Annotated in this window: 98 protein-coding genes, 1 pseudogene and 1 riboswitch (1 of these 100 running past the window's edge); of the genes and pseudogenes, 31 read left to right on the top strand and 68 right to left on the bottom strand. The window is 72.0% G+C overall.

What is annotated here, in order from left to right; all coding sequences use genetic code 11:
- Positions 1–92: 92 nt before the first annotated feature.
- The 6 genes from egtD to AB0B94_RS12330 all read right to left on the bottom strand — a co-directional run bounded on the left by egtD (position 93) and on the right by AB0B94_RS12330 (position 6,121).
- The gene (egtD, locus tag AB0B94_RS12355; RefSeq protein ID WP_357273751.1) at positions 93–1,058 is read right to left on the bottom strand and encodes an L-histidine N(alpha)-methyltransferase; all 966 of its coding nucleotides are present in this window, start codon (positions 1,056–1,058) and stop codon (positions 93–95) included.
- Positions 1,059–1,079: 21 nt separating this feature from the next.
- On the bottom strand, positions 1,080–1,856 hold the full coding sequence (egtC, locus tag AB0B94_RS12350) for an ergothioneine biosynthesis protein EgtC (RefSeq protein WP_357273745.1): 777 nt from the start codon (positions 1,854–1,856) through the stop codon (positions 1,080–1,082).
- Positions 1,857–1,899: 43 nt separating this feature from the next.
- The gene (egtB, locus tag AB0B94_RS12345; protein WP_357273737.1) at positions 1,900–3,240 is read right to left on the bottom strand and encodes an ergothioneine biosynthesis protein EgtB; all 1,341 of its coding nucleotides are present in this window, start codon (positions 3,238–3,240) and stop codon (positions 1,900–1,902) included.
- 17 nt (positions 3,241–3,257) lie between these two features.
- Positions 3,258–4,493, bottom strand: coding sequence for an ergothioneine biosynthesis glutamate--cysteine ligase EgtA (egtA, locus tag AB0B94_RS12340; RefSeq protein ID WP_357273730.1), 1,236 nt, complete (start codon positions 4,491–4,493; stop codon positions 3,258–3,260).
- 157 nt (positions 4,494–4,650) lie between these two features.
- A complete protein-coding gene (locus AB0B94_RS12335) occupies positions 4,651–5,469 on the bottom strand; it encodes a hypothetical protein (RefSeq protein WP_357273725.1) in 819 nt (272 codons plus the stop codon).
- Between the two features lie 16 nt (positions 5,470–5,485).
- Positions 5,486–6,121 carry an RNA polymerase sigma factor gene (locus AB0B94_RS12330; RefSeq protein ID WP_357273721.1) on the bottom strand — a complete coding sequence of 212 codons (636 nt, stop codon included), beginning with the start codon at positions 6,119–6,121 and terminating at the stop codon, positions 5,486–5,488.
- Positions 6,122–6,660: 539 nt separating this feature from the next.
- Between AB0B94_RS12330 and AB0B94_RS12325 the strand changes: the two genes are divergently transcribed.
- Together AB0B94_RS12325 and AB0B94_RS12320 are read left to right on the top strand one after the other, a co-directional pair.
- Positions 6,661–8,025: a protein kinase gene (locus tag AB0B94_RS12325; protein ID WP_357273714.1), complete on the top strand. Its 1,365-nt coding sequence runs from the start codon at positions 6,661–6,663 to the stop codon at positions 8,023–8,025.
- A gap of 125 nt (positions 8,026–8,150) precedes the next feature.
- Positions 8,151–9,413, top strand: coding sequence for a nucleotide sugar dehydrogenase (locus AB0B94_RS12320; protein WP_357273704.1), 1,263 nt, complete (start codon positions 8,151–8,153; stop codon positions 9,411–9,413).
- Positions 9,414–9,523: 110 nt separating this feature from the next.
- On the opposite strand, the gene AB0B94_RS12315 is transcribed toward AB0B94_RS12320, so the two are convergent.
- From AB0B94_RS12315 to AB0B94_RS12300, 4 genes are all read right to left on the bottom strand, one after another.
- Positions 9,524–11,998 (bottom strand): ABC transporter permease, encoded by a 2,475-nt coding sequence (locus AB0B94_RS12315; protein ID WP_357273692.1) that lies wholly within the window; start codon positions 11,996–11,998, stop codon positions 9,524–9,526.
- A 147-nt stretch (positions 11,999–12,145) separates the two neighbouring features.
- Positions 12,146–12,811, bottom strand: coding sequence for a response regulator transcription factor (locus AB0B94_RS12310; RefSeq protein WP_238672027.1), 666 nt, complete (start codon positions 12,809–12,811; stop codon positions 12,146–12,148).
- Complete coding sequence (locus AB0B94_RS12305; protein WP_357273673.1) at positions 12,808–14,028, bottom strand: histidine kinase; 1,221 nt, start codon at positions 14,026–14,028, stop codon at positions 12,808–12,810. The genes AB0B94_RS12310 and AB0B94_RS12305 overlap by 4 nt, the downstream gene beginning before the upstream one ends.
- A gap of 47 nt (positions 14,029–14,075) precedes the next feature.
- Positions 14,076–14,783 (bottom strand): DUF305 domain-containing protein, encoded by a 708-nt coding sequence (locus AB0B94_RS12300; RefSeq protein ID WP_357273663.1) that lies wholly within the window; start codon positions 14,781–14,783, stop codon positions 14,076–14,078.
- A gap of 138 nt (positions 14,784–14,921) precedes the next feature.
- On the opposite strand from AB0B94_RS12300, the gene AB0B94_RS12295 reads away from it, so the two are divergent.
- Both AB0B94_RS12295 and AB0B94_RS12290 read left to right on the top strand, forming a co-directional pair.
- Positions 14,922–16,367 (top strand): hypothetical protein, encoded by a 1,446-nt coding sequence (locus AB0B94_RS12295; protein WP_357273651.1) that lies wholly within the window; start codon positions 14,922–14,924, stop codon positions 16,365–16,367.
- Positions 16,368–16,523: 156 nt separating this feature from the next.
- On the top strand, positions 16,524–17,735 hold the full coding sequence (locus AB0B94_RS12290) for an SLC13 family permease (RefSeq protein ID WP_357273642.1): 1,212 nt from the start codon (positions 16,524–16,526) through the stop codon (positions 17,733–17,735).
- A 52-nt stretch (positions 17,736–17,787) separates the two neighbouring features.
- Here AB0B94_RS12290 and AB0B94_RS12285 read toward each other — a convergent pair whose 3' ends face one another.
- The 8 genes from AB0B94_RS12285 to AB0B94_RS12250 form a co-directional block, all read right to left on the bottom strand.
- On the bottom strand, positions 17,788–19,377 hold the full coding sequence (locus AB0B94_RS12285) for an asparagine synthase-related protein (RefSeq protein ID WP_357273629.1): 1,590 nt from the start codon (positions 19,375–19,377) through the stop codon (positions 17,788–17,790).
- 4 nt (positions 19,378–19,381) lie between these two features.
- A complete protein-coding gene (locus AB0B94_RS12280; RefSeq protein WP_357273620.1) occupies positions 19,382–20,344 on the bottom strand; it encodes a DUF5715 family protein in 963 nt (320 codons plus the stop codon).
- A 510-nt stretch (positions 20,345–20,854) separates the two neighbouring features.
- Complete coding sequence (locus AB0B94_RS12275; RefSeq protein ID WP_357273610.1) at positions 20,855–21,652, bottom strand: isocitrate lyase/phosphoenolpyruvate mutase family protein; 798 nt, start codon at positions 21,650–21,652, stop codon at positions 20,855–20,857.
- Complete coding sequence (locus AB0B94_RS12270; protein WP_357273601.1) at positions 21,649–22,596, bottom strand: cytochrome P450; 948 nt, start codon at positions 22,594–22,596, stop codon at positions 21,649–21,651. Before AB0B94_RS12270 ends, AB0B94_RS12275 begins: the two co-directional genes overlap by 4 nt.
- A gap of 159 nt (positions 22,597–22,755) precedes the next feature.
- Positions 22,756–23,499, bottom strand: coding sequence for a winged helix-turn-helix domain-containing protein (locus tag AB0B94_RS12265; protein WP_357273586.1), 744 nt, complete (start codon positions 23,497–23,499; stop codon positions 22,756–22,758).
- An 85-nt stretch (positions 23,500–23,584) separates the two neighbouring features.
- The gene (locus tag AB0B94_RS12260; RefSeq protein WP_357273577.1) at positions 23,585–25,885 is read right to left on the bottom strand and encodes a hypothetical protein; all 2,301 of its coding nucleotides are present in this window, start codon (positions 25,883–25,885) and stop codon (positions 23,585–23,587) included.
- Positions 25,886–26,060: 175 nt separating this feature from the next.
- The gene (locus tag AB0B94_RS12255) at positions 26,061–26,516 is read right to left on the bottom strand and encodes a hypothetical protein (RefSeq protein WP_357273569.1); all 456 of its coding nucleotides are present in this window, start codon (positions 26,514–26,516) and stop codon (positions 26,061–26,063) included.
- The gene (locus tag AB0B94_RS12250) at positions 26,513–36,385 is read right to left on the bottom strand and encodes a LamG-like jellyroll fold domain-containing protein (protein WP_357273565.1); all 9,873 of its coding nucleotides are present in this window, start codon (positions 36,383–36,385) and stop codon (positions 26,513–26,515) included. Before AB0B94_RS12250 ends, AB0B94_RS12255 begins: the two co-directional genes overlap by 4 nt.
- Before the next feature lie 677 nt (positions 36,386–37,062).
- On the opposite strand from AB0B94_RS12250, the gene AB0B94_RS12245 reads away from it, so the two are divergent.
- Positions 37,063–39,093, top strand: a complete 2,031-nt coding sequence (locus tag AB0B94_RS12245) for a tachylectin-related carbohydrate-binding protein (RefSeq protein WP_357273556.1) — start codon at positions 37,063–37,065, stop codon at positions 39,091–39,093.
- A 130-nt stretch (positions 39,094–39,223) separates the two neighbouring features.
- Here AB0B94_RS12245 and AB0B94_RS12240 read toward each other — a convergent pair whose 3' ends face one another.
- From AB0B94_RS12240 to AB0B94_RS12230, 3 genes are read right to left on the bottom strand one after another with little or no spacing between them, the layout of a single operon-like run.
- Positions 39,224–39,742, bottom strand: coding sequence for a 2'-5' RNA ligase family protein (locus tag AB0B94_RS12240; protein WP_357273545.1), 519 nt, complete (start codon positions 39,740–39,742; stop codon positions 39,224–39,226).
- Positions 39,743–39,790: 48 nt separating this feature from the next.
- The gene (locus tag AB0B94_RS12235) at positions 39,791–40,396 is read right to left on the bottom strand and encodes a response regulator transcription factor (protein ID WP_112673405.1); all 606 of its coding nucleotides are present in this window, start codon (positions 40,394–40,396) and stop codon (positions 39,791–39,793) included.
- Positions 40,393–41,547, bottom strand: a complete 1,155-nt coding sequence (locus AB0B94_RS12230; protein ID WP_357273528.1) for a histidine kinase — start codon at positions 41,545–41,547, stop codon at positions 40,393–40,395. The genes AB0B94_RS12235 and AB0B94_RS12230 overlap by 4 nt, the downstream gene beginning before the upstream one ends.
- Positions 41,548–41,678: 131 nt before the next feature.
- On the opposite strand from AB0B94_RS12230, the gene AB0B94_RS12225 reads away from it, so the two are divergent.
- Both AB0B94_RS12225 and AB0B94_RS12220 read left to right on the top strand, forming a co-directional pair.
- On the top strand, positions 41,679–42,608 hold the full coding sequence (locus AB0B94_RS12225) for a hypothetical protein (RefSeq protein ID WP_357273523.1): 930 nt from the start codon (positions 41,679–41,681) through the stop codon (positions 42,606–42,608).
- Positions 42,609–42,713: 105 nt separating this feature from the next.
- Positions 42,714–44,447, top strand: a complete 1,734-nt coding sequence (locus AB0B94_RS12220) for a DEAD/DEAH box helicase (RefSeq protein WP_357273516.1) — start codon at positions 42,714–42,716, stop codon at positions 44,445–44,447.
- Positions 44,448–44,541: 94 nt separating this feature from the next.
- Here the strand turns inward: AB0B94_RS12220 and AB0B94_RS12215 are convergent, their stop codons facing one another.
- From AB0B94_RS12215 to AB0B94_RS12195, 5 genes are all read right to left on the bottom strand, one after another.
- On the bottom strand, positions 44,542–45,741 hold the full coding sequence (locus tag AB0B94_RS12215; RefSeq protein WP_357273510.1) for a right-handed parallel beta-helix repeat-containing protein: 1,200 nt from the start codon (positions 45,739–45,741) through the stop codon (positions 44,542–44,544).
- An 88-nt stretch (positions 45,742–45,829) separates the two neighbouring features.
- A complete protein-coding gene (locus AB0B94_RS12210) occupies positions 45,830–46,234 on the bottom strand; it encodes a DoxX family protein (RefSeq protein WP_357273506.1) in 405 nt (134 codons plus the stop codon).
- 131 nt (positions 46,235–46,365) lie between these two features.
- Positions 46,366–48,696 carry an endopeptidase La gene (gene lon, locus AB0B94_RS12205; protein ID WP_357273498.1) on the bottom strand — a complete coding sequence of 777 codons (2,331 nt, stop codon included), beginning with the start codon at positions 48,694–48,696 and terminating at the stop codon, positions 46,366–46,368.
- A 141-nt stretch (positions 48,697–48,837) separates the two neighbouring features.
- Positions 48,838–49,707, bottom strand: coding sequence for a manganese catalase family protein (locus AB0B94_RS12200; RefSeq protein WP_357273487.1), 870 nt, complete (start codon positions 49,705–49,707; stop codon positions 48,838–48,840).
- A gap of 83 nt (positions 49,708–49,790) precedes the next feature.
- Positions 49,791–50,522, bottom strand: coding sequence for a HAMP domain-containing sensor histidine kinase (locus AB0B94_RS12195; protein ID WP_357273479.1), 732 nt, complete (start codon positions 50,520–50,522; stop codon positions 49,791–49,793).
- 98 nt (positions 50,523–50,620) lie between these two features.
- Between AB0B94_RS12195 and AB0B94_RS12190 the strand changes: the two genes are divergently transcribed.
- Both AB0B94_RS12190 and AB0B94_RS12185 read left to right on the top strand, forming a co-directional pair.
- A complete protein-coding gene (locus AB0B94_RS12190) occupies positions 50,621–51,229 on the top strand; it encodes a response regulator transcription factor (RefSeq protein WP_357273468.1) in 609 nt (202 codons plus the stop codon).
- A gap of 144 nt (positions 51,230–51,373) precedes the next feature.
- A complete protein-coding gene (locus AB0B94_RS12185; RefSeq protein WP_238672224.1) occupies positions 51,374–51,721 on the top strand; it encodes an Lsr2 family protein in 348 nt (115 codons plus the stop codon).
- Positions 51,722–51,847: 126 nt separating this feature from the next.
- Here AB0B94_RS12185 and AB0B94_RS12180 read toward each other — a convergent pair whose 3' ends face one another.
- The gene (locus AB0B94_RS12180) at positions 51,848–53,107 is read right to left on the bottom strand and encodes a hypothetical protein (RefSeq protein ID WP_357273445.1); all 1,260 of its coding nucleotides are present in this window, start codon (positions 53,105–53,107) and stop codon (positions 51,848–51,850) included.
- Between the two features lie 295 nt (positions 53,108–53,402).
- A complete protein-coding gene (locus AB0B94_RS12175; protein ID WP_357273436.1) occupies positions 53,403–54,278 on the bottom strand; it encodes a hypothetical protein in 876 nt (291 codons plus the stop codon).
- A gap of 164 nt (positions 54,279–54,442) precedes the next feature.
- On the opposite strand from AB0B94_RS12175, the gene AB0B94_RS12170 reads away from it, so the two are divergent.
- From AB0B94_RS12170 to AB0B94_RS12150, 5 genes and pseudogenes are all read left to right on the top strand, one after another.
- The gene (locus AB0B94_RS12170; RefSeq protein WP_146754562.1) at positions 54,443–54,634 is read left to right on the top strand and encodes a hypothetical protein; all 192 of its coding nucleotides are present in this window, start codon (positions 54,443–54,445) and stop codon (positions 54,632–54,634) included.
- Positions 54,631–55,011 carry an Asp23/Gls24 family envelope stress response protein gene (locus tag AB0B94_RS12165; protein WP_357273427.1) on the top strand — a complete coding sequence of 127 codons (381 nt, stop codon included), beginning with the start codon at positions 54,631–54,633 and terminating at the stop codon, positions 55,009–55,011. The genes AB0B94_RS12170 and AB0B94_RS12165 overlap by 4 nt, the downstream gene beginning before the upstream one ends.
- 1 nt (position 55,012) lies before the next feature.
- Positions 55,013–55,534 (top strand): DUF6286 domain-containing protein, encoded by a 522-nt coding sequence (locus AB0B94_RS12160; RefSeq protein ID WP_357273412.1) that lies wholly within the window; start codon positions 55,013–55,015, stop codon positions 55,532–55,534.
- Positions 55,531–56,091, top strand: coding sequence for a hypothetical protein (locus AB0B94_RS12155; RefSeq protein WP_357273405.1), 561 nt, complete (start codon positions 55,531–55,533; stop codon positions 56,089–56,091). The genes AB0B94_RS12160 and AB0B94_RS12155 overlap by 4 nt, the downstream gene beginning before the upstream one ends.
- A 167-nt stretch (positions 56,092–56,258) precedes the next feature.
- Positions 56,259–56,537, top strand: a pseudogene (locus AB0B94_RS12150) (helical backbone metal receptor); the annotation flags it as partial.
- Positions 56,538–56,577: 40 nt separating this feature from the next.
- Here AB0B94_RS12150 and AB0B94_RS12145 read toward each other — a convergent pair.
- Both AB0B94_RS12145 and AB0B94_RS12140 read right to left on the bottom strand, forming a co-directional pair.
- Positions 56,578–57,501: a TerC/Alx family metal homeostasis membrane protein gene (locus AB0B94_RS12145; protein WP_357273930.1), complete on the bottom strand. Its 924-nt coding sequence runs from the start codon at positions 57,499–57,501 to the stop codon at positions 56,578–56,580.
- Between the two features lie 204 nt (positions 57,502–57,705).
- A complete protein-coding gene (locus AB0B94_RS12140; RefSeq protein WP_357273398.1) occupies positions 57,706–57,861 on the bottom strand; it encodes a hypothetical protein in 156 nt (51 codons plus the stop codon).
- Between the two features lie 280 nt (positions 57,862–58,141).
- Between AB0B94_RS12140 and AB0B94_RS12135 the strand changes: the two genes are divergently transcribed.
- Both AB0B94_RS12135 and AB0B94_RS12130 read left to right on the top strand, forming a co-directional pair.
- Positions 58,142–58,699 carry a hypothetical protein gene (locus AB0B94_RS12135; RefSeq protein WP_357273390.1) on the top strand — a complete coding sequence of 186 codons (558 nt, stop codon included), beginning with the start codon at positions 58,142–58,144 and terminating at the stop codon, positions 58,697–58,699.
- A gap of 209 nt (positions 58,700–58,908) precedes the next feature.
- On the top strand, positions 58,909–59,301 hold the full coding sequence (locus AB0B94_RS12130) for an FKBP-type peptidyl-prolyl cis-trans isomerase (protein WP_357273380.1): 393 nt from the start codon (positions 58,909–58,911) through the stop codon (positions 59,299–59,301).
- A gap of 78 nt (positions 59,302–59,379) precedes the next feature.
- Here AB0B94_RS12130 and AB0B94_RS12125 read toward each other — a convergent pair whose 3' ends face one another.
- Positions 59,380–59,766: an STAS domain-containing protein gene (locus tag AB0B94_RS12125; protein ID WP_357273371.1), complete on the bottom strand. Its 387-nt coding sequence runs from the start codon at positions 59,764–59,766 to the stop codon at positions 59,380–59,382.
- A gap of 182 nt (positions 59,767–59,948) precedes the next feature.
- Here AB0B94_RS12125 and AB0B94_RS12120 point away from each other — a divergent pair, with 182 nt between their 5' ends.
- Entirely contained in the window at positions 59,949–60,965 is a 1,017-nt protein-coding gene (locus AB0B94_RS12120) for an SMP-30/gluconolactonase/LRE family protein (protein WP_357273360.1), read from the top strand.
- Positions 60,966–61,029: 64 nt separating this feature from the next.
- On the opposite strand, the gene AB0B94_RS12115 is transcribed toward AB0B94_RS12120, so the two are convergent.
- Positions 61,030–62,298, bottom strand: a complete 1,269-nt coding sequence (locus AB0B94_RS12115; RefSeq protein WP_357273353.1) for an Ig-like domain-containing protein — start codon at positions 62,296–62,298, stop codon at positions 61,030–61,032.
- Between the two features lie 705 nt (positions 62,299–63,003).
- On the opposite strand from AB0B94_RS12115, the gene AB0B94_RS12110 reads away from it, so the two are divergent.
- Positions 63,004–63,960: a sugar phosphate isomerase/epimerase gene (locus AB0B94_RS12110; protein ID WP_357273345.1), complete on the top strand. Its 957-nt coding sequence runs from the start codon at positions 63,004–63,006 to the stop codon at positions 63,958–63,960.
- A 23-nt stretch (positions 63,961–63,983) separates the two neighbouring features.
- Positions 63,984–66,083: a PQQ-dependent sugar dehydrogenase gene (locus AB0B94_RS12105; RefSeq protein WP_357273336.1), complete on the top strand. Its 2,100-nt coding sequence runs from the start codon at positions 63,984–63,986 to the stop codon at positions 66,081–66,083.
- Between the two features lie 118 nt (positions 66,084–66,201).
- Here AB0B94_RS12105 and AB0B94_RS12100 read toward each other — a convergent pair whose 3' ends face one another.
- The 4 genes from AB0B94_RS12100 to pdhA form a co-directional block, all read right to left on the bottom strand.
- Positions 66,202–67,881, bottom strand: a complete 1,680-nt coding sequence (locus AB0B94_RS12100) for a right-handed parallel beta-helix repeat-containing protein (RefSeq protein WP_357273915.1) — start codon at positions 67,879–67,881, stop codon at positions 66,202–66,204.
- Positions 67,882–68,068: 187 nt separating this feature from the next.
- Positions 68,069–69,451, bottom strand: coding sequence for a dihydrolipoamide acetyltransferase family protein (locus AB0B94_RS12095; protein WP_357273910.1), 1,383 nt, complete (start codon positions 69,449–69,451; stop codon positions 68,069–68,071).
- A complete protein-coding gene (locus AB0B94_RS12090) occupies positions 69,436–70,440 on the bottom strand; it encodes an alpha-ketoacid dehydrogenase subunit beta (RefSeq protein ID WP_181539337.1) in 1,005 nt (334 codons plus the stop codon). Before AB0B94_RS12090 ends, AB0B94_RS12095 begins: the two co-directional genes overlap by 16 nt.
- The gene (pdhA, locus tag AB0B94_RS12085; RefSeq protein WP_357273901.1) at positions 70,437–71,636 is read right to left on the bottom strand and encodes a pyruvate dehydrogenase (acetyl-transferring) E1 component subunit alpha; all 1,200 of its coding nucleotides are present in this window, start codon (positions 71,634–71,636) and stop codon (positions 70,437–70,439) included. The genes AB0B94_RS12090 and pdhA overlap by 4 nt, the downstream gene beginning before the upstream one ends.
- Positions 71,637–71,708: 72 nt before the next feature.
- Here pdhA and AB0B94_RS12080 point away from each other — a divergent pair, with 72 nt between their 5' ends.
- On the top strand, positions 71,709–72,215 hold the full coding sequence (locus tag AB0B94_RS12080; RefSeq protein WP_124854498.1) for an Lrp/AsnC family transcriptional regulator: 507 nt from the start codon (positions 71,709–71,711) through the stop codon (positions 72,213–72,215).
- 9 nt (positions 72,216–72,224) lie between these two features.
- Here the strand turns inward: AB0B94_RS12080 and AB0B94_RS12075 are convergent, their stop codons facing one another.
- Positions 72,225–73,196, bottom strand: a complete 972-nt coding sequence (locus tag AB0B94_RS12075; RefSeq protein WP_357273320.1) for a DNA primase small subunit domain-containing protein — start codon at positions 73,194–73,196, stop codon at positions 72,225–72,227.
- A gap of 106 nt (positions 73,197–73,302) precedes the next feature.
- Complete coding sequence (locus AB0B94_RS12070; protein WP_238672239.1) at positions 73,303–73,629, bottom strand: hypothetical protein; 327 nt, start codon at positions 73,627–73,629, stop codon at positions 73,303–73,305.
- 154 nt (positions 73,630–73,783) lie between these two features.
- Between AB0B94_RS12070 and AB0B94_RS12065 the strand changes: the two genes are divergently transcribed.
- From AB0B94_RS12065 to AB0B94_RS12055, 3 genes are all read left to right on the top strand, one after another.
- A complete protein-coding gene (locus AB0B94_RS12065) occupies positions 73,784–74,515 on the top strand; it encodes a histidine phosphatase family protein (RefSeq protein WP_357273305.1) in 732 nt (243 codons plus the stop codon).
- On the top strand, positions 74,499–75,368 hold the full coding sequence (locus AB0B94_RS12060) for an NAD(P)H-hydrate dehydratase (protein ID WP_357273294.1): 870 nt from the start codon (positions 74,499–74,501) through the stop codon (positions 75,366–75,368). Before AB0B94_RS12065 ends, AB0B94_RS12060 begins: the two co-directional genes overlap by 17 nt.
- A gap of 78 nt (positions 75,369–75,446) precedes the next feature.
- The gene (locus tag AB0B94_RS12055; protein WP_357273283.1) at positions 75,447–75,947 is read left to right on the top strand and encodes a hemerythrin domain-containing protein; all 501 of its coding nucleotides are present in this window, start codon (positions 75,447–75,449) and stop codon (positions 75,945–75,947) included.
- 232 nt (positions 75,948–76,179) lie between these two features.
- Here the strand turns inward: AB0B94_RS12055 and AB0B94_RS12050 are convergent, their stop codons facing one another.
- On the bottom strand, positions 76,180–76,986 hold the full coding sequence (locus AB0B94_RS12050) for an SDR family NAD(P)-dependent oxidoreductase (RefSeq protein WP_357273274.1): 807 nt from the start codon (positions 76,984–76,986) through the stop codon (positions 76,180–76,182).
- 150 nt (positions 76,987–77,136) lie between these two features.
- A riboswitch (ZMP/ZTP riboswitch) is annotated at positions 77,137–77,226 on the top strand.
- Between the two features lie 19 nt (positions 77,227–77,245).
- On the opposite strand from AB0B94_RS12050, the gene AB0B94_RS12045 reads away from it, so the two are divergent.
- Complete coding sequence (locus tag AB0B94_RS12045) at positions 77,246–78,682, top strand: glycine hydroxymethyltransferase (RefSeq protein WP_357273264.1); 1,437 nt, start codon at positions 77,246–77,248, stop codon at positions 78,680–78,682.
- 102 nt (positions 78,683–78,784) lie between these two features.
- Here the strand turns inward: AB0B94_RS12045 and AB0B94_RS12040 are convergent, their stop codons facing one another.
- From AB0B94_RS12040 to AB0B94_RS12015, 6 genes are all read right to left on the bottom strand, one after another.
- Complete coding sequence (locus AB0B94_RS12040) at positions 78,785–79,045, bottom strand: hypothetical protein (RefSeq protein WP_210819448.1); 261 nt, start codon at positions 79,043–79,045, stop codon at positions 78,785–78,787.
- Between the two features lie 67 nt (positions 79,046–79,112).
- Positions 79,113–80,438 carry a PLP-dependent aminotransferase family protein gene (locus AB0B94_RS12035; RefSeq protein ID WP_357273258.1) on the bottom strand — a complete coding sequence of 442 codons (1,326 nt, stop codon included), beginning with the start codon at positions 80,436–80,438 and terminating at the stop codon, positions 79,113–79,115.
- Between the two features lie 3 nt (positions 80,439–80,441).
- On the bottom strand, positions 80,442–81,545 hold the full coding sequence (locus AB0B94_RS12030) for an alpha-hydroxy acid oxidase (protein ID WP_357273246.1): 1,104 nt from the start codon (positions 81,543–81,545) through the stop codon (positions 80,442–80,444).
- Complete coding sequence (locus AB0B94_RS12025) at positions 81,538–82,527, bottom strand: alpha/beta hydrolase (RefSeq protein WP_357273234.1); 990 nt, start codon at positions 82,525–82,527, stop codon at positions 81,538–81,540. The genes AB0B94_RS12030 and AB0B94_RS12025 overlap by 8 nt, the downstream gene beginning before the upstream one ends.
- A gap of 7 nt (positions 82,528–82,534) precedes the next feature.
- Positions 82,535–83,746, bottom strand: coding sequence for a cytochrome P450 (locus AB0B94_RS12020; protein WP_357273221.1), 1,212 nt, complete (start codon positions 83,744–83,746; stop codon positions 82,535–82,537).
- Positions 83,747–83,812: 66 nt separating this feature from the next.
- A complete protein-coding gene (locus AB0B94_RS12015) occupies positions 83,813–85,090 on the bottom strand; it encodes an SGNH/GDSL hydrolase family protein (RefSeq protein ID WP_357273893.1) in 1,278 nt (425 codons plus the stop codon).
- A gap of 313 nt (positions 85,091–85,403) precedes the next feature.
- On the opposite strand from AB0B94_RS12015, the gene AB0B94_RS12010 reads away from it, so the two are divergent.
- From AB0B94_RS12010 to AB0B94_RS12000, 3 genes are all read left to right on the top strand, one after another.
- Positions 85,404–86,963, top strand: coding sequence for an AMP-binding protein (locus AB0B94_RS12010; protein ID WP_357273214.1), 1,560 nt, complete (start codon positions 85,404–85,406; stop codon positions 86,961–86,963).
- The gene (locus tag AB0B94_RS12005; protein ID WP_357273200.1) at positions 86,960–88,183 is read left to right on the top strand and encodes an MFS transporter; all 1,224 of its coding nucleotides are present in this window, start codon (positions 86,960–86,962) and stop codon (positions 88,181–88,183) included. Before AB0B94_RS12010 ends, AB0B94_RS12005 begins: the two co-directional genes overlap by 4 nt.
- A 77-nt stretch (positions 88,184–88,260) precedes the next feature.
- Positions 88,261–89,154: an aminoglycoside phosphotransferase family protein gene (locus AB0B94_RS12000; protein WP_357273186.1), complete on the top strand. Its 894-nt coding sequence runs from the start codon at positions 88,261–88,263 to the stop codon at positions 89,152–89,154.
- Between the two features lie 22 nt (positions 89,155–89,176).
- Here AB0B94_RS12000 and AB0B94_RS11995 read toward each other — a convergent pair whose 3' ends face one another.
- On the bottom strand, positions 89,177–89,752 hold the full coding sequence (locus tag AB0B94_RS11995; protein ID WP_357273171.1) for a hypothetical protein: 576 nt from the start codon (positions 89,750–89,752) through the stop codon (positions 89,177–89,179).
- A gap of 221 nt (positions 89,753–89,973) precedes the next feature.
- Here AB0B94_RS11995 and AB0B94_RS11990 point away from each other — a divergent pair, with 221 nt between their 5' ends.
- Positions 89,974–90,912: an exo-alpha-sialidase gene (locus tag AB0B94_RS11990; protein WP_357273163.1), complete on the top strand. Its 939-nt coding sequence runs from the start codon at positions 89,974–89,976 to the stop codon at positions 90,910–90,912.
- A gap of 39 nt (positions 90,913–90,951) precedes the next feature.
- Positions 90,952–91,644, top strand: coding sequence for an SGNH/GDSL hydrolase family protein (locus AB0B94_RS11985; protein ID WP_357273155.1), 693 nt, complete (start codon positions 90,952–90,954; stop codon positions 91,642–91,644).
- 79 nt (positions 91,645–91,723) lie between these two features.
- On the opposite strand, the gene AB0B94_RS11980 is transcribed toward AB0B94_RS11985, so the two are convergent.
- The 12 genes from AB0B94_RS11980 to AB0B94_RS11925 all read right to left on the bottom strand — a co-directional run bounded on the left by AB0B94_RS11980 (position 91,724) and on the right by AB0B94_RS11925 (position 102,937).
- Positions 91,724–93,082, bottom strand: a complete 1,359-nt coding sequence (locus AB0B94_RS11980; protein WP_357273139.1) for a hypothetical protein — start codon at positions 93,080–93,082, stop codon at positions 91,724–91,726.
- Positions 93,079–94,047 carry a transketolase C-terminal domain-containing protein gene (locus AB0B94_RS11975; RefSeq protein WP_357273129.1) on the bottom strand — a complete coding sequence of 323 codons (969 nt, stop codon included), beginning with the start codon at positions 94,045–94,047 and terminating at the stop codon, positions 93,079–93,081. Before AB0B94_RS11975 ends, AB0B94_RS11980 begins: the two co-directional genes overlap by 4 nt.
- 1 nt (position 94,048) lies before the next feature.
- Complete coding sequence (locus AB0B94_RS11970; RefSeq protein WP_357273117.1) at positions 94,049–95,020, bottom strand: thiamine pyrophosphate-dependent dehydrogenase E1 component subunit alpha; 972 nt, start codon at positions 95,018–95,020, stop codon at positions 94,049–94,051.
- A complete protein-coding gene (locus AB0B94_RS11965; RefSeq protein WP_357273110.1) occupies positions 95,017–95,808 on the bottom strand; it encodes a DUF3050 domain-containing protein in 792 nt (263 codons plus the stop codon). Before AB0B94_RS11965 ends, AB0B94_RS11970 begins: the two co-directional genes overlap by 4 nt.
- Before the next feature lies 1 nt (position 95,809).
- A complete protein-coding gene (locus tag AB0B94_RS11960; RefSeq protein WP_357273101.1) occupies positions 95,810–96,721 on the bottom strand; it encodes a phytanoyl-CoA dioxygenase family protein in 912 nt (303 codons plus the stop codon).
- Positions 96,718–97,809 (bottom strand): 4-hydroxyphenylpyruvate dioxygenase, encoded by a 1,092-nt coding sequence (gene hppD, locus AB0B94_RS11955; RefSeq protein WP_357273090.1) that lies wholly within the window; start codon positions 97,807–97,809, stop codon positions 96,718–96,720. The genes AB0B94_RS11960 and hppD overlap by 4 nt, the downstream gene beginning before the upstream one ends.
- Positions 97,810–97,882: 73 nt before the next feature.
- Entirely contained in the window at positions 97,883–99,121 is a 1,239-nt protein-coding gene (locus tag AB0B94_RS11950) for a beta-ketoacyl-[acyl-carrier-protein] synthase family protein (RefSeq protein WP_357273077.1), read from the bottom strand.
- Positions 99,118–100,734 (bottom strand): class I adenylate-forming enzyme family protein, encoded by a 1,617-nt coding sequence (locus AB0B94_RS11945; protein ID WP_357273065.1) that lies wholly within the window; start codon positions 100,732–100,734, stop codon positions 99,118–99,120. Before AB0B94_RS11945 ends, AB0B94_RS11950 begins: the two co-directional genes overlap by 4 nt.
- On the bottom strand, positions 100,731–101,168 hold the full coding sequence (locus tag AB0B94_RS11940) for a beta-ketoacyl synthase chain length factor (RefSeq protein WP_357273056.1): 438 nt from the start codon (positions 101,166–101,168) through the stop codon (positions 100,731–100,733). Before AB0B94_RS11940 ends, AB0B94_RS11945 begins: the two co-directional genes overlap by 4 nt.
- Before the next feature lie 161 nt (positions 101,169–101,329).
- Positions 101,330–102,433: a beta-ketoacyl synthase N-terminal-like domain-containing protein gene (locus tag AB0B94_RS11935; RefSeq protein WP_357273047.1), complete on the bottom strand. Its 1,104-nt coding sequence runs from the start codon at positions 102,431–102,433 to the stop codon at positions 101,330–101,332.
- Positions 102,426–102,671, bottom strand: coding sequence for an acyl carrier protein (locus tag AB0B94_RS11930; RefSeq protein ID WP_357273035.1), 246 nt, complete (start codon positions 102,669–102,671; stop codon positions 102,426–102,428). The genes AB0B94_RS11935 and AB0B94_RS11930 overlap by 8 nt, the downstream gene beginning before the upstream one ends.
- Positions 102,671–102,937 carry an acyl carrier protein gene (locus AB0B94_RS11925; RefSeq protein ID WP_238672266.1) on the bottom strand — a complete coding sequence of 89 codons (267 nt, stop codon included), beginning with the start codon at positions 102,935–102,937 and terminating at the stop codon, positions 102,671–102,673. The genes AB0B94_RS11930 and AB0B94_RS11925 overlap by 1 nt, the downstream gene beginning before the upstream one ends.
- 15 nt (positions 102,938–102,952) lie before the next feature.
- On the opposite strand from AB0B94_RS11925, the gene AB0B94_RS11920 reads away from it, so the two are divergent.
- Positions 102,953–103,627, top strand: a complete 675-nt coding sequence (locus AB0B94_RS11920) for a 4'-phosphopantetheinyl transferase superfamily protein (RefSeq protein WP_357273022.1) — start codon at positions 102,953–102,955, stop codon at positions 103,625–103,627.
- Here AB0B94_RS11920 and AB0B94_RS11915 read toward each other — a convergent pair.
- Positions 103,555–104,940 (bottom strand): class I adenylate-forming enzyme family protein, encoded by a 1,386-nt coding sequence (locus AB0B94_RS11915; RefSeq protein WP_357273009.1) that lies wholly within the window; start codon positions 104,938–104,940, stop codon positions 103,555–103,557. The two genes, AB0B94_RS11920 and AB0B94_RS11915, sit on opposite strands and share 73 nt — an antisense overlap.
- Before the next feature lie 361 nt (positions 104,941–105,301).
- Between AB0B94_RS11915 and AB0B94_RS11910 the strand changes: the two genes are divergently transcribed.
- Positions 105,302–106,372, top strand: a complete 1,071-nt coding sequence (locus tag AB0B94_RS11910) for a serine hydrolase domain-containing protein (RefSeq protein WP_357273002.1) — start codon at positions 105,302–105,304, stop codon at positions 106,370–106,372.
- 61 nt (positions 106,373–106,433) lie between these two features.
- On the opposite strand, the gene AB0B94_RS11905 is transcribed toward AB0B94_RS11910, so the two are convergent.
- The 9 genes from AB0B94_RS11905 to AB0B94_RS11865 form a co-directional block, all read right to left on the bottom strand.
- Complete coding sequence (locus AB0B94_RS11905) at positions 106,434–107,261, bottom strand: M55 family metallopeptidase (RefSeq protein ID WP_357272989.1); 828 nt, start codon at positions 107,259–107,261, stop codon at positions 106,434–106,436.
- A 217-nt stretch (positions 107,262–107,478) separates the two neighbouring features.
- Complete coding sequence (locus AB0B94_RS11900) at positions 107,479–107,796, bottom strand: antibiotic biosynthesis monooxygenase family protein (RefSeq protein WP_238672270.1); 318 nt, start codon at positions 107,794–107,796, stop codon at positions 107,479–107,481.
- Positions 107,793–109,058 carry a beta-ketoacyl synthase N-terminal-like domain-containing protein gene (locus AB0B94_RS11895; RefSeq protein WP_357273889.1) on the bottom strand — a complete coding sequence of 422 codons (1,266 nt, stop codon included), beginning with the start codon at positions 109,056–109,058 and terminating at the stop codon, positions 107,793–107,795. The genes AB0B94_RS11900 and AB0B94_RS11895 overlap by 4 nt, the downstream gene beginning before the upstream one ends.
- A 5-nt stretch (positions 109,059–109,063) precedes the next feature.
- On the bottom strand, positions 109,064–110,338 hold the full coding sequence (locus AB0B94_RS11890; protein WP_357272977.1) for a beta-ketoacyl-[acyl-carrier-protein] synthase family protein: 1,275 nt from the start codon (positions 110,336–110,338) through the stop codon (positions 109,064–109,066).
- Between the two features lie 55 nt (positions 110,339–110,393).
- The gene (locus AB0B94_RS11885; protein WP_357272961.1) at positions 110,394–110,801 is read right to left on the bottom strand and encodes a cupin domain-containing protein; all 408 of its coding nucleotides are present in this window, start codon (positions 110,799–110,801) and stop codon (positions 110,394–110,396) included.
- Complete coding sequence (locus AB0B94_RS11880) at positions 110,794–111,549, bottom strand: SRPBCC family protein (RefSeq protein WP_238672274.1); 756 nt, start codon at positions 111,547–111,549, stop codon at positions 110,794–110,796. The genes AB0B94_RS11885 and AB0B94_RS11880 overlap by 8 nt, the downstream gene beginning before the upstream one ends.
- Positions 111,546–112,976: an acetyl-CoA carboxylase biotin carboxylase subunit gene (locus tag AB0B94_RS11875; RefSeq protein WP_357272947.1), complete on the bottom strand. Its 1,431-nt coding sequence runs from the start codon at positions 112,974–112,976 to the stop codon at positions 111,546–111,548. The genes AB0B94_RS11880 and AB0B94_RS11875 overlap by 4 nt, the downstream gene beginning before the upstream one ends.
- Before the next feature lie 19 nt (positions 112,977–112,995).
- The gene (locus AB0B94_RS11870) at positions 112,996–113,526 is read right to left on the bottom strand and encodes a biotin/lipoyl-containing protein (RefSeq protein ID WP_357272939.1); all 531 of its coding nucleotides are present in this window, start codon (positions 113,524–113,526) and stop codon (positions 112,996–112,998) included.
- Positions 113,523–115,032, bottom strand: the 3' portion of a protein-coding gene (locus AB0B94_RS11865) for an acetyl-CoA carboxylase carboxyltransferase subunit alpha (RefSeq protein ID WP_357272930.1). 239 nt of this gene lie beyond the right edge of the window; the window shows 1,510 of its 1,749 coding nt (coding positions 240–1,749); the start codon falls outside the window, past its right edge; it ends in the stop codon at positions 113,523–113,525. Before AB0B94_RS11865 ends, AB0B94_RS11870 begins: the two co-directional genes overlap by 4 nt.

The raw sequence follows: 115,032 nt of genomic DNA, 5'->3' as shown, positions 1-115,032 counted from the left end.
CAGTATGTCGACCACGACATTGGGGGCTACTCCCCTTCGCGTGATCAGCCTATCGGATCACCGCCCGGCCCGGCCGAGGCGGGTGAACAGGCTCACCGCGCCCGCGCCAGCGTGACGCCGAAGAGCGCGTCCGGGTCGGTCCAGAACTCCGTCGTGGCGAAGCCGGCAGTGGCCAGCTCCGTGGCGATCCCCTCCCGGTGGAACTTCGCCGAGACCTCGGTACGCAGCTCCTCCCCCGCCGCGAAATCGACAGTCAGCCCCAGCACCCGCACCCTCATCGGCCGGGTCGCCCGCAACCGCATCTCGATCCACTCGTGGTCGGGATCCCAGACGGCGACGTGCTCGAACGCGGCCGGGTCGAAATCGGCGCCCAACTCCCGATTGATCACGTGCAGCACGTTGCGGTTGAACTCGGCGGTGACCCCGGCGGCGTCGTCGTAGGCCGGCACGATCACCGACGGGTCCTTCACCAGGTCCGTGCCGAGCAACAACCAGTCGCCGACCTCCAACGCGGCGCGCATCGCCGTCAGGAACTCGGCCCGCTCGGCGGGCAACAGGTTGCCGATGGTGCCACCGAGGAACACCACCAACCGCCGACCGCCGGTGGGCAGCCGGTCCAGTTGCCTGGTGAAGTCCCCGACGATGCCCCGCACCCGCAGGCCGGGGTAGTCGGCCGCGATCTGGGCGGTGGACCCGCGCAGCGCACTGACCGACACGTCGAGGGGGACGAACGTGCCCAACCCACCTCGGCGGGTGAAGGCGTCCAGCAGCAGCCGGGTCTTCTCCGACGAGCCGGAGCCCAACTCGATGAGCGTCTTGGCCCCGGTCAGCGCCGCGATGTCGGGAGCGTGCGCGGCCAGCACGGCCCGCTCGGCCCGGGTCGGGTAGTACTCGGGCAGTCGGGTGATCTCCTCGAAGAGTTCGCTGCCCCGGGCGTCGTAGAACCACTTCGGCGGCAGCCACTTGCGGCCGGCGCTCAGCCCGGCCCGGACGTCGTCGCGCAGGCCACGCTCCAGGTCACCCTCTTCGAGGTAGATCTCCAGAGGTTCCGCGGTCATCGATTCGCTCCTCTCGTTCGCTCAACCGTTGCGCGCCTGCCCGGCGCGGCTCACCGGGGTCGGCAGTGGACGTACCCGCACCTCACCCGCGGTGGCGACGACGAGGTGTCCCTCCGGCACCGACCGCCACCCGGGATCGTCGTCGTGTGGTTCGGAGGCGAGCAGCACCGAACCCGGCGTCTCGCGGACCGACAACGCGTGCCCCGCCACGCTCGCCACCACCCGGTGCCCGTCGGTGAGCAGCAGGTTGAGCCGCGACCCGGGGGCTGCGGCGGCGACATCGGTCACCGTCCGCCCGACCGCCTCGACCGGGTCGGCACCAGCACGCAACCGATGCCGCACCAGCGCCCAGAGCAGCGCCGAGTCGGTGGAGGCGTCCAGAGTGAGCAGGTCACGCACCGGCAGACCGGCGGCGAGCGGCACCACGGCGTCCGGCCAGCCGCGGACCACACCGTTGTGGCTGAACAGCCACCGCCCCTCGGCGAAGGGCGCCGCCGCGTTGTCGAGCACCGCCATCCCGACCGTGGCCGAGCGCACCGCCGCCACCACCGCCGCGCTGCTGGTCACCGCCGCCAGTTGGGCGATGGTCGGATCGCTCCAGATGGGCTGCGCCCGCCGGTACCGCACCGGCGCACCCTCACCCGGGTACCAGCCGACACCGAACCCGTCAGCGTTGATCGTGCCCCCACCGCGCATGTCGCGAGGCGCCCAGGACTGCCGCACCAGCGAGTGCGGAGGGTCGAACAACAGCTCGGCCAGGGTGACCGGCGGCCCCAGGTAGGCCAGGTGGCGACACATCAGCGCCCCCGGCCCGCCGCCGGACCGCCGGTCGTGCGGCGACTCACCGGTACGACTCGTCCGGTCGCGCGTCCCGGGCGCAGCGGAAACCGCTGAAGATCTGACGGCGGATCGGATAGTCCCAGTTACGGAAGGTGCCCCGGCAGGCGGAGCGGTCGGTGCCGAACGAGCCACCGCGCAGCACCCGGTAGTCGCCGCCGAAGAAGACCTCCGAGTATTCGCGATAGGGGAACGCGGCGAACCCCGGATGCCCGTCGAACGCGGTCGAGGTCCACTCCCAGACGTCGCCGATGAGCTGGTGCACACCCAACGGCGACGTGCCGGCCGGGTACGCGCCCACCGGCGCCGGCCGCAGATGGCGCTGGTCGAGGTTGGCGTGCGCCTCGGTCGGGTCGTCGTCCCCCCAGGGGTAACGACGCGACCGCCCGGTCGCCGGATCCCACCGGGCCGCCTTCTCCCACTCCGCCTCGGTCGGCAGCCGCTTGCCGGCCCACGCCGCGTACGCCTGCGCCTCGTACCAGCACACATGCACCACCGGCTCGTCGGCGCGCACCCGCGCCCACTGACCGAAGCGCCGATACGACCAGTCGTCGCCGTCGGAACGCCAGTGCATCGGGGCGCTCAGCTGCTCCCGAACCCGATGCTCCCAGCCGGCCGCGCTCCACCAGCGCTGCTCGGTGTAGCCGCCGTCGGCGATGAAGGCCGCGTACTGGCCGTTGGTCACCGGGGCGGCGTCAATGACGTACGCCTGAAGGTCGACCCGGTGCGCCGGACGTTCGTTGTCCAACGCCCACGGATCGGTGTCGGTGCCCATGGTGAACTCGCCGGCCGGCACCAGCACCTCCGCGCCGACCCGTACCGACGGCTCGGGCGGCGCCGGGGCGTGCAGCACCGCCGGCCCCGAGCGCAGCTGGTGGGTGGCGAGCATGGTCTCGTCGTGCTGCTGCTCGTGCTGCACGATCATGCCGAAGGCGAACCCGTCGGCGACCAGCGGCCGCTCGGTGAAGGTCACCGCGTCGAGCAGGTCGTGCACCTTGTCCCGAACGGTGGCCAGGTAGGCGCGCGCCTCCGCGGGCGGCAACAGGGGCAGGGCAGGGCGGTCCCGGCGTGGCTGCTTGAACGCGTCGTACAACTCGTCGATGTCACACCGGACCGGCTCCCGGCCCCCGACGTCCCGGACCAACCAGAGCTCCTCCTGGTTACCGACATGGGCGAGGTCCCAGACCAACGGCGACATCAGCGGTGAGTGCTGGCGGGTCAGATCGGCGTCGTCGACCACCTCGGTCAGCAACGCGCTGCGGGCGCGGGCCCGCGCCAACTCCACAGCGATGTGGTCGCGCAACCGCGCGCCGTCGACCCGCCCCGCCGTCGAGGCTCGCGACACCGGTTCACTCCTCGCGCTCACTGGTCTCTCCTCTCTGCGGCGGCCCGCCGCTGGCGTACCCCTCGCCGGATCTCGTCGTGGGTGCTGGCCGGCAGCTCCAGTCGGGGCATGGTGCTCACTGCCAGGTCGAGCAGGGCCGCCGCGGCGGCGGCCAGCGCCGGATCGGCCAGGCCGTGCCGGGCGGCGGCCGACCAGCGGTGCGCCACCGGCGCGGCGATCGTGTACGCCTCGCGCACGGTGCCCGGGTCAGCGAACAAGGCGGTCACCACCGCCAGTGGCAGCCGCCAGCCGCGATCGGGTTGGGCGTCCAGGTAGCGCAGCTCCAGGTAGCCGCGCGGCCGCACTGGCGGAAAGAGGGTGCTGACGTGGTAGTCGAGGTCATCGGCGGTGGGCGGTTGGGGCAGCGCGCCGTCGAGCCAGTCGGCGAAGGTCACCCCGGGCGGCGCGGCCCAGTCGGCGCTGTGCCGGCGCAGACAGAGCAGCGGCGCGGCGAGCACGTAGCTGATCCAGGCGTCGGTCGGATCGTCCGCTGCCCGGGAGGGCGACCAGACCGGGCGGGTCCGAGTCGGGTCGATGGCCAGCCAGGCGGCCATCCGGGCGGAGGCCCAACCGGTGCGCCGCCCGGCGTGTCGAGTGGCGGAGGCGAACGCCGCGAGCAGTGGGGGCCCGACCGCGTGGGCCGCGGCCCAGCGGTCAGCGACCTGGTCCGGCTCGCCGGCGTCGAGGCAGATCTGCAGGCCGGCGGTGCTGTACATCATCGTGCGACCGGCCGGGCCGTGGCGGTCGAAAGCTCCGCGCATCGCGCGGTAGCGGGGAGTTTCCACCACCGGGCGGGGCCGTCGGTGGGGGTCGATGCCGCTGCTGCCGAGGATCAGCCCGGCGGCGGCCAGCAGGTCGGTGACCTGGGCGATGTCGGCCTCGGTGGCGCGGATCAACGTGGCGACCGAGGGGCGGGGCGGGGTGGAGATCTCCAACTGGCCACCGGGCTCCAGGGTGACCGTGCCGCCGTGTCGCAACGGCTCGGCTGGGCTGGTGGCATCCAGCGTGGTGGGGCTGTGCCGCCCCAGCGCCGCCCGCAGCCTCGTCGCGTCGACGGGGCGGGCAGGATCGGCGGCGTCGTGCACGGTCCATTCCAGTTCGACGCCGGTGTGGGTGGGTGGGCCGGTCTTGAAACAGATCCGGGCGAGGTGTCGGACGGCGGCTGCGGACTCGCGCAGGATGGCGCTGCGGTCCAGGTCGGATGACGTCACCAAGGGTCGGGCCCCCTTTCCGGTGTGCCGGGTCCGGCACACCGTGCCACCGTAAACCCACCCACCGACACCGTCGGGGCGTGCACGGTGCCACCAACCTCTGTCTAACAGACGAATTTCCGAAGGAGGGCGGAACCAAACCGCTCCCACCGCCGGCCGGTCAGCCGCCGGTGGGGTGGCCCGGCCGCGGCGGTGACGGCGGGGCCTGCCCCGAAGGGGACAGCTTGCCCTTCGCCGGCGCGGAGGGCGTGACCTTCGCCGGTTCGGACGGCTTCGTCTCGGGTACCAGCCGCTGGCAGTACGACTCGACCTTGGCGGGTCCGCCGGCGGCGGTCACCAGTTCCTGGAAGGCCGCCGAGCGCAGCGCCTTCTCCCGCTGCTCGGGCTTCTTCGCCCGCCACGCGCGACACAGTCCGTGCACCTGACCGACAGGGGTGGGACCGGTCGACGGTGTGGCGGTGACGGACGGCGGCGGGCCCGGCGGCGCGATGTCAGGGCCCACCGACCGACCGGGCTCGGTCGACCGCGATGCGCCCTGGTGCGGCGAGGGTGACGGGCGCGACGGTGCCGGTGCGACCGGGTCCGGCGCGCGGTCCCGGGTGACCGCGGCGAAGGCGGCCCCAGCGGTGGCGGTAGCTGCCACCGCGCCGATCCAGGCCACCGCGCCGGTGGTCATCCGGCGACGGCGTGGCCGCTGCGGCACGGCCGGCGCCGGGTTGGTTCGGGCGGCCCGGAACGCGGCCACCGCGGCGTCCTCGCCGGCCAACTCGCCCGGGCGGACGGGGCCGGCCGCCGCGGCGAGCAACGCGGCCACCGGCTCGACCGGGGGCGCGTGCGCGGCGCTCACCTCAGGCGAGTTCGTGTCCGCCGCCGTGGGCGGGGCGCAGGGGCCCTGATCCAGCGGGGCGTCCAGCCAGGCAGGGGCCGAGTCGAGCAGTCGCTCGGTGTCGGCGTGGTCGGCCCGCCGGAACGGGTTCATCGGGAGTCCCCTCACGTCAGCCGTCCGCCGGTTCGACGTGCGATGTCCGCAGGGCCTGGCCACTCCCCGCACGCGGCGGTGGCACCCCCTCGACCCCGACCGAGGACCCGGCGGCCGGGCTCTGCCGCTCGAGCAGGACCGCGAGCCGGCGTAGGCCACGGTGGGCGGCGGTCCGCACGGCGCCGGCCCGGCGGCCCAGCACCCGGCCGGCGGATCCCGCGTCCAGCCCGATCACAGCCCGCAGCAGAACCGCTTCGGCCTCCCGGGGCGGGAGGGTGGCGATCAGTGCGAGGGCGGTCTCGGTACCGATCGTCTCGCTGGCTCGCTCGGCGGTGTCCGCGTCGCTGGCGAGCTCGACGAGCGCCTGCACCGGGACCGGGAGCGAGGGGCGACGGCGCATCCGGCGCAGGTGGTCCATCGCGCGGTTGCGGGCGATGGTGACCGCCCAGGCCCGGAACTCGCCCCCGGTGAAGCCGGGCAGGTCACGGGAGATCTGGAGCCAGGTCTCGGAGGCGACGTCCTCGGCGTCGGCCCCGACGAGAGCGGTCAGGTACCGCAGCAGCCCGGGCTGGAGGCTGCGGTAGAGAAAGCGGAACGCCTCCTCGTCCCCGGCCTGCGCGGCGGTCACCACCTCCGACAGGTCGGCGGTCATGCGCGGCCCACGCATCGTTCGGGGCGGGTCGGCCCGACCAACCGGGTTGGCGCACGCCACGCGGCACGAGTCGTCCGCCCGATCAGCACCAGCACCGCACCGCCCTCCACCGCTTCAGATCGTGCCCGCGACCACGATTGTCGGGGCGGCGTGTCCGGGGCCAACGCCCGGGGTGCTCGATCGACACGCTGCGCGCCGAGGTAGCTGGGAGGGCCCGAGCCGGGCTAACGCTAAGAGGGGGCTCACGACGCGACAAGTCGGCGTCGTGTCACGGAAGAGTGACAATTATCAACCCGGCCCGACGGCGCGTCGTCGTAACGGCCGACACGCAACAGACGCCAACCACGCCTGTGCGGGGTTTCTTGCCACCATCGACGGCCCGAGCGACGGAAATAGTCGCGTTTTGTGACACCATCCATCCGCAGCGTCACAGACGGCGAGCGTCCACACAGGTCAGGCCGGATCAGCCGGTCTGAACCGACCGCCCGGCGGCCCTGCCACGGCGCGCCGCCCCGCGCCACTCTAGGTACGGTAATGCGGTGTTGTCATCGGAGGTCGTGCTCAGCGGTCGCTACCGCTTGGACGAACGTGTCGCCACGGGCGGCATGGGCGACGTTTGGCGTGCCTCCGACCTGATCCTCGGCCGGCAGGTCGCCGTCAAGGTTCTCCTGCCGGCGCTGGTCTCCGATCCCGATTTCATCGCCCGGTTCCGCGCCGAGGCCCGGATCATGGCGGCGCTGCGGCACCCCGGCATCGTGCAGGTCTTCGACTGCGGTGCGGACGATCTCCCCGACGGCGGGCGGGCGGACTACCTCGTCATGGAGTTCGTCGCCGGCGAGCCGTTGTCGAAGCGGATCGAGGCGGCCGGTCGGCTCGACGTGGCCGAGACGATGTCGATCGTGGCCCAGGCGGCCGCGGCGCTCAACGCGGCGCATCGCGGCGGCATCGTGCACCGCGACGTCAAGCCCAGCAACCTGCTGGTGCAGGAGGACGGCACCGTCGTCCTGGTGGACTTCGGTGTGGCCCGCTCCACCGACATCACCAGCATCACCAGCACCAACGCGGTGCCGGGCACCGCTCTCTACATGGCTCCCGAGCAGGCCGCCGGTCGTCCGGTCAGCGGTGCCACCGACATCTACGCCCTGGGCGCTGTCACCTACTGCTGCCTGACCGGCAGTCCGCCGTTCACCGGTGACAATCCGCTCCAGGTCGCCGTGCGGCACCTGGACGACGAGCCGCCGGAGCTGCCGCACGTCATTCCGGAGGCGGTCCGCGCCCTGGTGTCGCGGGCCCTGGCCAAGGATCCGCTGGAGCGGTTCACCAGCGGAGCGGCGATGGCCGAGGCCGCTCGGACGGCGGTCACCGGCGGCGAGCCGCCGACGGCGATGGCCGGCCCGGTCGCGCTGCGCGACGCTGGGCCGGGCACCCGCACTGACGTGCCGGCCGGCGCGGCGGTGGCGGACCGACGCCAGCGACGGCGGGGGCCGCTCGTCGGCGCGGCCACGGCCATGCTGGTCGCGCTGGTCGGCCTCGGCGCGGCGCTGGCCGCGACGCGTAACGGCGGCGAGGACCCGGCTGTCAATCTGCCGGCCACCTCGCCGACGGTGGCGCCGAGCGGTCCCGTCGACCTGCCCGCGGCCAACGAGCAGATCACCAGTGTCGAGCCGGGCCGGCCGGACCGGCCGCACGTCCCCGGCAACTCCCCGTCGGCCTCAGTCTCCGCCACGCCGAGCCTGCAGCCGAGCCAGACCGCCAACTCGCCGACCCCGACGGTGGACGTCACCACGGCGCCGCCCACCAGCGCGGCGCCGACGACGGGCGCGCCGCCGACGACCAGCGCGCCTCCTGAGCCACCTGCCACCTCCAGCCCGCCGCTCGACCCGGAGGTGCCGGCGGACGGGTGAGTCGAGCGCTGTCGCCATCCCCCGCCAGTCCCACAAGCACCGATATCCCCAAAACGGACTTACGACGCCGAAGACGCCTCTAGGCTCCCAGCAGGCTATTTACACCATCTGCTGCGGGAGCCTGGGTGAGCGCTGAAAAGCTGGTTGTGATCGGTCAGGGGTACGTCGGACTGCCGCTGGCCATGCGGGCGGTCGAGGCGGGGCTCGACGTGGTCGGTCTCGACGTCGACGCCGACCGGGTGAAGCGGCTCGCCTCCGGCGAGTCGTTCATCGAGGACATTCCGGCCGATCGGCTGGGCCGCGCGTTGGGCAGCGGCCGCTACCACCCCAGCACGGAGTACACCGACGCTGACGGGTTCGACATCTGCGTCATCACGGTGCCGACTCCGCTGCGTGACGGGACCCCGGACCTGAGCTTCGTCGAGCAGGCCGGCATCGGTATCGGCCCCTACGTAAGCCCGGGCTGCACGGTGATCCTGGAATCGACCACCTACCCGGGCACCACAGAGGAGCTGCTGCGCCCTCTGCTGGAGTCGGCCAGCGGTCTGACCAGCCCCGGTGACTTCCACCTCGGCTACAGCCCGGAGCGGATCGACCCGGGCAACCCGACCTGGCGCCTGGAGAACACCCCGAAGGTGGTCTCCGGTGTGGACCCGGCGGCGCTGGCCCGGGTGGACGGGTTCTACCAGCGCCTCGTGGAACGCACCGTACCGGTGGACTCCACCCGCGTCGCCGAGTTGACCAAGCTGATCGAGAACACCTTCCGCCAGGTCAACATCGCGCTGATCAACGAGCTGACGATGCTCTCGCACCACCTCGACATCGACGTCTGGCAGGCGATCGACGCCGCCTCGACCAAGCCGTTCGGCTTCATGCCGTTCCGGCCCGGCCCCGGCGTCGGCGGGCACTGCCTGCCGATCGACCCGTGCTACCTGTCCTGGCAGGTCAAGCGCCGCCTGGGTCGGCAGTTCCGGTTCATCGAGCTGGCCAACGACGTCAACCACGAGATGCCCGAACATGTCGCACAGCGGATCATGGGAGGGCTGAACCGGGACGGCCGGGCCGTCAGCGGCGCCCGACTGCTGCTGCTCGGTCTGGCGTACAAGAAGAACACCGGCGACATGCGCGACTCCCCCGCCGTGGACGTGGCCCGTCGGTTGCAGGCCCTCGGCGCCGAGGTGCACGCCGTCGAGCCGTACGCCGAGGCGCACCAGATCCCCGCCGGGATCACAGTGGTCGGGCTCAGCGAGCGTGAGGTACGCGCGGCCGACGCGGTGGTGGTGGTCACCGACCATGACACCTTCGACTACGACCTCGTGGTCAGGCACGCCCGCTACGTCTTCGACACCCGCAACCGGTGCGTCGGCCCGATGGTCGAGCGCCTGTAGACCCGGCACCGCTGGCCGGTCCCGCCGCCGGGGAAGATGGCGGGACCGGCCGGCGGATGTCCGTCCGGTCGCCGGGTCGCGGACCCCGGACGGTCCGTACCGCTAGCGGCTCACTGGTCGGCGAGCGCCTCGACGACCGGGCGGGACAGCGCCCGGCGGGCCGGCAGCACCGAGGCGAGCAGGGCGGCGAGCACCGCGACACCGAGGATCAGCCCGAGCTGGCCGAGCGGCAGCACCACGTGGAAGTCGCCGCCGAGGCGGTCCAGCAGGGCCATCGTGGACGCGCTGACTCCGGTGCCGAGTCCGACTCCGAGCACCGCGCCGACCAGCGCCATCAGTACCGCCTCGACGGCCAGCACCGCGCGCATCCGCCCTCGGGTCAGCCCGACCGCCCGCAGCACGGCGTTCTCCCTGGTCCGTTCGACCACCGACAGGCTCAGGGTGTTCGCCACGCCGACCAGGGCGATCACGACGGCCAGACCGAGCAGCGCGGTGACGAAGGCGAGCAGCATGTCGACAGTGCCGGTGAGCATCTTCTTGTAGGCGCCCTGGTCCATCAGGTTCGCCGTCGGGTAGCGGCCCAGCACCGCGGTGATCGCGTCGCGGGCCCGCTCGGGGCTCACCCCGACGGCGGGGTCGATCTCGGCCAGGTAGCCGCGCTGGGCGGGGAAGAGCGCCGCGAAGTCCTGGTCGGACAGGTCGATGACGTGACCGGCGGGCACCTCGCCGCCGGGGGTGTCGTCGGTGACCACGGCGACCACCCGGAACGCCTTCCCTCTGACGGTCACCGGGGAGCCGACCTGCCAGCCGCGGGCCCGCGCCAACTCGCGGTGCACCAGCACCTGCCCCGGCCCGACCCGCTCGGCGTCGCCGGCCAGCACCCCGCTCAGTGTCCGGCCGATCAGCGCCGGGTGGGCCGCGCGGATCTCGACGTCGTCGACGACGGTGCTGCGCTGCTCGTGCACCACACCCAGTTCGGGACGGGAGGCGAGCTCACCGACGAGCGCGGCCGGCAGGTCCTGACCGATTCCGCTGACCACGAAGTCCGTCCCGATCTGGGCGTCAACGCTGCTTTCGATGCCGTCCTTGGTGCTGCGTGCGCCGACCATGAACGCCGAGACCAGTCCGATACCGATCACCAGCGCTGTGGCTGTCGCGGCGACCCGCCGCGGATTGCGCACCGTGTTGTTGACCGCCAGTTCACCGATGGTGCCGAGCACGCGACGTACCGGCCAGCCGAACACCCGGGCCAGCGCGGGGACGAGCACCGGCCCGAACAGCACGATCCCGAAGAAGGTGAGCACCCCACCGACCGCCACCAGGAGCAGTTGACCGGCGCTGGCAGCGCCGACCAGCGCTGCCACACCGAGGGCGAGGACCACCGCGCCGATGCTCAGCCGAACCCGACCAGCACCCCGGCTGGGTTGCACCGCGGCATCGGTGAGCGCGGCCACCGGGGCGATCCGCGTCCCCCGCCAGGCCGGCAACAGGGCGGCGCAGACGGTGAGCCCGGTGCCCAGCAGCAGGCCGGTGAGCACTGTCGAACCGGTCACCGTCAGCCCACCGGTGACCGCCACGTCCAGTTGGGAGAGCAACAGCCGCAACCCGGCGGCGAGGGCCACCCCGAGCAGCACGCCGAGCGCGGAGGCGACCAGGCCCAGCACCGCCGACTCCAGCACCGTGGACCGGAAGACCTGTCCCCGGGTGGCGCCGATCAGGCGCAGCAGCGCGGTCCGTCGGGTGCGCTGGGCCAGCACGATCGCGAAGGTGTTGGCGATCACGAAGCCGGCCACCACGATCGCGACCCCCACAAAGATCAACAGCAGCATGCGGAACTGGTCCACGTTGCGCACCGCGTCCTGCACCGCCTCGTCGAGGATCTGCTGGCGGCTCTTCACAGTGGCTTCGGCGCCGGACACGGCGCGTACCTTCTCGGTCAGTGCCGTGACGTCGGCGCCCGGTCGGGCCGCCACCATGATCCGGCCGTAGCCCCGCTCGCCGGTGAGGGCCAAGGCGTCCGACCCGACCAGGCCGACGAACGGGCCGCCGACGTCGCGGGAGGTGCCGGCCACGTCGACGGTGCCCACCACTGTGTACGGGCGGGCCGCCCCGCCGGTGGCGCCGATCCGGACCGACGCACCGAGCCCGAAGCCCTGCTCGGTCGCCGTCGGCGCGTCGAGCACCACCTCCCCCGCCCGGTCGGGCAACCGGCCGGTCACCACGTCGTACGAGCGCAGCGCGTCCTCGGTGGGGATGGCGACGAGCATGGTGAAGCCGAGCACCGGCCGACCGTCGGCTCCGACGATCCCGGCGGTGTTGGTCAACTCACCGGCGGCGGCGGCCACCCCGTCGACCGCTCGCACCCGGTCGACCAGCGCCGGGGGCAACACCTCGCGGCCGGCCGAGTAGACACCCAGGTCGGTGTGGCGGTCGAAGGTGCCGGCCCGCTCGTACGCCCCGGTCCGCATCCCGTCGACGAAGATCATCGTGCCGGCGACGAACGCGACACCGAGCACGACGGCGAGCGCCGAGAGCAGCATGCGCAGCGCCTCGGCACGCAGCGAACGCAGGGTCAGGCGGATCATGCGGGGCTCCCGGTGCAGGTGGCGGATCGGACCCCTCCGACGCTATGGCCGGCACCGGTCTGTCGATCTCCCCCTGCGCGCTCGACCTGCGTGCGCCCCGGGTCGCGGTGCGCCAGCCGGCCGCTACGACCCAGGTCGTACGCCGTGTCATCCGCCGGGCGTGACCAGCCCGCTCTCGTACGCCAGGACCACCGCCTGGACCCGGTCGCGCAGCTGGAGTTTCGCCAGGATCCGCCCGACGTGGGTCTTCACCGTCGCCTCGGCCACGTGCACCCGGGCGGCGATCTCCGCGTTCGACAACCCCTGGGCGACCAGCAGCAGCACCTCCCGTTCCCGTTCGGTGAGCTGCGCGAGTCGAGGGTCGGCGCTCGGGGCGGCGCCGAGCTGCCCGGCGAACCGGTCCAGCAGACGCCGGGTGATCGACGGAGCCACCACCGAGTCGCCCTGGGCCACCACCCGGATCGCGGCCAGCAGCTCTTCCGGCGGGACGTTCTTGAGCAGGAAGCCACTCGCGCCGGCCTGCAACGCCGCGAACGCGTCCGCCTCGGTGTCGAAGGTGGTCAGCACCAGCACCCGAGGGCCACCCGATGGCCGCTCGGCGCAGAGTCGACGGGTCGCCTCCACCCCGTCCATGGTGGGCATCCGGATGTCCATCACGACCACGTCGGCCTCGGTGCGGGCGAGCACCCGCAGGGCGTCCGCGCCGTCGATCGCCTCCCCGACGACCTCCAGGTCGGGCTGGGATTCCAGCACCATCCGGAACCCGGCGCGGACCAGCGCCTGGTCGTCCACGATCACTACCCGGACCGTCATGCCGCGATCACCTCCGTTGCCGGCTCCGACGGTAGCGGCAGCCGAACCTCGACCTGCCAGCCCCCGGTCAGCCGGGGACCGGCGGTGAGGCTGCCGTCGTACACTGTCACCCGCTCCCGCATGCCGAGCAGGCCGTGACCGCCGGACGGCGCCGGGCTGACCAGCGGACGGCCGCGACCGTCGTCGACCACCCGGACCACGACGGCCTCGGCGGTGTACGACAGGACGACCTCGACGCCGGCGCCGACCCCGGCGTGCTTGAGCGCGTTGGTCAACGCCTCCTGCACCACCCGGTAGACGGTCAGCTCCAGGCCCGGCGGCAGGGCCGGTGGCGCACCGGTGACGGTGCTGCGGACGTGCAGGCCGGCGTCGTCGAACCGGGCCAGCAGGTCGGGCAGTTCGGCCAGCGCGAGGCGTCGGTGCTCGGGGTCGGCCGCCACCGCCAGCCCGTCGGCCCCGTCCGCGCCGGCCGGGCCGGCGTCGCGCAGTACGCCGACCAGCCGGCGCATCTCTTCGAGGGCCTGACGGCCGGTGTCCGCGACCACCTTCACGGCGGTGCGCGCCTGGGCGGGGTCGCGGTCGAGCATGAACCGGGCCCCGTCCGCCTGGACGATCATCACGGCCATGCTGTGGGCGACCACGTCGTGCAGCTCACGGGCGATCCGGGTGCGCTCCTCGGCGACCGCCGCCCGGGACTCCGCCTCCCGCTCGCGTTCCAGTGTGGTGGCCCGCTCCTCGAGGCTGAGCACGTAGAGCCGGCGGGTCCGCACGTTCAGCGCGGCCAGCCACACCGCCCCGGTGACCAGCGCATACCACAGCGCGGTCGCCCACCACTGGACGACGTTGGGCGTCTGCGCGGCGGCCAGCAGCACGCCGACGGCCGCGACCGCGCCGGCCAGGACGCCGTCGCGCAGCCGCCGGCCGTACTTCACCACGCTGTAGAGCGCGATCAGGACGGCCACGTCGTAGATGAGCGGACCCCAGCGGGCGATCACCTGGATCAGGGCGAGCACCGCGACCACCACCGTCACCGCGCTCGGGTGGGTGCGGCGGAACAGCAACGCCACAGCCATCCCCAGGCCGACCGCCGTGGCCGCCCAACCGCCCGGCTGGTTCACCACCGCTGCCACTGAGACGAGGACCACCAGGGCGGCGACGGCCACGTCGAAGGCGACGCCGCGCAGCGGGCGACCGAACACTGTGCGTCTCACGGTCACCCAGCGTACGTGCCGGGACGCTCGGGCCTCGCGCCCCGCGCCCGGGCTCAGCCGCCGAGGACCTCGCGCATGCGGTCGATCTCGACGGTCTGCTCGGTGGCGACGGAGTTGGCGAACTCGTTGAGCGTCAGGTCGGAGCCGACGGTGAGCAGGTTGGTGGCCATCTCGATGGCGCCCTGGTGGTGCTCGGTCATCATCCGGACGAAGAGCCTGTCGAAGTCGGTGCCACGGGCCGCGGCGAGCTGCCGCATCGCCTCTGGCGACTGCATGCCGCGCATGGTGCCGTGGTCGTGCCCCTGCACCTCGGCCGGGAGGCCACGGGTCTGCAGCCAGCCGCGCATCATGCCCATCTCCGGCCCCTGGCTGGCTCGGATGCGTTCGGCGATGGCCCGGATGTCGGGGTCGGCGGCCCGTTCGGGGGCGAGCTCCGCCATCGCCAGGGCCTGTGCGTGGTGCGGAATCATCATCCGCACGAACCAGACGTCCAGCGAGTTGTGCGGGGCGGGGCCGGCGTCGCGGACCTCGTGCGCCGGGCGGGTGGCCGCGGTCTCGCCCGGCCGGCCGGGCGCGATGACTGTCAGGTCGGTGGGGACGGGGCTGACCGTCGGCGACGCGGCGGAGGTGGCGGGCGCGGAGACCGGCTGCGGTGCGCTCGTACCGGTGTCGCCGTCGAGGCGGATCACCATGAACACCACAAGCGGCAACACGAGAGCCAGTGTGACGCCCGCCAGGATGCGTGCGCGCCGGTTGGTCATGGGCCACTCCCTGCAGTCGAGGTCACCGCGATGCTATCCATTGAAGAACCCGCTTTCATGTGATCCAGCTCACATCGACGTTCTTCGTCGGACTGTAACGTGTCAACCATCGTCTCCCCCTTGCGAAGGGCCCCGCCGATGATCAGATTCCACAAGCCACGGTTACGACAACTGCGTGTCGTGGCACTCGCCACGACCGGCCTCCTCGTCGCCAGCGCCCTCGTCGCCCCGGCGAGCAACGCCCAGTCGGTGCCGCAGGCGGCCCCGGCCCCCGCGCTCACCAACACGATCCCCGGCGTCGACGAGATCGTGAGCAGTCCCAACCTGCGCCAGATCGCCAACCTGCCCAAGGTCGCCCCGCTGGACTCCACAAACAGCGACATCGCCTTCCAGGGCAAGTACGCGTTCGCCGGCAACTACAACGGCTTCGTCATCTACGACATCTCGCGGCCCAGCGCTCCGAAGGTCAAGGCCCGGGTGCTCTGCCCGGGGTCGCAGAACGACATCTCCGTCCACGGCGACCTGCTCTTCCTCTCCACCGACTCGTCACGCAGCGACGACTCCTGCAACAGCACCACGCAGGGAGCGGACGTGAAGGGCTCGTGGGAGGGCATCAAGGTCTTCGACATCAAGGACAAGGCCAACCCGCGCTACATCAAGTCCGTCGAGACGGCCTGCGGCTCGCACACCCACACCCTGGTGCCGGGCAAGGACCGCAAGGCCATCTACCTGTACGTCTCGTCGTACAGCCCGCGGGCCGAGTTCCCGGACTGCCAGCCGCCGCACGACTCCATCTCCATCATCAAGGTGCCGGTGAAGAAGCCGACCGACGCGGCAGTGGTCGCGACGCCGAACCTCTTCCCGGACGGTGGCTTCCCCGGCAGCCAGACCGGCTCGGCGACCACCGGGTGCCACGACATCACCGCCTACCCGTCGAAGGACCTGGCCGCCGGCGCCTGCATGGGTGACGGCATCCTGCTCGACATCAAGAACCGCGAGGCCCCCCGGGTCATCAACCGGGTCCGGGACGAGGTCAACTTCGCGTTCTGGCACTCGGCCACCTTCAACAACTCCGGCACCAAGGTGATCTTCACCGACGAGCTGGGTGGTGGCGGGGCGGCGACCTGCAACGAGACCGTCGGCCCGAACCGCGGCGCGGACGCCATCTACGACATCGCCGGCCGTGGCAACGCCCGGACGATGAGCTTCCGCAGCTACTACAAGATCCCCCGGGCCAACGCCGACACCGAGAACTGCGTGGCGCACAACGGCTCGCTGATCCCGGTGCTCGGCAAGGACATCATGGTCCAGGCGTGGTACCAGGGTGGCATCTCGGTGTTCGACTTCACCGACTCGGCCAACCCGAAGGAGATCGCCTTCTGGGAGCGCGGCCCGCTCTCGGCCGACACGTTCGTCGGCGGCGGCACCTGGTCCGCGTACTACTACAACGGCCACATCTACTCCAACGACATGGCGAAGGGCCTGGACGTCCTGGAGCTGAACGACTGGCGTACCTGGTCGGCCAAGCTGACCCGCTACCAGGAGCTCAACGTGCAGACCCAGCCCAGCTACCTGGGCTGGTAGGCACCGCGCACCACGCCGGGCCCGGTCCCCGAACCGTCGGGGGCCGGGCCCGTGCCGTTGCGACGCCAGGCCCCTCGGGTGCGGGCGCGGTGGGGCCCGTCACCAGGACGGGGGTTGCGAACAAGCTGGCCAGACGCTGTGCCAACGTGAGCAGATGTGACAGTTGCCGCCCCGCCCGAGCCGACCACGCGCCGACGGCCCCACCCGCTGGACCTGGTGGCTGCCGTCCTCGCCGTGGTCGGCGCGGCCTGCGCGCTGAGCGGGCTGCTCCCCCGCGCGGAGACCACCGCCACCCTGCACCGGATCCTGCCGCTGCTGGTGTTCCTCGGCACCGTGATCGTGCTCGCCGAGCTGACCGCCGTGGCCGGTGTCTTCGACGTGCTGGCCAGCCGACTGGCCATCGCCTCCCGGGGCAGGTGGGCAGCACTGTTCCTGCTCTGCGGTGGTCTCGCCACGCTGACCACCCTCGTGCTCAACCTCGACACCACCGCCGTGCTGCTCACCCCGGTGCTGCTCGCGCTGGCCCGGAACCTGCGGATCCCCGCCGCCCCGCTCGCCGTCACCACTGTGTGGCTGGCGAACACCGCGAGCCTGCTGCTGCCGGTGTCCAACCTGACCAACCTGCTCGCCGCCGACCGGGTCGGGCTGGCGCCTCTGGCGTACGCGGCCCGGATGGCGTTGCCGCAGCTCGCCGCCGTGACGGTCACCATGGCCCTGCTCTGGTTCGGGTGGTGGCGGCGACAGCGGCCCGCCGGTGGGCGCTTCGTCCCGCCGACCCGGCACGTGCCGGCCGACCCGGTGCTGCACCGTACGGCGCTCGCCGGTTGCCTGATCTTCGTCGCCGGCATCCTCGCCGGCGTGGAGATCGAGATCGCCTCCACCGTCGGGCTCGCGCTGGTGCTGGTCGGGTTCCTGGTCCGCTCCCCCGCCACGCTGCGCCCGGGGCTGGTCCCGGTGCGCCTGCTGTTCTTCGTCACCGGCCTGTTCCTGGTGGTGCAGACCCTCGGCCGGCACGGGCTGGACGACCTGGTCGACACCCTGGTCGGCGCCGACGGTGGCGCGCTGGGCGCCCTGCGCGCCGGTGGCACCGGGGCGCTGCTCGCCAACGCGGTGAACAACCTGCCCGCCTACCTGGCCGGCGAGTCGGTGCTGCCGGCCGGTGACCACACCCGCCTGCTGGCCCTGCTGATCGGCACCAACGTCGGCCCGCTGGCCGCCCCCTGGGCGTCACTGGCCACCCTGCTGTGGTTCGAGCGCTGCCGGGCGGCAGGGGTGGCGGTGCCGGTGACCCGGTTCGTGCTGACCAGCACCCTGCTCGCGGTCACCGCGACGCTCGCCGCGGTCGGCGCGCTGCTGCTGGTGAGCTGAACGCGCATCCCTGACACCTTGTCAGAGTCGAGCGTGGCGTGCGGTGCGGCCGTCAGTGGCGGGCCGGGCGCGGGCCGACCAGCCGGCGGACCATCGGAGCGGCGTTCCACTTGGCCGCGCCGACCAGGTCGCGGGCGTGCTCCAGCACCGTGTAGTCGGGTCGGGTCAGCCCGTCGGCGATGGCCCGGTCCAGGTCGTTGCCGCAGCGGCTCAGCACCGTGTCGAAGTCCCGACGGACCGGCTCCTGCAGGTCGTAGCCGAACGAGCGGTGCAGCCTGGCGAAGAGCGGCTTGTAGAGCCGGACCCGCTCGTGCAGCCCCGACGAGTACGACATCGGGTTCTTCGGACGGCGGAGGATGTAGTCGGGCAGCACGTCGGCGAACGCCCGCCGGACGATCCACTTCTCCTGCCCGTGGCGCAGCTTCAGATCCACCGGCAACCGCATCGCCAGTTCCACCACGCTGAGGTCGAGGAACGGCACCCGGGCCTCCACGCCATGTGCCATGGCGGCCCGGTCGACCCGCTGCAACTCGGTGCGGCACAGGTTGCGGATCCGGTGCAGAAAAAGTCGGCGGGCCGCCGCCGGGGCGACCTGGTGGTACATCGGGTACCCGCCGAACAGCTCGTCGGAGCCGTCGCCGGTCAGCACCACCTTGATGCCCAGGTCGCGCAGCCGCCGGAAGATCGGCACCGAGACGACCGCGTTGATGATGTCGCCGTACTCGGTCAGCTCGGAGACCCGGATGGCCTCGCGGACGTCGGCGAGCCGGATGTCGCGCGGTCGCAGCTCGACCACCACGTGCGGCAGGTCGAGGTCGGCGGCGAGCCGCCGCGCGTACGCCACGTCGGGGCTGTCCGCGACGCCGACTGTCACCGCGACGCAGTCCGGGTGAATGTCGCGCACCTGCCGCAGGGTCAACGAGCTGTCCAGCCCACCGGAGAGCACCACCCCGACGGTCAGGTCGGTCTCCACCCGCATCCGGATCGCGTCGCTGAGCGCGGCGCGGACCAGCAGCGCGGCCTCGTCCGGGTCGTCGATGACCGGCAGTCCGTCGCCGATGGTGAACAGGTCGACGTACGGACTCAGTCGGACGTGCCCGTCCGCCTCCGCCCAGCCGTGGTGCCCGGGCGGCACCTCGGCGATCGGGGCGCCGTGCGCGACGAGCGCCTTGACCTCGGAGGCGAGGTGCAGGCAGCCGGGTCGACGGGACCAGTACAGCGGTTTCACCCCGAGCGGGTCGCGAGCCAGGTACGCCCGGCCGGTGGCTCGTTCGACGACCGCGAAGGCGTACTCACCGCGCAGCCGGGTCACCGCCGCCTCGCCCCACTGCTGGAACGCGGCGAGCAGCACCTCGGTGTCGCTCTCGGTGCGGAAGGCCTGGCCCAGGCGGGTCAGCTGCGCGCGCAACTCCCGGTAGTTGAAGATCTCGCCGTTGAAGCAGAGCAACCAACGCTCGTCGGTCGACGTCCACGGTTGCACCGCCCGGTCCCGGTCGACGACCCGCAGCCGGCGGGTGCCGGCGAGCAGCCCGCTCTCGGACCGGGTCTCGGTGACCTCACCGCGCGGGGCCAGGGCGGCGAGCATCCGCCGGAAGGTCGCCGGGTCGGCCTCGGGGCCGATGCTCAACGCGATGCCGCACACCGGTTCAGACCCCCATCTCGGCCTCGTACGCCCGACGTAGCCGACGCCGGGCGGTGGGCGCGAGACACAGGTGCCAGGCCTGCCCCTCGTCGATCACGTTCAGCTCACCGGCCTCCTGCCGGCTCAGCAGCAGCTCCGCGAGGGCGTCCCGCGCGCCGAAACGCTCGAACCAGGCCAGCTCGACGTCGGCCGAGTAGCCGAGGCAGTGCCCACTGGGCAGCATCGCCGCGTAGCCCAGGCGGCGCAGCCGGTACTGGTGCTCGGCGCTGCGGACCAGGCTGGTCACCCAGAGCGACGGGGTGGCCGGGGGCGCGACAGCGGTGAACTCCCGTCCGATGTCGTTGAGCAGGGCCACCACCTCGCGTCGGGCACGGCGGAAAAGCAGCCCCGCGGTGTGCGGGGTGGCGTCGGGCCGCAGCCGGCGGCGCAGCCCGCGGGCGGCCCGGCCCAGCATGGTCGCGGGCTGCTCCTGGTAGCGGAAGCGCAGCAGGTCGCGGCGGCGCAGCCACTCCAGGTCGACAAGCTCGGCGCTGCCGTTGACCTGGTCGTCGGTGACGAAGGTCGGCGCGTCCTGCCACCACAGCACGTCGATGCGGGAGAGCAGGTAGATCCGGACCAGCGCGCTGAGGTCACCCGCCGAGGTGCGATCGTTCGGTTGGTAGCGGGCCATCTCCAGCAGCAGCGTCTCGCGTGCGCCGATCAGCCCCTGCGGGGTGGCGTCGAGGACGGCGGCGAGCGCCGGCTCCCGCAGCCGCTCGTCGATGAGCACCTGCCGGGCCCGGGTGCTCGCCGCGTCGGCCAGGGCACCGACCTCGACCAGCAGTTCGGCGACGGCGGCTCGGTAAGCGGGCAGGTCGGGGGCGGGAGCGCGGCGGGGGGTCGCGCCGGAGGGTCGGCGGCGGGCCGGAGCGGTGGGCGACGGAGGCGAGCCGGGCTGCTGTCCCGGGCTACGGCTGGGCACTCGCATGACGGGTCCCTCTCTCCGGTCACGGCACTGGGTGGTTCGCCCTGAAACACACCGTAATCATCGGGACCGTTACGGACCGAACATTCCTCCTATTCCCCCCCTAACGGAGCGTGGACATTGCACTCGTCCCGGGGTGTGATCGTTGGGTTCGGTGCCTTTGGAGCTGATGTCGTCAACGAATCACCGCCGCCGGCTGCGCGAGCGGGCACGTGATGTCACAAACGATTCAGCTCCAAAGGCACCGACCCCCACACGGGCACCCAACGGCGAGCGCCGACCAGACCCCCCCCCCCCCCGACCGGACCGCCCCGTGCGGGCCGCCCCCGTACGGGCCGCCCCCGACCGGGCCGCCCCCGACCGGGCCCACCCGCACGGGCCGCCCCCGACCGGACCGCCCCCGTGCGGGCCGCCCCGACCGGGCCCACCCGCACGGGCCGCCGCGCGCACCCGCCCACGGGCCGAGCCCTGCCCGGCACCCACTGATCGACCGCCGAGCGTCGGCCGCAACCGTCAGTCACCGCCCGCCGGCACCAGGGCCTGCACCTCGGCGTACGAGGGCAGCCCCGCCGGTGTTGCGGGCCCGCCGAGGCGGACGGCGTCGGCGGCGGCGAGCGCGGCACCCAGCGCGGCCCGGAACAGCAGCGAGCCGGTGCTGACCCGGGCCACCCCGGCGGTCCCCCACTCAGCCAGCCCCGGACCGCCCGGCTGGTACAGCGCGTTCACCGGAGCGTCGATCCGCTCGGTGAGGACGCGCACTGTGGCCAGGTCGACGGTCCCGGGCACGAAGATCCCGTCGGCGCCGGCCATCAGGTAGGCACGGGCACGAACGAGGGTCTGCGGCAGCGGGTCGTCCAGCCCGAGCCACCAGGTGTCGGTGCGGGCGTTGATGAACAGCTCCGGCACTGCCGCCTTCACTGCCGCGACCTTGGCTGCGGTGGACTCGGTGTCGGCGAGGGTGCCGTCGGCGCGCCCGTCCTCCAGGTTGATCCCGACCACGCCGAGCCCGGCCAACTCCGCCACGTACTCGGCCACCTCCGCCGGGTCGTCGCTGAACCCGGCCTCCACGTCCACGCTGAGCAGCACCGGCAGCCGAGCCAGCCGGCGGGCCAGGGCGAGGGTTTCCGCTGCGGTCGCCGCCACGCCGTCGGGTAGGCCGGCGGTCGCGGCGACACCGAGGCTTGTGGTGCCGATGGCCGGATGTCCACGCGCGGCGAGCGCCGCCGCCGAGGCGTGGTCCCACGCGTTGGGCAACAGCAGAGGGCGCCCGGCGCGGTGCAGGGCGTGGAACGCGGCACGACGGTCCATCATCGGACGCTCACCTCCAGAGTTGTCGGCACCCGCAGTGTCGGGTGCGGTGCGTGGCGCACCGGCGTCGGGTTGCGCCGGCAGCGTTCCCGCAGCACGTCGAGCACACCGGTGGCCAACGCCAGGGCGTGCCGGTCGCCGGGGCAACCCCGCTCCCCCGTCCCGAAGGTCAACAGCCCGGCACCGGGCCGACCGGGCTGGAACGTGGTGGGCTCGGTGAACGCCTGCGGGTCGCGGTTGGCCGCGTCGAAGCGCAGCAGCACCGGGCTTCCGGCCGGCAGATCCCGCCCGCCCAGCCGTACCTCGTCGACGGTGACCCGTCGGGTGGCCCGGACCGGTGGGTCGAGGCGCAGCACCTCGCCCAGCAGGTCGGCGGTCCGTGCCGTGGCTGGCGCTAGCGGGCCGGCAGGGGGCAGCAGGTGCCGGGCGGCGGCCCCGATCAGGCCGGCGGTCGCGTCGCACGCCTGGACCAGCAGACCGATCAGGTTCGCCCGTACCTCCGGCGGACCCTGCGGCGTGAGCGCCAGCAGCACCGCCACCGCCCGGTCGGCCCGCGCCGTCGACGCCGGGTCCACCCCCGGGTGGTACGCCGCCGCGACGACAGCGACCGCCGTCCCGGCGGCTACCGGATCAGCGAAACCGAGGCGATCGGCCAACGCCCGCAGCGGCACCGGCCGGGCCAGTGCCCGCATCACGTCGACGTGGTCACCGGCGCGGTCGAGAATGGCCACGGTCAGCCGTGCCGCGTCCAGTCGCAGGTCGTCCGGGGCCAGCGGGGCCAGCGCGCCCACCGCGACCGCCCGACGGTCGGCGTGCCGTCGCTGTGAACTGAACCGGCTGACGGTGGCACGCAGCCAGGCGAGGGTGCCGGGCCGACCGGTGTCCACGGCCGGCACCTGGAACGCCCTGTCGGTCAGCGCCGCGCGCACGTCGGCGTGCCGGGTCACCCACCAACCGCGCTCCGCATCGAACGAGGGCGGCCCACACGCCGGTGTTCCCGGGGCAGGCGCAATGACAGGCCATTTGTCAGTCACCGCCCGACCGTAGGGCGCGAACCGTTCGCCCCACACCGAACGATCCCGCCCCGGTCCCCCGCTGCTCGCCGGTCAGGCGCGGCCGCTCGTGGGCGGCGAGGCCACCGGCGGGTCGAGGGTGTGTTCGGGGATGGACAGAGCCGTGGCCAGGCCCTGACGACCGGTGGGAGTGAGACGGACGGCGCGGCCGGTGCCCTGGCTGATCCAGCCGAGGTCGGTGAAGCGGCGGCAGAGCGCCGCGCCGAGCGCCCCGGCCAGGTGCGGGCGACGTTCGGTCCAGTCCAGGCAGTCGCGGACCACCGGGCGGCGGGCGGCGCGCAGCACGTCCACGGGTACGCCCAACCCGGCCGCCCAGGCCCACCCGTCGGGGGTGAGCGCCAACCCGCTGGACCGGTCGAGCCGCCGCTCGGCCAGCAGCGCGTCGTACATCAGCACGCCCAGCCGCCCGGCGAGGTGGTCGTAGCAGGTCCTTGCGTACGCCAGGGAGGCGGTGGCGGTTGCCGCGCGCAGCGACCCGGTCGGTGCGGGCGCGGCCGGGGCGTGCCCGGCCAGGTCCTCGATCAGTTGGGCCACCGCCGGCCCGGCCAGCCGCAGGTAGCGGTGCCGGCCCTGCCGTTCCTCGACGAGCAGCCCACCGCTGACGAGTCGGGTGAGGTGGTCGCTGGCCGTCGACGGGGCGACACCGGCTCGCCGGGCCAGCTCGCCGGCGGTCCAGGCCCGCCCGTCGAGCAGCGCCAGGCACATTCCGGCCCGGGTGCCGTCGGCCAGCAGGGCCGCCAGCTCGGCCATCCCCCGACCCTCGGTGCCAACGCTCATCGCCCCAGTCTAGGTACCGGTGAACAGCGCCCCGGGGGCCTCCGTCACGTGGACGAAGACCCCCGGGGCTGGTGGTGCCGGAGGCTCAGCCCTTCGGCGTCGGAATCAGGTGTGCGGCGAAGCTGACCGCGGACGGGCTGACCTTCGCTGCCGCCATCCCTCCGGGGGCGGCGAACCGCCGGTCCAGCGCGATGGTGGTGTTGTTCCGGTTGCGGTAGACCACCACGAAGCCGGGCCCGCCGGAGTTCTGGATCGGCGCGATGGTGGGATCGGTGGCGGCCGTGGCGGCGCTCGGGTCGCCCGGGTTCTCGTACAGGCGCAACCACTCACCAAAGGTGCCCGAGCCCTGCTCGGTCTCGAACACCCGGTACATCTCGTTGTCGGCGCCCCGCGCGACGACAACGATCCGACCCAGAGCCGGGTCGAGGATCGCGGCCGGGGAACCGGCAGCGGTGAACGTACCCACCGTCTGCCAGGTGGTCGGCCAGGCCCCACCCAGCTCCTGCTTCTTCATGACCAGCGAACCGTCGGCCGCACGAGCCACCATGGCGGTGCGGTAGCCCTGATTGAGGAAGGCAGCCGGCACACCGGTCACGTTCCCGCCCAGGTCGACCCAGGCGCCGAGGGTGCCGTCGGTGGAGTAGAGCGCGGTCTTGATGGTCCCGGTCATCGTGGTGGCAACCAGCCGGACACCGGCGTCGACCTTCACCACAGTGACCCCACCGGTAAGGTCGACGTCACCGAGGCTCTTCCACGACGCACCCGTCCCGCTCTGGCGGTAGTGCCACAGGCGACCATCGACGTCCACGGCGAAGATAACGCTGGTGCCGTCGGCGAGGGTGACCGTGGCAGGCCGGCCCACCATGGTGCCGCCCAGGTTCCCGGTCGTTGCCCAGGTCGCGGCGTTCGCCGCCGTCTGGGCACCGGTCCACACGGTGCCGGCGGTGTGCAGGGCGCTGATCTGCACCTGCTTGGTGCCGCTCTGCACGTTCAACGCGGGTTGCCCGGTGAACGCCTCCGCACCGAACTGGGGAACGTGCTGGACGCTGCTGAAATCGTCCGGGTTCTGCTGGTGGACGACCCGGACCTGCCCGGTGTTGTCGGTGTGGGCGTAGACGATGACCCCGAGCGAGCTGCCGTCGCTCGGTTCCCCCTGCAAAGCCGTCGAGCGGGAGAAGGACTCGGTCGGCAGGAACGGCATCGGGTCGGCGTACCAGCCCTGCAGGTCGACCACGATGTGCACGGTCCCACTGCTGGCGTTCCTGATTTGGACCTTCCCCTCGGTGCCCAGCTTGGTCACCACGATGCTGGACCGGGCGACGTGCGCGGCGGGGAAGTTCGTCGTCGACGCAACGTTCAAGGCGCTGCCCAGGGGCGTGACGTTGAAGAACCCGTCGACCGTCGGGGCGACCGCGTGCACGTTGAGGACGGCCGCCGCGATGCCACGGGTCGGCAGGCCGTTGGTGCCCGCTACCGCGACATCAACAGTGCCGTAGGCGGGCACCGGCTGGGCGCCGCTGGGGAAGCGGCTGTCGTACAGGGTGGTCGCCGGAACCATGCGCAGGCCGGCGCCGGTGGTCGGGCTGCCGGTCCAGTAGCCCTGGACCGTGATGGCCACATGCACTGCCGGCCCGCGGTTCTCCAGCGTCACGGAGCTGGCACCGGGGTTCAGTTTGACGACCATCCCCATCGAGGTGGCGCCCTTGGCGTAGTCGATGCCGGTCTCCGCGGCCGTGCTCGACCCGACGGTCAACCAGCCGTTGCCTGTCGCGCCGATCACCACGACGTCCAGCATGACCGCCGTCGCGGAACTGGGCACCAGCCCACCGCCGTAGATGTTTGCGGTACGCGTGCCACGGGTGGGCATGGTGCCGGCGGTGATCCCCTGGCCGGTCCGGGTGTCGACCACCCGGGTGTGGTCCACCGGCACGAAACCGGAGCCGAGGCTGCCGGTGGCGGTGGTGAAGTAGCCCACCACGTCCACTCTGATGTGGACGTTGCCGCCCGCGTTGCGCACCGCCAGCTTGCCGTTCGTACCCGGCTTGACCACCGCCGAGTTGGTCATGACCTCACCGATCGAGGCGTTCATGGCCGAGGCCTTCGGGTCGGTCAGGTCCGGGTAGATGGTCAGGAACGTGTTGGCGGTCGGGTAGATCGCCGTCACGTCGACCATCAACGCGCTGACCCCGCTGGTCGGGATACCGGCGATGCCGACGGCGTTGAACGTGGTGACGGACTTGGCGCCCCGAACACCAGTCGTGCCGCCGGTGCCGTCCCGGGTGTCCAGGAGGGGGACGCTGTCGATCGGTACGAAGTCACCACCCCTGCCGGCCGCGTCGGCATGTGCGGTGGTCGTGGCGCAAAAGACCGCCGCAACAAGTGCCAAGAACGCCGCCACGCCGGCGGATATCGCGCGCCGCGCAAGCGAGGCGGAACCACCCCTACTCCATCTTGGAATTGGCATCCCGTCGTTAACCTCTCCATAGAACACAATTAGGATCTTCTCGGCCGCATGAACGATTGCCACCAAACGACCACTCGAGCCACTCAACAAGTGTCGGTTAGATGATCGTGCGCGTTGGTGAAAAACCCGCCTCGAATGCCTCGCGCTCGGCCCGATCGACAAGTTCCACGACCTCCACCTCCGGAATCTTGTGAATCCATGCGAGGGAGGCGAATGTCAGCATCCTCAAGAGCTCTGGATTCTTGAGCTTGAGCCTCTCCAGGGCATCGGCCTCACCGAGCGCAAACCTGATGATCCGCTCGACGTCACTCGGCACCACGTCACCTTTGGGAAAAATCCTTGAGGCCAGGACAGCATTCTTTCCAATTTTCATGAACCCGGGGCTGGATCCCATGCATCGCTCGATCATCAACCGAAGCGCAGCTTGGAGGACCCCGTCCACGTCGATCTGCCCGGTACGGCTCAATTCGGCACGGAAACGCTCGCGTTCCTCAATGTTGCGGAGGGCCAAATTTGTTAGATAAGCGCCAATCAACGTAGCTGGCCGTGTCATCGATAAGTCCCCCTACCTCGCCATGCATCGAGAGCCTTCAGGGCGATTCTCTTCACGCCCATGTAGACTACATAGCCGCTCATACCGATAGCCACAAAGGGGTCAGTGCCCGAGGCCGAGTCCGGAAGATCGACCCCTGTTGCTGTCTCGGCAACCTGGCCGACGTACTCCATCCCCTGCTCCACCCTGTCAACCTGAGCTTCGCGCTGAGCCGCACGCTCCCGCCACGGCCGGTCCAGATCATCGACTTCTGCCTGGTGTCGGCCCTCGTAGTTGCTATTCGTTGACTGCTCAGGTGATCGATGCTTGCCAACATAGCCCCCTGGGCCGCATTGGTCGTTGTGGACGAGTAACGCTGCGTCATCCGCAACGACGAAGTAGGTGTGGAGGCCATCGACGGTTAGGTTGTAGACCTGCCGCTGCTCTGTCCAGTGACGAGTGGCCTCAACGGTGGCGGGTCGATGGTCTGCTGTCTCGAATTCATAGCCCGGACGCAAGTCCTTTGCGTCCACCCAACGCTCTTGATCGGCCACCCAGAATGGATGACCATCCGTCGCGGTGAGTGACGCAGTCCGACTGCCCTCGTCACCGTCCACGTCAACGGTGATCTGCACGAGGTCCTTCGCGCCCGTCCCGGTAATCAACGCGGTAACCGCGCGTGCCTGCACCCGGTCGGTGGTCGGATCCGCAGCAACGACCGAGTCGCCGACCCTTACCTGATCGATCCGTTTCCAGCTGCCATCAGCCATCAGCACTCGGGTCTCGCCGGTAAAGCTGTTGGGGCACCTACCGAGCAGCTTGTTGCCGATTCCCCGTGATCCGGTACCGATGGCGCGTGCTTCGGTCATGCCGGCGCTCAGCGCCTTACTGCCGGCCGACCGAAGCCCGCCGCTCAGCCCGCGAATGCCCGCACCCAGTGCCTGGCCGCCGATGGAGCCGAGCGCCCCACCGAGGGCACCGGTGAGCCCGCCCATGGCGGTGGCGCCAGCGAGGTCCCAGCCACGCTTGCCGTCCATGTAACCGGTGACCGCCGAGCCGACCGCGCCGGCGAGCGCCCCGCAGGCCACCGCTCCGACACCGGTCCAGCCGATCGCCGCGCCGCAGCCCAGGCCGACGACGGCGCCGACGGCGAAGCCGGCGATTTCGGCGGCGTGATCCTCGACGAACTGGGTCGCCTTGTCCCACATCTTCTCGGCGCCCTCGACGAGCGGTGCCAACTTCTGTGCTGCCGCCAACCAGAGGTTCTGTTTGAACTTCGCGGGGTCCTGGATGGCCATCGTGGTGACCGCGACGACGCTCGCCGCCATCTTGAAGCCGGTGGACACCACCTTGCCGAGCGTGATGAGCGGCTTCGTGAGGGCAGGGATCACCGCCAGCTTGGTGAACTTGACAGCTTGTTTGATAGCCGACTTCGCGGCGGCGGTCACCGCGACCTTTGCCTGGTAGATGCGTTGCGCGACCATTTTGGCCTGCTGTTTGGCCCAGTCGGCGGCGCGGGCGACCTGGTTGAGTCCGGACTGGATCTTGCTGCCGACGTACCGGACGGCGCTCATCGTCTTCTCGCCGAGCCACTTCGCGCTGCTGGAGATCACTCGGCCGACCGCCTTGATACCGGACCAGGCGTAGTGAGCGACAGTCGAGACGAAGTTCCTGGCGTAGTTGTACGCCGTGTACGCGCCACTGACGACGTTGGAGACGGTGTTGCTCACCGCGCTCGCGGCACGCTTCATCCAGCGCGGCCAGTGGCCGTCCGGGTCGTCGAAGTCCAGCGGGGCGCCAGCACCGTAGGTGTAGCGGTTGGCCAGGATCGAGTCGCCGGAGGTGTAGTTGACGCTGTCGCGCGAGGTGAACGTGCCGGTGCCGGGCTGGTACCAGCGGGCGCCCATGTCGACCTGCCCGGTGTCCGGGTCGGTCCAGTCCCCCTGGAAGCCCAGCCGGCTGGTGCTGCCGGCGCTGGCCACCTTCTTACCGAACGGGTCGTACGCGGTGGAGTCGTTCAGGGTGGACAGTTGCGTGTCGGCCGGGTTGATGGCCGCCACCACGTCACCGTGGGCGTCGGTAAGCGACAGCCGCTTGTCGGCGCCCTGGACGGTGGCGAGCAACTCGTCGTTCGGGCCGCGGCCGTAGTACTCGTACCCGTCGTGCACCACCTCGTCGCCGAGACCGGCGTAGACGAACGAGTTGTTGGTACGGGACGCCACCCGGTCCAGGCCGTCGTAGTTGTAGGTCTGGTCCTGCGCCCCGGTGAGCCGGTCGAAGGCGTCGAACGAGAACTGTTCGGCCAGGCCCGAGCTGGTGCGGGTCCGCAGGGTGCCCCGCGGGGTGTACGCGTAGGTGTAGTCGCCGTCGGAGAGCAGCCGGTTGCGTTCGTCGAAGGTCGCGGTCTTGGACCCGGCCCGAACCCGGTTGCCGCTGGCGTCCCAGGCGTACGTGACGGTCCCGGCCGGGCTGGTCCAGGAGATCAGCCGGCCGGCCTTGTCGTAGTCGTAGGTGTTGGCGCCGGCCCCGGCGGTGCCGGTGGTGTTCTTGCTGGTCAGGTGGCCATTGAGGTCGAACCCGTAGGTGACTGAGGCCACCGTCTGACCACCGGCGTTGCGCAGCACGTCGCTGGCGACCCGCCCGTAGTCGTCGTAGCCGAAGGTGCGGACGCGGCCGGCGCCGTAGTCGACGGTCTTGACGTCACCGGCGGCGTCGTAGCCAAGCTTCTGCTGCTGGCCGGTGATGCTGTCGGTGAGTGTGTCGAGGCGACCCTTGACGTAGCCGAAGCTGGCCGTGCCGGTCAGGTCGGTGCGGCTGGTCACCTGGCCGTCGTCGTTGTAGTCGAAGCTCGCCGTGCCGGAGGGGCCGGCGGTGGACAGCAGCCCACCCCGGTCGTTCCAGTTGTACGTGTTGCTGCCGCCGGGGGCGTTGACGCTCTTCAGCCGGCCGTCCTGGTCGTAGTCAAGGGTTCGGGTCGCGGTCGGGGTGTCACCCCCGGAACCGGTCTCCACTGTCAGTCGGCCGGCCGCGTCGTAGGTCCGCATGCGGCTCACCCCACCCGGGGCGCTGAGCCGTACCGCGTTGCCGTCGGCGTCGTAGGCGACGGTCCAGGTCCGGTCCGCAGCTGTCGGGTGGCTCGCCGTGGACGGCTCGATCGCCGACTCCGGCAGCCCCAGGGTGTTGTACGTGTAGATGGTGGAGTTGTTGCGGCCGTCGGTGTAGCGGGTCCGGTTGCCGGCGGCGTCGTACCCGAACGTGGTGGTGATCGGGTCGGCGTCGGTCGGCTCGATCTGCTTGACGAGCTGGTCCGCCGCGTCGTACTCGTAGGTGGTGACGGTGTTGTAGGGGTCCTTCGACGAGGTCATGTTGCCGGCCACGTCGTAGCCGTAGCTCTGGGTGCGCAGGACCGTGCCGTCGGCCTTGAGGTTCAGGGTGCTGACCCGGTTGCCGAACTGGTCGTACCCGACCCGGGTGGTGCGGCCGAGGCCGTCGGAGACCCGGACCTGACGGCCGGCGAAGTCGTACCCGAAGATCATGGCCTCGCCGGTCGGGGCGGTGCTGCGGGTGATGTCGCCGGCCCCGTTGAAGGTGTTGACAGTCGTCGCCCCGGTCGGGGACGACGACGAGGTCAGGTTGCCCGCGTCGTCGTAGGCGAGCTTGCTGACCAGGTTGCGGGTGGTCGGCCGTCGCTCGACGACAGTCTGGGTGACCTGCCGGTCGAGGTCGTCGTAGGTCGCCTCGACACGGGCGCCGGTCGGGCCGGTGACCGAGAGGACCTCGCCGGTACGGGTGTAGGTGTAGCGGGTGAGCGCGCGGTCGTCGTTGGTCTTCGACGGTTCGTCCCGGACGGTCAACCGGTTGAGCTGGTCGTACGTGTAGTTGGTGATGCCGGCCGGGTCGGTCTCCTCCAGCACGTTGCCCAGGGCGTCGTAGCGGCGCTTGTGCTCCGGGGTGACCGGCTGGGTCACACCGGGCGCGAGGTACATCGGCGCGAGGCTGCGCACCACCCGCCCGAGCTTGTCGTACTCCGAGGTGGAGACCCGCCCGAGCGGGTCCTTGACCGCGACCTGCTCACCGAAGGTGTTGTAGCCCACCGAACTGGTCGGGGTGGTGGAGACGGCCGCGTTGCCGTCGCTCTCGGCCAGGACGGTCGGGCCGCTCTGCCCGACCTGCCGGCCCAGTTCGTCGTAGCGGAAGGTGCTGGTGTACTTCGCCTTGTCGGCGCCGCTCACGTTGCCACGCGGGTCGGTGACCGAGGTACGCAGGCCGCGCCTGTCGTACGTGTAGCTGGTCACCCGGGTGCTGCTGCCGGCGGTGACCTTCTCGGTGAGGACGTTCCCGGCGTCGTCGTAGGTGTAGTCGACGACCTCGGAGGTGGCCAGTACCTCCCAGTTCAGGTTCGACGCGTTCCCGGTTCGGACCGTCTGCTTGACGTTGCCGTTGTAGTCGTAGGTGAAGGTGTTGGTCCGGCGCACCCCCGCCGGGTCCAGCACGGTGCTCGCCACCTTGCCGGCCTCGTCCGGCTTGTAGTCGGTGATCTGGGTGCCGTTGGCCCCGACCTTGCGGGTCACGTTGCCGGCGCCGTCGTAGGTGTTCTCCTCCACGACGTAGTCCCGCTTGGAACCGTCGGGGTTGCGGAAGTCCTTGAGGGTGATCTTCTCCAACAGGTCGTCGCGGTAGTACTTGTACTCCAGTCGCCGACCCATGGCGTCGGTGTCGCTGGCCAGCCGCCCGGCGAAGTCGTACGAGTAGGAGTGCAGGACCAGGTAGTCGCCGGTGCCGGTGCCGGGGGTGCCGGCCGGGTCACTGCGCCAGTCCCGCAGCCGCACCTCGGCCACCTTGTTCTGGGCGGTGTACGCCCAGTCGTAGCGGTTGCCGTTGGCGTCGGTCATGGTCGTCTTGTTGCCGAACCTGTCGTACCCGTAGCTGGTTTCGTTGCCCTCCGGGTCGACGACCCGGACCGGCCGTCCCTCGTCGTCGTACTCGGTGCTGGTGACCCGCTCGGGGTCACCGCCGAGCAGGTCGGTGGCGGTGACCTTGGTGGGGTTGCCGTCGGCGTCGTACTCGTTGACGGTTCGGCTCTGGTGCTGCTTGCCGGTGACGGCGTCGGTGGTGACCGGGCCGGTGACGGTGGCGACCCGCGAATGCCCGTCGTAGGTGATCGTGGTGGTGACGCCCGCGGGATAGGTGTCGGAGATGACCTTCTCGGTGATCCGTCGGCCGAGCGCGTCGTAGGTGTACTCGGTCACCAGCCCGGACGGCTCGGTCACCTTGTACAGGTCACCGTTGGCGTAGTACGCGTAGGTGGTGGGCTTGGTCTGCCCGTTGGTGATGCTGCTGGCCAGCAACCCGGGCGGGGGGATGCCGTTGACACCGGCCTCGCCGCCGCTGGTGTAGGTGTGGGTGACCAGGCTGCCGTCCGGGTTGGTCTGGGTGAGGGGCTGTCCGGTGCGGTCCCGGTACGTGAAGGTGGTCCGGAACTTGTTGTCGGTCGGGCCGCTGGAACGGCCGTCGCGCTGCTCCACCGCCAGGTCGATGCGCGGGTCGAACGGGTCGGTGATGGAAGCCGGGTAGGTGTAGTAGTTCGTGAAGCACTGGGTGGACGTACGGCAGCTCTTGCGGGTGACGAGACGACCCCTGCTGTCGTACGTCATCTCCACCGTGTCACCGTTCTCGTTGGTGACCTTGCTCTGCTGGCCGTCCGCGTTGTAGGAGAACGAGCGGATGGCCATGCCGTCCAACGGGTGCCGCACGAAGATCGGCCCACCGGCGTCGCCGGGGATCACGGTGCAGAAGGCCGGGTCGTTCGGGTCGGGCTGGGTGCAGACCTCGGTGGGTGGCGGGCTCGGCGTCGGGCTGGTCTGCCCGGGGCGGTCCTCCTCGCGGGTCTCCAGTCCGAGCGGGGTGCCGGAGCGCAGCAGTCGACCAGCGAGCGCGTCGTACTCGTACAGGTAGGGGCGGTTGGCCGGGTCGAGGACCTGGACGCTGCGCCGCAGGTCGGTGTCGCCGCCGTAGACGGTGGGCTGACCCACCTTCCAGGTGCCACCGTTGTCGTCGGTGTACTCCTTGACCCGGTCGGTGGCCGTGTCGTACTCGACCTCGGTGGCGACCCGGCCGCTGGGCAGGGTGACCCGGGTCAGCTGCTGGGCTGCCGGCTTCGCGTACTGGAAGTGCGCCCTGGCCGTGTCCGGGCCGATCGGGTGGGAGTAGACGGCGACCTCGTCGATGGTGCCGGCGAAGTACCGTTGGGCGGCGGTCCCCCAGGACGGCCAGGAGTTGGGCGTGGTGGTCGACGCCAGGCCGACCTGGTTGAACGTCAGCAGCGAGTGTTCGATCGGCTGTCCGGTCTGCCCGGACGGGGTGGGGACCTTCTCACCGTCGAGGTACATGGTCTGGGTGTTGGCCATGGCGGACAGCACCACGTGGTGCCACTTGTTGTCGTTGACGGTCTTGCCCGAGGTGAACGGTGCGATCGTGCCGTTGGCGAACTGGCCGCGAAGCAGGCCGTTCGCGTCGGTGTAGAGCAGCGGGGCACCGCTGGTCGCCGTGGTGCCGACGGCCTTGTCCTGGTAGCCGATGAGCGGGCCACCGGTCTGCGTCAGACCGATCTTGAACCACAGTTCGACGGAGACGTCCCGGCTCTTCTTGACCAGCCCCTTGGGCAGTTCGAGGTAGGCCGAGGTGCCGTTGAAGGCCGCGGCGGTGCCACTGGTGCCCTCCAGCACGCCGGGCTGGCCCAGGGTGACGTTGTTGCGGTACGTGCCGGCGTCCTTGCCCAGGTTGATCGCCACGTCGCTGGCCGCGCCGGTGCCCTCGGCCTCGCCGAGGTGGTAGTACGAGTCGGGCTTGGCGTCGAGAACGGCGGTGCGGTAGTGCGAACCGGCCGCGTAGGCGTAGTTGGTGCAGGCGGACTCCGGGCCGCAGACCTTGGTCAGCAGGTCACCCTCGTAGGTGTAGTTCCAGGTCAGCTTCGCGCCGTTGACCTGGTCGGTGCTGACCGTGGCGATGCGGTTGCCGTTCCAGGTGAAGGTCAGCGAACGCCCGGCGGTGTTGGTCTGGCTGTTGGAGACCTGGGCCCGGGCGAGCTTGCCGGTCATCGGGTCGAGGGTCAGGTTGACCGAGTGCCCGGCGTTGTCGGTGATCTTCTGGAGTTTGTAGAGAAGGGAGAACTGGTAGATGCTGCCGGTACGGTCGACAAGCTTCCAGGCGCTGCTGTCGACGCTGAGCTTCGCGACCCGGCCCGGCGGCGGGGCGTACGTGCCGTCCGGGTTCTTGCCGAACCGCACCTCCTGACCGTCCGGGTAGCGGACCACCACGTTGCCGGTGCCGTCGTTGTCGGGAACCAACGTCATGTCGTACCGGCTGGACCAGCCGGCGCCGAAGACGCCTGTCGTGCGGGGGTCGAGGCTGTTGTAGGTGCGGACCAGGTTCAGCTCCGGCCCGACGGTGACCACCGTGGCGTCCACGGCGGAGGTGGCGAAGTTGCCGGTCTGAGCGTCGAACTCGCGGCCCTGATCGGCGCTGGGCGAGGTGGCGAGCCGGGACAACAGATCCGGTTGTGGCACCGAGCTGAGCATTGTCGAGTACGGCGAGATGACCTCGTTGGCGCTGTCCTTGACGAAGGAGCGCCACAGGTAACTCTTGCCCCAGACCATCCGGCCGGCGGGCACCACCCAGGACTGCTTGGCCTGGTAGCCGGAGCTGGTGCAGTTGGTCGCCGTACCGGCGTCGGTCTGGTCGCAGATCTCGAACTTGAAGGACAAGTTGGCACCGGGTGCGGCGTCGGTGTCCACGGCCCGGGCCCAGAGCAACGGGGTGAGCGTCGGGGCCTGGTACCCGTTCTCCGGGTAGAGCTCCTGCACGACTGGCGGAACGTCGAACACCTGGAGCACGATCCGACCGGGTGGCACCTGGTGGTCGGTGAAGACCGCTCCACCGGTGCGCACCATGGTGAAGTCGAGGAAGTAGGAGCCGGGCTCCAATCGCTTGACCGTCGCGTCGAGGGTGACCTTCGCGCCACGGGCCAGGGTGGAGGGCAGGTTGGCCGCCCGCTGCTGGGTCACCGCCGCGCCGGTCTGCGCGTTGTAGACCCGGTACGCCAGGTAGTAGTTGGCCGGCGTCCACGCCTCGGCACCGAGGTTGGTGACCGTCACCTTCACCTTGCCGTCCTGGTTACGCAGGACGGCCGGCTCCGGAGTGGGCTTCGGGATCGCGTACCCGGCGTTGTACGGGCTGTGCGTGACGTAGAGCGCCGGCGGGTTGGCGGTGCCGGTACCGGCGAACTTCTTCCACGCCGAGGTGTCAGTGGTGGACGCGCGCAGCGAGAGACCGTTGTTGGCCTGCTGGCCGTTGGCCCAGCGCTGCACGAGGTTACGGCCGCCGACGCCGAGGTCGAACATCTCCCCGGCTGCCGGGCAGGCGGACTGGGACTGGCCCAGAGCGATGTACCCGTGGGCGAACGAGCGGCTGACCAGCGCGCCACCCACCGCCGGCCCCGGGTACGAGTAGCCGGTGCCGGCCGACCACGACCCGGTCACCGGGTGGACGCTGACCGCGCGCGCCTTGCAGGAGCGCGCGTCGAAGTTGACTACCGAGAGCGCCGCGCCGTGAATGGTGTGGTTCTGGAGTCGGCTGACCAGGTCACCGAACTTGAGGTAGGCCGCCGCGTTGGAATCACCGGTGCGACCGACGAGCAACTCGTCCTTACCCGAGATGGAGCCGTCTCGGTGCACGTACATGCTGCTGTCGGACTTCACGGCGTCGACCGGAGGGCCGACGGTCGGGTCGACCTCGACCGGGTACCGCCGGGCCGGGTCGGTCAGCCAGGCCCGGTCGGGGGTGACCTTCAGCGCCGTCTGCCCACCCGTGGTGACCAGCTCGTACGCGACCTTGGTGGAGGTGGCGGGACCGGCCGCGCCGGTGCCGGCGTCCACCATGTAACCCGGGGGGATGATCCCGCGCTGACGCCCTTGCCGATCACTGAGGACGACCTGACCGTCGACCAGCTTCGCGGTGAGGTTGCGCAGGTTCAACGGGAACACGAACGAGGCGGGCGCCTTGGCCGAGTGCAGGACCAGGGTTTCCTTCACGCCGCCGGCCCGGGGCTCCAGGCGCAGGTCGACGTCGGGGCGTACGCCGGGGTAGGTGACGGCGTTCCCGTTCACCCGGCCGGGCGCGTTGGTCGACTCGGCCATACCGAAGCCGAACTCCGTGTCACCGTCGAAGCTCACCCGGGCCACCTGGCTCGCGGCTCCGTTCCCGGCGAGGTGCAGGCCGACCGAGTCGGCGGCCGTCCCCCATCCGTCGGTGACGGGCACCAGGGTGTGGTCGATGGGCGCCCAGGTGCCGTCCGGCTTGCGGTAGTTGATGGGGGCGGAGGAGAACTCGGTGGTCTGGGTGCCGTCGGCGTTGTCGAAGACCCGCTGGTCGACACCGCGCTCGGCCGGTCGTTCCCGGCTGGTTCGCTTGTCGAAGCCTGGGGTGTCGTCGACGGGTGCGGTCGCCACGGACGCCTTGTTGCGCCCCGGGGCGGGCTTGTCGGCGAGCTTGTGCAGCGGGTACTGCCCGCGCAGCGACTTCGGCAGGTCACGGTTGGGGCGTCCGGGTGTCACGTGCGCCCTGCCGGCCGCCGAACCCCATGCCTGGTTCGGCTTCGCGCCGCCGCCGCCCCGACCGGCGGAGGCCACACCGTCGCGGTCGCGGGCACCGCCCGCCGGAAGCGCCGTCACCCCGCTGCCGCCCAGGTTGAGCATCAGCACGCCAGCCAGGGCTGCGGCCAGGACCGACCGGGTGGTGCCGGAGCCGAACATCGAACGGTGCCGGGGTAGCCGACCACGCAGGTCGGTCAGCCGACCGCGCGGGTCGGGCAGACGGCGAATGCTGAAGGACATGGTCACCCCTGGATCGAGGACGGCTGAGAGGCGGAGAGCTGAGAGGCGGAGACAGGCACGCGGGGGCCGCGCGAGACCTGTGAAGGCCCCACAAAGCCGGGTGTGTGATCGCCGTTACCTCTTCACAGGCACGGCGTTGCGGCGTCGACGCATCGGTCGACGGAAATCTCAGGAGATGCGGAGAGGCGACTCGGGTGGACGGAGTTCACGCCGGAGCGGATCGCCCAACAAAACCAATATTGCCTCGGCACGACAGAATGCCGCCACGTCAGCGGTCACAGCTTCACACCCCCGTGTGCTGCTACTCATCGATATGCCGCTGTAGGTTGCAGCACGCTCGATCGGCTGTCAAGCCACAGTGGTGGGGGGAGCGTTGATCAGCGCTATGACCTGGCGCGATTACGTTCCGTCAAGAGTTCGGGTATTTGAAGGCTTAGGTCCGTTTGCTCCTTGCTCCGACCCGCTCCCGACCATCCATCGTGGATGCTTTCGGAACCCCCGAGCCGGACCGAGTTTCCGCGCTTGGCAGGCGACGCATGCTCGTGCATGATGGGCCGCGACCGTGGCGGATGAGTCATGCGCCGAACGCAGTGAATCCATTGTCAAATTGCCATTTATTGCACGGAAATTGATTCACCACGGTCTTCTTATTGTTCTCGGGGGAGGATGGCACAGACGTGTCCCAGTTGACCAAAGAGTCCACAGCACGGACGTATTCTCGGCGTCGATCGCTGGCATTGACCGCCGCAGCGCTCATCGGCGCTGCCGGCCTCGTGGCACCGCTGCCCGCGTCTGCCGCGCAGGCGGCGACCGACGCCTTCAGCTGCACCGGAGCGGCGGCGTTCTTCAACTCGGCAACGACCGGGACGCTCTCCCGTCGCCAGTACAGCACCCCCGGGCGGGACGGCGGCGTCTTCACCGCCGCCACCACTGTCGGGCCTGCCGGCTGGCAGACGTTCGGCCGCCTGCTGGGTGGGCCGGACGGGCGGGTCTACGGCATCAACTCGACCGGGCTCAACCGCTACCGATGGACGGGCAGCGACTGGGAACCCGTCGACGGCAAGCAGAGTTGGATCATCAGTACGAGCTTCACGAACTACGCGACGGCCAACTTCCGCGACAAGATCACTGTGGACCAGATCGGCGACTTCTACGCCGTCGACGCCCAGGGCAAACTGCGCTGGTACCGGTTCAACGAGTCGACGCGGAAATGGACCATCGACGCCCGCGTCATCGACACCGGCTGGGACCGGTACAACCTGATCGTGGCCGGCGCCCCGGGCACCCTCTACGGCCGAACGTCAGACGGCAAGCTCTACCGACACCGGTTCGACCCGGCGAGCCAACGCTGGATTCTCCGTGACCGCCTGGTCGGCCCGAGCGGCTGGCAGACATTCACCAAGGGGCTCTTCTCCGCCGGCGGGGACACGCTCTTCGGCATCGACAGCGCCGGTAATCTGCTCCAGTACCGCTTCCGCGAGGACAACCTGTCCTGGGCGCTGACCAGTGACAAGATCGGCACCGGATGGGCCGGCTTCCCGAACGTCCTCACCACCACCAACACCTGCCGGCAGGGGGCGATCACCGGCCCCGCGCTGCCCGCCACTCCGGCGCGGCAGAACGCCCCGTTGGCTGTCGTGCAGGCCCCGGCCGCCGGCACCGCGCTCGGCAGCCTCGAGATCGCCTACACCGACAACATCGGTCAACTGCGGCACGGACGCGCGAACCCGGACTCGCTGTACTCGATCCAGTGGTCGCCGGTGCCCGGCACCGAGGCGTACACCGGCAAGCCGTCGCTGGTCTCGGACGCCCAGAGTCGAGTCAGCATCGTCGCCCACGAGACCACAAGCAACGTGGGCTCGCTGACCCAGAAGACGCCGGCCATGCCGGACTGGAACCCGTGGCTCGCCCTCGGTGGGGCGATGCGCTCGGAACCGACGGCCGTCCGGCTCTCCGACGACACCCGCGCGGTCTTCGCCCTGGACGCCGAGGGCGCCCTGTGGCAGCGCCGGCAGGACGGCACGGCCGGGGATCTGTTCCCGTGGACGCCGCTCGGTGGCGCCGGTCTGACCGGTACGCCGGTCGCCGTGCCGGGCGCGGACGGCACAGCAACACTCCTGGTGGCCAACGCGGCCGGCACCCTGCAGGCCGCCACGTACGCCGGTGGCGCGCTGACCTCCGCCTGGACGGGGCTGGGTGGCGTGGGCTTCGTGGACACGCCGAGCGTGGTGACACTGCCCGGCCGTCGCCTGATGGTGTTCGCCCGGCACACCGACGGAGCGGTCAAGAGCCAGTTGCAGAACATCGACGGCAGCTGGCCCGGCACCTGGAACGCGGTGGGAGACAGCGGTATCACGCCGGTCGGCTCCCCGACCGCGGTCCTGAGCCCCAACACCGGCCGTGTCTCGGTGTTCACCCGCACGGCCGACGACACCATCCAACACAGCCGACAGACCGCCGCGGGCTCCACCGCCTGGGGCAACTGGGCCACGGCGACGGTAGCGGACGAGACCTATCCGACCGACCCGACGGCATTCGTCTTCCAGAACTCCAATGGTTTCCGACTCGGTTTCGTGAGCCGGACCGCCAACGGTTCGGTTCGGCTCTACGACACTGACGAGTCCGCTGCCTCGCTCGCCACCCGGGCCGCCCCGGCCGCGGGCATCTCGTTCACCAGGCAGGAGATCCCGCAGCCGCGCGACAACTGACCAGGATCGGGCCGGCGGCCGTCGGGGCGACACGCCCCGACGGCCGCCGGGGCTCGTCCACTCGGCCTCGGATGGGGGTGCAGGTGGCGGCGGAGGAAGCAGCCGAGGTTCCGGGAGACCCGTGCCAACCTCAGCCGCGCCCGGCCAGCGGGATCACCGACCGGTTCGTGCCGTCGTAGCTGCGGGCGGCGGCGAAGTCGCCCGTCGGGCGTTGCCCACCGGTCACGGCACGAGCCAGCCGCAGGTCCGCGTTGCGGAACCGCAGGGCCAGGCTCAGGTGCGGCACCCACGCGTCGGGCGCATGCCACGGGCGGTGGCCGTCGGCCTCGGCGAGAACGTCCCAGACGGCGGCGTGCAGCGCGGTCAACGACGCGGTGGGTCGGACGAGCCAGACCAGTGGGGCGCTACCGTCGAGGACGACGACCCGGTCGAGCGTCACCGGCACCGGCAGCGCGGCGTCGAACAGCTCGGCCAGGCGGTGCTCGACCCCCGGCGGGAACTCGTCGACGGCGGCGAGGGTGAGGTGCGGCCGGTTGGTCGGGTGGATGTTGCGGGCCAGACTGGGCAACCCGGCGGCGGCCAGCCGACCCCAGACGGCCCGGACCGTGACCTCCAGCCCAGGCGAGCAGACCAGTTCCACGGTGCGCACGCGCCTACGCTAGCCGGCGGCCCTCCTGCTCGGCGGACGCCACCGAAGTCAGAGCCAGCCGTTGTCCCGGGCGGTGCGCACCGCCTCGGCCCGGTCGGCGGCGCCGAGCTTCTGCACGGCGGCGGAGAGGTGGTTGCGCACGGTTCCGGTGGACAGGTGCACCCGACGGGCGATCACCGCGACCGGGGCTCCGACCTCCACCAGCCGCAGCGTCTCCAGTTCCCGAGGGGTCAACGGGCACGGGGGCAGGGTCAACGCGTCGGCGGCCAGCGACGGGTCGACGTAGCGCCCTCCGGCGTGCACCCGCCGGATCACGTCGGCGAGCGCCCCACCCGGCGAGCCCTTGGGCAGGAACCCTCGGGCGCCGGCGGTCAGCGCCTGGCGCAGGTGCCCGGGGCGACCGTGGCCGGTCAGCACGACCACGGCGCAGTCGGGTCGGACCCGGGTCAGCTCGGCGGCTACCGCGATGCCGTCCAGGCCGGGCATCTCCAGGTCCACCACTGCCACGTCCGGGCGGTGCGCCAGCGCCGCGGTGACGGCCGTCTTCCCGTCGGCGGCGTGTGCCACCACCTCGATGTCCGGTTCCAGGGCGAGCAGCGCGGCGACGGCTACCCGGATCAGGTCCTCGTCGTCGGCGAGCAGGACGCGGATCACGACGGCGCCGGCACTGTGGCTTCGAGGGTGAAGATCGCGTCCTCCCGGCGTACCCGCAACTCGCCCCCGGCAGCGGCGAGCCGGTCGGCCAGCCCGCGCAGGCCGTGGCTGTGCGCGTCCGGGCCACTGTCGTCGGCGCCGTCGTTGGCCACCGTCATCCTGGCCACGTCATCCTCCCGATCGATGCGGATCCGGCACCAGTCGGCCCGGCTGTGCCGCAGCACGTTGGTGCTCGCCTCGCGCAGCACCGCCGCCAGCTCGATGGCGGCCGGCTGCGGCAGGTCCGCCGGCAGTGGCAGAACCGTGCACCGCACCCCGCAGGAGCGCAGCACCCCCACCACCGCCGTGAGCTGTTCGTCGAGGTCGACGGCCCGGTAGCCGTGCACTGTCTCCCGTACCTCGCCCAGCGCGGAGGCGGCCAACCGTTGCACCTCGGCGGCTTCCCGTCCGGCCCGCTCCGGGTCGACCGGGGCGAGCCGGGCGGCGAGTTCGGCCTTCAACGCGATCACCGTGAGGCGGTGCCCCAGGACGTCGTGCACGTCGCGGGCGAAGCGCAGCCGTTCCTCGGCGGCGGCCAGCCGGGCCTGGGCGGCCTGACCCTGCCGGGCCTCCACGAGCAGGTCCCAGAACCAGACCTGGAACCCGTTGACGGCGGCCACTGCCGCGCCGATCCCACCGGTCACGGCGAGGTGGCGCGGAACGGAACCACCGGTCCACCAGGCCACCGCGACCGCCACCGCCAGGACGCCGACAGCGACCGCCAGCGCGGCCCGCCACCGCACCAGCAGCGGGGTCATGCCGATCAGCGCCGCACCGAGCCAGGCCCAGGTAGGCCACCTGCCCGCTGCCACCGGGCCCACCAGCGGAACTGTCAGCACCGCCACCCCGATCAGGCTCAGCTCGGCCCGACGCCGCCAGCGCGGGTCGAGCCACGGCGTCACGGCCCCGTACAGCACGACGGTCTGGGCGAGCACGAAGGCGAGGATGCCGAGCGCGCCGAGTGTCACCCGGCCCGGGTCGGGCTCGCGGGTCAGGCCGACCGCCGGCAGCAGAACGCTCGCCCAGACGCCGGTGGCCAGCGACACCAGCGTCGCCCGCCGGGCGCGGCGCAGCCGGCGGTCCGCCCGGGGAGTCACCGCCTCGCTCGCCACGCACCGATCCTAGGACCGCCCGGCGCAGGTCCACCCGTGCGAACTGTCACGGTCGGGCCGTGCGGTCCGCACGGTTTTCCCGTGACGAACGGGTCTGCCGGCCACACCGGGGGCACCGGCAGGGTCGAGGCATGGAAAACACCCGGATGTACGCGGACAGCCTCACCGCCGTACCGTCGCCCGCGCCAGTGCCCACCGACGAGCCGGCCCCCTCGGCCCCGACACCGACCAGCGCGGCACCGACCGCCGCGGCACCGGCCAGCAGCAGGCGGCGGCTGCTGTGGCACCTGGGCGAGATGGCGCTGGCGATGGTCGCCGGGATGCTGCTGCTCGGGCCGTTGTGGGGGCTGGCCGGCGCCGCCCTGGGGGTCGCCGACACGCTCGCCCGGCCGGAGGTCGCCGCACTGGTGATGGCCACGAACATGACCGTCGGGATGACGGTGTGGATGCGCTACCGGGCGCACCACTGGCGTGGGGTCGTCGAGATGGCCGCCGCGATGTACGTGCCCTTCCTCCTGCTGCTGGTGCCGTGGTGGGCGGGCCTGCTGGGTGCCGACGCCCTGATGCTCGGCGGTCACCTGCTGATGGTGCCCGCCATGTTGCTGGTGGCGGTGCGCCATCGGCACGAGACGCCGGTGGCGGTACGCCGGCACCCGGTCGTGGTGGCGCTCGCCCACCGCTGGCCGGCCGGGTTGGCGCTGCTGCTGACCGTGGACATGTGGGTCGACCCGGGCGTGCTCAGCCCGTGGACGATGCTGGTGCTGCCCGGCGGTTACCTGGTGATCGGCATGGCCCGTCGCACGCTGGGTGGGCCGGGCGTGCTCGCCACCCAACTCGCCGGTCTGGCCATCTGGGTCGCAGTGACGCTGGTCGCGGTGCTGGCCGGCGGGCGGGCCGCCGACTGGCTGGTGGCGTTCGGGTGGTTGGCGCACGCCGGCTGGGACGTGGTGCACCACCGCAACCGCCGGGTGGTGCCGCGCGGCTACGCCGAGTTCTGCGTGGTGCTCGACGTGGCCCTCGCCGCGGTGATGGTGCTGGCCATCCTGACCACCGACGCCTGATCGAGGCCCCCGTCGGGATCGCGGAACAGCCGCAGCACGGGCTCGGGGACAGCTCTTGTGGCGGTCGCCGCAACGGCCCGGACGGCGTGATGAAAGGCTTGGCACATGAGTTCCGCACCTGCACAGCACGACGCACCTATCGACGCCACCCCGGACGGCACCGACGAGGTGAGCGCCTTCACCGAGCTCGGGCTCCGCGCCGAGCTGCTGGGCGCGCTCGCCGCCCTCGGGTACGAGGAGCCGACCCCCATCCAGCGGGAGGCTATCCCACCGCTGCTGGAGGGTCGGGACCTGCTGGGTCAGGCGGCCACCGGCACCGGTAAGACGGCTGCGTTCGCGCTGCCGCTGCTGAACCTCATGGCGGCACACCGCCAGGGCGGCGACCCGGTGGCGCTGGTGCTGGTGCCGACCCGGGAGCTGGCGGTGCAGGTCTCCGAGGCGTTCCACCGCTACGGCAAGGACCTGGGCGCGCGGGTGCTGCCGATCTACGGTGGCCAGCCGATCGGGCGGCAGTTGCGGGCACTGGACAGCGGTGTCGACGTGGTGGTGGCCACCCCCGGGCGGGCCCTCGACCACATCGCCCGGGGCACGCTGCGCCTGGGCGGGCTCGCCACGGTGGTGCTCGACGAGGCCGACGAGATGCTCGACATGGGCTTCGCCGAGGACATCGAGGCGATCCTGGAGCACGCTCCGAGGCAGCGTCAGACGGTGCTCTTCTCGGCCACCATGCCCTCGCGCATCGACGGGATGGCCCGCCAGCACCTGCGCGAACCGGTCCGGATCGAGATCGGCCGGGAGCAGCAGGTCGCGGGTGAGGCGCCCCGGGTGCGGCAGAGCGCGTACATCGTGACCCGGGCGCACAAGCCGGCCGCGTTGGGTCGGGTGCTGGACGTGGAGTCCCCGACCGCGGCGATCGTGTTCTGCCGCAGCCGGGAAGAGGTCGACCGGCTGACCGAGACGATGAACGGTCGCGGCTACCGCTCCGAGGCGCTGCACGGTGGCATGAGCCAGGAACAGCGCGACCGGGTCATGGGCCGGCTGCGGGCCGGCACCGCCGACCTGCTGGTGGCGACCGACGTGGCGGCCCGTGGGCTGGACGTCGAGCAGCTCACCCACGTGGTCAACTACGACGTGCCGTCCGCCCCCGAGTCGTACGTGCACCGGATCGGCCGGGTGGGTCGGGCTGGCCGCGAGGGCGTGGCGATCACCCTCGCCGAGCCGCGTGAGCACCGGATGCTCAAGACCATCGAGCGGGTGACCGGCCAGCGGATCACCATCGACAAGATTCCCACGGTGGCCGACATGCGGACCCGGCGGCTGGAGCTGACCCAGGCGGCCCTGCGGGAGAGCCTGCTGGAGGACGATCTCGACCCGTTCCGGGTGATCGTGGAGACGCTGACCGACGAGTTCGACCTGATGGAGGTCGCCCTCGCCGCGGTGAAGCTGGCCCACGAGGTGACGTCGCCGGGCTCCGACGACGAGGAGGAGATCCCGCAGGTTCCGGTCCGTGGGCCGCGCGAGGGTCGACCGGAGGCCGGCGGCCGGGGCGGCGACCGGCGGGGCGGGGGCCGGCCGCGCTCCGGCGGCGGCAACACCGTCCAGGTCTTCGTCGGCCTGGGTCGACGCGCCGGGGTGCGGCCGCAGGATCTGGTCGGCGCGATCACCGGGGAGACCGGGATCCGTGGTCGGGACATCGGTTCGATCGAGATCGCCGACCGGTTCTCACTGGTGGAGGTGCCGCAGGGGGTGGCCGACGAGGTCATCTCCGGGTTGCGCTCCAGCACGATCAAGGGCCGCAAGGCCACTGTGCGCCGCGACCGCGGCGGCGACGAGCGCTGAACACGGCGTCGGCGACCGCCGGAGTACGACGGTCGCCGACGACCTGGCCCGGCGAGGCGGCGGAAGGAACGTGAGCACTCGCCGCCCGCCGGTGTCAGCCGATGTTCGCGTTGAGCACGTTGTTGGCCCCGGCCAGCGACGCGCCACCGGAGCGGTGGTCGTACGCCCGCATCACGTTGGTGCTGACGATCCAGTTGTTGCTGGTGCCGACCGTCATGATCGGTCGGTCCTGGCGGCGGGGCGTCGCGTCGTCGTAGAACTGGTTGCCGATCACCTGGCACATGTCGGCGTCACGGCCGAGGATCCCGTTCGCGCCGTTGTCGTGGATGTCGAGCCCCATGATCCGGGTACGTCCGGATGAGGAGACCTCGATGCCGTTGGTGGCGTTGCGCCACAGCCGGCCGCCGATGAACTGGGTCCCCCAGACCTGCCGCAGGTCGGCGCCGTTTCCGGTGCCACTCGTGCCGTTCGACTCCAGGTAGACGTTCTGGAAGATGTTCCGATGGGCGGGTTCCCGCAGTTCCACGCCGTTGCCCCGGCAACCCCAGACATGCAGGTTGTCGAAGAAGCAGGCGCTGTCGAGCAGCCGTATCCCGGTCTGGCACTCACCGACCCAGACGTTGAGGAACTCGTTGTCGTACGCGACCTTGTTCACCAGGATGCCGACGCCGAGGCAGTCCTCGATGTTGATATCAGTGATCTTGTTGGCGTGGGCGCTGGTCTCCGCGTCGGTGCCGAGGAACTCGATGGCGTGGCTGCCCGAGTTGCCGAAGTGCAGGTGGTGGAACGTCGACCGGGGGCCACGGACGGTCAACAGCACGTTGGAGGTCCGCATGCCGTAGAAGTGCACGTTGGAGATCTGGTTGTACTTACCGCTCGAGACCAGACGACCTGTGTAGCCCGGGGCCGGCTGGATGATCGCCGCGCCGATGTTCTCGCCGGTCCAGGTCACACTCGTCGGGAAGCGGATCTCCGATCCGAGACCGAGTGCGCCCACCGGTTGGAAGATCTCCCCGCCACCGGCCGGCAGCAGGTTCAGCGCGGTGGTGACCTTGTCCGACTCGTCACTGCCGTCGAGCCGGCAGCCGATCCGGGGGTCCCGGAGGCTGAGCGGGGCCTCCCGCACTGTCGTGACGGGCGGCGATCCCGCCTGTTCGGCTCCGGCGAGGGTGGCCACCGTCGTCGCCACCGCGGCGCCCGCCCCGCCGGCGAAGAGCACCCGCCGTCCCAACCGTCGGCCCGGTGGATCTGACCGTTGTGGCGCTGCCGGCGGTACCGCACCAGGTGCGCTCACGATCGGTTCCATACCTCTCCCCCGTTGAGTGCCACCTCGGCCGGCGGGCAGACTCTACTGTGCATTGTCGCGTGCTGGCCGACCCGGATCAGAGGGCGTACGGGCCGAAACGACCCCAGGCCACCACCGCGGCGAGGACGAGCAGCACAGCGCAGGTGAGCGCGCCCTGGATCTCGGTGCGACGTCCCTCCCGGGTGGTCTGCTGCTGACGGGCGCGCAGGTGCACCAGGAGGCCGCCGATCATGACGATGACCAGCCCGACGGCGGCGAGCGGGGTGAGCACCGTGGCGATGCCGGTGGCAGCGGGCAGCACGAGCCCGGCGGCGGCCAGCAACTCGACAGCGCCGAGCGCCTTGACCTGTGACGGCGGCACCGGGTCCACCCACCGCATCACGTCGCGCAACTTCTCCTTGGGCTGGCTCAGCTTGGCCAGTCCGACGCCGGCGAAGACGGCGGCGAGCAGGATCTGAATGATCCAGAGCACCACGTTCACGGGGGTTCCTCCAGGGGGCCGCCTAGCGGCGGAGAGGCGGTTGACGGTGCAGACGAGACAGTAGACCTTCCCCCGCGTACCGAAGGGGCCCCCGCCGTCGGAAGACGGCGGGGGCCCGGATGGCCGGAGTGTCAGACCGCGAAGAGCGCCGGACCGTCTAGCGTCTTCACGTCGGCCGGGCGCAGCGCCAGGGCGAGCACGTCGGCCACGTCGGCCAGGGTGTGCACTGTCAGCGCTTCGCGCACCTCGGTCGGCAGGTCGTCCAGGTCGGGCTCGTTACGCGCCGGGATGATCACCTCGGTGAGGCCGGCCCGGTGCGCGGCGAGCAGCTTCTGCTTCACCCCGCCGATCGGCAGCACCCGACCGGAGAGCGTCACCTCACCGGTCATCCCGAACTCGGGGCGGACCGGGCGACCGGTGACCAGCGACGCCAGGGCCGTGACCATGGTGATGCCGGCGCTCGGACCGTCCTTGGGCACCGCGCCCGCCGGGAAGTGGACGTGGATCCGGCGTCCCGCGAGAGCGTTCGGGTCGATGCCGAACCGCCGCCCGTTGGAGCGCAGGTAGGAGAGCGCGATCTGCGCGGACTCCTTCATCACGTCACCGAGTTGGCCGGTCAACGTCAGCCCCGGCTCGCCCTCCATGCTGGTCGCCTCGATGAAGAGCACGTCCCCACCGGCGCCCGTGACGGCCAGGCCGGTGGCCACGCCGGGCACTGCGGTGCGCTCGGCCGACTCCGGGGTGAACTTCGGCCGACCCAGGTAACCGGTGAGGTTGTCGGTGCCCACGCGGGCCGGCGTCGGGTCCGTCGCCAGCGTCACCGCCACCTTGCGCAGGATCTTGGCGAGGGCCCGCTCGAGCTGCCGGACGCCGGCCTCCCGGGTGTACTCCCCCGCGATCAGCGCGATCGCCTCGTCGGCGACGCTGACCTCGTCGACTGTCAGCCCGGCCCGCTCCCGCTGCCGGGGCAGCAGGTGGTCGCGGGCGATGGCGACCTTCTCGTCCTCGGTGTACCCGTCCAGGGTGACCAGCTCCATCCGGTCCAGCAGGGGGCCGGGGATGGACTCCACCACGTTGGCGGTGGCCAGGAAGAGCACGTCGGACAGGTCGAGGTCGACCTCCAGGTAGTGATCCCGGAAGGTGTGGTTCTGCGCCGGGTCGAGCACCTCCAGCAGGGCGGCGGCCGGGTCACCGGCGTAGCCGGCGGCCAGCTTGTCCACCTCGTCGAGGAGCACTACCGGGTTCATCGAACCGGCCTCGCGCAGCGCGCGGACGATCCGACCGGGCAGCGCCCCCACGTAGGTGCGCCGGTGCCCGCGGATCTCCGCCTCGTCGCGGACACCGCCGAGCGAGACTCGGACGAAGTTACGCCCGAGCGCCCGCGCCACGGACTCGCCGAGGCTGGTCTTACCCACTCCGGGAGGACCGGCGAGGGCGAGCACCGCACCGGAGCCGCGACCGCCGACCACACCGAGGTTGCGCTCGGCGCGCCGGTTGCGCACCGCCAGGTATTCCAGGATGCGGTCCTTGACGTCGGCCAGGCCGGCGTGGTCGGCGTCGAGCACCGCCCGGGCCGCGGCCAGGTCGGTGTTGTCCTCGGTACGCGTGCCCCACGGCATCTCGAGCACGGTGTCCAGCCAGGTTCGGATCCAGCCCGCCTCCGGGGAGGCGTCGCTGGCCCGCTCCAGCTTGCCGACCTCGCGCATGGCCGCCTCGCGTACCTTCTCCGGCAGCTCGGCGGACTCGACGCGGGACCGGTAGTCGGCGGAGCCGTCCGGCTCGTCCTCGCCCAGTTCCTTGCGGATCGCGGCGAGCTGCTGGCGCAGCAGGAACTCGCGCTGGGACTTCTCCAGCCCCTCCCGGACGTCACTGTTGATCTGCTCGGTGACCTCCTGCTCGGCCAGGTAGTCCTTCACCCAGCCGACAAGCAGCTCCAGCCGGGCGGTGACGTCCGGCGCGGCGAGCAGCTCGGTCTTCTGCTCCAGCGTCAGCCAGGGCGCGTAACCGGCCGAGTCGGCCAGCTCGGAGAGGTCGGTCATCCGCTCCACCGCGTCGATGACCTGCCAGGCGCCCCGCTGCTGGAGCACGGAGGTCACCAGGGCGCGGTACTCGCGGGCGAGTTCCCGGGCCCGACCGGCGTGGGCGGGTTCGTCGAGTTCGGTCGCCTCGACCCAGAGGGCAGCGCCGGGGCCGGGCACGCCGGAGCCGATCCGGGCCCGGGACAGGCCACGGATCACGGCGGCGGGCTCGCCCTCGGGCAGCCGGCCGACCTTCTCGATGGTGGCGACCACGCCCACCGGGCCGTACTCGCCGTCGATGCGCGGCACGGCCAGCAGCTTGCGGTCGCCGGTCGCACGCGCCGCGTCGATCGCGGCCTGGGTGGTGGGGTCGAGGGTCACCGGGATGACCATGCCGGGCAGCAGCACGGCGTCGGTCAGGGGAAGTACCGGAAGAGTTGCCATCGAACACCTGCTATCGCGTTGAGTTGAGCGTGTCTCACTCAAGTAACAAAGCGTTCCCCTTGTTCCGGCCTGTGACCCAGACCACTCCTGCGCCCGGTCCGTCGGGTCGCCCGAGACCGGCGGACGACCCGACGAGGCACCTCAGGTGAGCTTGCTCTTCACCGTGTTCACCACCGAGCCGGCCACCCCCGGATTGGTGCCGTAGAGGCGGGGGTCACCCGGAGGCAGCACCGGTTCCGGCGCGTTCGCCCGCGGGTTGTCGTCGTAGCGGAACTCGCCCTTGCCGTCCGGCGAGGGCCCGGACGCCCAGCGCCCCTGGGCGGCGTCGGTGCCCGAGGAGAAACCCAGATAGGTGTAGCCGTACTCCGCGGTGAACTCGCCCGAGTCCGGGAAGGCCTCCGGCACCGGCATCTCCTCCAGCCCGTCCTCCCTGAGCTGCTCGATCGCCGCCAGCCACATGTTCTGGTGCATCGTGTCGCGGGCCAGCAGGAAGCGCAGCATCTGCTTGACGCCCGGATCGTCGGTCATGTGGAACAACCGGGCGACCTGGAGCCGACCCTGCGCCTCGGCGGTGACGTTGAGCTGGAAATCGGCCAACAGATTGCCGCTGGCGGTGATGAACACGCCGTTCCAGGGCACCCCGTTGGAGTCGGTGGGCAGGGCTCCACCACCGCCGTGGATGAAGTGCGCCGGGTTCTCACCGGCGTACGTCGCGGCACCTCCGGGGTCCTCCGCGATCCCCTCGGTCAGCGACAGCGGCGCGTTGTCCAACAGCCGGGTGATCATCGTGACGATCATCTCGACGTGGCCCATCTCCTCCGTGCCGACGTCGAGCAGCAAATCCTTGTACTTGCCGGGCAGCCGGCAGTTCCAACCCTGGAAGAGATACTGGTTGGCGACCGTCATCTCGCCCCACTTGCCGCCCAGCACCTCCTGCAACCGGCGGGCGAACGCCGCGTCCGGGCCGTCCGGTTTGGCCTCGAACTGCAGATCCTTGACGTGGCTGAACATTCAACCTCCTCGGTACCGACAACAGGTAGCGAGGCCGTTCCCACCCCGATGACCCGAGCGGGCCAACCGGTGTCCCGCCCGGGTCAACGCAGCGGTCGTCCCATCGGCAGCACCACCTCCAGCGCCACTCCACGCGGCCGCAGCCGGTGCGCCCGCAACGCTCCCCCGTCCGTCGCGACGAGCTGCCGCGCGATCCACAGACCCAGACCCGACATCCCGACGGCGGGCGCCGGACGTCGCAGCGCGACCAGCAACGCGTCGTCGATGCGACCCTCGTCGGTGACCAGGATGCTCAGGCGGGCGCCGCGCACTGTGGCGTAGAGCCCGACCTGCCCGTCCGGCGGCCCGTGCCGCAACGCGTTCTGCACCAGGTTGACCAGCACCTGTCGGGTGCGTCCGGCCGGCACCGGGCAGGAGGCCGCCCGCCGGGTGGCCCGCGCCCGCCGACGGCCCACCGGCACCAGCGCGGCGGCCTCCCGCAGGATGCCCGACAGCGCGACGGCCGGCTCCGGATGCGCAGTCGGCGTCAGCACTGCGGTGCCGGCGGTCGCGTCGCGCAGCAGACTCTGCAGGTGGGCGGCCTGGTCGCGGGCCAGCTCACTGAGCGCCCGCCGGTCGTCCCCGGTCAGCTCGCGACGCTCGTCGGCCAGCGCGCGGGTCAGCGACGTCAGGGTGCTGATCGGCGTCCGGAACTCGTGGCACAACACCCGCAGCAGCAACTCCGGATCGGCCGCCGCCGGTCGCCGCTCACCCGGTGTCGGCCCATCGGGGCGCAACCCTCGCAGCAGGTCGCGCAAACCGTGCCGTACGCGCATGCACCCGACTCCTCCCGTTCGGTGCGAACCCGCATGATCGGTACCCGCTGGGGAACGGCGCAGACATGCCGGGAGCCTCCACCTTGCGACTCGTCGTCGTGGACGATCACCCCCTTTTCGTCCGCGGCCTGGAGTTGCTGCTCCCGGTCACCACAAACGGCCGCGTCGCTGTGGTCGCCTCGACCGGCGACGCCGCCGCGGCAGCGGCCCTGATCAGCAACTGCCGCCCCGACCTGGCCCTGGTCGACCTGCACATGCCGCCGCCCGGCGGCATCCGGGCGGTGGCCGCCATCCGGCGGACCACCCCACGGGTACGGGTGGTCGCGATGTCCGGTTCCACCGACCCCGGGCCGGCCGTGGAGGCGCTGCGGGCCGGTGCCGAGGGGTTCCTGCCCAAGACCAGCGAAGCGGAGGAACTACTGCCGCCACTGCTGGCGATCCTCGACGGCTGGGCGGTGCTGCCGGCAGAACTGCTGCGCGCCATGCTGCGGTCCACGCGCCCCGCGCCCGTCGACCTGGACGGCGAGGAACAGAGGCTGCTGCGGGCGATCGCCGCCGGCCGCAGCACCGTCGACATCGCCGAAGAACTGCACGTCTCCGAACGGACGGTGAAACGGATGACCGCCACGTTGCTACGCAAGTTGCGGGTCTCGAACCGGGCCGAGGCGGCTGCCGTCGCCGGCCACAGCGGCATCCTCGGGGAATGAAGCTCCGACACCGAACCGATTCACGGTTTTGCTCGGTAACGGAATCGCGACGCGCCGAATGAATGGAAGGCATATTGTTGCGGATTACCGGGGTGGTAGGTCAGACTTTGGACACATCCCGCCGCACACAGGGAGTAATCGGCAATGGCGAGAAAAGTAATCACGGTTCTGACCGACGACCTCGACGGTGGGAAGGCCGACCGGACGGTCGAGTTCAGCCTCGACGGCGTGGCCTACACGATCGATGTCTCCGACGAGAATGCCGGCGTCCTGCGCAAGGCGCTCGATCCGTACATCAATGCGGGTCGGCGGATCGGGCGCGGCCCGGTGGAGAGCGCCCGTTCCGTCCGACGGCCGGGACGACCCACCGGTGCGGGAATGGATCGGGAGCAGAACCGGGCCATCCGGGAATGGGCCGTCAAGAACGGCTACAAGATATCCGAGCGCGGCCGCATCCCGGTTGAGGTCGTCGAGGCGTACAAGAGCCGCTGACGCGACTCGACGGGGCCCCGCCGCAAACGGCGGGGCCCCGTCGTCTGTCCGGGCACCCGTTGCGATGCGGCGGCCGGCCACCCCGGGTTGTCGCCCCGGGTGGCCGGCCGCCGTTGGTACGTCAGGTCAGTTGACGTCGATGCGCACCGAGTCGAAGGCGGGGGTCTGGTTGGCCCGCTCCATCATCGGCAGGCGGTGCGAGCCGTCACCGGCCCAGACCGAGCACTGGGCGGTGCCGGACTCCGGCAGGCCCGGAATCTGGATCGTCACCTCGTCGGGCTGGGCGCCGCCGCGGCCGTCCTCCGTCGCGACGAAGAACGCGGGCACCTCCTGCGGCTCCGGCGGAGCGGTCAGGCTGTCCAGCATCCGGCAGGCGGTGTGGAAGTGACCGCGGACCAGGCCCTGGTCGTTGAGGAGCGAGCTCTCCACGTAGTAGCCACCCTGACCGGCGGCCAGGAAGCGGTCCCGGACCAGGTTGCGGGTGCTGACCCGCAGGGTGAAGGGCTGGTTCTGCCCGACCTGCTCGGGGAACTGGGTGATCAGCAGCGACGGGTTGTTGGCCGCCGCGCCGACCTCACCGAACTCGGTGCTCACGCAGCGGTTGCCGTTCTGGAAACCGTCGTGCGGCTGGAGCCGGCTCTCCTCGCAGTCGTTGGCGAGCACGCCGAGCCCGGCGCCGGGCGCGGTGCCGCCGCCGTTGTTGCCACCGCCGTTGTTGCCGCCACCGGGGGTGGTGGTCGGCGTGCTGCCGCCGCCGTTGTTGCCGCCCGTGCCGCCGGTGGGCTGCACCTGGCACTCGGCGAGCTGCGCGAGGCCCTGCGGCCGGGGTCCGGCCCGGTCGATGGCGGTCGTGATCCGGTCCAGCACGGCGCGGCGCTTGCCGGCCAACGGCTGGAGGATCGCGTTGCGGATGAACGCCTCACCCTTGTTGCCCTCGGCGGCGAGGCGGCGGTCCGCCTCGGCGATCTGGGTCTGCAACTGGGCGAGGTTGCGGTCCACCTCGGCCCGCGCCCGGTCCGGCACCTGCGGCAGTTTGGCGGCCACGTCCGGACAGGCGATCGCCGTGCCGGTGCCCACCGTGCCGTCCTTGCCGTCCTCGCACTCGGGGACCGACTGCTGTCCGTCACCCCAGTGATTACGCACCCACCGACCGTTCTGCCAGGTCCGGCTGGTCGAACCGCCACCGGTCGGCGCGGTCGCGCCCGGGCTCGGCTCCACGCACTGCCCGGAAGCCGGACGTGGCTTATTTGTCCGCCGGTCCTGGGCCGACGAAATCTGAGTCACGGCGACAACTCCGCCGAAGACCGCGAGCGTGCCGACAACTGCCAGCAGACGCTTGCTCCGCGCGTTGCCGGAAGGCCGGCGCGCCCGAGTGGACCTGCGCATCGAATTGCTCTCCTTCTCGATCCGGTAGTGGATTTCTGCCCTCGGCGGACCGACGGATGTGAGGTGGCACGCCGCGGTGGCGACCCACCGTGACCTACCCGGTAATGCGTCGATGGCCGACGATGCCCTTTCCGCACCGTCTCCCGCGCCCGGTGGACGCGGATGGGGAGATCCTGTTCATTCGCGCAGGAGTACGGGGCGGCGGCCGGGAAGGTTCAACAGACGCACAGGAAATTGCCGCGACCCGACACGGAGCCGGTGCGGAGCAGGGATCAGCAGGTGAGACGGGCGCTGGTCAGTCGGCGCAGAGGTGGTCGAAGGCGAACCCGCCGACCAGTTCGTGGCGGCGCTGGCTCAGCGCGGCGATCTGCGCGGTCCACTCGGCACGCGGCAGCAGGTCGGCGCCGACGTTGTCCCGCAGTCGTTCCCCCACGGCGACGGCGGCGAGATCCTCCGCCAGCCGGGCCGCGTCGATGCCGCAGGAGAAACGGTGTTCGGTCACCGCGACCTGCTCGATGAGGCACGCGTCGGGGCGTACCTGCACCCAGCTCCACCCCTGTGCCGGCCCGTCCACCCAGCGCACGTGCAGGCCCCGCACGATCGGGTCGGCCACCTGCCCGGCCACGTACGCCTCGACCGCAGCCGCGCGGGTCAGCGCGCCGAGGTCGTTGACCGGCCCGGTACGCCCGTCCGGCAGCCGGCCCAGGATGTCCCGGAAGCCCACCGGCTGCGGTTCGGTCCCGGCGTCGGTGGCCCCGCCCGCGGCGTAGGCGCGCGCGTCGATCACGTACTCGACCAGGCGCCGGCCGTGCTCGGCGGCGCTCAACGTGGGCGACCCGATCCGCAGAACCGGTAGACCGACGGCCGCGCTCACGGCGTCCGTGAGTCGCTGTACGCGCTGCTCCGCCGAGCCGGGTGGCGGCACCGGGCCGATCTGCACGGCGACGACCGGACGGCCGGTGTCGGCGGTGTAGACAACGAAATCGAAGCTGGCACGGCTCGCCGAGGTCCACTGGCTGCCGGTCACGCCGGGTGGGCGGCCCTGGACCAGATCAGTGAGCCGTCGTGCCGCCAGGACCCGGTGACCAGCGCGGCTGAGCAGCGCGTCGAGCCCCGTCCCGGCGGGCATCGCCCGCAGCCCACCGCGGTCGTCGCTCCCGATGCTCGTCATCTGTGTGATCCATCCGCCGGTCGGTCGAGCCGGGCCGAGTCTAGGTGGTCGATCATGGGCCACCGAGTTCAGATGTGACGCGGATCACAGCTGCGCCGACGTTCCAGGGATGGCCCCCGGGTGTATCCAGCCACCGCCGGTACCGGACCGGCCCGGAGGTGACCATGTCGCGACAGCAGTTCGGCTTCCTCGCCGGGTTCCTCGCCGTGGCGGTCTGGGCGCTCGCCGGCGTCGGCGTGGCCGCCCTCGCCGTGCTCGCCGGCCTGCTCGGCTGGCTGGTCGTCCGGGTGCTCGACGGCGACCTCGCGGTGACCGGTCTCGGCGACCGCCGCGCCGACGCTCGGCGACGCCGATGACCACCCGCCCGTCCGCGGGGACGAACCCCCGCACCGGGCTGGCCCCCGCGACGACCGGTCCGGAGCGCCGCCCGGGTGACACCGCGGAGGTCGCGCGGATCGCGGTGCGGGCGGCCAGCCTCGTGCCGGGCGTGTCCGTCGTCCGCCCGGCGGCGGTCCGCCTGGATGACCGCTCCGTCGGCCTCGACCTGCACCTGATCACCTGGTACGGGCACAGCGTGCCGACGATCGCCGAGGCCGTCCGGGCGGTGGTCACCGACCGGGTGGCCGCCCAGACCGGCCTCAGCGTGGCGGTGGTGACAGTCACAGTGGACGACCTGCTCGTCCCCGGCGTCGACTCCTCCGGCGTCGGCACCGCCAGGCCGCAGGACGGCTGAGATGCGCACCGTCAACCGGGTCGCCTCGTTGCTGCTGGCCACCGCACTGCTCCTCGGTGGCGCGGCGGCGGCCGTCCAGGCGTTGCTGCTCACCGCGCGTCGACCGACACCGCTTCACACGAGCGGCTGGTTGGACGCGCTGAGCGGCACCCGGTGGCGCGACCCCACCGTCCGGGCGGTGGCCGGCGGGGCCCTCCTACTGGGACTGGCCATTCTCGTAGCCCAGCTGCGCCGCTGGACGCCGGTCCGCCTGCGCGCCGACGAGCGCGACGGCTGGTACCTGCACCGGCGCAGTGTGGAACGGCGGCTCGCTGACGCCGCCAGCGCGGTGCCGGGCGTGCGCCGCGCCCGGGTCCGGGTCCGACGGCGGGGCGGCCAGTGGCGCCCCCGGGTCCGCGCTTCTGGCGACCCGGCGGCCCGAGCGGAGATCGAGTTCGCGGTGCACCAGGAGTTGCGCCACCTCACCGCACCCCGCCCCGCCCGGATCGACGTCCGGCTGCTGCCTCGGCGACGGCCGGCGTGACCAACGCCGGGCACCGACTGCTGTGGACGATCATCGCGCTGCTGCTGGTCGCGGGCGGCGCGGCGGCGCTGACGGCCAGCCTCGGCACGTTGCCCGGCGCCGACCCGGCGGCGGTGCTGCTCAGCGCCGAACTGGTCGACGAGTGGCGCAGGGCCGCGCCGTGGAGCACCCTGGCCGCGGCCGTCGCCGGGGCGCTGGCCGCGCTGGCCGGGCAACGCCTGCTGGCCCGGGAGCTGCGGGGCCCGGACGGCACGCTGCGGGGCACCCTCAGCCACCCCGGCCGCCGGCCGGGCCGGACCCGGCTGGCCACCGACGTTCTCGCCGACGCACTGGTACGCGACCTGACCGGCAACCCCTGGGTACGCCGGGCCCGGGTGGTGCTCACCGGCGCGCCACCGCACCCCGACGTGTGGATCAGGGTGGACCTCACCGCCGACGCGCCGACCGCCGGCGTACGCGAGCACGTTCGCGCCGCGGTCCGCCGATTCGCGGCCACTACCGACTGCCAGCCCGCGCACCTCGACGTGACCGCCCGCATCGAGCCCGGCCACCCCTGACCTCCGGCACCGACCCGAGGGGGATGATCGGGACGGGCGGCGAACGGAGGTACGTGGTGCGGGTGGTGTCGCTGGTGCCGTCACTGACCGAGGCGGTGGCGCTGACAGTGCCGGGCGGGTGCTGCTGAACGTGGAGGAGAACCGCCGGGCCGACGCGGAGGCGCTGCGGTGACGTGCTGCGCCGCCTCGGCGTGGTGAACACCTACGACGAGCACCCCGACCGTTATCCCCGGCCGACCCCCACCGAGCTGCGCGAGCGGGAGCCCGACCTGGTGGTGCTGCCCGACGAGCCGTACCGGTTCACCGCCGACGACGGGCCGGAGGCGTTCCCCGGCGTACCGTGCGCCCTGCTCTGCGGCAGGCACCTCACCTGGTACGGCCCATCGCTGGCAGATGCGCCCGCGCTGCTGGCCGACCAGCTGTCCCGGACGGTGCTGGTCGACTGACCACGACCGCGGCCCGACCGTCGAGACGCGCCGCGGTGGCTCAGCTGGCGGGGCGGCGGCGGGCGGCCAGGATGCTGGCGCCGATGGAGGCCGCCAGGGTCAACACCACCACGGCCAGGGTCAACCAGACCGGCAGCTTGCCCGCCGGCGTCTCGGCGAGAATCAGCTTCAGCCCGGCGAAGGCCAGCAGCAGCGCGAGCCCGTACCGCAGGTAGCCGAAGTGTCGCAGCAGGCCGGCGAGGCAGAAGTAGAGGCTGCGCAACCCCAGGACGGCGAACGCGGTGGCCGTCCAGACCAGGAAGGTGTTGGTGGTGATGGCGAGAATCGCCGCCACCGAGTCGATGGCGAAGACCACGTCGGTGGCCTCGATGGCGACGAGCGCCACCAGCAGCAACGTCGCCACCCGTCGGCCGGCCACCCGGGCGGTGAACCGGTCGCCGTGGTAGCGGGCGTCGGTCGGCGCCAACCGCCGGAACAGCCGGAGCACGACGTTGCGATCGGGGTCGACGTCCGGTTTTCCGCGTACCGCCAGCCGCCAGCCGGTCCAGATCAGGAACGCGCCCAGCACGAACCCGGCCCAGGCGAGCCGGTCCAGCAGCTCGGCACCGGCGAAGATGAACAGCAGCCGGAAGACGAGCGCCCCCACCACACCCCAGAACAGCACCTTGTGCTGGTAGCCCGGCGGCACCTGGAAGTAGCCGAAGAGCAGCGCGAAGACGAACACGTTGTCCACCGAGAGCGCCTTCTCCAACAGGTAGCCGGAGAAGTAGGCGATGGCCGGGTCACCACCGAGGCCCCACCAGACGACGAACCCGAACAGCAGACCCGCGCCGATCCAGACGGCGCTCCACAGCAGCGCCTCGCGGAGCTCGATGACGTGGTTGTCCCGGTGCAGGAGCACGTCCAGGGCGAGCAGCACCGCGATCACCGCGCCGACCGCCGCCCAGGCCCACAGCGGGACCACGACCGTCGCCTCAGCCACCGACGCCCTCCGCATCGACCACCGCGCACCGCCCGTCAATCAGGCCGGCCGGCCCCTTTCCGAGCCTAGGTGAATGCCTGACCCGGCATCGGGCGCTCCACCGAAGTCGGGTCGGGCACCAGTTCGGCGATAGTGCAGTCGCGAGCGGCAACGGTGGCTGAGGCTCGGGATGGGCGCAGCTCCCGCTCAGGCGACCGGCATCACCTGGCCGGGGTCGCAGACCGTGTCGTCGGCGTCGTAGGCGATCGCATTGGTCACCCGCACGACGCCGCTGACCTGCCCCGCGAGCCGACCGGCGAGGTCGACGGCGGAGCGGCGGTCCAGCCGGCCGGCCAGGGACACGTCACCTCCGGATCCGTGGTGAGCGCCGGGGCGGTCATCAGGTCGCCGGCCAGCAGGGCCGCGCTCCTGCCCCCACCTGCCAGGTCCTCATCACGGCCTCCCTCTCCTGGTCCATCTCGGACGCTACGACCCGGCGCCGACGGTCGTCAGGGCCGCCGGACCGGGCCTCAGGGGGTCGAACGTCCCGGGCCGTTGCGGTCTGTCGGCCCTGCCGCCGAGGACGCCGTGGGCGTCCACTGGAGATGCCACCGGGAAGCGCGGTGCGAAGCTGAGAAGGGACGTGGAGACCATGACCGCGACGATCGAGCGAGTCACCGCCGAGAACGCCGCTGCGAGGGCCGGCACCGCTCACGAGCGGGCCGTGCGGTACATCCTGGCCGGCACCCGGCTGGCACTCGGTTGGATCTTCCTCTGGGCCTTCATCGACAAGATGTTCGGCCTCGGGATGGCCACCGAGTCGAAGAACGCCTGGATCAACGGGGGCAGCCCGACCAAGGGATTCCTGACCTTCGGCGTGACCGGCCCGTTCAAGGATCTCTACGCCGGGATCGCCGGTGCCGCCTGGGCGGACTGGCTCTTCATGGTCGGCCTGGCCGGCATCGGTGTCGCGCTGCTGCTCGGCATCGGCATGCGGGTCGCCGCCGTGGCAGGTGGGCTGCTGCTGGTCATGATGTGGACCGCCGTCCTGCCTCCGGAGAACAACCCCTTCATGGACGACCACCTGATCTACGCGGCGGTGCTGGCGGTCCTGGCGCTGGTCAACGCCGGCGACACCTGGGGCCTGGGCCGGGTGTGGGCGGGGCTGCCGATCGTCCGGCGGATGCCCTGGCTGCGGTGAACGCCGCCCGGTGGGCGTCACCAGCACCGGTGACGCCCACCGGGGCGTCGCCTGACCACCCGGGCCGGCAGCGCCACCGGGACCGCCGGTGCGCGACCGGCGGACGGGCCCGCTGAGCAGGTTGCGGGTCCGCCGCACATCGGTGAGGGGTGATCCGGCAGGATCGACGATGACCGGACACATCACCCAACACGGCAGGAGATCCCCGCATGACCCAGGCAGCAGGCGCCCAGTCGGGCAAGCCCGAGGTTGGTCCGATCGAGGGTGCACCGCCGGCCGACCTCGTGATCGAGGACATCACCGTGGGCGACGGCCCGCAGGCCGAGCCGGGCCAACTGGTCAGCGTGCACTACGTTGGCGTGTCGCACTCGACCGGCGGCGAGTTCGACTCGTCGTGGGGCCGGGGCGAGGCGTTCGACTTTCCGCTCGGCGGCGGTCACGTCATCGCCGGCTGGGACCAGGGCGTCGCCGGCATGCGCGTCGGCGGTCGCCGCCGCCTGATCATCCCGCCGCACCTGGGGTACGGCGACCGGGGTGCCGGCGGCGTCATCAAGCCGGGCGAGACGCTGGTCTTCGTCGTCGACCTGCTCGGCGTGAGCTGACCTATTGCCGGGGTCGCCGGCCCACGCCGGCGGCCCCGCGTCCGGGTGCGAGGGTGCGAGCCCACCTCGCCGTCGGGGTCAGGCGGCCAGTTGCAGGTCCGTGGTCACGAACGCCGGGCGACGCGCGGCCTCGATCGGCGAAGTCAGCTCCAGAATCGGCATCACGCGGTGCAGCCCGCTGACGCGCAACACCCGCGCCACCACCGGGCTCGGGTCGACCAGGACCAGCTCGCCACCGCGGGCCCGCACGCGCAGATGCGCGGCGAGCAGCGTGCGAACGCCGGCGGCGGAGAGCAGCCGCAGCCCGGACAAGTCCAGTTGAAGCACCGGGCGGGCCGGTGCGGACCACAGCGCGGACCGGAACGCGGCCACCGTTGCGATGTCGATCTCGCCGGCCACCCGCACGAGGACCATCTGGTCACCCACGCTGACCTGCACGTCCAGCCGGTCGCTGTGCTCTTCCATGCTCAGAAATCTAGCCGCCACCACCGACATTTTCGCCGGTCCACGGAGTGATTCCGGGTACGTCCAGGGGCATACCCCGAGGTACCCCACCTCCCCCTCGGGGTGGAGTCAGGGGCCCGCGCGGCACGCCGGGCGGGCGCGGAACCCGGGAGTCGGCCCGCATTCGGGTGGAGAATAGGTCGATGCTGATCCCCCGGCCCCGGCCGCCCCGGCTGATCCGCCCCGTCCGCGAGCCGGCGACCAGCCCTCCGGCGCTGGCCGGGCCGTGGGCCCCCACCGACCGCCGACTCGACGAGGCCGAGTTGCTGCCCCTCCCCGAAGGCGCCGTCGGCCCCGAGGACGTGCTGGTCGACGCCGCCGGTCGGGTGATCAGCGGCGACGAGGACGGCCGGCTCTGGTGGTGGCCGGTCGACGCGCGGGCCGGCACCCCACCCCACCTGCTGGCCGAGACCGGGGGCCGTCCGCTCGGCATCGAGCTGGACCCGTCCGGTGAGGCACTGGTGGTCTGCGACGCGTACCGCGGGTTGCTGCGGGTCACCCCCGACGGCGCGGTACGCGAACTGACCGGAACGGCACCCCCGGTGCACCTGGCCAACAACGCGACGGTGGCCCGTGACGGCACCATCTACTTCACCGACAGCTCCGACCGGTTCCCGGTCTCACACTGGAAGCGGGACCTGCTGGAGCACCGCCCCAACGGTCGGGTGCTGGCCCATCATCCGGGCAGCGGCCACACCGAGGTGGTGACCGACGGGCTGTACTTTCCCAACGGAATCGCGCTGACCCCGGACGAGTCGGCGCTGATGCTCGTGGAGACCAGCACCCACCGCCTGCTGCGGGTCGAGCTCAGCGGCGGCGTGCGGGTCCTCGCCGACCTGCCCGCGTACCCGGACAATCTCGCCTCGGTGGGTGACGGAACGTACTGGATCGCGCTGCCCAGCCCCCGGGTGCCGATCGCCGAACGGCTGCTGCCCCATCCGCGGCTGCGCCAGATCGCCGCCCTGCTGCCGGACGCGATGCAGCCGCAACCACGCCGCTATGGGCTGGTCGCGCTGGTCGACGACGCGGGAACGGTCCGCCGGACGCTGCACGGTCCGAACGGGCACTACTCGATGATCACCGGGGTACGCCAGCACGGCGACCACCTCTGGCTGGGCAGCCTGACCGGGCCCGGGGTGGCCCGCGTACCCCTGGGGTGACGGGCGGCGACAGGGCCGGTCCGCCGTCGTGGCGGTCCGGCCCTGTCCTGCCGCGGGTGGTGTCTCAGCGGCCGCTGACCGAGGGCGCCGGTGCCGGCGATCCGCCGGCCACCGCGCCCGGGTGCGCCGGGGCGACCGGCGCGGGCTTGAGCCCGGGCGGCACCGGCAGGGCGCTGCCCCGGGCGAACTCGTCCCAGCTCACGTTCCACGCGGTCCAGCCGTTGCCCGGCTGTAGCTCCACCTCGGTGCCCTTGACGGTGACCAGGTCACCCACCTGCGTCACCCCCATCAACCAGTCGGCCGCGGTGGCGGAGACGTTCGCGCAACCGTGCGAGACGTTGGTGCTGCCCTGGTCCCCCTCCGACCAGGGGGCGGAGTGGATGAACTCGCCGCCCCAGGTGTAGCGCTGGGCGTCGTCGACGTCGACCACGTAGCCACCGTTCGGCTCACCACGGGTGTCGAAGGTGACCCGCTCGTGCTTCTCCATGATCACCATCTTGCCGCTGGAACTCGGTGTGCTCGGCTTACCGAGGCTCACCGGGATCCGGCGCACCTGCTTGCCGTCGCGCAGCACGGTCATCTGCTTGGTGGCGTTGTCGATCTCCAGCGAGACCTGCCGTCCGATCTTGGAGGTCGCGGTCCGCTCGGCGTCGCCAACCAGCTTCTTTCCGATCGGCAGACCCTCCAGACCGGCCCGGACACTGATGGTGGTCCCCGGCTTCCAGAAATCGGGTGCCCGGTAATAGACCTGACTTCCATCCTCAAGCCACGACCAGGTACCCGGTTGCGGTGGATTTGTCTTTACGAACAACCGCCGCTGGACATCCGCCCTGGCCTCTTTCGGAATTCCTGGGTCGAACGCCACCGTTACCGGCATGGCCGTGCCGTACGTCCGATTACCGTTGAAATACAGGGTGCTGGTGATCTGCGGCTTGGTCGATTTGGCCATCGTCGTGAACGTGGTGGTGCGGGTGGTGGTGGCGCCGGAGTCACCGGTCGCTGTCACCTCGGCGGTGTAGGTCCGGCGTGGTTGCAGCGGAGCGTTCGGCACCCAGCCGGAGCCGTCCTCGCGCGGCTCGGCGTTTACCTGCTTGCCCTTGTCGTCGGTGAGGCGTACGCCGGTGACCCGTCCGCCCTTGACCACGGTGCCCACCTCGGCGCTGACCGGGACGTCCCGGGCCTTGTCCCCCGGCGTCACGGCGAGTTCCGGTGGGGCGGCGTGCTTCCTGGCCGAGCCGGTCGCCGAACCCCGGTCGGCGGTGCACGCACCCAGGACGAGTGGTGCCGCTGCGATGGTTACCGCCAACAGCGTCATTCGCCGCCTAGACGTCATGTTTCAGTCCCCCCGTTTTCGACTTCCCTCCGCCACATTCTTGCCCGCTTGACGGGACCATTCGCGGCATTCGGAAATAATCGGCCGCGCATTTATCGACGCATTTTCCGACAATGCTCCGCTTGGCTGGAACAGGGGTCCAACCCACCCGTGTCATGCGTTTCGCTCCGCTTGAGCGACCCAGCGTCGACTGTCCGAATGGCGCGGTGGTCACACCTGGGGCCCGGTGCGCCCGTGGTCGACTCGACTTCACGGAAGTCGCGGCATCCCGGTCGCCTGACACCGCGACTTCCGTGAACCCGAGTGGATCATGCGACGAGCCGCGCCGGGCCGGGTGCGCCGGGCCGCCGGACGGATCGCGCGGCGTGGTGGCACGGGAAGTAGAAGGTCAGGCCGGGTGGCGCACCTCGTGGGCGGACTTTTGTCAGTTGAAGCGAAACTTCCGGCGAACGCGACAAAGCTTTGCCTTCGTCCGGGGGCAAGGGTAAGGTCTCGATCTAGATAGAGGGTTGCCCATTCGTCGATCAACTTGCCGCCACCTCTGCCGGGTCGCCGCGTTCCGCTCCCGATGGGTCCGGGCCGCACCCGCGCCGTCCCTCACCGTCCAGCCGGAGCCCGCCTCCGGCCGGTTCGGCGCGCCCGGCGGACGGCAGTCAGGTCGACCGCCGCCGACGGCGTACCAGCCGTCAGGAAGGGACCACCACCATGGATCAACAACTCAACCGACCGGGGCCGACACCGGCGTCCGAGCCGGTCAGCCGGCGTGGAGTGCTGCGCGCCGCGACCGTCTCCGCTGCCGCTGTCGGTGCCGCCGGCCTGCTCGGCGGCCCCGCCGTCGCCGCGCCCGCCGGCCAGGCCCAGGGCCGCCGCCGGGTGCCTGTGGACCGGATCAGCATTCAGCTCTACACGCTGCGTGATCAGCTCGCCGCCGACCTTCCCGGCACCCTGGACGCGCTGCGCCGGATCGGTTACCGGCGAGTCGAGCACGCCGGGTTCGTCGGACGCACCGCCGCGCAGTTCCGGGCCGCGCTCGACGAGGCCGGGCTGCGTTCCACCTCCGGTCACGTCGGCATCCCGCAGCCGTTCGACGCCGCCACCTGGGAGCAGGCCCTCGCCGACGCCAACGTGGTGGGCTGCAAGAAGATCGTCCACCCGTACTTCGGTCGGGACGCGAGCGGTCAGCCGATCCGGGACCCTGCCGTCTACCGGGCCCTGGCCCGGGACCTGAACCGCGCCGGTCGGCTCGCCGAACGCGCCGGGTTGGACTTCGGCTACCACAACCACCAGCTCGAGTTCGTGCCGCTGACCGGCGGCTCGACCGGGTTCGACATCCTCAGCTCGCAGACCGATTCCCGGCTGGTCCACTTCGAGCTCGACCTCTACTGGACCTGGCGTGGCGCCCACGACCCGGTCGACGTGATCCGGGCCAACCGCGGTCGGATCCGCCAGGTGCACGTCAAGGACCTCGACGTCGAGGGTGGTTTCGCCGACCTCGGCGACGGCGTCATCGACTTCGGCCGCATCTTCGCCCAGGAGCGTGAGGCCGGCATCGAGGAGTACATCGTGGAGCGTGACGACGCGGGCACCGCGCCGCGCTCCCCCGCCGACGCCCTGGACACCGCTCGCGTCGGATTCGACTATCTCGCTTCACTTCGGTACTGAAACCACCCCGGGGGACTCACCTGATGAACAGGACCGCATTCGCGTCCGCCCTGCTGTTGGTGACGGCCGGTATGGCCGTACCACAGTCGGCAGCGTCCGCAGCGCCGGCCGCGCCGCCGGACAGCAGCTTCCAGAAAGTGACACTGAACGACTTCCCGGGCGAGCCGATGAGCCTCGCCGTCCTGCCCGACCTGCGGGTGCTGCACACCTCCCGCACCGGTGAGGTCCGCATCCACGACCCGCGCACCGGGCTGAACACCCTCGCCGCCGACATTCCGGTGTACGAGCACGACGAGGAGGGGTTGCAGGGCGTCGCCATCGACCCGAACTTCGCCCAGAACAAGTGGGTGTACCTCTACTACTCGCCGCCGATGGACACTCCGGTGGACGACCCGGCGACCCCCGGCGTCAACGAGGGGGACGCGCCGGAGACCGGCACCGAGGCGGACTGGCAGCGGTTCAAGGGCGCGCTGCGGCTGTCCCGGTTCAAGCTGGACGGGACGAAGCTGAACCTCGCCAGCGAGCAGCAGATCATCGACGTGCCGACCGACCGGGGCATCTGCTGCCACGTCGGCGGCCAGATCGACTTCGACAGCAAGGGCAACCTGTACCTGTCGACCGGTGACGACACCAACCCGTTCGCCTCCGACGGTTACATCCCGATCGACGAGCGGGCCGACCGCAACCCGGCGTACGACGCCCAGCGCACCGCGGCGAACACCAACGACCTGCGCGGCAAGCTGCTGCGGATCAAGGTGAAGGCCGGTGGTGGTTACACGGTGCCGGCCGGCAACCTGTTCAAGCCGGGCACGGCGCAGACCCGTCCGGAGATCTACGCGATGGGGCTGCGTAACGCGTTCCGGTTCGCCGTCGACAGGCGTACCGACGACGTGTACGTCGGCGACTACTCGCCGGACGCCTCCAACCCGGACCCGGAGCGCGGCCCGGCCGGTCACGGCCGGTGGATGCGCGTCGACAAGCCGGCGAACTACGGCTGGCCGTACTGCGTGACGCCGACGATCGCCTACCGCGACTACGACTTCGCCACTGGCGAGTCCGGCGCCAAGTTCAACTGCAAGCGCCCGGTCAACGACTCACCGCACAACACCGGCAAGCGCGTGCTGCCGCCGGTCGAGCAGCCGGAGGTCTGGTACGCGGCCGCCGCCTCGGCCGAGTTCCCGCAGTTGGGCACCGGCGGCATCGCTCCGATGGGCGGTCCGGCCTACGACTACGACGGGACCAGCACGTCGCGTACCCGCTGGCCCGCCTACTACGACGGGGTGCCGCTGTTCTACGAGTGGACCCGTGACTACATCAAGGAGTTCCGCCTGGACGAGGACGGCGACGTCGACGACATCCGTCCGGTGGCGCCGTCGCTGGTGGTGGACAACCCGATGGACATGGAGTTCGGCCCGGACGGCGCGCTCTACGTTCTGGAGTACGGCGACGGTTACTTCGCCGAGAACCCGGACGCCCAGCTGTCCCGGATCGACTTCGTCAGGGGCAACCGGACGCCGATCCCGAAGATCAGCGGCACCCCGACCGTTGGGCAGGCCCCGCTGACCGTCGCGTTCTCCAGCGCCGGCACGACCGACCCGGACGGTGACAAGCTCAGCTACGCGTGGGACTTCAACGCGGACGGTTCGGTGGACAGCACCAACCCGAACGCGAGCTGGACGTTCCCGGAGAACGGCTCGTACACGCCGACGTTGAAGGTCACCGACCGCACCGGACGGTCCGCCTCGGCGTCCCTGCCGCTGGTGGTCGGGCCGACCGCGCCGGTCGTCGAGTTCGTCACCCCGGAGGCCGGGCAGCCGTTCCAGTTCGGGCAGACTGTCGCGTACGAGGTGAAGGTCACCGACGACCTGCCGGTGGACTGCTCCCGGGTGAAGGTCACCTATGTGCTCGGGCACGATGAGCACGGGCACCCGCTCTCCACCTCGACTGGTTGCTCCGGCACCATTCCCACCTTCCTCGACGGTGGGCACAGCGGCGCTGACAACCTGACCGCGGTGTTCGTCGCGGAGTACACCGACGCCCCGACCGACCCGGGCGTACCTCCGCAGTCGGCTTCGGCGACCGTGGTGCTGGACCCGACCCCGGTGGCTGGTCTGGCCGGCTAATCAGCTCAACCACGACAGTGGCGGCGGCCGGATCCTTCCGGCCGCCGCCACACGTCGTTCAGCTCCATGCTCTCGCCGGCGGCGTCGCCGGGGCGCCCAGACGGCAGCCAGCGTCCGGTCAACTCCAGTCGCTGTCCACGTGGTTGTCCCGCCATCGTCCGCCCACCGGCGGGGTGTCCAGCCGCATCCCCTCGTCGGCGTTGCCGGCCAGGTCGTTGTCCTCGACCCGGCAGTCCACGCAACTGCCCCGCTCGGTGATCCACAGCCCGTGCGTCTGGGTCGGGTTGTCGTGGTTGTCCCAGACCCGGTTGCCCCTGATGGTGGCCGAGTCGAAGGGCGCGTCGATGGTGATGCCGGCCCGCCGCCCGGGGGCGGGGTCCAGTTCGTACGCGCAGCCCGGCGGTGGCACGTCCCCGCTCCACGCGCTGAACGCGTCAGGGCGGACCGGGGCGAGGGTGAGTTCGTCGCCGCTGTTGGCGGCCACCGTGGCCACGGACCGACCGACCCGCAGGATCTTGCCCCGGTGCCCGTCGTGCGCCCAGTCGGCGGTCCGGTCCACCAGGCTCCGTTCGCTGTAGCGGACGGCCTCGCCCTTACCGCCGGCGGCCTGGGCGTACTGCCTCCCGTTGTTGCGGATTCGGTTGTTGAGCAGCACGGCGTCGGTCATCTGGTGGTCGATGCGGACGGCGTCGAGGCCGTTGCCCCAGAACTCGTTGCTCTCGATCACCACGTCGCGGACGGGGCCCTGGTAACCGCGCCGGAGGTCGCGCGCGTGGTAGCCGTGCTGGCCGTTTCCGCTGATCCGGTTGCCTCGGACGGTGTACGGGCCGGGGCTGTTGCCGATGCTGACCCCGTCCCGCAGGTTGCCGTCGATGACGCAGTCGGTGAGCAGCCCGCCCCGGCCGGCCACGGTCGAGGTGCCCTGCGACGACACGTCGAAGCCGGCCTCCAGGTTGCCGGTCATCGTGCAGGCGGACACGATCAGCCCGTCGGTGCCCCAGTCCGAGATGCCGAAGCGGTTGCCCTGGCTGTGGCAGCCGATGATGCGGTAGCCGCGCGGTGGCTCCCAGTAGTCCTTCTGCAACTCCAGGAAGATCCCGTTGGTGCCGTTGGCCAGGGCGGTGCAGTTGGCGATGGTCAGCCGCTCCTCCGGGCCCCACCCGCCGACGCCGATTCCGATGCCGGCGCCGCCCATCTGCTCGCCGTTGTCGAGCCGGCCACAGCCGACCACCACGACGCCGTCGATCAGGGTGTCCTGGAGGAAGTCGCAGCCCAGCCCGCTGGCGGCGGTGTGGTGGATGTAGAGGTTGCGGAACACGCCCCGCACCACGTACTGGAGGCCGAGGCCCTTGGCCAGGTAGTTGTACTCGGCCATGGCCACGCCGGAGCCGTCGATCTGGAAGTCGGCGAAGGTGCAGTCGGCGATGTGCCGGTCCCGGTCGGCGCCGTGCTGGAGTGTCGTCCAGAAGGCCAGCGGGGTGGGGTCGGCCCGGTTGCCCTCGTTGCTGAGCATGAACCGGGTCGCCGCCGGGCCGGCCCCGATCAGCGACACACCGCTGCGCCACACGGTGCCGGCGTCGCGGATCGAGTAGATGCCCGGCGGGCAGTAGATGACCCGAGCCCGTCCGTCCGAGGCGTACCCGGTGCCGAGGCGGTCCACGAGGGCGGCCAGCGCCGGCTGGTCGTTCGTCGCGCCATCACCGGTGAGCCCGTACTCCAGCGCGTCGCAGTAGAGCGGCGCGCCGGCCGAGGCGGGCCGTCGTACCCGGACCGAGTTCAGCAGCAGCTCGTTCGCCACGGCCACGGCGGGCTCCCTTCGACGCGTTCGGTGCGCTCCGGCGGGGCCGACTTCCCGGTGAGGCCGCCGGGAAACCCCGGCCCGGAGACACCGCCGGGAACCCCTGGCCGGATGACACCGCCGGGAACCCCCGGACGTGCGCCGGCCCCGGCGCCGCAGAGGCAGCGCCGGGGCCGAGGGGTACGCGTCAGACGGCGGCGATCAGCAGCGCCGGTCGCTCCACGCAGTCGGCGACGTGCCGCAGGAAGCCGCCGGCCACCCCGCCGTCGCAGACCCGGTGGTCGAAGGTGAGGCTGAGCTGCGTCACCTTGCGGACGGCGAGCTGCCCGTCGACCACCCACGGCTTGTCCACGATCCGCCCGACCCCGAGCAGGGCCGCCTCGGGGTGGTTGATGATCGGCGTGGAGCCGTCGACGCCGAACACCCCGTAGTTGTTCAGCGTGAAGGTGCCACCGGTCAGCCGGGCCGGGGGCAGGCTGCCGGCCCGCGCGGCGGCCGTGGTCGCCGCCAGTTCGGCGGCCAGCTCGGCGGTGGTGAGCCGCTGGGCGTCGCGCAACACCGGCACCAGCAGACCCCGGTCGGTCTGCGCGGCGATGCCGAGGTGCACCCCGGCGGACTGGACGATGCGCTGGGCCTCAGTGTCGACCCGGGCGTTGAGCTGCGGGAACCGGCGCAGTCCGCTGAGGCAGATCCGGGCCAGCAGGGCCAGGATGCTCACCGGCGCGTCGGGCGTGGCGGCGTTGATCGCGGCACGGGTCTCCAGCAGGCTGGTGGCGTCCACGTCGACCCAGATGGTCACCTCGGGGATCTCCCGCCGGCTGCGGGAGAGCTTGTCGGCGATCACCTTGCGGACGCCGGTCAGCGGGACGATGACGTCCCCGTCTCCGGCCGGAGCCGACCCGGCCTGCGGGTCCGGCACGGCGGCGAGCCGGGCGGCGGGCGCGGTCAGCGCGGCCTGCACGTCGGCGCGGCGGATCACACCCCCGGGTCCGGTGCCCCGCACCGTGTCGAGGTCGACGCCGTGCTCACGGGCCAGCCGCCGCACGATCGGCGAGATGACAAGGGCGGCGGAAGGCGGTGCCGGGTCACCTGACGCGGCAGCCACGCTGGACGCGGCACCGGCAGCCGCGCCGGTGCCGCCGGTCGGGCCGGCGTCGGCCGGTTCGGGGGCCACCGCCAGGCGGGGCCGCCGCCGACGGCGGGTGGCGGTGCCGTGGCCGGTGCCGTACCCGATCAGCACGTTGCCGGATCCGGCCCGCTCCTCCTCGCGGTAGGTGGCGTGCCCGGCGGGTTCGTCGCCGCCGTCCAGCGGCGCGATGGTGATCAACGGCTGGCCGACCGGGCGTACCTCACCGGCCGCGCCGTGCAGGGTGACCACCCGGCCGGCGTACGGGCAGGGCACGTCGACGACGGCCTTGGCGGTCTCCACCTCGACCACGCTCTGGTCGACGGTGACCACGTCACCCACGGCGACCCGCCACTCGACGATCTCGGCCTCGCTCAGCCCCTCACCCAGGTCGGGCAGGAGGAAGACCTGCGTCCGTTCGACGGTGGTCATGCCGCCGCCCAACGCGCGTCCGGCTGGTCGTCCCACTGAAGGCGGGCCACCGCGTCGAGCACCCGGTCCACGCCGGGCAGGTGGGTGTGCTCCAGCATCGGCGCCGGGTACGGGATGTCCAGTCCGGCGACCCGCAGCACCGGGGCGTGCAGCGCGTGGAAGCAGCGCTCCTGCACCCGGGCGGCGATCTCCGCGCCGACGCCCGCGAAGCCCGGCGCCTCCTGGATCACCACGCACCGGCCGGTACGCCGGACCGAGGCGGTGATGGTCTCGTCGTCGAACGGCACGATGGTGCGCACGTCGACGACCTCCAGGTCCCACCCCTCCTCGCGGGCGGCCTCGGCGGCCTCCAGCGCGACCGGCACCGCCGGCCCGTACGCCACCAGTGTGGCGTCGCGTCCGGGCCGGCGCACGACGGCCCGGCCGAAAGGCTCGTTGCGGGTCGGCAGGGACGCCTCGGCGCTGGCGAAGTAGAGCTTCTTGGGCTCCATGAAGACCACCGGGTCGGGGTCCTCGATGGCCTCGCGCAGCAGCGAGTACGCGTCGTCGACTGTCGCCGGGGTGACCACCTTCAGTCCCGGGGTGTGCGCGTAGTACGCCTCTGACGAGTCGCAGTGGTGCTCGACTCCGCCGATCCCGCCCGCGTACGGCACGCGGATGACGATCGGCACGCTCAGCGCGCCGCGGGTGCGGTTGCGCAGCTTCGCCACGTGCGAGGCGATCTGTTCGAACGCCGGGTACGCGAACGCGTCGAACTGCATCTCGACCACCGGCCGCAGGCCGGACATGGCCATGCCGACGGCGAAGCCGACGATGCCGGCCTCGGCGAGGGGGGTGTCGAAGCAGCGGTTCTCGCCGAAACGGGCCTGGAGGCCGTCGGTGATCCGGAAGACGCCGCCCAGCGCGCCGACGTCCTCACCGAAGACGACGACCCGGTCGTCGGCGGCGAGCGCGTCGGCGAGCGCGGTGTTGAGCGCCTTCGCCATGGTGGTGGCCATCAGGCGTCACCCTCCTCGGCGTGGGCGGCGGCCAGTTCGGCGCGGACCTGCTCACGCTGTTCGACCAGTTGCGGGGTGGGCTCGGCGTAGACGTGGTCGAAGAGGCTCAGCGGGTCGACTGTGGGCTGCTCGTTCATCCGGGTCCGCAGGTCCGCCGCGTACGCCTCGGCCTGCTCGGTGATCTCGGCGACCGCCGCGTCGTCGAGCACACCGCGGGCGCGCAGGTAGGTCTCCAGCCGGGCGACCGGGTCCCGGTCCCGCCAGGCGTCGACCTCGGCGCCGTCGCGGTAGCGAGTGGCGTCGTCGGCGTTGGTGTGCGGCTCCATCCGGTAGGTGTGCGCCTCGACCAGGAACGGCCCCTTGCCGGCCCGGGCGTGGGCGACCGCGCGGGTGAGCACGGCGAGCACCGCCACCGGGTCGTTGCCGTCGACCTGCTCGCTGGGTACGCCGTAGCCGACGCCCTTGTAGGCCAGCGACGGCGCGGCGGTCTGCCGCGACAGCGGGACGCTGATGGCGTACTTGTTGTTCTGCACGAAGTAGACCACCGGCGCCTTGAACACGGCGGCGAAGTTGACCCCCTCGTGGAAGTCGCCCTCGCTGGTGGCGCCGTCGCCGATGAAGGCCAGTGCCACCGTGTCGCGACCCTGGTACGCCTCGCCGTGCGCCAGCCCGGCGGCGTGCACGCACTGGGTGGCGAGGGGGGTGCACTGCGGCGCGGTGTGTACCTCGGTCGGGTCGTAGCCGCAGTGCCAGTCGCCGCGCAGCAGGGTGAGCACCTCGACCGGGTCGATGCCTCGGGCAACCAGCGCCATCGACTCGCGGTACGTGGGGAAGACCCAGTCGGTGTCGCGGACGGCGAGGACCGCGCCGACCTGGCACGCCTCCTGGCCCCGCGAGGACGGGTAGACGGCGAGCCGGCCCTGCTTGGTCAGGGCGGTCGCCTGGGTGTCGAAGCGGCGGCCGAGCACCATCCGGCGGTACAGCTCGCGCAGCACCTCGGCGGGTGGTTCGGGGTAGTCGGCACGGGCGGGCAACGGCGTGCCGTTCTCGGCGAGCAGGCGGACCGGCTCGGCGTCTGGCAGCAACGAGCGCGCCGGGTCGGGCGGGGTGACCGTTCGACGGGCGCGCGGGGATGCCCTGCGGACCGCCTGGGGAGTGGTCGTCACGGCGGAACCTCCTGGGACGTGTGGTGAGCCTATGCTTCCGCTTGTGAATGATTGACTCAAGATCGACACAGAAGGCGGGACGGTTGGCATGCGGAGGGCCCAGCAGTGAGCCAGGAGACCGCCGACGAAGCAAGCCGGGGCGCGGGATCGGGACGATCGGCCCGAGCCCTGGACGAGGTCGACCGGCGGATCCTCGACGAGCTGGTCCGCGACGGTCGCACGTCGGTGCGCACCCTCGCCGAACGGATCCACATCTCCCGCACCAACGCGTACGCGCGGGTGGAGCGGTTGCTCCGCGACGGGGTGATCACCGGGTTCCGGGCCCAGGTGGCGCCCGAGGCGGCCGGGCTGGGCACGTCGGCGTACATCGCCCTGACCATCGAGCAGAACACCTGGCGGGAGGTGTCGGCCGAGCTGGCCCGGGTGCGCTACATCGAGCACGCCGCGCTGCTCGGCGGTGACCACGACGTGCTCGCGCTGGTGCGCGCCCCGGACAACGCCGCGCTGCGCGACGTGGTGCTCGGCCGGGTGCAGAGCATTCCCGGGGTGCTGTCCACCCGCACCTGGCTGGTCTTCGAGGAGTTCGACGGGCTCGGCAGCCCCTGGGCGTGAGCGCCGGGCTCAGCGCTCCGGCGGAGCCTCCAGCCCGTCGCGGTCGGCCAGCTCCAGCAGCGATTCCAGCGAGTGCCGGTCACCGTCCAGGCCGGCGTGCGGGTCGCCGCGCTCGGCGAACCGGGACGGCATGCTGAGCACGTCGAAGTCCTCCGGTCGGACCTGGTCCAGCTCCGACCAGTCCAGCGGCGCGGAGACCAACGCGGCCGGCGTCGGCCGGATCGAGTACGCCGAGGTCACCGTGTGGTCCCGGGCCATCTGGTTGTAGTCGACGAAGACCGGCCGGTCCCGTTGTTCGCGCCACCAGGTGGTGGTGACCAGGTCCGGCAACCGGCGCTGCATCTCCCGGCCCAGCGCGAGCACCGCCCGACGGCAGTCACCGAAGCTCCACCGCGGCTCGATCGACAGGTAGACGTGCAGGCCCCGACCGCCGGTGGTCTTCGGATAGGCGGTCATGCCCAGCTCAGCGAGGAACGCCCGCACCTCGTGCGCCACCGGCACCACCTGCTCGAAGCCGACGCCCGGCATCGGGTCCAGGTCGATGCGCAGCTGGTCGGGGCGTTCCACGTCGGCGGCGGTGACCGGCCACGGGTGGAACCGCAGGGTGCCCAGGTTGGCCGCCCAGATGACGACCGCCAACTCGCTCGGCGCGATCTCGTCGGCGCTACGGCCACTGGGGAACGTGATGTGCGCGGTCCGCACCCACTCGGGCGCGCCGGCCGGCAGCCGCTTCTGGTAGAACGCGTCGCCCCTGTTGGTCTGCCGGGTGGCGATCGTCGCGCCCTCGAAGACACCGCGCGGCCAGCGTTCCAGCATGGTCGGCCGGTCCCGCAGCGCCCGCAGGATGCCGTCGCCCACCGCCAGGAAGTAGCGGACCACGTCCAGCTTGGTCAGCCCACGCTCCGGGAAGTACGGCTTGTCGGGGCTGGAGACGCGGACCAACCGCTCCCCCACCCGGATCTCCTCCGCCGCCGTCGCCATCTGCCGAGGGTACGACGCGCAGGCACGCCGTACGGCCATCGAACGGACACCCGTGCGGCGCGCCGGCGGCGGACCTGTGCGGCGACGGCGGGGCCGGCGCACCCGGTCAGGTGATCAGCAGCACGCCCACCACGATCATCGGCAGCCCGACGAAGAGGAAGATGCCGACGCCGGTGAGCACCTGGCCACCGCCGGCCGTCTCCCTCTCCGGCGCGGCGCCGAAGGTGGCGCGCGGGCCGAGCATGCCCATCCGGCTCAGCGTCAGGTCGCCCGTCACGCCGAGGAGCCCGCCCACCACCACCAAGCCGATGCCCAGCCGGTTGGTGTAGGCACCACCGGCGATCGCCACCCAGATCGCTGCCGCGACGGCGACCAGCACGCCGGCCATCACGAATATCAGAAACGCTTCCCGCAGACCTCGCACGACGGTCACTGTCGACACCCCCCCGTTGGCTGTCCGGCACATCGTCCCGCATCAACCCCTCGCGGCGCTGCCCCGGAGGCGGCGGCGACCTGCACGCTCGTCCGGCGGCGTGCGATCGGCATGGCCACGGTTACCGCGGTGGGCACCCGGGTAGGGGGTCGGCATGGCGGAACTGGCGACGCTCTGGATCATCCGGCACGGTGAGAGCACCGCGAACGTGGCGGCGACACACGCCGAGGCGACCGGTGAGGAGCTGATCGGCCTCAGCCACCGCGACGCCGACGTGCCGCTCTCCCCCACCGGGGAGGACCAGGCCCGGGCCACCGGTCGTTGGCTGGCCGGGCTTCCCCCGGACCGTCGGCCCGACGTGGCGGTGGTTTCGCCGTACCTGCGGGCAGTCTCCACCGCCGAGTTGGCACTGCACGGCACCGACATCCCGGTCAGCCGCGACGAGCGGCTGCGCGACCGGGAGCTGGGCATCCTCGACGGACTGACCGGCCACGGGGTACGTCAGCGGTACCCGGACGAGGCCGCGCGCCGGGAACGGCTCGGCAAGTTCTACTACCGGCCGCCGGGCGGAGAGTCCTGGACGGACGTGGCGCTGCGGTTGCGCACGCTCCTGGGCGACCTGCGCCGAGACCACGAGGGCCGGCGTGTTCTGCTCTTCGGCCACGACGCGCTGGTCTTTCTGCTGCGCTACCTGGTGGAGGGGCTGACCGAGACGGAGCTGATGGCGCTGACCCGCCAGCACGTGATCGCCAACTGCTCCATCACCGACTGGTCGGCCGACGCGGAGCACCGGCTGACGCTTGAGGGCTTCAACGAGGTCGGCCACCTGCACCGGCAGGGGGCCCAGCCCACCAGGGAGGACGAGATCCATGCCGAGCCGGTCTGAGGTGAAGGTGATCACCCCGGCGCTGCTGCGGGACTGGGCGCTGCCGGTGCCGGTCGGTGGAAAGGAGAGCCGGGGCACGGTGCTGGTGGTCGGCGGTTCCCGCTTCACGCCGGGCGCGGTGCTGCTCGCCGGGGTGGCCGCGTTGCGCGCCGGCGCCGGGGTGCTCCAGCTCGCCGCCGCCGAGTCCACCGCCGCCGCGCTGAGCATCCAGGTGCCCGAGGCGCTGGTGGTCGGTCTGCCGGAGACCGCCGACGGCGCGGTGGCCGCCGACCGGGACGGCCAGCTCGACGACCTGGTCGCGCAGGCCGACGTGGTGGCGATCGGCCCCGGCCTGAAGGCGATCGACGAGACCAACCGCCTGCTGGGTCTGGTCCTGGCGGCGGCCCGTCCGGACACGTCGCTGGTGCTCGACGCGTACGCCCTCGGTGCCCTCAGCCACGCGCCGGACCTGCTGGTCGGCTCGGGTCGGCCCGTGGTGCTCACCCCCAACGTCACCGAGGCCGGGCATCTGCTCGGGCGGGAGCCGGGCGGCGACCTGGATGCCGAGGCGGCCGAGTTGGCCGCGCGGTACGAGGCGGTCGTGTCGCTGTACGGACACGTGGCCGCGCCGGACGGGCGGGGTTGGCGGGAGGAGAGCGGCGACGCCGGGCTGGGCACGTCCGGCAGCGGGGACGTGCTCGCCGGGTTGCTGGCGGGGCTGCTGTCGCGGGGGGCCGACCCGGCGCAGGCGGCCTGTTGGGGCTCGTTCGCGCACTCGGTGAGCGGCCAGCGGTTGATCCCCCGCTACGGACGGATCGGCTTTCTGGCTCGGGAGTTGCTCGACGAGATCCCCCGCACCCTGGCCATGGTCTGAGTTGGTTTCACCTGTTTCCGCACTCGGCGTCGGGGTACCGGAACCGCACCAGCCCAGATTTTTCAGGAGGTCATACCGGTGTCGACCGATGCCATCGTCCTGCTCAAAGAGGACCACAAGGAAATGCGCCGCCTGTTCAAGGCCTTCCAGGACGCCGAGGAGGGGCCGGCGAGCCAGCGGCAGAAGCTGGTGGACCAGATCCTGGAGGCGCTGACCGTGCACACCTACCTGGAGAACGAGGTGATGTACCCGGAGGTCCGCCGACTGCTGCCCGACCTGGAGGACGACATCCTCGAGTCGTACGAGGAACACCACGTCGCGGATGTGCTCTGCGCCGAGCTGGTCAGCATGGACGCCGACGACGAGCGGTTCAACGCCAAGACGACAGTGCTGATCGAGAACGTCAGCCACCACGTCGAGGAGGAAGAGCAGGAGTGGTTCCCCAAGGTCCGCGACGCGCTGGGCCGAAAGCAGCTCCAGGAGATCGGCGAGAAGATGATCGCGCTGCGCGCGGACGCGCCGCGTACCCCCACAGCGCCGAAGGCGATCAAGAAGGCGCTCGATGCGGTGACGGCCTGAGGCACCCACAGCAGGTCGAAGGGCCCGGCTTTCGCCGGGCCCTTCGTCGTGCACCGCCCGGACAAGCCCACGCCCACACCCACGCCCACGCCCACGCCCACGCCCACGCCCACGCCCACGCCCACGCGATCTTGCAGTTCCTGTTCCTGGTTAGCGAGGTTGAGCACCTTTTGTCGCGACAGAAAGTGCAAGATCGCGGAGGCGGGGCGGGGCGGGGCGGCGGTGGGGTGGGTCAGTTCCCTGATCCTGGCTCGGCCATCCGGCGGTGCTGCTCGGACTTGAGCTTGTCCGGAATGATCTTGCCGGCGGCGGTCTGCACCTTGTTCACCAGGGAGCCGGCGGTGACCGTCTGGTCACCCTTCATCATCGCGGCGAAGCCCTGCTCGGCGACCTTGGCCGGGTCGTCCTTCCTACCCGAACCGACCCGGGTGTCCTCCATCTCGGCCCGCTCGAAGAACGCGGTGTCGGTCGGTCCCGGCAGCAACGCGGTGACCGTGACGCCGGTGTCCTTCAACTCGTTGCGCAGCGCCTCGGCGAACGACTGCACGAACGACTTCGAGGCGTTGTAGACCGCCTGGAACGGCCCCGGCATGGTGGAGGCGATCGACGAGGTGAAGAGGACGCGGCCGGCACCCCGGTCGACCATTGCGGGCAGCAACAGCTTCGCCAGGTGCACCGTCGAACGGACGTTGAGGTCGACGATCTCCAGTTCGTCAGTTAGGTCGGTGCCGCCGACGAAGGCGCCACCGGCACCCCGACCGGCGTTGAGGGCCAGCGCCTGCAACGGGCGACCGGTCGCGGTGACGGCGGCGACCAGCTCCGTCACGCCCTGCTCGCGAGCCAGGTCGACGCGGACCGACCAGACCTGCGGGCCGCCGTCGCGATGCAGCTTCTGGGCCGCCGGCTCGATGCCGTCGTCCTCGGCGGCGATGATCAGGTCGAAGTCGTGCTCGACGAACTGCACCGCCAGTTCGTACCCGATCCCGCTTGAAGCCCCGGTCACCAGGGCGAGTGGTCGGTTCGAGGTGGGTGTGCTCATGTTCTCGACTCCTTCTGTGCGAACCCTGGCCGCGCCCTCGACGGCGCGGTGGTCACCTACCGTGTGCCCCGCGACGCAACGCCCAACCACACCGGCGGGGGTCGCCTCCCGGAGGGCGGACCGAGCGGCCAGGCCCGGGCCGGTAGGATCAGCCCGGGCCGTTACTGGCGCGTGGGGATGGAGAACCATCGGGGAGCGGCCTCGTCACGTGGACGTTTGCCGAGCGCCTGGGCCTTCCCGCACGTCTGTTGGAGGTCGCATGTCCCGCAACGCCGAATCCACCGCATTCCGGAGTGCCCTTGAGGTGATCCGGGCTGTCGAGCCGCGGGTCGCCGACGCCATCGGCGCCGAGCTGACCGACCAGCGGGAGTCGCTCAAGCTGATCGCCAGCGAGAACTACGCCTCCCCGGCGACCCTGCTGGCAATGGGCAACTGGTTCAGCGACAAGTACGCCGAGGGCACCGTCGGCCGCCGCTTCTACGCCGGCTGCCAGAACGTCGACACCGTCGAGGCGCTCGCCGCCGAGCACGCCCGGGAGCTGTTCGGCGCCGCGCACGCGTACGTGCAGCCGCACTCGGGCATCGACGCCAACCTGGTCGCCTTCTGGGCGGTGCTGGCCGACCGGGTGGAGTCCCCCGCCCTGAAGAAGGCCCAGGTCCGCCAGGTCAACGACCTCACCGAGGCCGACTGGTTCGCGCTGCGCCGCGAGCTGGGCAACCAGCGGATGCTCGGCATGTCGCTGGACGCCGGCGGCCACCTCACCCACGGTTTCCGGCCGAACATCTCCGGCAAGATGTTCGACCAGCGCAGCTACGGCACCGACCCGACGACCGGCCTGATCGACTACGACCGGGTGGCCGAGGCCGCCCGCGAGTTCAAGCCGCTGATCCTGGTCGGCGGCTACTCGGCGTACCCCCGGAAGGTGAACTTCCGGATTCTGCGCGAGATCGCCGACTCGGTCGGCGCCACCTTCATGGTCGACATGGCGCACTTCGCGGGCCTGGTGGCCGGCAAGGTGTTCACCGGCGACTTCGACCCGGTGCCGCACGCGCACATCGTCACCACCACCACGCACAAGTCGTTGCGCGGCCCGCGCGGCGGCATGGTGCTCTGCCAGCCGGAGCTTGCCGACCAGGTGGACCGGGGCTGCCCGATGGTGCTGGGCGGTCCGCTGCCGCACGTGATGGCCGCCAAGGCGGTCGCGCTCGCCGAGGCCCGCCGGCCCGACTTCGCCGACTACGCCCAGCGGATCGTCGACAACGCGCAGGCGCTCGCCGAGGGGCTGCTGCGCCGGGGCGCGACGCTGGTCACCGGCGGCACCGACAACCACCTGGTGCTGATCGACGTGTCCGGCTACGGGCTCACCGGCCGGCAGGCCGAGCAGGCCCTCCTCGACTCGGGCATCGTCACCAACCGCAACTCGGTTCCGCAGGACCCGAACGGCGCCTGGTACACCTCCGGCATCCGGATCGGCACCCCGGCGCTGACCACCCGGGGCCTGGGCACCGCCGAGATGGACCAGACCGCCGAGCTGATCCACACGGTGCTGACCCAGACCACCGCCGCCGCCAACGCCGATGGCACCCCGTCGAAGGCGAAGTACACGCTGGACGCCGGACTGGCCGACAAGGTCGCCGGTCAGGCCACCGACCTGCTGGCCACGTACCCCCTCTACCCGGGCATCGACCTGGCCTGAGCCGCCACTCCCGTCGATCATGGAGTTGTGGTGCCCGATCCGGGCTGGTGCGCGACTTTCGCGCACCAGCACAACTCCACGATCGACGCGGGGGTGCGACCGTCAGACCATGGGGCGCTTCAGGTGGTAGCGGTGGACCTCGGTGCTGCCCTGGACGTTGTTGACGTCCTCGGCGGCGGAGACCAGCTCCCACCCCTCCCGGCCGGCGCGGTTGAGGTGCGCGATGGCGGTGTCGCCGTAGGCGGTGATGTCCTTGCGTGACCCGTCCGGGGCATACCAGACGAACGAGACATGAAAATTGCGGCCCTGTCCCTGATAGCGACGGACGAGCAGGGCGTACTCCCAGGCAACCATGCGGCTTATTATGACCGTCCAACCAGGACGGCGGCACGCGGGTCGTCGCGCATTGCCATCCGATGAACGCGGTGTGTCAACCCGCCCGGCGAGTCAGCTCGTCGGTGACCAGCGCCGCGAGGCGATCCAGCCCGACGTCGATCTGCTCCGGTGTGACAGCGCTGACCGACAACCGCAACGCACGTACCGGCGCGGTGTCGTCGTAGAAGTGCGCCATCGGCGTCCACAGCACCCCGTAGTCGCGCCCCGAGCGGTCCAGCAGCGCGTCGTCGACCGGAAACGGCACCGTCACCACCACGAAGAACCCGCCGGCCGGCACCGTCCACCGCACCGCGGGCCGGTCCGGCTGATCGGGGAAGCGCCGGGTGAGGCCGGCCACCAGGTGGCGCAGATTCCGGGTGTACGCGGACCGCTCCCGGGTGTTCGCGGCCACCAGGCTGCACCCGTGCTCCAGCAGCCGGCCGCCGATCACCGCCTGCGCGATCGGTGACGTGTTCACAGTGACCATGCTCTTGATCATGGCGAGCTGGTCGGCGAGCGGGCCGACCCGGCCGCCCGGGCCGGCCACCCGCTGGTCGGCGACGACGTACCCGACCCGCGCGCCGGGGAGCACTGTCTTGGCGAACGAGCCGAGGTAGACGACCCGCCGGCCGGTGTCCAACGCCTTGAGGGTGGGCGGGCGCGGCCCGTCGTCGCCGTGGAACAGTCCGTACGGGTTGTCCTCCAGCAGCAGCAGATCCTCCTGCGCCGCCAGGTCCAGCAACCGTTGCCGGTGTGCGGTGTCGATGCTGGCCCCGGAGGGGTTGGCGAAGTCCGGCATCAGGTAGCAGGCGCGCGGCCGCAGCCCCGCAACCCGGGCTCGGCGCACCTGGGCGGACAGGTCGGCCAGGTCGACACCGGCCGACCCACCGGCGACCGGCCACACCGGCAGGTCCACCAGCCGGGCCGCCCCGGTCAGGCCGACGTAGGTCGGGGCGACCGCGAGCAGCACATCCGCCGGCCCGGCCCGCAACGCCCGCAGCACCAGGAACATGGCCTCCTGGCAGCCGACGGTCACCACCACGTCCTCCGGGTCGACGGTGATCTGCTCGTCGACGGCGAGGTTGCGGGCGATCAGGTGGTGCACGATGCCCTTGGTCCGGCCGTACTGCAGCAGCAGCCGCCGGGCCTGCTCGGGTGGGTGCCCCAGGTCGTCGACGAGGTGCCGGTGGAAGGTGTCCAGGTGCCGGTGCACCGCCGCGAGGTCGAAGAACTCCTCGTACGGCCGGCCAGCCGCGAGGGACACCGCCGCCGGGTAACGCTCGGACACCTCGTTGAGGAAGTTCATCGAGGTCAGCGCCGGATCGCCCAGCGCGGGGTGCAGGTCGGCGACGGTCAGGTCGACCGGTTCGGCGGCGCTCACCCCTCAACCTGCCCCGAGGGTGCGCAGCTCGCCGGCCGCCACCACGTCGGCGCAGCCGGCCAGGGTGAGCGCATCGGTCAACTCGGCGGCGAGCAGCCCCAACGCGTCCCGGGCCGCCGGTTCCCCACCGGCTGCGAGGGCCCACAGCAGCGGCCGGCCGACCAGCACCCCGGCCGCACCCAACGCCAGCGCCCGCAGCACGTCGGTGCCGCACCGGATGCCGCTGTCCAGCAGCACCTGGCAGCCGTCCCCGACCGCGTCGACGACCTCCGGCAGCATGGTGACGCTCGCCGGTGAGCCGTCCAGTTGCCGCCCGCCGTGGTTGGAGACGACCACCGCGTCCGCGCCGACCCGTACCGCCTCGGTCGCGTCGCGCGGGTCCAGCAGCCCCTTGACCACCAGCGGCAGGTCGACCTGCTCGCGCAGCCACGCCAGGTCGGCCCAGCGCAGCGCCGGCGCGAACGACGCGGCGGTGTGCGCGGCGATCGCGGACACCCCGGGGGCACCGGAGTGCGCCAGCGCGTCGCGACCGTCGGGGAGATTCGCGGCGATCACCTCGGCCGGCAGCCGGAACGCGTTGCGCAGGTCCCGGGGACGTCGGCCGAGCACCGGGACGTCCACGGTGACCACCAGCGCCCGGCAGCCGGCCGCGACGACCCGGTCCAGCAGGTCGCGCACGAGCGCCCGGTCGCGCAGCCAGTAGAGCTGGAACCAGACGTCCGCGCCCGCCCCGGTGACCTGTTCGATGGGGGTGCTGCCCAGCGTGCTGGCCAGGTACGGGATGCCGGCCGCACCGGCCGCCGCCGCCAGGCCCAGCTCCCCGTGCGGATGCACCAACCGCTGGTACGCCATCGGCGCCACCCCGACCGGCATGGCGTATCGGCGGCCGAGCAGGTGGGTGCCGATGTCGACGGTGTCCACCCCGCGCAGCACCCGGGGCAGCACCGCTACCCGGTCCAGCGCGCGACGGTTCGCGGCGAGGGTGACCTCCGACGCGCTGCCGCCGGCCAGGTAGTCCCACACGTCCGGTGGCAGCACGGCCCGGGCCCGCTCGGCGTAGTCGGCGAGCGACACGGCTGGCAGGTCGGCCATCACCGGCTCACCCATCGCCCGACCCCGGGCCTGTCGCCGCCTCGACCGACTCGTCCGCGTCGTCCGGCCGGGACGGCAGCCCGAAGCGCTCCCGGAGGAACGCCGCAGCGCTCCCCTGTGCCCGCCGTCCGTCGGTGAAGGTTCCCGGCATGGCGAAGAAGCCGTGGATCATCCCCGGGTAGTGCTCCAGCCGGGTGGACACCCCGGCGTCGCGCAGCCGCTCGGCGTAGCGCCGCCCTTCGGCGCACAGGGGATCCAGTTCGGCGGTGATCACCAGCGTCGGCGGCAACCCGGACAGGTCGTCGGCGAGCAGCGGGGAGGCCAGCGGATCTCTGGCGTGCGCCGGGTCGGAGAAGTAGTGCGTCCGGTACCAGGCGACCGAACGGCTGTTGAACAACGTCGGGTCGTCGCCCCCGGCCGGTTCGCCGCTCTGGTCGGTGTTCGGGTAGACCAGCAGCTGCGCGGCGAGTGGCGGCCCGTCGCCACGGCTGAGCAGGGTGACAGCGGCGGCCAGGTTTCCGCCGGCGCTGTCCCCACCCACCGCCAGCCGGGTCGGGTCGACGCCCCACTCGTCGGCGTGCCGGGCGATCCACGAGGTGGCGGCGTGGCAGTCGTGCACCGCCGCCGGGAAGGGGTGCTCCGGGGCGAGACGGTAGCCGACGGTGATCACCTGGCAGGGCACGGCGTTGGCAAGGCGTCGGCAGATGCCGTCGGCGGTGTCGATGCTGCCGAGCGTCCAGCCGCCGCCGAAGAAGTACAGCACCGTGGGCAGCGGACCCGATCCGGTCGGCCGGTACACCCGCAGCGGCAGCTCCCCGGCGGGGCCGGGGATCCGCTCGTCGCGTACCTCGGTCACCGGCTCGACCGCGCCGCTGCCGGCGCGGATCGCGGCCAGGTCCGCGGCGCGCGCCTCGGCGAGGGTCTGCGTGTACAGCGGCGGGGTGCCGGCCGCGGCGCGGGCCGCCCGGTACGCCGCGACCTCCGGGTGCAGCGCCATGTCGCTCCTATCCACCGGTGCTGACCAGCAGCTTGTCGATGCCGCGCAGGAACAGGCTGCCGCTGTACGTCGGCGTCTCGGTGACCGTCAGCGCGGGGAACCGGGCGAACAGCCGGGGCAGGGCGAGACGTCCCTCCAACCGGGACACCGCAGCGCCGAGGCAGAAGTGCAGGCCCGCCCCGAAGGCCAGCGACGCCGGGCCGGGGCGGGTCGGGTCGAAGGTGTCCGGGGCCGGGAAGCGGGCCGGGTCCCGGTTGGCCGCCCCGATCATGATCAGCACGTTGTCGTCACTGGCGACCGGCACGCCGTGCAGCACCGTGTCGGCCGGCGCGGCGCGGGCCAGGAAGTGCACCGGGCTGGCCAATCGCAGCACCTCGTCGACGCAGCCCTGCGCCAGCGTGGCGTCGGTGGGCAGCGCCGCGACGGTCTCCGGGTGGGCCAGCAGCAACGGCAGCCCATTGCTGAACATGTAGACGGTGGTGACGAAGCTGGCGTTGAACAGCACGACCAGGTTGCTGATCAACTCGTCCTCGGTCAGCTCCACCTCCCCGGAGTCGAGCGCCTCGACCAACCCGCTGAGCAGGTCGTCCCCGGGCGTCCGGCGGCGATGTGCGAGCAGCTCCCGGTAGAAGGCCCGCAACTCCTGCGCGGCGGTGTTGGCGGCGGCCAGCCGCTGCGGGGTCTTCCCCGCCACGTCCAGGAACTCGTCGATCCACTCCACCCGCTCGCGGTACCACGGCAACTCCCCTGCCGGGATGCCGATGAACTCGGCCATCACCAGGGCCGGGATCGGGTACGCGAAGTCGGCCACGAAGTCGACGACACCCGCCCCGGCGTCCGCCATCCGGTCCAGCAGCTCGTCGACCACCCGCAGGATCACCGGTTCCAGCGCGCCGAGCCGGCGCGGCGTGAAGGTGCGGGAGAAGACGTGCCGCATCCGGGTGTGATCGGGCGGGTTGACGAACATCATCGAGGTCTGGAAGGTCCGCAGGATGTCCTGCTTTTCCCAGCCCGGCGGCGGCTGCTTCGTCCACTCCGGATCGCGCAGCAACCCGTCGACGAGGTCGTAGCCGACGGCGACGGCGGCCACCGTCCGGTGCTCGGCGCGCGCCGGCACCGCGCTGATCGGGCCGAGCCGGTGCAGGTCCGCGTACCACGGATACGGGTCCTGTCTGCCCTCCTCGCTGTACAGGCCGGTGAGTATCTCGTCCACGTCCACTGCCAGCTCCTCCCCCGCCGATGTCGGTGACCGGGGCAGCGGGGATCACCCGCCGCCCCGGCCGTGTCACAGGTCGAGCAGCCGCAGCGGCACGGCGTCTGCCAGTGCCTGGTTGCCGGCGTCGTTCGGATGAATGTGGTCCCCCGAGTCGTACGCGGGCAGCAGTTGGGTGGGCCGCGCCGGGTCGCGCAGCACCCTGTCGAAGTCGAGCAGCCCGTCGAACTCCCGACTGCCGCGCAGGTACGCGTTCACCGCCTGGCGGGTGGCCTCCTTGTGCGGCGTCCACACGCCCGGCGCGCCGTGCCCCTCGTACGGCGTCAGCGTGGCCACCAGGCTGGTCAGCCCGCGCTGCTGAAGCTGCTGGTTGATCTGGCGCAGCGTGCCGATGATCGCCTCTGGTGTGTCGTTCGACATCCAGATGTCGTTGATGCCCAGGTGGGTGACGACAGTACGCACCCCGGTCTGGGCGAACACGTCCTCGTTGAGCCGGGCCGCCGCGTTCGGGCCGAGCTGGTAGTAGCCCGGGTAGTTGCCGTCGCCCGGCTCGGTGCCCTCGTGGTTGAGCCGGTTGCCGGCCAGGCTCAGGTTGAGCACACCCGGGGTGCGCCTGTCCGGCCGGTCGGCGAGCAGCCGGTCGGAGAGCAGGTCGGGCCAGCGCCGGTTGGCGTTGACCGTGCTGCCGTTGCCGTCACCGATGGAGTCGCTGAGCACCACCAGCGCGCCGGGGCTGCCCTTGCGCTGCACGTCGACGCCGGAGAGGAAGAACCAGCAGCAGGTCGGCCGGGTGGTGAACCCGGCGCCCTCGGCCGCCCCGGTCAGATCCCCGGCGCCGATGAAGTTGGCCTGCTGGGACTGCCCGTGGAACGTGGTCGGGCCGGTAGGCGTCGGGAAGTGCACCGTGACCACCAGGTCGCTGTCGTCCGCGACCGGGAAGGCCAACGGGTCGCTGAGCAGTTCGGCGCCCCGGTTCATTGTCGCAGTGGTGGCACCGGTGAAGGTCAGCGGGCGTACCGAGGCCGCGTCGATGTCGGAGAGGTCGTCGGGGGTCGCGGTGTTCGGTCGGGCGACTGTGGCGCGTCCGACAGTGACCGCCTGCTCGCCGTAGACGTTGCTCAGGCGGACCCGCAGCGCCGGGCCGCCCACCGACACGTGCACGATCATCCGGACGCTCTGGTCGTTGAGGCCGGTGTTGGTCAACCCGACCGAATTGCCCCGGGTGACAGCGGTGGCCCAACTGCCCGCCCACTCGGCGCGGTCGGCTCGGCTGGCGGCGGTGCCGGACGGACCGGCGCTGGCGACGACGGCGGGTGCGCCGGCGACCAACAGCGCGGCCGCAGCGGCGATGACAGGCCATCTCTTCGGGGTTGCCGTTGCCATGGAACCTCCATCGTGTGGCAGCCCAGGGCCGTCCGCTGACGGCGCCCGCCTGGACGATGGTCCAGAAACCTAGCCGCCGCCGCTGACGGGCGTCAATCAACCTGATCGACGCCATCAAATGTCCGGCGGGCCGCCCGGACCGCCCGTCGGCACGGTTCCGACCAGCCGTTTCCCGCCTAGGCTTCCAGGCGGCGGCGGTGCGGTCGCCCGAGCGCGCCACCGTCGCGTCGTCACCGGGGGCTGCCCGGCGACCGCCGCTTTCTCGGATGGGGGCTGCCGGATGACTGACGGACCCGGGCACAGCACTACCTACGTGCACAGGGTGTTGGATCTCTTCGCCGAATTCGGCGACCGGGAGGCACTGGTCGGTGGCGATCGGCGACTGACCTACACCGAGGCCGCCGCGCGGGTCCGGGCGATGGCCGCGACGTTGACCCGGCACGGCGTACGGCCCGGGTCGGCGGTGCTGGTGACCGTCGCGAACGCGGTGGAGGGTCCGCTGCTGCAACTCGCCCTGCACCTGCTCGGCTGCCGGACGATGTGGGTCGCCCCGGTGACAGCGCGGCGGGAGGTCGACGAGTTCATCAGGTTGGCCCGCCCGGACGCCCTGGTCTACGACGCCCGGGACCCGGCCGGTCTGGGCCCGGAGCTGGCCGCCGCGCTGCCCGGCACACCGGTCTGCTGTCTGGGCGCGGGTGGCGCCGGCCCCGACCTCACCGCCGACACCGACGTGGCGCAACTGCCGGCGTCCGTGCCGGCGCCCGAGTCGTTCCTGCAGACCAGCGGCACCACCGGAAGCCCCAAGCTGGTGCACCACCGGGAGAGCTTCTACGCCCAGATCCTCGCCCTGGCCGCCGACTTCCGCGCCGCCGGGTTTCCGCTGCTGCGGCACCTGTCGCACTCGCCGATGTGGCTGGCCAGTGGGCAGATCACCACACTGTTCAACCTGTTCACCGGTGGGGTGCTGTTCCTGCGCGACGAGTGGGACCCGGTGGCCTTCGTGGACACCGTGCAACAGGAGCGGATCAACTCCACCTTCGTCACCCCGCCGATGCTCTACGAGGTGTTGGACCACCCGGCGCTTGTCGACGCGGACTTCTCCGCCATGTTCATGTTCAACGTGGGCGCGGGGCCCGCCGCGCCCGCCCGGCTGCGCCAGGCCATCGCGCGGTTCGGTCCGGTGCTGCGCATCGTGTACGGCCTCAGCGAGGCGGTCGTGATCACCGCACTACCCGGGCTGACCGACGATCCGGAGCACCCGGAGCGGTTGCGCTCCTGCGGGCGGCCCTACGGCGACGTCCGCGTCGAGATCCGCGACGACGACGGCGCGGTGCTGCCGACCGGCCGCGACGGCGAGGTGTGGGTGCGGACCCGACTGAGCTTCGCCGGCTACCACGGTCAGCCCGAGCTGACCGCGCAGACGCTCGTCGACGGGTGGGTGCGGACCCGCGACATCGGCCACCTCGACGACGACGGCTACCTCTACCTCGTCGACCGGGCCCACGACATGATCGTCACGCATCGCCGGAACTGGGCGATCTTCTGCCGTCCCATCGAGGACCTGCTGGTCGGGCACCCCCAGGTACGGGCCGCCGCCGTGATCGGCGTGCCTGACGAGACGGTCGGCGAGGTGCCGTACGCGTACGTGGTGCTCGGGCCGGACGCCACGCTCACCGGGGCGGAGCTGATCGAGCTGGTGACCGCCGAGCTCAACAAGATGTGGGCGCCGGCCGCCGTGGAGTTTCTCGACCGGCTACCGGTGAACCGGTCGATGAAGGTGGACAAGCGGGCGCTGCGCGCACGGTACGCGGCCCGCCGGGCGGCGGCGGTCGGGGCGTGACCCCCCGCCGGCAACTGGTGGTCCTGGTCAGCGCCGACCTGATCTCCAACCTGGGCACCCGCATCTCGGTGGTGACCATTCCGTGGCTGGTGCTGGTCACCACCGGCAGCCCCACCAAGATGGGCCTGGTCGCGTTCGCCGAGACCCTGCCGTACCTGCTGTCCAGCGCGTTGGGCACGCCCTGGGCGGACCGGATCGGCCTGCGCCGTACCTCGATCCTCTGTGACGCGGGCAGCGCGGTGGTGATGGTCGTCGTGGCGCTGACGCCGTGGTTGGGCTTCGTCGCGCTGGTGGCGCTCGTCGCGGTGGCCGGCGCGCTGCGCGGCATCGGGGACCGGGTGAAGCACGTGATGTTCCGCCCGGTCGCGGAGGCCGCCGGAGTGCCGCTGATCCGGCTGACCTCCGCCTACGACGGCCTCAGCAGGGTGGTGACGTTGTTCGGCGCCGCAGTGGGCGGCCTGCTGATCGCCGTCTTCGGGGTGACCGAGGCGATCCTCATCGACGCGGCCAGCTTCGCGGTCTGCGCGCTGCTCATCGGCGTCCTGGTCCGCCCGCCGGCCGGCCCGACGCAACCCGCCCAGCCGGAAGGTTACCTGCGCGCCCTGCGGGGTGGCTTCGGTTACCTGGGCCGGGACCGGCCGCTGCTCGGCATGCTCGCCGTCATCTCGGCGCTGAACATGGTGGCCAACGCCAGCGTCGCCGTCTACATCCCGGTCTGGGTCGCCCGGGAACTGCCCGGCCCGAGCGGTCTCGGCCTGGTGCTGGCGGCGTTCTCGGCGGGCGCGCTGCTGGGCAACCTGGTGTTCACCGCGCTCGGACCCCGGCTGCCCCGGCGGCTGACGTTCCTGGTCGGCGCGCTGGTCGCCGGCACGCCCCGGCTGGTGGCGCTGGCGATCAGCGACGAACTGCCGGTGGTGCTCGCGGTGACGTTCCTGTCCGGGATCGGCATCGCGGCGGTCAACCCGCTGCTCGGGGTGGCCCTCTATGAACGGGTGCCGCCGGAATTGCAGACCCGGGTGATCGGCATCGCCGGTTCGTTGGCGTTCGTCGGGTTGCCGGTCGGCGCGCTGCTCGGCGGCTGGTCGGTGGACGCGCTGGGATTCACCCCGGCCCTGCTGACGATGGCGGCGGCCTGCCTGGTGGTCACCGCGTACCCGCTGTTGAGCAGGGCCTCCGGCCCGGAGACACCGGTGCGGCCCACACCCGTCACCACCCGGTAAACCCGTTGCGGGCCCGGCGCGGCTGCCGCAGGCTCGCACTGATGATGATGAACGCGCAGTCGCCGCCAGGCGTCCCAGTGGCAGACGACGCCGTGGCCGACCGGATCGACGTGGCGCTGGTCCGCCGGCTGGTGGCCGAGCAGTTCCCCCGGTGGGCGGATCTACCGATCCGTCCCGTCGCTGTCGACGGCTGGGACAACCGCACGTTCCACCTGGGCGAGGAGATGAGCGTGCGGCTGCCCAGCGGTGCCGGGTACGCCCTCCAGGTCGCCAAGGAGCAGCGTTGGCTGCCGGTGCTCGGGCCACAGTTGCCGGTGCAGGTGCCGACCCCACTCGGTCACGGCCGGCCCGGGGCGGGATACCCGTACCCGTGGTCGGTCTACCGGTGGATCGACGGGCAGACCGCCTACGCCGAGCGGATCGACGACCTGACCCGGTTCGCCACCGACCTCGCCGCCTTCCTGCGCGCCCTGCGCGGCGTGGACGCCACCGACGGTCCGGCGGCCGGCCCGCACAGCGCCTGGCGGGGCGGCCCGCTGTCCACCTACGACGCCGAGACCCGGGCGGCGATCGAGACGCATCGCGACCGGGTGCCGGTCGGCGTCGTCACCGGCATCTGGCAGGCCGCCCTCGACGCCACCTGGACCGGGCCGGCGGTCTGGTTCCACGGCGACGTGGCGGACGGCAACCTGCTGGTCCGCGACGGCCGGCTCGCCGCCGTCATCGACTTCGGCTGCTCCGGAGTGGGCGACCCCGCCTGCGACACGGTGATCGCCTGGACGTTGCTGCACGGTCCCGGCCGGGCCGCCTTCCGCGCCGCGCTCGGTGTCGACGACGCCACCTGGGCCCGCGGACGAGGCTGGGCGCTGTGGAAGGCGCTGATCACCCTGGACAATGAGGACCCGGCCAAGGCCGAGTGGGCCGGGCGGGTGCTCGGCGAACTCCTCGCCGAGCACAGCGCGGCCCGCTGAAAGCCGTGCCGGTTGAGGCCCATCAGCGCCCGGCCGCAGCCGGCGTGGCGTGTTCGGTACGGCAGCGCGGGCAGCGCAGTCGCGTCCCGGCTGTCGTCCGGGGCACCCGGAGCCGCTGGCCGCAGCCGCAGGTCACCACCGGAGCCGACGCGCGTAGGTATTCGTCCCGCTCCCGGCGTGGCCACCGACAGTGGCAGCGGGCGCACCACTTCGGTGGGTAGCTGTGGTAGTGGGCCAGGCCGAACGCGCCCGCGACCATCAGCGCGGCAGGGACCAGCAGGCCGAGCGGCGCGAGCAGCGCGGTCGGCACTGCGCCGACGCCGTCGGTGACCAGCACGGCGACCACGGTGAGCACGACCACCGGCACACCGAGCAGTGTGAACCCGAACCCCCAGGCGAAGGCCAGCACCGACGGCAGGAACATCCACATGCCACCGGGCGCCCACCGGCGGACCCCGTACCCGCCGCAGCGCGGGCAGTTCGGCGAGGCACGGTGCGGCACCGACCGCAGCGCCGTCGGCGCCAGCCACCGAACCAGGAGCTTGAGGATCTCCTCGACCAGCTTCGTGGCGAGGGCCTGAAGGAACGAACCGAGCATGCGGCCACCTCCCGCGCCGATGGATTCTGCGGTCAGCGCACCGCCCATGGTGGGCGCTGGGTGCCACCAGCCCACCCCAGCGCGCCGACGCGGCGTCGTCCACGACGCCAATCCGACAGCGTCCGCGCGTTGTTCGTCGGACGTTCGGCTGCTGGCCGCGCGGGCGTCGGCCGGGGACGGCTAGCGTCGACCGTCGTCACCGGACCTGGAGGCCGCCGCGTATGACGTCGTCACCCACCCGCCGCCGCACCGCCGAGGTCATCGCCGTGCGCCGGATCGGCGACGGCGCGCCGCACAACGCGTTCACCGACCTGATCCGGTACGCCGGGAGCTGGTTCTGCGCCTTCCGGGAGGCAAGCACCCACCTCAGCGACGACGGCGTGATCCGGGTGCTGACGTCGACCGACGGCCGGTCCTGGACCTCCGCGACGGTCATCCGGCAGGCCGACGCCGACCTGCGCGACCCGCGCTTCGTGACACGACCCGACGGGCGGCTGCAACTGCTGGCGGCGGCCGCCACCGGCGCGGCCACCAAGACGTTCCGGACGGTGACCTGGCTCTCCACCGACGGGCATGCCTTTGGCGATCCGACCCCGGTGGGTGAGCCGGACGTCTGGGTGTGGCGGGTGGCCTGGCATGACGACGCGATGTACGGCGTCGGCTACGCCACCCGGGAGCCGCGATTCGCCCGGCTCTACCGCAGCACGGACGGGGTGGACCTGCGGTCCTGGACGCCGACGCTGTTCGAGGACGGGTACCCCAACGAGTCCGGTCTGGTCTTCGCCCCGGACGGCACCGCCCTCTGCCTGCTGCGGCGGGACGCGGGCACCGCGAGCGCGCAGCTCGGCCGGGCTGCGCCGCCGTACCGGGACTGGACCTGGACGGATCTGGGTGTCCGGGTGGGCGGGCCGACGTTGCTCCGCCTGCCCGACGGGCTGCTGCTGGCCGGGGTGCGGCTGCACGACGGCGTGGTCCGCACCGCGATCTGCGTCGTCGACCCGGACCGGGGCGAGCTGACCGAGCTGGTCGCGCTGCCGTCCGGCGGTGACACCAGCTACCCCGGACTGGTCTGGCACGACGACCTGCTGTGGGTGAGCTACTACTCGTCGCACGAGGGGCGGACCTGTGTCTACCTGGCCGAGGTCAGCCTGACCGGCTGAGCCTGGCCCGGCAGCCCGACGGTCGGCTAGCGTGCCGGCATGCCATCGACGCTCACCGAATCGACGGACCCGTACTGTCTGCGCCCCGGGGAGGCCACCGAACTGCTGCGCGGGCACCCGTGGCGGCGGTTCGTGGCGCTCGGTGACAGCGTCGTGGAGGGCATGTGTGAGCCGACACCTGGTTACCCGGACGTGCAGTGGGTCGACCGGGTCGCCGCCGAGCTGACCGCCGTGCGCCCCGGGCTCGCGTACCGGAATCTGGGTCGACGCGGGCTGCGCGCGCACCAGGTGCGGGCCACCCAGCTCGCCCCGGCGCTGGCCTTCGCACCGGACCTGGCGCTGGTCGTCTGCGGCGGCAACGACGCCTTCCACCCGGCGTACGACGCGCAGGCGGTGGACGCCGAGCTGACCGCGATGATCATCGCGCTGCGCGAGGTGGGCGCCGCCGTGATCACAGTGGGCATGTTCGACGTCTCGCACAGCCCGGCGGTGCCCGAGCACCTCCGGCCCGGCCTGGGCGAGCGAATGCGCCGCCTGTCGGCACACACCGCAGGCCTGGCCGAGCGCCTGAACACCGTTCACGTGCACCTCACCGACCACCCGTTGACGGCCGACCCCACCCTCTACAGCACCGACGGCCGCCACGGCAGCGCCCGCAGCGACGCCATAGCGACAGCCCAAACCCTCCGCGCCCTCTCCCCCCACCGCACCCCCAAACCCCCACCGCGTTGATCATGAAGTTATTGCCACGACACGCCGGCGGGGAGGGCAACAACTTCATGATCAACGGGGCGGGGGTGGGGGTGGGGGGTCAGCCGGTGAGGAGGATTCCGGTGAGGAGGACGCCGTGGGCCAGGTTGAGGACTCCGTCGCAGCCGGGGTAGCCGACCCTCGCCAGGCCGCCGGAGGCGTGCCGGCCGAAGAGGTACGGGGCCAGGGAGTACGGGACGTCGGCGGTGACCGTCTCACCGGTCTCGATCTGGACGAAGTCCATCGGCACCCGGTCGGTCGGCAGGTACTCCTGAAGGATCGCGCCCCCCTGCCCGGCGGCGGCCCGTACCCCGTCGGCCCAGTCCGTCGGGCTCAGCTCGGGGCCGAGCAGCACACCGATCCCAGCCGAGCCGTCGGCCGGTTTGACCACCAGCCTCGTCTGCTCGGCGATGGCCCGCTCGAGCACCGCGCCGGTCAACGGCACCGTGTACGGCACGTGCCGGCGGATCAGTGCCTGGTCGTCGACGGGTAGCCCGTCCACGTCCTCCCACAGCCAGGCGAACGTGGTCTTGTTGCCGAGCAGCCAGGCCGCCGCCGACACGAACATCGGTAGGGTGCCGGCGGCGAGGGCCACTGCCACCGCGTCCAGGCCGGCGGTCGGGGTGACCCGGTTGGGCACGAACAGCCGGAACAGCGCGTCGACAGGTGCGCCGTCGACGACCAGGCGGTTGCCGACGTCCACGGTGGCGGTGGCGACCGGGGCGATGACCAGGTCGATGCCGAAGTCCCGGGCCCGTACGGCGAGCGGGCTGAGGATCCGGATGAACGTCTGCGGGTCGTCGAGGCCCGGGTAGTCGCCGTCGAAATCCATCAGCAGCGCCACCCGGGCCCCCTCGGGCAGCCGCAGCTCCTCGCGGATCGCCACGAACCGCTGGTCCAGCAGTGAGGGCGCGGCCCGCACCGGCAGGTCGTCGAGGATGGCGTGCTCCCGGTAGAGGCCCTCGTACCGCTGGATGACGGTGTCGGCGTCGAACCCGCCGCCGAGGCTGCTGTCGATGTTGTACTCGACGAACTTCGGCACCCCGGCGGAGAAGATCACGTCCGGGCGGTACGCGGCCAGCAGCGCCTCGGTCAGCGGCTCGGCCTCGTCCAGCAGCCGGGTCTCCCCCTCCGGTACGCCGAGCAGCCGGCGCAGGTCGCCTGCGGTGCCGGCCCGACGACGGCAGGCGTCGAGGATGAGCTGGGCGAGTCGGTCGCAGACGTCGTTGAGCTGCCGCCAGGCGTCGGCCGTGAGCACCGGGGGTCGGGCCAACCGCCACTGCTTGTTGTAGGTCGCCCGGCCGTGGAAGACCTGCTCCCAGGCCGCCGCCCCACTGGCCACCATGGCCCGGCGGGCCCGCTCCGGCAGGTCGGTCCAGGCCCGGTCAGCCACCGGCCACTGATAGTTCGGGTCGATCATGAGGAGTCCTTCATGGTCAGGTGGATGGCGGTGGCGAGCTGGGCCCGGCCGGGCTGGACGGCCCGGTCCAGTGCCGGGGCGAACGGCAGCACCGCCCCGTCCGGGCGGGTGACCCGGCGCGGCGGGGCGAGCAGCCGGACCCGCTCCACCACGCTCGCGATGATCTCGGCGGCCATCCCGCAGGAACGGTTGCCGTCGTCGAACACGACGAGGCGTCCGGTGCGGGCCACCGACTCGGCGAGACCGTCAATGTCGAACGGGTACAGGGTCCGCGGGTCGAAGACCTCCACCGAGACCTGGTCGGCCACCTCGTCGGCGACGGCGAGCGCGTCGTGCACCAGGTGCCCGATCGCAACAACTGTCACGTCGTCTCCGAAGCGGTGGATCCGGCCTCGGCCCAGCGGCACCGGCGTCAGGTCGTCGACGTCGGCGCGCACGTCCATCGCTCCGGCCGGCGCGAACACCACCACCGGGTCGTCGTGGCGGATCGCGGTGACCAGCAGCCCGTACGCGTCGGCGGGGGTGGCCGGCACGACGGTGACCACGCCGACGTGGGCGAAGAGACTGTACGGGTGGTCGGAGTGCTGCCCGGCCCACCCGGTACGCGAGCCGGAGCCGGGCACCAGGTAGGTGACGGGGACGCTGCACTGCCCGCCGGTCATCAACGGGAACTTGTGCGCGTGGTTGACGATCTGCTCGAAGACCAGGAACAGCAGCGACGGGATCTGGAACTCGATCACCGGCCGCAGCCCGGCCAGCGCCGCCCCGGTGGCGAAGCTGGTGAACGCCTGCTCGGACAGGGGGGTGTCGCGGACCCGTTCGGCGCCGAACCGCTTGGCCAGGCCGGTGGTCACCAGCGACGCCCCGACCTGAACGTCCTCGCCGAGCAGGAACACCGCCTCGTCGCGGGCCAACTCGTCGCCGAGGGCCCGGGTGAGCGCCCGGCGGTACGACAGTCGCGGCACCTCAACCACCTCCGGCGCGGGCGGTCAGGCCGCTGGCGTACAGGTAGGTCAACGCGTCGGCCGGGTCGGGTTCCGGGCTGCTCACTGCGAACCGCACCGCCGCGTCGAGTGTCGCCTCGACCTCGGCGTCCACTGCCGCCCGGTCGGCGTCGGAAAGCCGTGAGCCCTGAATGTCCACCGGGTCCCGGGCCCGACCACGGGTCACCTCGTCGGGCGGGCGGTAGTCGAGGCGTACCGCGTGTTCGAAGGTGTGGTGGACGTCGAAGCGGTAGGTGCGGGCCTCGATCAGCTCGGGGCCGCCGCCGGCGCGCATCCGGTCGACGGCGGCGCGGGCGGCGACGCGTACCGCCTCGGGGTCCTGTCCGTCGACCTGGACGGCCGGGATGTCGAACGCGGCGGCCCGGCCGGCGATGCTGCCGGCCACCGCGCCGGCGACCGGCATGGTCGTGGCGTAGCCGTTGTTCTCGCAGACGAACAGCACCGGCACCCGCCAGAGCGCGGCCAGGTTGAACGCCTCCAGCAGCATCCCCTCGTTGACCGCGCCGTCGCCGAAGAAACTCACCCCGACGGTGTCGCGGCCCTGGCGACGGTGGGCCCAGACCGCGCCCGTGATGATCGCCCCGGATGCGCCGACGATCGCGTTGGCGCCGAGCACGCCGATGCTCAGGTCGGCGGCGTGCATGGAACCGCCCCGACCGGCGTTGAGGCCGGTGACCCGGCCGCACAGCTCGGCGAGCATCCGGGCCGGATCGGCCCCGCGGGCCAGGACGTGGCCGTGCCCGCGGTGGGTGCCGGCCAGCACGTCGTCGGCGTCCAGCGCGGCGCAGACGCCGGCGGCGATCCCCTCCTGACCGAGGTACGGGTGGACGCCGCCGACGATCTGCCCGCCGTGGACCAGCTCCACCGCCCGTTCCTCGAACCGGCGGATCAGCCGGACCGTGCGGTAGAGCCGGACCGGGTCGGCGTCGGTCACGCCGGACTCGTGGTGGCGGCGAGGATGTCGTCCCAGAGCCGGGCCCTGGCCGTGAGGGCGGTGTTGACCGTGTCGGCGCACTCCTGCCACTTGCCGTCGTCGTCGCCGCACAGGTCGGCGAGCATCTGCATGGCCATCGGGGTGTGCTGTTCGCCGTCGACCTCGATGTGCCGTTGCAGGTAGTCGACGAAGGTGTTCAGCCGGTTGCTGACCTCGTTGACGGAGACGACCTGGGTGAACATGTCCGGGATCAGGTCCTCCCGGCCGAACGCGAAGGCCGCCGCCTGACAGTGCACCGGGGTGGACTCGATGATCTGCCAGGTGGTCGCGGCGAACCTCGCCGACGCGGCCGGCACCCCCGCCTCGGCGAGCGCCTCGGTGACCGGCCGGCCGGTGCGCAGCAGGTCCACGAGGGCGTTCACCGCTGTGGTGTCCGCGCCGGCCTCAACCATGCCCTGCACGTACAGCTCGAAGTGGCTGATGTAGCCGCCGCCCAGCTCGTCGCTCTCCTCGACCATCACGATGTCGTTGATGAGGCGACGGCTGCCGGTCGGGCCGGTCGGGATCCATGGCACGGTGACGCAGGTCAGTTGCCGTTGCAGCGACTTCAGCAGGGACATGAAGTCCCAGACCGCGAAGACGTGGTGCTCCATGAAGGTGACAAGTGCCCGGTGGGTGTCGAGGTTGGCGTAGAGCGGGTGCTTGACCACGGCGTCGCGCCGCTCGGTCACCGCCCGCTCCAACCGTTCGATGCCCGGGTGCGTCCTCCCCCAGTCGTACCGTGACATGTCAGCCTCCCTGCTGGGCGCGGTGGCGCCAGATGACCGGGCAGTAGTCGGGGTCCGCGTAGTCCGGCCGCCCGTCGTGGGTGCGGCGGACCAGCACATCGTGGTTGTACGCGGCGAGCGTGCCGTCGGAGAGCGGATACTCCCGCCAGGCGTTGTCGCCGTCCTGCAGGTGCAGCGAGATCGCCTGTCGGGGGCGACCGCTGACGTTGGGGCCGCTGCCGTGGTAGGTGCGGCAGTGGTGGAAGCTCACGTGTCCCTTGGGGATCACCATCGGGATCCTGCGGATCTCCGCGCCGTTGTACGCGGCGTTCTCGGCCAGCATCTCCTCCAGCTGGCTGCGGTCCCGGTCGGCGAAGTGCCGCACCACTGTGTCGTCGGCGCCGATCTCCTTCCACCGGTGCGAACCGTCGACCATCGTGATGGTGCCCATCTCCTCCCCGCAGTCGTGGAAGGGGATGAACGCGGTGAGCATCTTCTCCGACGACGAGGACGCCCAGTAGTGCTTGTCGAAGTGCCAGGGCACGATGTTGCTCGGCTCGCCGGAGATCGGCGGCTTGTAGATCAGCGTGGACTGGAAGACCCGGATCTCGTCGGCCTGGGCGAGCCGGGCGGCGACCGCGCCGAGCAGCGGCTTGCGCAGGATCGCGCCGAGCCCGTCGTGCTCGTGGTGGACGTAGTCGTTGTGCCGCTGCACCGGCCCCTTCGACGGGTCCCAGTAGGCCAATTTCGGTGGGCGTACCGGCAGCCGGCGGTCCCGCTCCCCGTCGTAGTAGCGCTGGGTGGCGGCGGCGAGGGCGTCCACCTCGTCGTCGGTGAACAGCTTCTTCGACAGGTACCAGCCGTGCTCGGCGTAGTGGCGCACGTCCTCGTCGGAGGGCAGCAGCGCCCGCTCCTCGTCGGTGAGCGTGGTCATGCGCCCACCCCCTGCGGGGTGGCTGCCACAGTGGCGAGTTCCCGCTCCTTGGCCTCGTAGAGCGCCTTGATGTTGCCGCTGCCGAAGCCCCGCGCGCCGCGACGCTCGATCAGCTCCAGAAAGAGCGTGCGACGCACGTGCATCGACTCGGCGAAGATCTGCAACAGCTGACCATCGTGGTCGGAGTCGACGAGCACACCCAGCTCGCGCAGCCGGTGCAGCGGGGCGTCGATCCGACCGACCCGCGCCTCCAGGGCGTCGTAGTAGCTGGCCGGGGTGCCGGCGAAGCGCACGCCGCGCCGGCCCAGCGCCTCGACCGCGCCGACGATGTCGTCGGTGCGCAGCCCCAGGTGCTGCACTCCCCCACCGGCGTGCTGGTCGAGGAACGCGTCGATCTGCCCGGGCCGCCGGGTGCGGTCCGGTTCGAGCAGCACCACTGTGACCAGCCCGGACGGGCTCTGCACCACCTTGGAGTTCATTGCCTGCCCGTCGACCTCGATGTGCTCCTCGAAGATCTGCGCGAAGTCGAACAGCGCCTCGAAGTGCCGAACCGTCTCGTCGAGCTGGCCGGGCGGCACGCAGACCGCAAGGTGGTCGATCTCGGCGAGCACCGGCGGGTGGCCGTCCGTCGTGGACGCCGTCGCGGTGATGGCGCCGGGCAGGAACTCACCCCCCTCGCCCCGGCGCTGCACCAGCCGGTGCCGCACGTCGGCGAAGCCGTCCACCTCGGCGATCACCACCTCGACGTCCGCGCCGGTGCGGGTGGTCGGCGGCGTCACACCGGTCGCGCCCCGACCCACCAGCTCGGCGTACGCGGCCGACACGTCGTCGACCTCGACGGCGACGACAGCGATGCCGTCACCGTGGCGTTGCACGTACCGCGCCGCCGGATGATCGGCGCTCAGCCCGGAGGTGAGCAGCAGCCGGATGTCGCCGTGGCAGAGCAGCAGCGAGCGCTGCCCGGCCAGCCCGGTCTCCGGACCACCCTGGCCACAGATCTCGAAGCCGACGGCGGTGCTGAAGTAGAAGGCCGCCTGTCGGGCGTCCCCCACGTAGAGTTCGATGTGGTCGATACCACGGATGTCCATGTCCCCTGAAACCCTTCCCACCCGATTCCCCCTGTTGCCGTCCGGGCACACCCCGCCCGGGATGCCGCCTCGATCACCCCCTCGGCTCGGCGACGCGCGCCAGCAGCAGGCTCACGTTCTGCCCGCCGAACCCGAACGAGTTGGTGACCGCGTACTCCAGGTCGGCCTTGCGGGGAGCGCCACGGATGTGGTCCGCCGGGCAGGCCGGATCCGGATCGTCGAGGTGGTACGTCGGCGGCAGCAGCCCTCGACCGAGCGCCACCGCGGTGGCCGCCGCCTCCAGCACCCCGGACGCGCCGAGCAGGTGACCGGTGAGCGCCTTGGTGGAGCTGACCGGCACACCGCCGACGCCGAAGACGTCGGCCAGGGCGGTGGTCTCCGCGATGTCACCCAGCTTCGTGCCGGTGCCGTGCGCGTTGACGTAACCGACAGCCGCCGCCGGCACACCGGCGCTGCGCAGCGCCCGGCGGATGCACGCCGCAGCGCCAGCGCCGTCCGGGCGGGGGGCGGTCGGGTGGTACGCGTCAGTCGTCGCGCCGTGGCCGGCCACCTCGGCGTACCCGGCGACGCCGCGCGCCGCGGCGTGCTCGGCGCGCTCCAGCACCAGCAGGGCGGCACCCTCGGACAGGACGAAGCCGCTGCGGGAGGTGTCGAACGGCCGACTCGCCCGGCCCGGGTCGGTGCCGGCGCGCGCCAACGCCCGCGCGTTGCCGAAGGTGTCGGCGAAGGTCGGGAAGAGCGGTGCCTCGCTGGCCCCGCAGAGCACCACGTCGACCTCTGCGGTGGCGATGAGCCGCACCCCGTCGGCGACCGCCTGGGCCCCGGAGGCGCAGGCGGTGCCGACCGACGAGCTGTAGCCCCGGATGCCGTGCACGATGGCGATCCGCGCCGCCGGCATGTTCGGCAGGATCCCGGTGAGCAGGTACGGGCTGACCGCCGCCCGACCCCGGGCCGCCCGGGCCAGCACCTGCGACTCCAGGGTGGCCATTCCGCCGACCCCACCGACGATCACACCGATCCGGTCGGGGTCGACGTCGCGGCCCACCTCGATGCCGGCGTCGGTGAGAGCGTCGGCGGCGGCGAGCAGGGCGAGGACGACGGTCCGGTCCAGCACCCGGGTCTCCGGCCCGGACGCGACGGTGCGTGGGTCGATGTCGGGCAGCAGGCCGGCGACGTCCAGCGACGTGCTCGCCGGGTGCCCCTCGGGCGGGCGGGTCAGCCCGGACCGGCCGGTGGTCAACGCGTCGAAGGTCTCCTCGACGCCCCGCCCGACCGGTGTGAACAGACCCATCCCCGTGATCAACGCGGTCACGAGCTGGCCTCGGTGAGGTAGCGCTCGCGTAGGACCACCTTGCGGACCTTGCCGGTCACGGTGACCGGGATGTCGGCGGCGCGCACCGGCACGACCCGGCGCAGCGTGGCGCCGACGTCCGGGCCGAGGGCGGCGCGGACCCGCTCGGTGCGGTCCTCGGCCGCGTCGGCGCCGGCGGCCAACTCCAGCAGCACGTCGGTGACGACCGCGCCGGCCTCGGCGACGATCACCACAGTGCAGTCGGTGACGTCCGGACAGGCGGCGAGGATGCGCTCCTCGGACAACGCGGTGTAGAAGCGCCGCCCGTCGCCGGCGTCGACCGAGTCCACCGCCCGGTCCAGGTGGTAGTAGCGGCCCTCGGCGTCGGCGCGGACCAGGTCGCCGGTGAGGTACCAGCCGCGCTGGCGGAAGCGGTAGGTGGTGACCGAGTCGTTCCAGTAGCCCCGGAACAGCGACGGCGAGTCGATGCCCAGGAAACCCACCTCGCCGACCGGCACCGGTTCCCCGTCGGCGTCGAGCACCGCGACAGTGGCGAACCGGTACGGGCGGCCGATGCAGCGGCCGTACCGGTCGGTGTCGGCGCGGTGGGTGATGTGGAACATTGAGTGCCCCATCTCGCTGGAGCCCAGCCCGTCGATGAAGACCGAGCCGGGCACCTTCGCCACCCCGTCGCGGGTGATGGTGTCGCGCCAACCGACAGCGACCAGGCGGCGGATGTGCGGCTCGTGCGAGGCGTCACCGGTGTTGAACCACAGCCGCACCGAGTCCAGGTCGTACCCGGACAGGTCGAAGCGGGCCAGCTCCGCCCAGGTGACCGAGAAACCGAACACCCCGTCGGGACGCCAGCGTTGGATCGCGTCGAGCACCCGCTCGCCGCCCTGCTCGGAGAGCAGGAACATCTGCGCGCGGTTGCCCAGCGCCTGGTTGACCATCAGCACAGTGGCGGTGTGCGGTGCGGGTAGGGCGTTGAGGATCCGGGTGGTGCCCTGCGCCTGCGGCATGGTGAGCAGGTGTCGGGTGGCCGCGAAGAGGCTGGCGTGCGAGTGCAGTACCGCCTTGGGCACCCCGGTCGTCCCGGAGGTGTGGGTGATCACGATCGGGTCGTCCGGGTGGTGCAGGTAGTGCGCGGGGGCCGTGGCCGGATCACCAGTGCCGGCCCGCGCGGGGGTGCCGAGCAGCGGTACGCCCAGGTCGTGCCCGGCCAGCAGCGCGGTGTGCTCGTCGTCGGCCAGCACAGCGACGCCGCGCAGGCGGCGGATGTACTCGGCGGCGATCTCCGGGCGGAGTTTGCCGTTCATCAGCGCCGGGATCGCGCCGAGCCGGGCCAGCGCCAGGAAGCTGAGCACCATGTCGGCGGCGGCGGTGGCCCAGACGGCGATCGGATCGCGGGGGCGTACCCCCTGTTCGTGCAGCCAGGCGGCGCGGGCGGCGACCCGCTCGTCGAGCCGCCCCAGCGTCAGCGGCGTCTCGGCGGGGTGCCCGTCGACGGCGGTGTCGAAGGTCAGTCCGGGCCCGTCCGGGTCGGCGCCGTGCGCCAGCACCCGGGCCAGGACGTTGCCCGCACCCAGCTCGGTGTCGGCGGCCAGCGCGCCGCGCAGTCCCCGTTTCCTCATTGTCGTGCTCCTCCCCCCAGCAGCACCGCGACCGCCTCGGTCGGCCCGTCGGGTGCCTGTTCGATCAGGATCAGCAACACCTCGTCGGCGTCGCCGTCGTCGCGCAGCAGGTCCGCCTCGGCGACACCGTCGGTGTACGGGTCGCCGGTCGGGCTGAGGCAGACCACCGGGCCGTGCAGGTCCCAGCGGGCCGCGAGGTGCCCGGCGACGCTGTTGGGCACGGACTGGAAGAAGAACAGCGGGCCGAGCCGCCCGCCGGCCTCGACGGTGGCCCGTACGTGCCGGGCGCTGGCGAGATCACCGCTGGCGCTGACCAGCACGATCCCCGTCCGCACCCCGGCGGGCACTCCCGCGGACCCGTACCCCCGCCGCAGACACCGCTCGGCGACGGCCACCACCACCGGCGCGAAGTCCGAGTGCACGAACCCCGGCACCCCCGCCGCCGCGCCCGCGACGTCCCCACCCTCAGGCCAGCAAGCCCGAGCCCTGACCCCCGCCCTGCCCCCCGGCGATGTTGCAGTTCCGGTCGTCGTTTCGGGCGTTTGGTCGGAATCGTCGGGACAGAAAGCGCACGATCGCGGGGAGTCGGGGGCGGTCATTCGAGGCCGACCAGGAGAGCGGTGTTGGCGCCGCCGAAGGCGGCGTTGAGGGTCAGGGCGTGGGTGGCTTCCGTCTTGTGGGGACGGTCCTTGACCACGTTCACGGGGCAGGACTCGTCGGGGGCCAGCCAGCCGGCGTTGACAGGCAGCTCACCGTGGCGCAGCGCGAGCGCGGTGACCACCAGTTCGAGCAACCCGGACGCCTCCAGCGCGTGCCCGTGCACCGATTTCGTGGAGCTGACCGGGACCTGGTCGGCATGCCCACCGAGGGCCCGACGCAGGGCGGCCGCCTCGGCGGCGTCGCTCTGCGCGGTGCCGGTGGCGTTGGCGTTGACGTAGCCGACGGCCTGCGGTGCCAGCCCGGCCCGGCGCAGCGCGCCGCTGACGGCGCGGGCCAGTCCGCTGCCACCGGGCTCCGGCTGGCAGGGATGGAACGCGTCGCCGGCCCGCCCCCAACCGACAACTGTGGCCACCGGATCGACACCGCGTCGTCGGCCGGTGCTCGACTCCAGCACCACCGCGGCCACGCCGTCACCCAGCAGCAACCCCCGGCGGCCGGCGCTGAACGGGCGGACCGCCCCGTCGACAGCGAGGGCGCGACCGGCGTCGAAGAGCGCGAACTGGTCCGACTCCACCAGGTAGCCGGCCGCGACCACCACCCGCTCGACGTCACCGCGGGTGATCCGGGCGGCGGCATCGGCCACCGCCGTGCTCGCCGACACGCAGGCGCTGGTGTAGACCCGGGTGTGACCCGAGAGTCCACATCGGGCGGCGAGCTGTCCGGCGAGCACGGCCGGCGACGGGCCCGGGGCCGGGCCGCCGTGCACGGCGAGCAGCAGGGCGCACCCGGTGCGCTGCGCGCGGTCCAGGCCGGCCGCCCGGCAGGCCGCGTCGACAGCGGCGGCCAACTCGTCGGGGAGGGTAGCGACCTCGGGCAGTGTGGCCGCCACTGTGACCCGGCGGGCGGCGGTGTCGAATCGGCTCACCGCTGCGAACGCCGGCACCCCGGCCAGCACACCGGCGAGCTGCGCGTCGGCGCCCCGACCCAGGGCGCTGACCGCGTGCACACCGGTGAGCTGGGCGACGCGCGCCTCAACCATCTGCGGAGGCGGTCAGCGACGCCCGGAACACCACCAGGGCGTCGTCGACGGTGCGGATGCCGGCCAGCTCGTCGTCGGTGAGGTCGAGCCGGCACTCGTAGCGCTGCTCGACGAGGTGCACCAGCCAGGCAAGCTCCATTGAGCCGATCCGGTCGGACACCTCGGCAGCCGGTTTCGCGCTGAGTTCGGCGAGCATGCTCATCAGGTCAGCTCGCCCCAGATCGGGCTGACCGCTCATCAGGCGTTGTCGCTCGTCGCCTCGGTGACACGATTGGCGACCATTGTGGTGAACTCGCCGACAGTCATCAGGGCCAGCTGCTCCGACTCGTCGTCGGCGAACGTCAGGCCGTACCGGTCCTCGACCCGGACGGACAGGTCAGCCAGGGCGAGTGACTCCAGGTCGACGCCGGACGGGCCGAGCGTGGTGTCGTCGTCGAGCCCCTCGACGTCGTAGTTCATGTCGGCGAGCTGCTCGACGACGAAGGCGCGGACCTCGGCTCTCATGGATACCCTCTCTAGGTGGGTCAGCTGACGGTGTCCGGTCGGGACACCGTCTACGTGTGGGTCGGCCGGGACACCGGCGGTCAGCCGGATCCGTCCGCTGTGCTGGTACGACGGGCGAGTGCCCTGCTGCTCGCTCGCGCGGACACCGCTGTGGTGCTGATGCACGACCGCGAGGGACGGCCGGTCGTCCGCGCCGACGAGGTCGAGGTGGCGGTCAGCGTCAGCCGCACCGCCGGGCTGGTGGTGGTCGCCGCCCGTCGGGCCGGCGCGGTCGGGGTGGACGTGGAGCGGATCCGCCCGCTGCCGGCGCTCGCGCTGGCCCGCCGCTGGTTCCCGCCCGCCGAGCTGGCCTGGTTGGACGATCGGCCCGAGGCCGGCCGGACTGTGGACTTCCTGCGGCTGTGGACCGCCAAGGAGGCGGTCGGCAAGGCGTGCGGGCGGGGGTTGCGCGGCGGCGGGCTTCGCCGGTTGATGCCGCCGCCGGGGCTGCCGTTGCGGCCGGTGCCCGACGCCGAGGTCCTGCGGGTCGGTCACCCGCGGCTGGGCCGGGGCCTCGTTCTGGCGATCGCCGCGCAGGCGAGCGCGCCTGTCGACGTCAAGGTGGTGCAGCGGCCCGGTCACGGGGTGACCGCCGAGCGCAGCACGTCGGTCGAGCGGACCAGCTTGCCGGTGGTGGTACGGGGCAACTGATCGAGCAGGTGCAACGCCCGGGGCCGTTTGTAGCCGGCCAACCGCTCGGCGAGGAGCTTGTCCAGCGACTCCTCAGACAGCGGTCCGTCGGGTTGGACGTACGCGGTGATGCCGTCGTCCCAGACCACCACGGCGGCGGCCACCCCGGTCAGCTCGGCGACGGTGGCCTCCACCTCGGTCAGGTCGACCTTCATCCCGCCGACGGAGACCTGCGAGTCGAGTCGACCGCGCACCGTGACCAGGCCGGTGTCCTCATCGACGGTGCCGGCGTCACGGGTGTGCAGCCAGCCGTCGGACCACCGGGTCGGGTCGCTCAGTCCGACGTACGGCGACGCCGGGCAGGACACCCACAGCTCACCGCCGGACTCGCGGACCTCGATCCCGGGCGCGGGTGCGATCGACGGTCGGTGCGACCCGTACAGGTCGGTGCCGATCACCCCGACCTCGGTCATTCCGTACATGTTGCCCAGCGGCACCCCGTAGCGATCGGTGAACGCCCGGGCGATGGCGGCCGGCACCAGCTCACCACCGGTGGTCATCCGCCGCAGCTGTGGCAGTGGACCAGCCGGGCGGGTGGAGGCGAGCAGTCCGATGTGGAACGGCACACCGAGCACTGTGGCCGGTGTGGTGCCGGAGCTGATCGCGGCCAGCACCGCGTCGCCGCTGAGCCGCTGCGGCGGCACCAGCTCGACCCCGGCGTGCAGCCCGTGGAGCAGGCCACCGACCAGGCCGAGCACGTGCACCATCGAGGGCAGCAGGATGAGCCGCTCGCCGGGCAGCGCCACCCCGTCGATCAGGGTGTAGCGGTGCACCTCGGCGACCAGGTCGGCGGCGGTGCGGCCGATCACCTTGGACGGGCCGGTGGAGCCGGAGCTGAGCTGGATCACGGCGTGGCCGCTGACCGCCGGACGGTCGGCGTACCCTGTGACGCCCTCGGTGACGTCGACGAAGATCTTCAGCGCGCCGCCACCGGTCCGCACCGGAGCGACCACCACCTGCGGGCTCAACCGGGCCAGCGCCCGGTCCACCTCGTGGTCGGTGAGCCGGTGGTCGAGCAGGATCGCCTGCCCCCCGGCGCGCCAGGTGGCCAGCAGGTTCACCACGTACGCCAGCGACGGTGGCAACCGCAGCGCCGCGGCACCACCGGGGCGCAGTCCGGCAGCGGTCAACCGGTGCTGCGCGGCGGTGACCAACCGGTGCAGGGTGGCCCGGTCGACGGGCTCGGGCAGACGGAGACAAACGTCGGTCGGGTGGCCGGCGAAAAGGACATCGTCCACCCATCCGGGGTCGGTCGCCGTAGGATCTTCTGCCATCACTGCCGTTCACCGCCCAGCATGAAAGAGGGCGAATCCGCCCATCACGTACGCTTGTCGGGGTGTTGCGGGGAACCATACGACGGCCGCAGAGCCATTGCTAGATGCGAATGGATGGATCAGAAGCAGCGGCCCGCCGGATTGCCGACAGCCCGTTCGGCGGACAGGATCGAGCGGGTGACTTGGCGGAGCGTCACCGAGGCATGACCCCTCGTACAAGCGTCGCGCGGTACCAGCCGGACGGCCGATGGCGTCGCGGTTAGCGGTGCACCGGCCCGTCGACGGGGGTGGGGTTGGCCGGAGCACCACCGGGGGGCTTTCCGGAGTGATGGCCCCCGGGCCGGCGACCATAGTGGAGCCCATGCGGACTCTTGCGGTGGCAGCGACAATGACATTGCTGGTGGCGACGGCCGCCACCACAACACGCAGTGAGCTTCGGCGTGATGCCGAGGCACTGCGGGCGACCGGTGTGACCGGCGTCCTGACCCGCCTGGAGTCCCGGACCGGGGCGCAGGTTGTCCGCTCGGGCCGGGGAGTTGCGCGCGACCCGTACCTCCGGATCGGGAGTACCACAAAGACGTTCACCGCGGTCGTGGTGCTGCAACTCGTCGGCGAAGGCAGGCTGACGCTGGACGATCAGGTTGACAAGTGGCTGCCGGGTGCGGTGGCCGGTCGGCGGATCTCGGTGCGGCAGCTCTTGCAGCACACCAGCGGACTGTACGACTACTCGTCCGACCTGATCGGGAACTACGCCACGCCCGAGTCCTACCGGCGGGAGCGGGACAGGCCGTACCCGCCGGAGCAGCTCGTGACGATTGCCCTGGGCCACCCGCAGGGCGCCACCACCTGGTCGTACTCGAACACCAACTACGTCCTCGCCGGCATGCTGATCGAGGCGGTCACCGGGCGGAGCTGGGCACACGAAGTGGACGCCCGCATCACGGGGCCGCTGGGCCTGCGGCGCACCCGCACCGGATTCTTGCGCGACCTTCCCGCGCCGCATGCCACGAACTACATGCAGTTCACCCGGGGAGGTCCGCTGGTGGACACGACGACTGCGATCCGCGGGCTGGACAGCGGCGCCGACGGATCGATGACCAGCACGGCGTCCGACCTCAACCGATTCCTGGCCGCCCTGGCCGGAGGCCGCCTGTTGCGACCGGCGCAGCAGGCGCAGATGCGCACGCTGGTCGCGACGGCGGATTCGCCTGCCGGTTCCGGGTACGGGTTGGGCATCTTCTGGATACCGCTGTCCTGTGGCGGTGGCTACTGGCGACACGGCGGCACCGGCTTCGGATACCAGGTGGAGCCGGCGTTCACCGACGACGGGCGTCGGTTAACCGTGTCGATCTTCACCAACACCGGTGACCCCGAACTGGCGGCGACCCGCCAGAACCTGCTCAACGACTTGGTCGATAACGCCTTCTGCTAGGCCGTGTCTGCACAGTCGTAACGACGACCCGCGCCACACCAGGACTCTTCGGGGACGCCGGCTAGCCGGGTTTGATGCTGGCGAGTTGAACGAGCAGCTGAACCAGCCGGTACGCCTCGGCGACGTCGGCGGCGTGGAAGGCGACAGTCCGACCGCCGCCGACGCGGGTCACACCGGGCACCAGAGTTGCGAGGTCGACCATGTACGGGCCGTACAGGTCGACCTCGACGTCCAACGGCCCGGCCATCTTCGCCGGGGGAATCGAGGCGCGCCGGGCGATCGCGTCGGCGGCAGCGTGGCGCAGCCGCTCCCGCGCTTCCTGCGGATGCAGGGCCACCGCGGCGGCCTGCCCCAGGGTCTGCTTGACGGCGACGGTGACCGCGGCGGGCACCAGCTCGCTGAATTCCGCGCAGGCGGTGTCGTCTCCGCTGAGCAGGACGACGGGCGCGTCCAGGTGCCCCGCCATGGCGACGTTGAGGCCGATCTCGCCCAACGACCGGCCGGCCACCCGTACGTCGAGGACGGCGTCACTCATCGTGTGGGCCAGCACGGCGGGCCCGGCACCGGCCCGAGCGTGATAGCCGACGAGCAGGACGGCATCCGTCTGCTCGTCCAGCCCCGCGAGCATGCCCAGCGGGCGGGGTTTGCCCCGCACCAGGTGAGCGCGCCGGTCGAGGTCCTCCGGCAGGATGTTCCGAAACGTGCCGTGCGCGTCGGCGACCCACACCACCGCGTCGGGTTCGGCATCGAGGACCCCGGCGATCACCGCGTTCGCCTCGGCCGTCATCAGCGCCCGGCCGCGCTCGTAGTCGTACCGATCCGGGTTCGTCTCGGCGGGATGCACGATCCCCGAGATGCCTTCCAGGTCCACCGAGATCAATACCTTCATGACCCCAGAACCCTACGCGCTCCTGAAGGACACCGCCCGGGACGAAGCCAAGCCATCGGCCCACCCCACCCCACCCCACCGCGCCGATCTTGCAGTTCCGGTCGTTGCAATGCGGTAAATGCCCTCTATGTCGCGACAGTACGCGCAAGATCGCGGGATGGAAGCCGGCCAGCCCCATGATCGACGGGGGCGGCGGGGGGCGGGGGCGGCGCGGCGGTCAGGGCAGGGCGGGGGTTTGGGCGTGGATGTGGAAGCGCAGCGAACGGGCGTCGGTGAAGCACTCCCGCATCGGGCGGACGAGGTCCCGGTGCTCCGGGCTGCGTTCCCAGTCTTCGAAGTCGGCCAGGCTCGCCCACTCACTGGTGATCAACCACTGCTCCGGGTCGGTCGACGACCGGCACACCTGGTCGACCAGGTGCCCCGGCACACCGTCGGCGACCAGGTGCCGCACCTTCTCGTACGCGGCGAGGAACTGCTCGGTGCGCGGCACCGGCACCCGTACCAGAAAGACCACCCGGGCCCGTTTGTCGCTCATGACGCCTCTCCCCTCATCGGCGCGGCCCCGCGCAGGACAAGCGCGCTGTTGAACCCGTCGAAGCCCCGCGCGCAGATCAGGGCGAGTCGGCTTCGCGGTTGGCGGTGCTCGCGCAGGAAGTCCAGCTCGCAGCCCGCGGCCACCTCGTCCGGTCCCGCCGACGCGGGCAACGTGTCGTGGGCGAAGGCGAGCAGCGCGGTGGCCACGTCCAACGCCGACCCGCCCTGGTACGCCCGACCGGTCAGCGGTTTCTGCGTGGTCACCGGGGGCGGCCGGTCGGCGAACACGGCCCGCAACGCCTCGGCCTCGCTGCGGTCGTAGCGGGACACGCCGAGAGCGTCGGGCAGCACCACGTCGATTCCGGCGGCGGCGACGCCCGCCCGGTCCAGGGCCAACCGCATCGCCCGCGCGTACTGGACCGGGTCGCCGCTGCTCTGCTGCGTGGTGTGCGCGGCGTCGTGGGTGGAGCCCCACCCGCTCACCTCGCCGTAGACCCGGGCGCCCCGGGCCAGGGCGTGCCCCAACTCCTCCACCACGAACACCGCTCCGCCCTCGGCAGGCAGGTAGCCGCTGGCCGTGACGTCGAACGGCCGGTACGCCCGCTCCGGGTCGGCGACGTCACTGAGCAGCCCCGAGCGCAACTGGCAGGCGAGCGCGTACGGGCTCAACGGGCACTCGGTGGCCCCGGCGATCACGACCGGGGTGCCCCTGCGCACCGCGCGGGCGGCGTGCGCCAGGCTGTCCAGCCCGCCGGCCGACTCCGCGACCAGCACCCCGCTCGGACCCTTGAACTGGTGGTGGATGGAGAGCTGCCCGACGCTGGCCGCGTAGAACCAGGCGATCGACTGGTACGCCCCGACCGTCCGCGACGTGCCGCCCCAGAGCCGTTGCAGTTCCCGCTGACCGAACAGGTTGCCCCCGGACGAGCTGGCCAGGGTCACCGCGTAGCCGTACGGGTCGGGGGCCCGGTCGGGCAGGCCGGCGTCGGCCAGCGCCAGCCGGGTGGCGGCGAAGCCGAGGTGCGTCCACCTGTCGGTCTGCACCAACTGTCGACTGTCGGCGTACGAGTCGGCGGTGAAGCCGGGCACCTCCCCGCCGAAGCGGGTCGGATAGCCGGCCGGGTCGAACAACGTGATCGGCCCGGTCCGGCGGGTGCCGGCGAGGACCGTGCGCCAGTGCGCGTCCGCGCCGATGCCGCTCGGTGCGACCACCCCGATGCCGGTCACCACCGCCCGGGCCGTCGCGCCGCCACTGTGCGACACGGCGCTCACGCCGCCACCGCGCCGAGCATCCGACGGAAGACCATCGCCGACTGGAAACCGCCGAACCCGCTGCCCACCGAGAGGGCCACGTCCACCGGGACCTCCCGCGCCTCATTGGGTACGTAGTCCAGGTCGCACTCCGGGTCCCGGGTGCTCCAGTTCGCCGTCGGCGGCACCACACCGAACTCGATGGCAAGGGCGCACGCGGCCATCTCGATCGACCCGATCGCGCCGAGCGAGTGCCCGACCATCGACTTGATCGAACTGACCGGTATCCGGTACGCGGCCTGGCCCAGCGCCCGCTTGAACGCGGCCGTCTCGTGCCTGTCGTTCTGCCGGGTGCCCGAACCGTGCGCGCTGATGTAGGAGACCTGCTCGGGCAGGATCCGGCCCTGCCGGAGCGCGTCGGTGACGGCGAGGCCCATCTCCAGCCCGTCCGGCCGCAGCCCGGTCATGTGGAAGCCGTTGCTGCGGCTGGCGTAGCCGGCCACCTCGCAGTAGATGTGCGCTCCCCGTCGCCGGGCGTGGCCGGCCTCCTCCAGCACCAGCACCGCCCCGCCCTCGGCCAGCACGAACCCGTGCCGGTCGGCGTCGAACGGGCGGGAGGCGTGTGCCGGGTCGTCGTTGTCCGGGCTGGTCGCCTTGATCGCGTCGAACGAGGCGACGGTGACCGGCGAGATCGGCGAGTCGGACGCGCCGGCCAGCATCACGTCCGCCTCACCGTCCACGATCATCTGGTGGGCGTACCCGATGGCGTCGATGCCCGAGGTGCAGCCGGTGGAGACCACCTGCGCCGGGCCGTGCAACCCGTGCCGGCAGGCCACGTCCGCCGCGAGGCTGCTGGGCACCAGAGCCTGATAGAGGTACGGGCCACCGCGCGCCGCGTCCACCAGCCACCGTCGGCCGTGCTCGCTGACTGTGACGTACTCCTGCTCCAACGCCATGGTGCCGCCCACCGCCGTGCCCAGCACCACCCCGGCCCGGTCCCGTTCCGCGTCGGTGAGCACCAACTGGGCGTCGGCCACCGCCTCGGCGGAACAGGCCAGCGCGAACTGCACGTACCGGTCGGCCCGGTGTCGCTCGGCCTCGCTGAGCCCCGCCGCGACCGGGTCGAAGTCGCACTCCGCCGCGATCTGCGACCGGAACGCCGACGGGTCGAAGAAGCTGATCCGCCGGGTGGCGGTCCGCCCCTCGGTGATGGTCTTCCAGAAACGGTCCCGGCTGGCGCCGCCCGGGGCGACCACCCCGATCCCGGTCACCACAGTGCGACGCCCGGTCATCGCGTCACCCCTGTTCGCGACCGCGGGGCTCGCAAACCCGGGGCATTCCTCGCGCTCACGACGTGCCGCCGCGCTGTTCGACCAGTTCGGTGTCGACGTGCCCCAGTTCGGGCCGGGGGGCGAGCGGTCCCAGGTGAAAGACCACCTCGGCCGGTTCGACGCCGGTGTTGCGCAGCCGGTGCCGCACGTTAACCGGTACGAACAGCCCCTCGCCGGCGGCCAGCAGCGTCGGCTGGTCGTCCAGGTCGACGGTGATCGCGCCCCGGACCAGGTACAGGAACTCCTCGCTGTACGGGTGGTAGTGCTCGGCGATCCGCTCCCCCGGATCGAGCGTGGCCACCCCGAGGAAACCCGAGGTGCTGCCGACGGTGCGGGGGCCGAGCAGCACGCGCAGCTCACCGCCGCGCCGGCGGTCGGCGGGTACGTCCCGGGCGGCGATCGGGCGGGTGCTCAGGTCACTCATCGTCGGCCTCCGTCGGTGCGTCGCTGGCGGTCGGGCTGCCCTGGTCGGCGCGCTGCCAGGCGATCCGCTCCACCCGGTCCTTGATCACCGCGAGTTGGATCACGCTGTTGGTGTTGATCCGCTCGGTCATCGCGGCGTTGTCGACAGGCGCCGTCGGCTTCATCGCGAAGTCCTGCGTCCAGGTCATCCGGGTGCCACCGGCCTCCTCGGTGTAGCGCCAGTGGATGCGCATGTACTCGAACGGCCCGGTCTCCACCCGGTGCGCCCGGACCTGCCTGCTCACCGGGTCGGCGGTGCGCTCGCTGACCCAGCTCCAGGACACCCCGTTCTCGTCGGGGTACATGGTGAGGCGGAACCGCACCGTGTGCGCCTCACGGTGCAGGATCTCCACCACGGCGTACTCGGTGAACAGCTCGGTCCAGTTGGCCACGTCGTTGGTGACCTCCCAGACCAGCCCCAGCGGCGCGTCGATGACCACGCTGTTCTCGGTGTGCCCGGGCGGGTCGGCGCGGCGGGCGACCAGGTCGGCCACCGCCGGGATGCTCAACTGTCCGGCCTGCTCGGGGATGGCCACCTGCCAGCGGTCGGCGACGACCGCCGACAGTTCCAGCAGGGCGAGCGAGTCCATGCCCAGCTCCTCGAGCGACGCGGCGGGCGCCCGGGCCGCGGCGTCGGCGTCCAGCCCGCAGTGTGCCACCAGGATGTCGGTGATCTCGGCGGTCATCGGGCGACCATGGGTGACGGTCATCGGGTCCTCCTGTGGGTTGCGTCGGGATCGGCGGCGGGCGCGGTGCGCGGTGCGGGGGTGGCCGTCGGCCCCAGCGCGGGCGCGGCGAGCAGACGGTCGACCAGGCCGGTGGTGTAGCGGCCCTTGCGGAATGCGGCGTCGTCGAGCACCCGCCGGACGAACGGGATGGTGGTGTGCACGCCCGGACCGGCGATGTCGAACTCGTCCAGGGCACGTTCCAGCCGGTTGAGGGCCAACTCCCGGTCGGGCGCCCAGACGATCACCTTGGCGAGCAGCGAGTCGTACCAGGGTCCGACCAGGTAACCGGCGCTGGCGTGGGTGTCCACCCGGGTGAACGGGCCGCCGGGTGGGGTGAACCGCTCCAACCGGCCGGGGGTGGGGGCGAAGCCGCGCCCGGGGTCCTCGGTGTTGACCCGACACTCCACAGCGACGCCGTGCAGGCGGATCTCCTCCTGCCGCCACCGCAGCGGTACGCCGGCGGCGATGTGCAGTTGCTCGTGCACCAGGTCGATCCCGGTGACCATCTCGGTGACGGGATGCTCCACCTGGATCCGACAGTTGATCTCCAGGAAGTGGAACTTCTCCTCGGCGTCGACAAGGAACTCCAGCGTGCCGGCACCGACGAAACCGACCTGGAGCGCACCCCGCAGGGCGGTCTCGGCGATGGTGTCGAGAACGGCGGCGGGCAGCGCCGGCGCGGGCGCCTCCTCGACCAGTTTCTGGTGCCGGCGCTGCACCGAGCAGTCCCGGGTGCCCAGGTGCACCCCGTTGCCGTGGGCGTCACAGAGCACCTGCACCTCGACGTGTCGCGCCTCGGTGAGGTAACGCTCGACGTACACCCGGTCGTCGCCGAAGGCGGCCTGCGCGGCGGCCCGGGTCCGGGTGTACGCCCGGCGCAGCTCGCCCGGTGTGTGCACCACCGTCATCCCCCGGCCCCCGCCGCCGGCGGCAGCCTTCACGATCACCGGGTAGCCGACGGCGTCGGCCACCTCGGCCGCCGCGACGGCGGTTGGCACCGGCGCGACACTGCCCGGCGACAGCGGCAGGCCGGCGCGGCTCATCAGTGCCCGGGCCGAGGACTTGTCGGCCAGCGCGGCCATCACCGCCGGTGGCGGGCCGATGAACGTCAGCCCGTTGTCGGCGCAGATCTCGGCGAAGTCGGCGTCCTCGGAGAGGAAGCCGTAGCCGGGGTGCACGGCCTGCGCCCCCACCTGCCGGGCCGCCTCCACGATGGCGGCGGCGTTGAGGTAGCTGCGCCGACTCGACGCCGGTCCGATCCGGACGGCCTGGTCGGCGAGGCGGACCGCCGCCGAGTCGGCGTCGGCGGCGGAGTAGACCACCGCCGTTCGCACGCCGAGCTCCTTGCAGGCGCGCAGAACCCGCAGTGCGATCTCGCCGCGGTTGGCGATGAGCACGGTCTCGAACATGGTCAACCACCCCGCGCCGTCATGCCGGGTCCAGCTCGACCAGCGGCTGGTCGTACTCGACCGACTGGCCGTCCTCGACGAGGATCGCGGCCACCCGGCCGGCCCGGTCGGCGGTCACCTCGTTCATCAGCTTCATCGCCTCGACGATGGCGACCGGCTGGCCGGGGCGGACCAGGTCGCCCACCGCGACGAACGGCCGCGCGCCGGGCTCCGGCGCCCGGTAGAAGGTGCCGACGATCGGTGCCCGCACCGCGGCGCGCCCGGGCACCGGCGGCCGCAGCACAGCGGGTGGGGCACCGGGCGCCGGACCGGCCGTCGGTGCCGCCTCGGCCCGGGGCGACGGTACGTCCGGTCGGGTCGCGTCGTCGGGGTGCCACTCGACCTCCAGCACGGCCGGTCCGCTGCGCAGCCGGATCCGGCGCACCGGTCCGGCCAGCTCGGCGATCAGGTGCTGCGCCTGCCGGCGTAGCCCGGCCAGCGCCTCCTCGCCGTCCACGCGGACGTCGTCGGACGCGTCGACTGTCGACAGCGCCCGGTCACCGGCGGTCATCGCAGGCCCGCCCGCGCGCCGACGCGGTTCGCGCCGAACCGGCGGAAGCGTTGCCGGCGCAGGCGGACCAGCATGGCCGGCGGCACGTCCAGCAGCGGCAGGAGGTTGGCCAGCAGGGCGGCGCGCAACCGGTGGGCGGTCTCCGCCGGGTCGTCGTGGGCGGCAGTCGACGGCTCCGGCACGACCTCGTCGACCACCCCGAGCCGGCGCAGGTCGGGCGCGGTCAGTCGCAGGGCGCGGGCGGCCTGCGGCGCCGCGGACCGGTCCGGCCAGAGGATCGCCGCACACCCCTCGGGGCTGATCACCGAGTAGACGGCGTTCTCCAGCATCAGCACCCGGTCGGCCACCGCCAGCGCCAACGCGCCGCCGCTGCCGCCCTCGCCGGTGATCACCGCGAGCACGGGCGTGGGCAGCACGGTCAGGGTGAGGATGTTCTCGGCGATGGCCGCCGCCTGGCCGTGCTCCTCGGCGCTCACCCCGGGGTCGGCGCCGGGGGTGTCCACCAGGGTGACCACGGGCAGGCCGAGGCGGGCCGCCAGGCGCATGAGCCGCAGCGCCTTGCGGTGCCCGGCCGGGCTGGCCATGCCGAAGTTGCGGGCGACCAACTCGGCTGTGGTGTGCCCTTTCTGGTGACCGATGACCATCACGTGCCGGCCGGCCAACCGGGCCACCCCACCCACGATGGCCGGGCAGTCCGCGCCGAGCCGATCGCCGTGCAGCTCCACGAACCCGTCGAAGACCGAGTCCAGGTAGTCCAGGGTGGTGGGCCGCCCCGGGTGCCGCGCCATCCGGACGGTGTCCCACGCGTCGCGTACCGCCGGGGTGCCGGCGTCTTTCTCGGCCGCCGGGTCCGTCGGCCCCGCCAGGGCCGCGCCGTCGTCGGCGAGGCGCTCGCGGTGCGACGCCGGCTCCTGCCGGGGTACGGCCGGACGCGCCGGACGGCCGGCGCGGGTCGCGGCGAGCAGCGCCGTCAGCCGTCCGCGCAGCGACCGGCGCTGCACCACCATGTCGACCTGCCCGTGTGCGAGCAGGAAGTCGGCGGTCTGGAAGCCCTCCGGCAGGGCCCGCCCGGTGATCTGGCGGATCACCCGAGGGCCGGCGAACCCCATCCGCGCGCCACTCTCGGCGAGCACCAGATCGGTGTTGGTGGCGAACGACGCGGCCACCCCACCGTAGGTCGGGTCGGTGAGGACGCTCACGGTGAGCAGTCCCGCCTCGCGCAACGCGGCGATGGCCTGACTGACGGTCGCCATCTGCATCAACGACAGCGCACCCTCCTGCATCCGCGCCCCGCCGGAGGCGGTGATCAGGACGAGCGGCGTCCGGTCGTCCAGCGCCCGTTCGGCCGCCCGGGTGATCAGCTCGCCCACCGCGCAGCCCAGGCTGCCGCCGAGGAAGCGGAAGTCCATCACCGCCAGGGCCACCGGATGCCCACCGATGGTGGCCGTGGCGCAGACGACCCCTTCGGCAAGACCCGTGCTGGCCCGCGCGCCGGTGAGCCGGTGC

The sequence above is a fragment of the Micromonospora sp. NPDC048986 genome (assembly GCF_040649335.1).
Lineage (GTDB): Bacteria > Actinomycetota > Actinomycetes > Mycobacteriales > Micromonosporaceae > Micromonospora > Micromonospora alfalfae.
Note: the sequence above shows the minus strand (reverse complement) of the source record. Positions and strands in the feature narration are given on the sequence as shown.

What these genes read in the sequence shown, in the direction of transcription:
- egtD (WP_357273751.1), bottom strand. Translation starts at nt 1,058, where the DNA reads ATGACCGCGGAACCTCTGGAGATCTACCTCGAAGAGGGTGACCTGGAG.
- egtC (WP_357273745.1), bottom strand. Translation starts at nt 1,856, where the DNA reads ATGTGTCGCCACCTGGCCTACCTGGGGCCGCCGGTCACCCTGGCCGAG.
- AB0B94_RS12335 (WP_357273725.1), bottom strand. Translation starts at nt 5,469, where the DNA reads ATGAACCCGTTCCGGCGGGCCGACCACGCCGACACCGAGCGACTGCTC.
- AB0B94_RS12330 (WP_357273721.1), bottom strand. Translation starts at nt 6,121, where the DNA reads ATGACCGCCGACCTGTCGGAGGTGGTGACCGCCGCGCAGGCCGGGGAC.
- AB0B94_RS12315 (WP_357273692.1), bottom strand. Translation starts at nt 11,998, where the DNA reads ATGATCCGCCTGACCCTGCGTTCGCTGCGTGCCGAGGCGCTGCGCATG.
- AB0B94_RS12310 (WP_238672027.1), bottom strand. Translation starts at nt 12,811, where the DNA reads ATGACGGTCCGGGTAGTGATCGTGGACGACCAGGCGCTGGTCCGCGCC.
- AB0B94_RS12300 (WP_357273663.1), bottom strand. Translation starts at nt 14,783, where the DNA reads ATGACCAACCGGCGCGCACGCATCCTGGCGGGCGTCACACTGGCTCTC.
- AB0B94_RS12295 (WP_357273651.1), top strand. Translation starts at nt 14,922, where the DNA reads ATGATCAGATTCCACAAGCCACGGTTACGACAACTGCGTGTCGTGGCA.
- AB0B94_RS12280 (WP_357273620.1), bottom strand. Translation starts at nt 20,344, where the DNA reads ATGCGAGTGCCCAGCCGTAGCCCGGGACAGCAGCCCGGCTCGCCTCCG.
- AB0B94_RS12275 (WP_357273610.1), bottom strand. Translation starts at nt 21,652, where the DNA reads ATGATGGACCGTCGTGCCGCGTTCCACGCCCTGCACCGCGCCGGGCGC.
- AB0B94_RS12265 (WP_357273586.1), bottom strand. Translation starts at nt 23,499, where the DNA reads ATGAGCGTTGGCACCGAGGGTCGGGGGATGGCCGAGCTGGCGGCCCTG.
- AB0B94_RS12255 (WP_357273569.1), bottom strand. Translation starts at nt 26,516, where the DNA reads ATGACACGGCCAGCTACGTTGATTGGCGCTTATCTAACAAATTTGGCC.
- AB0B94_RS12250 (WP_357273565.1), bottom strand. Translation starts at nt 36,385, where the DNA reads ATGTCCTTCAGCATTCGCCGTCTGCCCGACCCGCGCGGTCGGCTGACC.
- AB0B94_RS12225 (WP_357273523.1), top strand. Translation starts at nt 41,679, where the DNA reads ATGGAAAACACCCGGATGTACGCGGACAGCCTCACCGCCGTACCGTCG.
- AB0B94_RS12220 (WP_357273516.1), top strand. Translation starts at nt 42,714, where the DNA reads ATGAGTTCCGCACCTGCACAGCACGACGCACCTATCGACGCCACCCCG.
- lon (WP_357273498.1), bottom strand. Translation starts at nt 48,696, where the DNA reads ATGGCAACTCTTCCGGTACTTCCCCTGACCGACGCCGTGCTGCTGCCC.
- AB0B94_RS12200 (WP_357273487.1), bottom strand. Translation starts at nt 49,707, where the DNA reads ATGTTCAGCCACGTCAAGGATCTGCAGTTCGAGGCCAAACCGGACGGC.
- AB0B94_RS12195 (WP_357273479.1), bottom strand. Translation starts at nt 50,522, where the DNA reads ATGCGCGTACGGCACGGTTTGCGCGACCTGCTGCGAGGGTTGCGCCCC.
- AB0B94_RS12185 (WP_238672224.1), top strand. Translation starts at nt 51,374, where the DNA reads ATGGCGAGAAAAGTAATCACGGTTCTGACCGACGACCTCGACGGTGGG.
- AB0B94_RS12180 (WP_357273445.1), bottom strand. Translation starts at nt 53,107, where the DNA reads ATGCGCAGGTCCACTCGGGCGCGCCGGCCTTCCGGCAACGCGCGGAGC.
- AB0B94_RS12175 (WP_357273436.1), bottom strand. Translation starts at nt 54,278, where the DNA reads ATGACGAGCATCGGGAGCGACGACCGCGGTGGGCTGCGGGCGATGCCC.
- AB0B94_RS12170 (WP_146754562.1), top strand. Translation starts at nt 54,443, where the DNA reads ATGTCGCGACAGCAGTTCGGCTTCCTCGCCGGGTTCCTCGCCGTGGCG.
- AB0B94_RS12165 (WP_357273427.1), top strand. Translation starts at nt 54,631, where the DNA reads ATGACCACCCGCCCGTCCGCGGGGACGAACCCCCGCACCGGGCTGGCC.
- AB0B94_RS12160 (WP_357273412.1), top strand. Translation starts at nt 55,013, where the DNA reads ATGCGCACCGTCAACCGGGTCGCCTCGTTGCTGCTGGCCACCGCACTG.
- AB0B94_RS12130 (WP_357273380.1), top strand. Translation starts at nt 58,909, where the DNA reads ATGACCCAGGCAGCAGGCGCCCAGTCGGGCAAGCCCGAGGTTGGTCCG.
- AB0B94_RS12125 (WP_357273371.1), bottom strand. Translation starts at nt 59,766, where the DNA reads ATGGAAGAGCACAGCGACCGGCTGGACGTGCAGGTCAGCGTGGGTGAC.
- AB0B94_RS12120 (WP_357273360.1), top strand. Translation starts at nt 59,949, where the DNA reads ATGCTGATCCCCCGGCCCCGGCCGCCCCGGCTGATCCGCCCCGTCCGC.
- AB0B94_RS12115 (WP_357273353.1), bottom strand. Translation starts at nt 62,298, where the DNA reads ATGACGTCTAGGCGGCGAATGACGCTGTTGGCGGTAACCATCGCAGCG.
- AB0B94_RS12110 (WP_357273345.1), top strand. Translation starts at nt 63,004, where the DNA reads ATGGATCAACAACTCAACCGACCGGGGCCGACACCGGCGTCCGAGCCG.
- AB0B94_RS12105 (WP_357273336.1), top strand. Translation starts at nt 63,984, where the DNA reads ATGAACAGGACCGCATTCGCGTCCGCCCTGCTGTTGGTGACGGCCGGT.
- AB0B94_RS12075 (WP_357273320.1), bottom strand. Translation starts at nt 73,196, where the DNA reads ATGGCGACGGCGGCGGAGGAGATCCGGGTGGGGGAGCGGTTGGTCCGC.
- AB0B94_RS12065 (WP_357273305.1), top strand. Translation starts at nt 73,784, where the DNA reads ATGGCGGAACTGGCGACGCTCTGGATCATCCGGCACGGTGAGAGCACC.
- AB0B94_RS12060 (WP_357273294.1), top strand. Translation starts at nt 74,499, where the DNA reads ATGCCGAGCCGGTCTGAGGTGAAGGTGATCACCCCGGCGCTGCTGCGG.
- AB0B94_RS12050 (WP_357273274.1), bottom strand. Translation starts at nt 76,986, where the DNA reads ATGAGCACACCCACCTCGAACCGACCACTCGCCCTGGTGACCGGGGCT.
- AB0B94_RS12045 (WP_357273264.1), top strand. Translation starts at nt 77,246, where the DNA reads ATGTCCCGCAACGCCGAATCCACCGCATTCCGGAGTGCCCTTGAGGTG.
- AB0B94_RS12030 (WP_357273246.1), bottom strand. Translation starts at nt 81,545, where the DNA reads ATGGGTGAGCCGGTGATGGCCGACCTGCCAGCCGTGTCGCTCGCCGAC.
- AB0B94_RS12025 (WP_357273234.1), bottom strand. Translation starts at nt 82,527, where the DNA reads ATGGCGCTGCACCCGGAGGTCGCGGCGTACCGGGCGGCCCGCGCCGCG.
- AB0B94_RS12010 (WP_357273214.1), top strand. Translation starts at nt 85,404, where the DNA reads ATGACTGACGGACCCGGGCACAGCACTACCTACGTGCACAGGGTGTTG.
- AB0B94_RS11995 (WP_357273171.1), bottom strand. Translation starts at nt 89,752, where the DNA reads ATGCTCGGTTCGTTCCTTCAGGCCCTCGCCACGAAGCTGGTCGAGGAG.
- AB0B94_RS11990 (WP_357273163.1), top strand. Translation starts at nt 89,974, where the DNA reads ATGACGTCGTCACCCACCCGCCGCCGCACCGCCGAGGTCATCGCCGTG.
- AB0B94_RS11985 (WP_357273155.1), top strand. Translation starts at nt 90,952, where the DNA reads ATGCCATCGACGCTCACCGAATCGACGGACCCGTACTGTCTGCGCCCC.
- AB0B94_RS11980 (WP_357273139.1), bottom strand. Translation starts at nt 93,082, where the DNA reads ATGATCGACCCGAACTATCAGTGGCCGGTGGCTGACCGGGCCTGGACC.
- AB0B94_RS11965 (WP_357273110.1), bottom strand. Translation starts at nt 95,808, where the DNA reads ATGTCACGGTACGACTGGGGGAGGACGCACCCGGGCATCGAACGGTTG.
- AB0B94_RS11960 (WP_357273101.1), bottom strand. Translation starts at nt 96,721, where the DNA reads ATGACCACGCTCACCGACGAGGAGCGGGCGCTGCTGCCCTCCGACGAG.
- hppD (WP_357273090.1), bottom strand. Translation starts at nt 97,809, where the DNA reads ATGGACATCCGTGGTATCGACCACATCGAACTCTACGTGGGGGACGCC.
- AB0B94_RS11945 (WP_357273065.1), bottom strand. Translation starts at nt 100,734, where the DNA reads ATGAGGAAACGGGGACTGCGCGGCGCGCTGGCCGCCGACACCGAGCTG.
- AB0B94_RS11935 (WP_357273047.1), bottom strand. Translation starts at nt 102,433, where the DNA reads ATGGTTGAGGCGCGCGTCGCCCAGCTCACCGGTGTGCACGCGGTCAGC.
- AB0B94_RS11930 (WP_357273035.1), bottom strand. Translation starts at nt 102,671, where the DNA reads ATGAGCGGTCAGCCCGATCTGGGGCGAGCTGACCTGATGAGCATGCTC.
- AB0B94_RS11925 (WP_238672266.1), bottom strand. Translation starts at nt 102,937, where the DNA reads ATGAGAGCCGAGGTCCGCGCCTTCGTCGTCGAGCAGCTCGCCGACATG.
- AB0B94_RS11915 (WP_357273009.1), bottom strand. Translation starts at nt 104,940, where the DNA reads ATGGCAGAAGATCCTACGGCGACCGACCCCGGATGGGTGGACGATGTC.
- AB0B94_RS11910 (WP_357273002.1), top strand. Translation starts at nt 105,302, where the DNA reads ATGCGGACTCTTGCGGTGGCAGCGACAATGACATTGCTGGTGGCGACG.
- AB0B94_RS11905 (WP_357272989.1), bottom strand. Translation starts at nt 107,261, where the DNA reads ATGAAGGTATTGATCTCGGTGGACCTGGAAGGCATCTCGGGGATCGTG.
- AB0B94_RS11900 (WP_238672270.1), bottom strand. Translation starts at nt 107,796, where the DNA reads ATGAGCGACAAACGGGCCCGGGTGGTCTTTCTGGTACGGGTGCCGGTG.
- AB0B94_RS11890 (WP_357272977.1), bottom strand. Translation starts at nt 110,338, where the DNA reads ATGACCGGGCGTCGCACTGTGGTGACCGGGATCGGGGTGGTCGCCCCG.
- AB0B94_RS11885 (WP_357272961.1), bottom strand. Translation starts at nt 110,801, where the DNA reads ATGAGTGACCTGAGCACCCGCCCGATCGCCGCCCGGGACGTACCCGCC.
- AB0B94_RS11880 (WP_238672274.1), bottom strand. Translation starts at nt 111,549, where the DNA reads ATGACCGTCACCCATGGTCGCCCGATGACCGCCGAGATCACCGACATC.
- AB0B94_RS11875 (WP_357272947.1), bottom strand. Translation starts at nt 112,976, where the DNA reads ATGTTCGAGACCGTGCTCATCGCCAACCGCGGCGAGATCGCACTGCGG.
- AB0B94_RS11870 (WP_357272939.1), bottom strand. Translation starts at nt 113,526, where the DNA reads ATGACCGCCGGTGACCGGGCGCTGTCGACAGTCGACGCGTCCGACGAC.